Raw genomic sequence first — 90694 nt, 5'->3', positions numbered from 1 at the left:
CAATCCTCGGACGCGTTCCGGTACGCTTCACCATGCAGGTGCCCTCCGGGCGGGATGGACAAGGACCCTCGACAAGTCCTATCTTCCCAGCTCAGACGGCACCTGTTCCCATTCGACCCAGCATATGGGCAGCCCTTAACGAAAGACCCGGGCTAGGGCGATCGCATAACCGTTGGGGTCGACCGGGGCCGGCAGTCCTGATCGGTTGGAACGCGGTCAGCTTGCCTTGCGATTGTCATGTGTCAATGGCGATTGGCCAGACGCGGAGGATGTATTGCTCGATCCCGTCGAGTGTGCGCCATGCGGCGATGGATGTTGCTGTGTCAGCGGTCTGGGTGTCGCGTTCGACTTCGGCGGCGCGTGTCTGCATGTCGGTGCGTCCGGTGTGGCCGAGCCGGATGCCGTAGGCGCCTGGGCCCGGGCCGACGGGGATGTCGAGCATGATGTCCGGGATGCCTTCCTCGTAGATGTCGACCTTGACCCGGCCGGTGGGCAGGGTGAGGACGGCCGGGGGCTCCCACTGCCACGGCGGTTCGGCATCGCCAGGTTCGGCGTCGAGTGGTTCAATGCGCAGCAGGGGTCGGCTGAACTGATGTGCGCAGCGGATGAGCATGGCGGGGCCGGCTACGCCGAGGAGGCGTCCGCCGCGGCTGCCGGGGTTGCGGGCAGCGTTCCACGCCGGTTTGTGGGACTCGGGGGTGTTGGCGGAGACGTCTCGGATGAGGAAGACACCCTCACCTGTGGGGATGATCGACTCGACAGCGTCCGGCATGTCGTGTCCCTTTCTCATGGTCCGGTTCGGTGGCGTGGAGAGGGCTTCTCGGCCCTCTCCAGTGTCCCGGGTCGGCATGTCGGGTCTGCATCTCCTTACACCGGCAATTCGCCGATGCGATTCACGATCGTGTTTCGCAGTAGGGCGGTGGGACGAAGCGCGGTCGGTTCGCCGCCCGCAAGGTTCAGCTGGGTTCCGAGGAACTGGCCCGTGTCCGGTTCGAAGATCAACTCCTGTCGGGTGGTGGTGTTGCCCTGTCCGACTGCGACGCCTGCCCGACCGGCCGCGTCGGTGACGCCAGAGCGAACCGTAACCCCCGGCAGTTTGGCCACTGCGAGAAACAGCGAGGCACGTGCCTGCGGTTGGATGTAGCTCTGCTGCAGCAGGTCCGCCGCGGCCGCGAACGCGCTCTGGCTGCCTGCCGCAACGGCTGGGAGGTGCCGCAGGAAGGTCAGCATGCCGTCCGGACCGGTTGGCAGGTTCGCTCGATAGCCGGGTTCCGACTCGCACGGCCGGGTACGCGTGGCGTCGAGACGGCCATCATCGACCCACTCCGACGCCCGGCCGTTACGACAGCCCGGAATCGGAAACTCGAGACGACCGCCCTCGCCGGGCTCGTCGCGCTGCACAAGCCCGTCGACGTCGCCGTTGACCGAACGCCACGACCTGATCAATGTCACCCGCTCAGCATCCGGACCTAGTCCCGGACCCCAAGCCTTGATCTCAACGAACACGAACTGGTCGACCTTCGGCGACAGCGGCGATTCCAGCCGCACGAACGCAGCGGCGCGGGTCAACAGTGCAAGTGCCTCAGGGTTCTCGGCGGGCGCACCGGGAACAGGCCTGACCGCGACAACGGCGATGCCGCCGGCCAGGAGAACTACCACCGCCGCGGCGGCACCGGCGAGCAGCAAGCGTCCGCGCCACCGAGGCGGCGCGGTGCTCAACCCGCTGAACACGCGGTGTCGCGCCCGAAACGGCTCGAGACAGGCCGGCGGATCGAGCGCCTCACCCAATTGCCGCATGACCGTTCCTGTCTTCATGCCCACTCCTCAAAGACGCCAGCCAGTTCACGCGTTCCCAACATCCCCTGCATCTGCCGCCGGGCCCTGTTCAACCGTGATCGCACCGTTCCCACGGGGATCCCGAGTACCTGAGCGACCTCTTCGTACGACATCTCCTGCCACGCGATCAGCGTCAACACATCCCGATCCCGCAGGTTCAGCCCGGCCAGCGCAGCTGCCAGGCGCGCGCGTGCACTCCGCGCCGTCACGTCCTCAGCGATCCGGTCGGCCGGCCCGTCAACCTGGTCGGTTTCAACGGCGCGGGCCAGTGCCATCAGCTGGGAGGTCTCCTTCCGGCGATGCCGCGATACCTCCCTGACCAGGATCCCGAATAGCCACGGCCGGGCGTCACCGCGATTCAGGTCATACCGGGCTCGCTGCCGAAACGCTGCGAGGAACGTCTCGGCCACGACATCCTCGGCAACCTCCGCACCCACCCTGCGACAGGCGTAACGGAACAACATCCCGGAGTGACGCTCGAACAACGCCCCGAACAGTTCAGGGTGCGTGCGGGAACGGCCGATGATCTCGGCATCGCCCAGACTCACCGGTAGCACCACATCACCCAACGATCTGCTCACCCGCATCCAATCCGTCACAGAACCTCGCGCCTACTGTGTATCGCCCGCCCGCACCAAACGAGTTCACGCTCAACCGCAGAAACTTCAACTCGTAAACGGCTGCGGTCCCCGACTGAGGCCGGTCCCCGCCGCCGCTGACCGCACGCATCGCCGCCGAACGGGTAGAGGCCAGCCCCCATGCCACCCTGGCCAACCTCGCCGACCAGATCCAGCAACTGGACCTGCTCAACGCCGGCGACTACCCGCAGGCCGCCGTCCGGACGGTGTTCTCGTGGTCATTTGCGCGCCCGCCGGACGCGCGCAGCCGATCTTGAGCCTGCGCTTGGGGCAGACAGGTCGCGTGGAAAGATCGCTGGTGCTTTGCTTTGTCTCGGGAGGAGCGCGCGGATGGGTTCATCTGCATGGTGGTACATCGTGGACTACCAAGCCGACGTGAACGCTGCGCTCCAGCAATTGCGGCAAGACGTCTATAAGCGGGGTGACTACTATCGGGAGTCCCATGACCCCGACGTCGACATGACGGAAGAGGAGTTCCGAGCGGGTCTCGCGCCGCGCGACACCGACCCGGAGCGCTACGACGCCATCGTTGAGGATTGGTTGGAGCGCAGGGCCAGGTCTACGCCGATCGACCCGGACACGCTCGTCACCGCGCAGCCGCACTCGGGAACCCACTCGATCATTGACATGGTCAATGGTGTGTCGGCCGAGCCGGCATTCGCCACAGTGTCCTCATTGGCTGCCGACAACCTGATCTATACCTTCGGCACGCTGACGCCATCGGCGAGCCAGGTGGAGGCGTGGATGAGTACCAACATCGTCGGCGAACGGGACCGGTGGGTCGGTACGTACATCATCAGCTACCAGGACGGCAGGCCAGCGCACATCCACTTCGGCGGCCACTCGGGAGACTGATCAGCTACGCACTCCATCGCGCAGCTGGGATCCCCACGGCAAGGGACGAGCACCGCGCCCGTCGCGGCATGAGCGCGTATTGCGGCAACGGTCTAACGTCGTGGCGGGAGGTCGATCGTGGCGTTGTTTGTGGCCCCTGCACCGTTGCGCTGTTTGTCGTCGTGAACGGCCGAGGTGATCAGTGGAGACGGCCGAACCGGGGGCTGCTGGCCCTCGCTGTCGTGATGCTCGTTGCGGGGCTGGCGCTTGCTGGCGGGACGCCGATCCTGTTGTCGCGGAACCGTGACAAAGCTGAACGGCTGCGCGCCACTGGAGTGGCCGTCGACGCCTCGATCGTCAGTTGGTCCACGCAGCAGCGCAGTGATGCGGCCGCAGATTACATCAGGCTGACGTACACCTACGACGGCGTGCGGTATTCGTCCCAGACGCGATGCGGCGGCAGCGGCGGGTGTGCCGAACCCCCGGGGTATACGCTGCGGATCTGGGTTGACCCGCGAGACCCCGACGAATTCGTGACCAACGACGGCAACACCGATGACTCGAACCTCGCCACCAGCTACCTCCTTCTACCGGCTGGCTTCATGACACTGGTCGGCGGTCTCGGTATCTGGGTCGCCACAGCGTTCCGATCGATCCCGCGTCGCGGGCACCGGCGAGCGTGAGGCCCGATCAACCGGTCCACCGCCCAACCACGATCAGGTGCGCGCTCATCAAGCAGTTGCGGGACCTGGGCGACCAGCAGGGCGTGACGTTCCGTAGCGATCCTCATTGCGGCAAATCCGTGCGCCGCGGCGTGCCGGGATACTGCATGATCAGCAGTGTGGACATGGACGCGCAGGTCGACCTGGCTGGGCTCACTCCGGTCGAACGGGAACTGCTTCGACTCGGCGTCATGCAGTGGACGCGCTCGGAAGGCAGCAAGGGTGTGGTCGCCGGGCTGCTCGACTATGCCGATCGCTCCGAACTGCGATCGGACGTTGCCCGGCTGGCCGGTCTCATAGCCACGGCGAGCCCGATGTCGCGTCGTGATTGCCGACGACTGCTGCTCGCGACCGAACTCGCCTTCGCGAGCGAAACGCTGGGATGGTCGCGGGACTGGTCGCCCGACACCGGCTTCGCGGACCGCGACACCATCACCGTGCTTCGTTCCATCCAGGAGAAGGTCGCCGGCATCATCCACGGCCGCGACGACCGCGTCGCCGAACTCGGCCCGGCGGTGCAGCCGGCCTGGAGCCCAATCTCCATGGACGCTGACGACGCATACTGGACGCCGTTCCGCCAGCGATTCGATTTCCGGCCCAGCACGCATTCCTGGCCTGCCATCACCGAGCCAGCGCCGTCGGTCACCGTCGACCTCAGCCCCATCTTCGCCGCACGCAACCACCCGGAGTTCACCGCAGGCGTGGCCGCGGTCAACAGCCTCACCCTGCTCGCCCTGACCCGCGTGCTCGAACCCGGCACAAGCCTCGTTGTACTCGACTGGCAGCACCAGACATACCGGTTCTGGCCCCACCGGTTCGCATGCCAGCCGGATCCGCAGTGGCAGACGGACGTCTTCCCCAATGGCGACTACTACATCTTCCTCACCGAAGACATGAGCACCGGCACGTTCGGCCACCCCTGGGAACAGACGCTCTGCGTCTTCGGCGAGCCACTGGTTTCCACCCTGATCCCCATGCTCACCAACTGGCTCCCCGTCAAACGCACCAACCGGTAGAAGAGCGCGACTCGACCAACCGAAAGAGCGGGACGAGCCGCAACACGGCTCAGAACCAACGGCCCGGCCATCGGCACGAACAGTACTGTAACGACCGCCGGCCACAGCCCGCACCTCATGTCAGCGGCATGAGGGTGCGCCGCGGCGTTCCGCAGCCGCCCCGTCAAGACCGGTCTTTGGGAGCGCCGCGCTCCCACCAATCGTGCGGCGGGCGCTCTCTGATCAACGTCGCGACGATCTCCACCTGACCGTAGTTGCAGTACTTCCAGAGTTCCTTCGCGGCTCGCGAATACTGGAACAGCACTCGATCAACGTCGAAGGCGTCCCCTTCGCCTGCGCGGTAACGATCGACAGCCTCGCCAACGCGGGCAACAAGTTCTCCCAGCTCGGCTTCGTAGTACTCAGCGACCACCGACCGCGCGGCTCGTCGCTCCGCCTTGTCCGACACGGACACGACGCTACCCGGAACCGCGGAAACGCAGACGTTGCATCAGATGCAGTTACCCAGATCGCGGCAGATGCGAGCACCCGATCAAGCCGCCACGGCGGAAGCCTGCACAAGGATGTCAGGCGCGTACGATCATGGCGTGAATTCGGAAGAGCCGCTGGACCTGAGCTCGGTCCTGCCGTATGCCAAGGCCGTGACGCCGCCGGGCGGCTCCGAGCTGGGATCGGGGTTGGATCTCGCGCTGGTCAGCCGCCCCTTCGTCGGCTCGCTGGTTACCACGTATGTGGTTGAAGTCGGCGCTGGGCTGCGTTTCGTGTCCGAAGACGAGCTGAACGGCGTGGCGCTCACCGTGGACGAACTGCATGAGCAGGCCGTACGGAACCTCGCCGCGTATGTCGGCCAGCGGCACCTTCGCACGCCCGAATACCACGACATCAGGCCGGTACTGCTCGACGGCAACTTCGAGGTCAGCGTCATGTTGCTGCAGGAGCTGTGGGACTACTTCGAGTCGCAGTTCGGTGAGCGCTCCATTCTGGTCGTCGCGCCTACCAGGGACATCCTCGCCTGTTGCCCGGCGAGCAGTCAGGCTGGGCGTGCGCAGCTGGGCCAACTGATCGACCGTGTCTGGCCAACTGGCGACCATCGGCTCACCCGCGACTTCTATCGGCGAGTCGACGGCAGCTGGCACGTGGACTCATCCGTCTGAGCAGCGTGACCACGCCGGCGGGGTACAGCGAAACACTCAGGCGCCTACAGGGCGTAGACAATGCGGTAATTACCTGATCAGGGCGCTCTGCCGCAGCGCGGCGCTCGACCCGCGGCATGAGCGGACACGTGATCAATGCGATCAGTGGTGTGGGGCGCGCTCGAATCGACGTCCAGCGGCAACACCCGCCCGTTGAGCCGGTCCGTCAGGCCAGCAGAGGCCTGGAGCTGCCGCTGGGTCCGGTTCACCCGGTCAGAGGCCGGCGGCGATGAGGAGGCGGTCCATCTCGGCCGGCGACAAGGCCGGTGACCCGGCCGCCGCCTCCGCGACCCACGCGCTCTCGTCCGCCAGCAGGCCGATCAGCGTCGCCGCCGGCAGCCGCGGATGCCCGGCGACCGACCTGCGCACCACCGGCTCGGGATCGGCCGCCAGGCGCGCCGCAAGGTCCGGTGGCAGGTCGGGGTCGCGCGGCGCGAGCCGGCGCATCCGCGGATCCGGGTCGGTCGCGAGCCGGCGGAGCGTCGCCTGCGGAAACGTGAGCCAGTCGGCGGGACGGTCCGCGGTTCGTTTGACCGGACGGTAGTCGCGGTCGATGCGTTCCGCGGCCGCCGCGTCGACGAGGTGCGGGGCCCGGAAGGCCATGGCCGTGCGGACCGCGCTGTCGTCGTCGTGCAGCAGCCGGTGTACGACGTGCGCGGGCAGCGACGCGCCGGCAGCCGCGGCGGCGGCACGGAAACAGGGGTACGGCGAGTCGACGTGCGGCAGCGGGTCGGCGGTGACCCACGGCAGTTCGAGCATCCACAGCCCGACCTTGCACCTGAAGCCCAGCGCCTGCTCGTGGATCCGGCGCCGCAGCGGCTCGGGGGTGTCCTGCCGGGCGAAGACGGCGATCCGCACCTCCGGTTCCCGATCGTCGCCGAGCCGGTCCCGCACGTCCGCAGGCAGCCACGGATGCCCGGCGAGGGCCTCGCGGACATCGCCGTCCGGGTCACCGGCCAGCCGCCACGCCATCGCCGAGGTCAGGTCCGCGTGCCGGACGGCGCCGGCCCGGGTCACCGGGTCTTCGAGCAGCCCGGCGACGAGGTCGGCGGGCGGGACGGGGTGGGGAAGCCGGCGGAAGTACGTGGAGCAGGCCGCTCCCCGCACCGCGTCGACCGGGTCGGTCAGCAGGCTCCGCCGCACCTCCTCGGGCGCGTCCGTCCACCACTGCGCCAGCGTGGCCCGGACGTCCGGATCGGGGTCGCGGGCCAGCCGGCCGCGAACATCCGCCGGCACGTCGTCGTGCGCGGCGAGGTATTCGCGGACCCGCCTGTCCGGGTCGTCGACCAGCCGAAGGTACAGCTCCCGCGGCGTGCCGCGCCCCGACACGACCAGGGCGGCCCGTACCGCGCCGTCGGGATGCTCGGCGAGCCGCGACCGGACCGTGTCAGGCAGGTGCCGGTTAAGCGCCAGCGAGTGCAGCATCCAATGGTCGTCCGTGGCGATGATGGCCTCGATGGCGTCGCCGGTCAGGTCCGCCCGCGTCGCCACCTCGCCGAAGCCCCGCCGATAGCGCACCAGCCTGAGGACCAGCCCCGGCGGCAGGGCCGGGTTCCCGGCAAGCCCGGCCACGATCGCATCGATGTGCATCGTGTGATCCTTGCACGCTACGCGCGGCTGACGGCGCGACCAGCGGCGGCGATGATGGTGGTCGCGGCGGCGGTCCCGGCCAGTACCGGGGTTCTCGCGGTGCCGACCGGCGGTGACAGGCACGCGCATACGGCCGAGCGCCCGCAGCGGCATGAGCGGATGACCAACGGTCATGCGGGAGCTGCGACCACCTACGCTGCCGGATGCTCGCCGCTTAGAGCGACCGGCAATAGGCGTCCAAGATCCGGACAGGTAGGCATCCCGAAGTAGGAAACAGGCACGAGACATCGATCATCAGAGTTCTCTACGCTCAGTGATCAACGGAGTCTCGTGCCTGCCCTGTCATCATCGTTGCTCGAACCTGTCTTCGTCCAATTCGCCGAGCTGTGGCCCGAACGCCCCGAGTTCGACCCCACCCATCCACTCGGATGCCATCGGCGGCACATCCCCAACCGGGTGGTGTTCGAGCACGTCATCGCCGCTCTCGTACACGGTTCCGGCTACGAGGTCATCGCGACAGCGGGCTGCTCGGACCGCACCATCCGCCGGCGTCTGCACCTCTGGGCAGCCGCCGGACTGGGCGAGCAGATCCACGCACTCGCGCTGGACGCCTACGACCGCATGATCGGCCTCGACCTCGCCGACGTCAGCGCCGACGGCGCCATCACGAAAGCGCCCTGCGGCGGCGACCGAGCCGGCCGGTCTCCGGTCGACCGCGGCAAAGGCAGCATGAAACGCTCGACCGGCGTCGACGGCTACGGCATCCCGCTCGGCATCGTCAGCGCCACCGCCAACCGGCACGACGCGCCGCTGCTGCGGGACACCTTCGAAGCATGCAGCAGCCAGCTGCGACACTGCTGGCCCGAGCAGATCACCGCGCACCTCGACCGCGGGTACGACAGCAAACGCAGCCGCGACCTGCTCAACGAACTCGGCTTCAACGCCGACATCGCCCGCAAGGGCATGCCCGCCCCGATCCAGGCCGGCAAGCGATGGGTGGTCGAACGGACAAACGCATGGATGAACGACTTCGGCAAGATCCGCCGCTGCACCGACCACAACGCCAAAATCATCGACTTCTACCTGTACCTGGCAGCCGCAATCGTCACAATCCGTCAACTCATCCAACGCGCCCGAACGCTCTACCGCTAGGACACCCGCCCCACCACACGCCGACTCAAGTGACACCTACTGCCGGTCGCTCTTAGTTCGCTCCGTTGAATCCGCCCAAGACCGCGATGCCGACCACGCTGCACCACACGATCATGAACAATCCGTAGAGCACGCTCAGGATCCAGCCAGCAATGACACCCACGTTGGCCAGTTCGATCCCGCGTTCTCCGCTCTGCGCGATCTGCTCCTTGGCCTTACGCCCGAAGTAGATCCCTAGAGGCGGGAAGACGACGAAGGCGAACACGGCAGCGAGGATGGCGTACGTGTTCACGGGCGGAAGCGGGACGTACTGGAACTTCGGTGGTTCGGTCATTTGCCCGTCAGCTCCCGCAGGACGATCACACCATCATGGCCCGAGCAGTATCGCAGCCCTTTGATCACCTGGACATCGTTCTTTCGGTACGGCACTACATCTCCAGCCAATCCGAGGACCTGCCAAGATCACCCGCGACGTCGACCACTTCAGCCGCGGCCAGTGCGCGGTACATCCTCAATTCGGTACGACCGCGCGGACGATCCGGGGACTTTGCCGCCGGACGGGCGTACGGAGCGTGACGATCACCGTGGGCCTCCGGCGCTCGACCGGCGGCTATGAGTCACATCGATGGTTACGTCGTCGGTGCACCGTTGCGGTGGTGATCTGTTTCTGACGGCATCGGATCGTTGCTGTGCGTGATGCCGAACCACACCCGTGTGCGCTGACTGGCCAGGACAACGAGGTAGACCGCGGGCCAGATGAGGTCCCGGGCCGCGGTGGTGTCATGCATCGACGCCGCGCTCAGCAGCAGATACGCGGCGTTGGCGCTGTGGAGGGCTACCAGGATCCACCACCCCCATGCCTTCGCGTGCGACACCGTCCAGGCGAGGGTCAGGTAGACCGGGCTGAGGATCACGTAGGTCCACGGCGGTAGGCCATCGAACGGGCCCACATCGGAGACGGCGGCGAAGAACGGCACGCAGATGCCACCGATCAGGAGCAGTACCGCCAGCACGGTAACGCGCCGCGGCCGTGCGGTCGGTCGCCGGCGCGTCGCGTCATCCGAGGAGTCGATCACGCGTGGCATTCAACCAGAACCGACGGTGCAGCGGCAGGCCCGTCGTTGGTGTCCGCTGCGCGACCGCACATCGGCATGTCCGCGAGTCTGGCGGCCAACTCCCGATGACGTTCCGTAGCGAGCTGATCGCGGCATGTGCGGATGCCATGATCGTCGCGGACACTGCGATCTCACACGCACTTAGCGAACTGGAAAGCCACTCGGTTGCGGCGGTCTCGGTGACCACAGCAAGTCTTGAGGAGCCGGCATGTATATCCCGAGCCGTCGGAACCGGCGTGCGCTGCGCGGCTGGCTGCTGGTCGGTGCCGTCTGCTGCACGGCGGCCGCGCTTGGCTTTGGATGGGTTGCCTTCGACGAGGCGCGGGGAGGTACGGTCGATGCCGAGGTGGTCGGCATCCAACACGGCTCCTCGGGTCGGCGGGTTTACGACGTCCGGTTCGAGGTGGCTGGGCGGATCTGCTCGGCCCAGGTGGACTCCGGCTCCAACCCGCTGCCGCGTGACGTACACATCGGTGGGCTCTCACGGCTGCGGTACTCGGCGTCAAGTCCGTGCACTACGGTGCGTGAGACCACCAGCCCTGGGCCTGGACCGGTCCCGATCTTCATCGCGGTTGTCGCGATCGGGTTGTGGGCGGCGGTGTGGCGGCTCCGGCCGGGCCCGAACACGCCGATGTCACACCACGGTCCCGCGTCGGGGCCGGGCGGGGCACCCTAGCAACCACATATTCCCAGGTCTAATCAGGAGTCGGTGTGACGGCGGCATCCACGGCGCCGGGTCGGCTCGCCGAGCGGCGACGCGAACCTCCGAAGACCGACTCCGCGAGTGAATGGCCGGGCGAGCGCGCGCATCGCGGCATGTCCGGACGCCATGATCGCCCTCACGAAGATCCGTTTGGGCGGCCTGGATTTCCTCATGTCAACGTCTTCCAACTTTGATCCACGCCGAGGCAAGCGATCAGACTGGTCGCAGACGCGTTGAGAAAAGAGCTGGAAGTGATACGGCGGATGCTGTACGTCGACGGCGCCGATGCGGACGAACTCGTCGCTGCACGCGCGCAGCGCCTGCACCGCCTCGGCAAACCCGACTTCCGGGGTACCTCGTCGCTGGATCAGCCGCAGTCGCCACGCATAGATCTCAACAAGTGCAGAGACCTGCGTGTCCTCGTCCCAGACTCGAACATCGGCGCCCAGCAGCACAGCATCTCGGCACGCGGCGAACGCCTCGCCGTCGCGGTCCAGGAGGCGAACGAGATGATCGCGATCCACCAACCCAAACTACCGAGCCCATGGCCGGTACGGTCGTACCAGCGGTCAGCAGCGGCTACTTATGAGCGTGCCCGGCGCCGGGCCCTTGACGCCGCGGAGCGATGCACCCGGATGCCGGGCGACGTCGACTCAGCGGGCGGGTACGGGCTCGGGCGACGGCCGCCACTCTCGCCTGATCAGCCCGTAGACCCACGGGCCGGAGACCTCGCCGTTCACGACGCAGTCCTCTCGTAACGTCCCTTCACGCACGAACCCGAGCTTCTCCAGCACCGGGCCGACGCCACGTTGCGCGTGTCGGTCTCGGCCTGGACGCGATTCAGGTCCAGCGTGTCGAACGCCCACCGCAGCAACGCGCGCGGCCGCCGTCGCGTAGCCGTGGCCCCACGCGGCATCGTGGAAGCAGTAGCCGAGCGATGCACTGCGGTACTCCGGATCAACCGGCTCAGGCCGCACCACCCGAGGAACGCCCCGTCGGCGCCGCGATCGACGGCCAGCCGCGTCCCGGTGCCCTCCTCGCCATCTCCCGGCAAGCCGCGATGAACCGCTCGGCGCGCCCGCGTTCGCTCCACGGCGGCGCGTCCCAGTACCGCAGCACATAGCCGTTGCTGTGCAGCGCGAAGAGGTCATCGGCATCCGCGTCGTCGAACGGGCGCAGTGTCAGGCGGGCGGTGGGCAACGTGGGGGTCGGCAGCGACATAGGCGTCCCGTTCTCTCCTGCGATTGGGTGGGCCAACCAACCAGACATTCGGTGCCGACCACCCGCAAGGGATTTCCGAACGCCCGTAGAGGGCAGACTGGGAGGCGTGGACGATCAGGGGCGGGCGACATTCGTGCTGCATGAGCACGCCAAACCGCGGCACCACTTCGACCTGCGCTTAGAGGACGACGGCGTCCTGCGCTCGTGGGCGGTGCCCCGTGGCCTGCCGGACGACCCGAGGCACAACCGCCTGGCGGTCGCGGTACCGGACCACGACCTCGAGCACCTGACCTACACCGACGCCGACAAGTCGATCGCCGACATCGGCTGGTGGCAGGAGGTGGACCGCAACGACAAGCGCATCGTCTTCACACTGCACGGCCGGGGCGCCCCGCGAACGTACGCGCTGATCAGAACGGACTCGGACTGGCTGCTGCACCTCATGAAGGACTAGCGACCGGTTCGAACTGAGTGGACCCGCCGTCCGTCGTCGGCGTGGCGAGCGCGATCCGCCCGATCGGGCCGGACGGTGCACCGTCCGGCCCGATCGGGGCGCAGAACCACTCCGGCTTCGTGCCGGAGATCCGGGGTTCAGCTGCAGGTGGAGCCGTTGAGCTTGAAGCCGGTGGGGGCGCCGGCGTTGCCGGTGTGGTTGGCCTGGTAGCCGATGGTGGCGGAGGCGCCCGGGGCGAGCGTGCCGTTGTAGCTGACGTTGGTCGCGGTCACCGTGCCGTTGGACGGGGAGTAGGTGGCGCTCCAGCCGCCGGTGATGGTCTGCCCGGAGGGCAGGGTGAAGACCAGGTTCCAGCCGTTGATGGCGGTGCTGCCCGTGTTGGTGATCGTGATGTTGTTGGTCAGGCCGGTGTTCCAGGCGCTGACCGCGTTCACGACCCGGCAGGTGCCGGTACCGCCCGGGCTGCTCTTTGAGGGCGAGGGCGACGGCGATCCGGGCGTCTTGGACGGCGACGGTGAGACGGGCGGGGTGGTGGGAGGCGTGCCGCCGGCGGCGGTGATGATGGCGCTGATGATGCCCTGCTGGGTCACCGTGTTGGAGCTGCGGTTGAACAGGCCGAGCCCGTACTGGCCGTTGTAGCCGTTGTCCCAGTAGGCGCTCGCCCCGCCGTACTTCTTCGCGGTGGCGACCACTGCCTTGGCGAAGTTCGCACGGTAGGTGTTGTTCGCCGCGTCGGCCGACGTCTTGTCGACCGAGCCGTACTCACCGACGAAGAACGGATATCCCTTGGTGACGAAGTTGTCATACATCTTCTTCAGCGTTTGGTCCATATAGTCTTCCTGGCCCCAGGTCGACTTCTTGGCCGGGTTGGTCGCGGCCGCACCCCACTGCGTGATGTTGCCGTCCTCCTGACCCGCGAAGTCCCACGGGTCGTAGTAGTGCACGGAGATCATGAGTCGCTGCTCGCCGCTTGGAATGGAGGACGACCGATAGGTGTCGGTGGGCAGCGAGAAGCCATAACTGCCCGTCGTGTACTCGATGTTGGTGTTCCAGCCCGGAATGAGCAACCATCGCGACGCGTTGGTGCCGCCGGTTCGCCGAACGGTGTCGACGAAGATCTGGTTGTAGGCGACGATGTTCGAGTAGCACGGCTGGCTGGGGTTGCCGTACTGCCCGTCGAACTCCTCGTTCATCGACTCGAAGATCAGGTGATCGTTGTAGCTCGCGAACTTCGTCGCGACCTGCTGCCACACCTTCTGGTACTTGGCCTTGATCGTGGTCTGGTCCGACGCGTCGCAGACCAGCCAGGAGCCGGTCACGCTCTTGTAGCCGTCGCCGTGCATGTTGATCAGCACGTACAGGCCGGAGTTGTAGGCGTAGTTGACGACCTCCTGGACCCGGCTCAACCAGGCCGAGTCGACGGTGTAGTTCGGGGCGGCCCCGATCTTTCCCAGGTACGACACGGGGATGCGGATCGTCTTGAAGCCCGATGCCTTCACCCGGTCGATGAGGGCCTGGGTGATGACCGGGTTGCCCCAGGCCGTCTCGCTGGGAATGCCATTGGCGTTGGCCTCCAGCTGATTGCCGAGGTTCCACCCGGCGCCCATGTCGGCGACCAGTTGGGGAGCGGTCAGCTGCACCGCGGCGTTGGCCACGGTCGACCTCGCCACGCCGTACACGGCTCCGGTGAGGGCCAGGGCGGCGGCAAAGACTGCGAGCCCGGCCCTCCTAACTCTCGAACTCATGAGGCTTCCTCTCGTACGGTCTCGAGCGCCGGACGTGGCGGCGTCTCCGGTCCGAACCTGGCGAGGAGTGTTGCCACGGCCGCGACGGGTGTCAATCGATGCGCTTCGACGAACATGTTCGTTAGGCCGCCGCGGGCCGCTGAACAGCCGGTTTGCCGCCGACGGCCGCGAAACCGGCTCTGCATCTTTCGGAAATTGTCGACAATCCTGGTTGCCTGACCGGCGGGCGGGCCGCCGCCACTCGGCCGTCGCTGCGGTCAGCTGGCGCGAGGGTGCCAGCGGACCGTCCGGCGCCGCACTAAAGTCCCGCGCCATGGGGCACGAGCGGCAGGCGGCGCTCAGCGCCCGTCGATGTCGGGCGGCACCTCGATCGCGGCACGGAAGCGGCGGCGGCGCACGGTGGGCACGCTTGCCTCGGCGGCGACGATCTGTGGGTCGCGGAACGCCGGGGAGCGTAGGAGCGAGTGATGGAACTCCGTTTCGCCGCCGCAGCCGAGTTCGCCGAAGTCGCCGCCGCGGACTTCGGTGCGGACGCTGGTGAGTTCCGGCCAATACATGTCGCCCAGCCGCAGCCCGGTCGGGGTTTCCTCGTCCTGAGGGGCGGGCATGCGGTCGCCCCAGGCGAACAGGGTGCCGCGCCCGAGGCCGTGGGCGTACTCCCACTCGTCCGGTGTGAGCAGCCGTTCACCGGCCAGTGCCAAGTCCGTGACGACCTCGTCGTAGGTGGCTGGCCCGGCCGTGAAGCAGCGCCGGATCGCGCCGGTGAATGGGTCGAGTTCGACGCGGGCGTACACCCGGCTGTCGTCATCGTCGGCGCACGCATCGCCGTACATGCCGATGACGCCCCGTGCCGGGGGACCGTGCCGCTGTAGGTGTTCGCGCACGATCGGATGGTCCGGCAGGACTTCGGCGACGCCGGCCTGGACGGCCTCTGCCGCCACCAGCAGCGCCGGCAGCGCGACGGTGCGCGTGCGGTGACCCGGGCGGCCACATGGGCACGCACGGTGTCGGCATCCCAAGATGCCGTCTCTGCCCGGCGGGTCATGACTCGGCGGGTCACCGCCGGCATCTCGAACAGGCCGAGCTGGCCCGGGAGCGGGCCGGTCGCGGTGGGTCGCTCGGGCGGCTGGTCGCGCCACGAGCGCAGCGCGTCGTAGTCGCCGAAGAACGACCGCACCTCGTGGTCGGTCGGTTCGAACCGATTGGCATCGAAGCCGAGCCGTGCCGGTCCACCGGGCACGAGAACGAACTCGGTGCCGTCCACGGCGATCCGGGCGACCCGCAGCGCCAGCGCGTGCGAGCGCGGCCACCGCACTCCGAGCGACTCGCCGCCGACCGCCCGGCCGATCGCCCAGCTCAACAAGATCGACAGCAGCGTCGGGCTGAGCGCCACCAAGCGCGCCGAACTGCGCCCACATCCTGCTGTGCTGGCTGGCGCTGCTACTCATCCGCGTCGCCGAAACCACCACCGGCCACACCTGGGCCAAGATCCGCGCCGACGTCGAGCGGCTGCACATCGGCGTGTTCACCGCCCCCGCCGGCGCCTTCTGCCAGCGCACGGAACTGTCCCAGCCCCAGAAGGCCCTGTTCGCCAAGCTGAAGGTCGCTGAGCCGCCCCGCGTCATCGACACGACCCCGCACCCGCCTGACCAGCACGAACACCACGGCCTAGTGACACGCCATGCCACCGGTCCCACCCGCGTTTACCCAGCTCAAGGCCCAAATTCGCGGACTATGTCGAAGCGAAGCTGCGAACGCAGGCGAAGCCACAGAGGCTATTTACCGAGTGTGACCGCCGTGGTCGAGGACGAGCACGGTCGGCGGCATAGCGCGCACGTGATCTTGGATTGAAGCCCAGTTGCCACCGCCGGGGCGGTGAGGTTGGCGCACGGACGATCGGGATGGCGGGAGAGCCGGGAGATGACCTTAACGAACTGGCTGTATCTTGGCGACGAGCTTGATCTTCACCTGGTGCTCAGGGAATGCGGGCCAGGTTGTGCCGGCCTACCGCCCGACGAGCGCGTCCCCGAGTTCTCACGGACGAACGCTGATGATCGTCTTCCCCCTGCGTCGCTCGGTCGGATTGAGGGCGGCGACGGCATCGTCGAGGGTTGCGACGTTGCCGATGTTTGTCCGCAGTCGTCGGTCCCGCACCCGCTGGACGATCTCACACAGTTGGGTGCGGTCGGACTCGACAACAAAGTCGATCGCCAGGCCGTCGGCTGGCCGCGCTTCGGGCGGTCCGACGACGGTCACCAATGTTCCTCCGGCGCGAACCAGGCCCGCGGACCGATTCTGGATGTCGCCGCCAATGACATCGAACACCAGATCGACGCGGCCGACGTCTTCCAGGACGTCGTTGTCGAGGTCGACGAACTCCTGCGCGCCGAAGTCGAGCACCTTCTGATGGTCGGCAGCGCGCCCCGTACCGATGACATACGCGCCCGCCTCACGCGCGAGTTGCGTCACCATCGTTCCGACGGCGCCGGCCGCGCCGTGCGCGAGGACACTCTGCCCCGCCTGAAGGCGGCCGTGCTCGAACAGCCCTTGCCACGCGGTCAGGCCCGAGATTGGCAGGCTCGCGCCCACCGTGAAGTCGACGTCGCCCGGCAGCGGCGCGAGGTTGCGTGCCTCGACGGCCACATACTCCGCCAGGGTGCCGTCGCGATGCCAGTCCGTGAGGCCGAACACCCGCTGTCCCACCGACAGACCGGTCGTGCCGTACCCGAGAGCGGTGACCACTCCGGCCAACTCGTGCCCGGGGATCGACGGTGTTCGGTCACGGTCGACGCGATCGGTCCAGGTCGACGGCCACGCCATCTCAGTCGGGACGAACCCCGACGCATGAACCTCAACGACGACATCGTTTACCGCTGCCGGCGGCTCGGGCCGCTCCACCAACGTCATCCCGGCCGTTCCCGCAGCCTGGTCCGTCACCACGATCGCCCTCATCCGACACCTGCCTTTGCCCACTCCTCGCCTGCACGGCAATTTCGGTTCACCAGTGTTGCTGGCACCAGACCCCGGCGTGAGAACTGTCCGGACACGTAGATCGTGTCACCATGCCGCACGGCCTGTGCCGACCAGCCATGATCACGCCCGGCGTTTCACCCAGATCGCGGACCAGTCCAATCCTGACTGCCGTCTCATCGTCGCGTCGTCTCGTGTGCTGGGCGCTTTGCTCAGCCTCCCGCCCCGTGTTGGCTTGATAGGCGTTCATGTCGGCGACTGTGCTACTCATCAGGATCGTGATGCCCACGAGAAGGACCGGCGGGGAGAGATCGTCCACGGCGCGAAATATGGCATCGACATCTCGGCGGGGCGCTGCACCTGGAACCGCCCGCCGACCCGCGACAGCACAAGCAGTGACGACTCGTGCGCGGATGGGGCGCTTGGTCGCGGCGCACAGGGAAGCTGAGTCGGTTACCAAGCTGCAGGTCGAGGCGCCGGTCGCGGCCTCTTTTCTAGGCGCCGGCGCCCCCGTCGACCGGCACGATCGCGCCGGTCACCATCGCGGCCCGGTCGCTGAGCAGCCAAGCGGCCACCTCGGCGACCTCACGCGGCTCGGCCATACGGCCCAGGGGCACCGCCGCGTTGATCCGGTCCTTCACGCCGGGCGACGCCGCCTCCCACGCGTCGATCATCTCGGTGGCGGTGCCACCCGGTGTGATGCCGTTGACCCGCACCCCTTGCCGCGCCCAGGTCACGGCGGCGGTCTCGGTGAGGCTGTTCAAGGCGCGCTTCATCGCCCCGTACGCCGGCAGCTCCGGATTCGCGCGGCGGCTACCGATGCTCGACGTGTTCACGATCGCGCCGCCGCCGTGGCGGGTCATCAAAGCGAACTCGGCGTTCATCGCCGTCCAGTGCGCGCGGAAGTTCACCGCGAACTGCCGGTCGACGTCCTCGTCGCTGGTCGCGTCGAGTGGCCCGGGATGTTGGATCGCCGCGCCGTTGTTGAATGCTCCGTCGAGCCGGCCGTGCAACTCGGCCACCCGGTCGATGCCGGCGCGGATGCTCGTGCTGTCGGCGAGGTCCAGGGCGACCGCGTCGGCCACTCCGCCCTCGACGCGGATCTGCTTGACGAGGCTGTTCAGGGCGTCGAGGCCACGCGAGGCGAGCACGACCGCGGCACCCTCCTGGGCGAACAGCCGGGCCGCGGCAGCGCCGATGCCGCGGCTCGCGCCGGTGATGAACACGACCTTGCCGCTCAGCAGGCCGATCGGGGTCGAAACGATGTCATTGGTCATGCGGTCAGCCTGGCTCGGTGCCGGCCCCGCATTCAGGTACAGCCGGTACCAGAATGGCCGGGACACGGACGGGCAGACTGGGAGGCATGGACAAGCAGGAACTCGGGGCGTTCCTCCGCAGCCGCCGCGAACGGCTCCACCCGCTCGACGTGGGCCTGCCCGCCGGGCCGCGGCGGCGGACCCCGGGCCTGCGCCGCGAGGAGGTCGCGGTCCTCGCCCACATCTCCACCGAGTACTACCTGCGCCTCGAACAGGGCCGGGCGCCACGCCCGTCGGCCCAGGTCCTGGCCGCCGTCGCCGGCGCGCTGCGGCTCACCGACGCCGAGTCCGGCCACCTGCACGTGCTCGCCGGCACCGCGCCCGCCCGTAGCGGGCTGCACCACCGCGAGGTACGCCCGAGCATCCTCGCCCTGCTCGACCGGCTGCCGCAGACCGCCGCGTTCGTGACCTCCGCGATGTTCGAGGTGCTCGCCTGGAACGACCTGACGGCCGCGCTGATGGAAGACTTCGGCACGCTCAGCGTCCGCGACCGTAACCTCGCCCGCCGGGCGTTCCTCGAATCGCCGCACGACGGCATGCCGCTGTACGGGATCTCCGACGCCACCGAGTTCCGCCACCACGTCGTGCAGAAGCTGCGCGCCACCGCAGCACGCTACCCGCGTGACCCACTGGTGACCGAACTGGTCGACGACCTGCGCCAGAGCAGCCGCGAGTTCGCGCGGTTGTGGGACCGCTACGACGTGCAGGCCGCGCCGATGCTCACCAAAACCTTCCACCATCCGGTCGTCGGCGAGATCACCGTCAACTGCGACGCACTCACCCTCGACGACAGCGACCAGCACCTCGTGCTGTACAGCGCACCCCCGGGCTCACGCGATGCGCAGGCGCTGGCCCTGCTCAACGTGATCGGCGCCGACTACGCGGCCGCACGCGACCCACGCTAACCGGCGTCGCCAACTCCGTTCCGGTGACGACGACCGTATGGTCGCGCGCCCGCGCCGCGCCTACCCTCAAGATCACTTCACCCAAACGGGACAGGAACGGGATCCCAGATGGGCCCAGCGCGACGCCCATGACGGGCACCGCGCCCGATCGGCGGCAGATGAGGGCACTCAATTTGGTTCACGCAGCGTCGGGAGGTTCTGGTTGGAGGGCAGCTCCCTGGAGACCTTGAAGGTAGGACTCGTGTAGCTGTTTCGAGCAGTTCTGGTATGGCGACAATGTCGGCCGCCCGCCGCCCGCCGCCCCGCGCGTGGCGCACTGAGCCGGGCGTTGGGCGGGTATCAGTGTGTGTCTGACGGGTATGTATGTGGTGTGGTGTGGTGCAATCGGCGGCCACGGTCTGTTCTCGGCGCTGACCCAACTGTCCGGTCGCCAGCGAGGACGGTGGAGAGGTGTTCGCGTTGTTCGGGTGGTTGCCGGTTACGCTGACCCGACAACCGGCGATCATGGAGTGTGTTCGGGATGGCATTGTCAGAGCTGGCCGCGGTGGAAGCGGCGTATCAGGTGTTGCATCCGCTGGACGCTGCCGGCCGTCGGCGGGCGTTGCAGTGGCTGTCCGACGCGTTGGGCGCCGAAGGGCCGCTGCCAGAATCCGCGCCCGGGACTGCCACGTCGGCGGAGCGGACCGGCGGGGACCGTGGGCCGGAACACGCACCCGCCACCAAGTCGGCGTCGACGCGCACGTCGCGACGACGTGCCACCGCCGAGGCCACCGAGGCCACGGCGGTGCAGAGCCCGGCGGCGCAGAGCCCGGCGGGCCGCCCACGGCGGGTCCGGGCGGCCAGACAGGCCGCCGCGCCGGTGGAGACCCGGGAGCGGGCGTATCGGCGGATGCCACCCGCTGAAGAGGTGATGGCCGCCTACCAGCAGGTCGGCAGCATCAGTGGACTCGCCGAACATTTCAACGTTCCCGGACACACCGCGCAGGGCTGGGCCCGGCAACTGCGCAAGCAGGGCCACGCCATCGGCCGGGCCACCTGAACCACACCATAAAAGTCAGCAGACTCCGTCGGCTGCAGCGTCCGGGGTCCGCGAGCGCGCAGACGCTGACGGTTGATCTTCCCCGCGCACCGCAATCCAACCAGCGGCATGAGCGGATGTCCGGAGGAGCGATGCGGCGTACGAGAAACTGCGTTCGTGACCAATATAACCCAGGTCTCCTTGCGTGACCTCCGGCAGTCCCTGACGCTGCTGCTCGACGCCGTCGAACGGCAGTATGGTCAGACCGTCGACCTGAACGCGGACTACTACTGGACGATCGGCGTGTGGGACGCATTCCGCTTGGACGGCGCCGACCGACCGGAGCCCACCCTGGGCCAATTGACCGACGACATCCAGTCGATGCGAGAGGTCCTGGAGGCGGCACGGGACGAACCGGCAGCCGTCTGGCACGACCTAGCCCATGTCGTCGGCATCCTCAACCGGCTCGCCGCACTCGACCTGCCTCGCCAGGGCGGCTGCGACTCATGACACGACCGTCGACGAACGACAGTGCGCGGATCGCGGCATGAGCGCGTGCCCGCTCCAGGCCGGAACCGTGAGAACGCAACGCCTCGCTCGAATTCACTAGCGTCAGCCATTCGCACTGCGAAATTGAACCGCGCCGGCGCTGACTGAGACGCGTGATCCGAGGCTGTTCCTGTTGGTCAACACAGGAGACAAATTGGCAGCCGACGGTAGCGGTCTGTGCCATATGCCCGGATTCGCATGATCAACCGGAACTCATTATCAACAGGTCCGGGCGCTGGGCCGACCATCGCAGTACGGACCGAACGGGCCGAGGCCCGTCCGACCTGCGGAAATGGGCTGTTTCAGCTCTCGTTGATGCGCTCGGATGGGGGTCGGCGTGGCAACCGTGGCTGTCCGAGTGTGACCCCGTCCGTCAGAATGTTGGCATGACGGAAGATCCGGGAGAGCCATGGTCGTTTGCCGCAGCCCGCACGCCTGGGGTCTACGCGCTGGCACGCCGTCTCGAGGACGACCGGGTGGATCATGCGGGGACGCCCCTCAACGATCACGCACTGTGTGGCGTCACTGGTATTGCTGTGTGCCGGTCGGTGTTCGATCCGAACGTGCCCAATGTGTGTCCCGAGTGCCGAGAGGAAGCCGCGAGGACCCCGCCCGAGCCGGAACCGTCCGGCCAGGAGCGACTTCACGACATGCTGGAGCCGGCCGAGGGGCCGCTGCGGGACGAGCTGCGCCGACTGTTGCGAGGCGGGGCACGTGTCGGCCCCTGGAGAGGCGGACACGCGCAGACTCTTGCCGGAGACGTGGTGTTCGACCGGATCATCGAAGGCGCCGACGCGATACGAAAGGCGCTGGCCGCCGCAGCTTCGGTCGAACTTATATGGGCCAGGGGAGGCGGCCGGAACTTCCTGGTGGTCGTTCCCCACGGGGTCGGCTCCCCAGCTGTGGCCGTCCAGCTCCCTGACCCTGACTAACAAAGTGGGAGGTTGGTCAGTCGGGAGCCTTCCCCCACCCATGGTCACGTGCGCGCACATCGGCATGAGCGAGCGCAAGCGGTGAGTTGACCTCGCGCGGTGCATCGCCGGGCGAAGACCCGCGCTGCAGCCAGTTACGGCTGCGGGTTGTCTTCGCCGCTGCCGGCCGGCGGATCGCTGGCTCCAGTGAGGTGCGGATAGAACAGGTCGAGAGCCGCGTGCTGCCCGGGGAACATTGCGGCGAGCCGCTCCAACCGGCGCGGAAGCACGGGGACAACTACAGACGGGTTATCGGCAGCCACCGCCGGCTCGAGGCGATCCAACGCTTCGTAATATCCGCCGTCGTCGCCGGTGACCTGTCTCCAGGCTCGCAGCGGAGCGAACTGGAAGTCCTCGGTCAGCAACACGCTGATGTTGACTGCGCCCGCCGCGACCCCCTCGACCGCTGGGTGTTCGGCAAGGTTGTCGGGGTCGGTCAGGGCACGTTCGTACCATTTTCGACCGAGGCCAACGACCCCGGCGCAAAAGTCGCTGAACGAGTCGTCGCCACAGCCGTTGTGGATCAAGAATGCAGCCATGAACAGGTCGTCACGAGCAGCGTGATACTGCATGAAATCGAACTGGACCTCAAACTCTACGATCTCGGTCAGCGGTAGCCGGACCAGCTGGTCGAGCAGAGCGGCCCCAAGCCTCTCGTCGAGGTTGTTCCAGTCGGTCCCTGCCTCCGACCGCGCCGCCTCGACAATCTCCCAGCACCGCTCCGCATCCATTGCCGGATTCAAGCACGGGACATCCGCCCAACCAAGACCTTGATCCATCCGACGGCGGGGTTCCTACGCGGAGACGCGCTCACGGCGGCATGAGCGCGCAGCCGATCAAGTAGTCGCAGCAGCCACCCTACGGCGAACGGCACGCTCGTCGACCGATGACCGCAGCTTCCGCTCGTTTGGGTCAGTGCGGCGGGGAGACCAGCGCTGTTTCGTAGGCGATGATCACCAGGTGGACCCGGTCGCGGGCGTTGAGCTTGGCCAGCAGACGGGTGACGTACGACTTGGCGGTCGCGACGCTGATGCCCAGTTGTGCGGCGATCTCCTGGTTGGTCAGGCCGCTGCCGACCAGGCCGAGGACCTGTCGTTCCCGGTCGGTGATTCCGCCCAGCGAGCGGGGCTGGGTGGACTTCACAACAGGTCGTTGGACGAACTCGTTGATCAGGCGTCGGGTCACACCGGGAGCGATCAACGCGTCGCCGGACGCGACGATCCGGACCGCCGCGAGGATGTCGTGCACGGCCATGTCCTTGACCAGGAACCCGGAAGCGCCGGCGTGGAGGGCTCCATAGACGCTCTCGTCGTCGTCGAAGGTCGTCAGCACGAGCACCCGCGCGTTCGTGGGACCTTGGGTGATGCGGCGGGTCGCTTCGATGCCGTCCATGCCGGGCATGCGTAAATCCATCATCACCACGTCGGGACGCAGCCGCTCGGTCAGCCGGACGGCGTCCGCGCCGGTGCCGGCCTCACTGGCGACCTCCATGTCTTCGGCGCTGGTGATGGACGTCTGCAGGGCCGCGCGGATGAGCGGCTGATCGTCGGCGACGATCACGCGGATGGTCATCCGCGCTCCATGAGGAGGGGTAGGCGGGCCGCGACCCGGAATCCGCCCTCCGGACGTGGCCCGGCGGCGAAGTCACCGTGCAACAGTCCGACGCGTTCCTGCATGCCGATGAGGCCATGGCCGGTGCCGGTGGTGCCGTCGGAGCCGCTGCCGTCGTCGAGAACCTCGATCGCGACGCTGTCGGTCTGGTAGGTGATCGAGATCTGGCAGGACCGGGCTCCGGAGTGGCGCACCACGTTCGTGATCGCCTCTTGGACGATCCGGTACGCCGAGACGTCGACCTCCGGCGTGAGCGGACGACGCGCACCCTGCCAACGCAGATCGACCTGCACTCCGGCGGCACCGGCCACCGCTGCCAGTTGGTCGACGTCGGCGAGCCCCGGCGCCGGGCACGATGCAGCGCGGTCGGTCTCCCGCAGGGCCACCAGCATCCGTCGCAGGCCAGCGAGTGTTTCGCGACTGGCGGTCTCGATGCTGCGCATCGCCTGGCGTACCACCGCTGGCTGCGTGTCGATGACGAGATTCGCCGAGCCGGCCTGCAGGGCAACGATGCCGATGTTGTGCGCGATGATGTCGTGCAGGTCCCGCGCGATCCGCAGCCGCTCGGCATTGACTGCCTCGACCGCGGCCCGCTCCTGCAACGTCCAGGCGTGCTCACGCCGCTGGTACACCGAGCGGCCGATCAGCCAAGCGACCACCGCCGCGAACACCACCAGCAACTGCTCGGTGATCGCGACACCAAACCCTGACACGATACGGACGACGAGGTAGCCGGCGAAGAGCCCGACGGCCACGAACGCGCCCGTGACGGCGTCGTGCCGGGGCCGGGTTGCCGCCAGGAAGCCCAACGCCACGTCGAAGGCGAGAAACTGCGCCAGCGGGGCGTCGGCCGGACCGCCGACCAATGCGGCGGCGACCCCAGCCGTCAGCAGCAGCGCGAGCGCCGCCATCGGCTGCCGTCGCAGCACTGCCGCGCCGGTCAACGCCGTGACCGTCGCCGCACCTACTACCAGCCACGTCAGACCCGAACGGGGCAGCGGCGACCCCAGCGGCCCCGGTAGGCGCAACGCCATCAGGAACGTGTACGCCATAGCCGTACACCAGCTCAACGCGGTCCACGCACCCGGCGACAGCCCTCTCCACCACGACGGCTGCTGTACGGGCGACATGTCTCGGATCGTAGACGCCGGCCCGGTCGACGTCGTCCGACCACGGGTGGACACCCCCGGGTGATCCGTCGCGGCCGGACTGTAAACCGTGGCTGATATGCACGGCCCCGCGTTCCGAGCAGCATCGGTGGCGTGATTGAAGCCCTTGAGCTGACCAAACGCTACGGCCGCACCACCGCCATCCACGGCCTCACCTTCACAGTCCGCCCCGGCCACGTCACCGGGTTCCTCGGACCGAACGGTGCCGGCAAGAGCACCACGCTGCGGATGATCCTCGGACTGCACACGCCGACCAGCGGCGACGTCACCATCGACGGGCGGCGCTTCCGGGACCTGCCGCGCGGTCTGCGGCACGTCGGTGCTCTACTCGACGCCGGCGACGTGCACGGAGGGCGTACCGCCTTGGCGCAGCTGACCGCGCTCGCGCACAGCAACGCCGTACCACGCCGACGAGTCCTCGAGGTGATCGACCTGGTCGGGCTGTCCACCGTCGCGGACCGGCGCATCGGCACCTACTCCCTCGGCATGCGTCAACGGCTGGGCATCGCCACCGCCTTGCTCGGCGATCCGCCGGTACTGCTGTTCGACGAACCGCTCAACGGTCTGGACCCCGAAGGCGTGCTGTGGGTGCGGACCCTGTTCCACCAACTGGCAGCCGAAGGGCGCACCGTGTTCGTGTCCAGCCACCTGATGAGCGAGATGGAAGCCACCGCTGATCAACTCGTCGTAATCGGCCGCGGTGAGCTGATCGCTGCGCAGAGCGTGGCCGACTTCGCCGCCCGCGCCACCGGCGCCGGCGTGCGGGTGCGCAGCCCACACGCGGTGCGGCTCGCCGCGGACCTCAGCGCGGAGGGCGCGACGGTCCGTCGACAGGGCGCCGACATCCTTGAGGTCAGCGGCATGACCGCCGCACGGATCGGCGAGCTCGCCTACACGCACCGCTGCATGCTGCAGGAGCTGACCACCCGCAACGCCTCCCTCGAGGCGGCGTTCATGGAGCTCACCGCGGACAGCGTCGAGTACGCCAGCCATGACGCGTGACGCCGTAGCCGACCGCCGCAGCCCACTGGAGGCATTGATGACGAGCCTTACGACCACTTGGCACCGCGCCCGGCGGACCGCCGAACCGCGTCCCCGCTTCACCAACCTCGTCCGCGCCGAGTGGACCAAGCTGTGGTCGCTCCGCTCCACCATCTGGGTGCTGAGCGGCAGCGGTCTGGCCGTCGTCGCCGCCAACGCCAACGGCGCCTACGCCGACTACCGCAACCTCCCGCACTACGACGCCGCGGCGCAGGCCGCCTTCACCCCGGGGTGGGCCGCCTTCGACGCCTTCACCTCGCTGGCCGCGACCCTGGCAATTCTTGCAATGAGCTGTGTCGGCGCGATCAGTGTCGTCGGCGAGTACAGCTCCGGACTCATCCGCACCACCTTCACCGCGGTGCCCGCCCGGGGCGCCGTCATGGCTGCCAAGATCGTCGTCGTGACCGGTGTGACCACGGTCTTCGGTGCCCTGGTCGCCGGCATCTCGTTCTGGGTGAGCCAGGCGATCCTGTCCGGCAGGCACGCTGGCCTGTCCACCGCCGAACCCGGCGCCCTCCGGCTCGTCGTCGCCTCCGCGCTGCTGGCGCCGCTGTGCACGATCATCGGCATGGCGCTCGGCGCGCTGATCCGCACCACCGCCGCCACGATCGTCACCGCGATCCTCGTCCTGCTGGTGCTGCCCACCGCGATGAACGAGAACCGGTACTGGGGCGCCGTCCTGGCCCACACCCTGCCTCGCGTCGCGTGGGGGCGACTCACCGAAATCCAGGAGGGCGCGGGCCCATCGATCGTGTCGCCCTTCCCATGGTCGGTCGGTGGAGCCTGGACGGTCTACGCCGCCTGGGCCATAGCGTCGATCCTCATCACGATCATCAGCGTGCAGCGCCGCGACCAGTAACCGAGCCGATCCGCGGGACGACGCGCAGCGTTCAAGCCCGAACACCCACCCACCGGCCCGTGTGCGAGCGTGCATCCCCAGAGGACGCTGAGGAGTCGAGGGATGCCTTCGACAATCCAGTGAGTCCAGTGGACGCGAGATGGTCGGCACTCCTCGTCTACGACCGGGCAAGATCGGGTGCGCGCTATTCGGCATGTCCGCGCACCGACCGATGCTGATGCGCGTCACGAGGCGTGACGGACCTCTGGACTTGCGTCCGTGCGTCGATCAGGTGAGGCGCCAGTCCTGGGTTTGCTTAGCCACGCCCGGGTGGAGGCTCAGGCGGAACCGGGTGAGGTCCACGTTGCCCTTCACCTCGAAGATGATCTCGCGGCCGTTCAGCGATCTCGGAGGGAGCACGGAGGCCGGATGGAGCTGGCGGGCGTCGGTCATCGCGGTGTTGCGCGGGTGCGTCCGGCCGGTCTTGTCGACGAGCCAGGCGTACTTCTCGATATCGGTCATGAACGGGACGCCGCCGTTGTTCTCGATCAGGACGCTGACCGAGACCAGCCGGTGGCCGAGCTGGGGCGTGATCCTCGGGGCGCTCAGGTTGTTCGGGTCGATGGCTGCCGCGGGATCGGCGATACGCACCACCGTGAGCGTCATCTCCTCGCCCGAGTCGCCACGCATGATCACGCTGCTGGTGGGCGGGAGGACACCGCCGACCGGGCCCGGCGCCGGTATGGTCGGCTCCGGCGTGGTCGCTTCCGGCGCGATCGGCAGCCGGCCCAGGTCGGTTGTGGTGGCCTGTGGCAGCCAAACGGCGGATGGAGTGGCCGGCGCCCAGCTCGGGCCGTGCGAGGTGACAGCGGCCATCGAGGCGTCCGGGCCGGTGCTCGTGGAACGGGCGACGACGGTGCCGCCTACGACGAGGGCGAGTACAGCGGTGACGACCCCGGCCATCGCGGGCAGAATTTTGCGCCGTGACGCGGCGGCGGGCGCTGCCCGTTCAGGCGGTGTCGACGGTTCCGGCGCTGCTGGTGGCGCCGGAGGTACCGTCGGTGGTGGCGGTGCCGTTGCGGTCGCTACAGCGATAGCCCGCCCACGGTACGCACCCCACGCGAAGGCACCGATTGCTACCGCGGCGCCGGCAGCCGAGATCGTCATCCAGCGGGAACGCTTGGTCACGGCACTGTATCGGCACCGCACCCGCGAACATGAGGCGTGATGGTGCACAACACGTCGTGATCCACCCTGGCGGAGAGCGCGCACGACCAGCGGCTAGAAGAGTGCGGGTACGACCACGTCAGATCGTGTAGCTGAGGTCCTGGACGAGCAGCGATTCAGCGGGTATCCGTAGCCATGAGGTTCCCCGGCTGTGGGGGTCGTCGTACAGGTATCGGCGGAACCGTTCATCCCAGCGGTTCTCGTCCGGACCGAGATAGCGGACGAGTTTGCGTCGACCGCGCGGGACGTCGAACGGCAGGAGCTCACCACGTCCACGGGCGATGACCTGTCTGACGATCCCGGTGGACAGATCGCACTCATCGACGATCAAGGCCAGGTTCGGATCGGCACGGATTCGGGTGAACAGCTTCGCCCACGGGCCGGTGAGGACCCAGAACGTCTGGTCCTCCCAGAGGTACCAGACTGGTCGCACAGTCGGTCCGTTCGTCGCCACGCGAGCAACGAGGGGTCGAGCAAGGAAGGCATCGACGTCGAACGGCGTGGTAGCCATTGGTTCATCCTTCTCTCGACTGCCGGAGCGCAACGCCAGCCGCACAGGGTAGCGCTGCTGCCGACGGGGATTGTGCAACCTCAACCGAACTGGAAGTCAACCGCAGCAAGTCAGGCCTTACCGCTACGAACAGCGCGATCCCGCTCACGCTCACGTCGCGTTTGCCAACGGCAGGAGCGAGGCCACTGGAGTGACACCGGTACGCGACTTGACCTCGCCGTCCTACACCTGCCATCGTCAGTGAGGCACTTCGCGGCACCCCACAGACACCGACGAGCCGATCTACGTCGGCATCTACACCACGTACCGGCACGGCGACCGCGGCTACGTCAGCGTCGGCTTCCCGCTCCCCCAGGCCAACTTCACCGCGACCCTCGCGCCGCGGCAGCGGGAGGACGGGCTGATCCTCACCAGCTCGGCGCACGACGGGCACACCGGGCACTACCTGAGCCACATCGACGCCGACACCCGCGACCTGACGACCCTGGCGGTCAACGGGTTCGCCGAGGACCTCGACGTCTACGTGAAGGACGGCGAGCTCTGCGCGGAGCACGCGTTCTCGGTGTTCGGGCTGCCGTTCCTGACGCTGGAGTACACGATCCGCCGCAAAGCGCCGAAGTCCTGATCGACCCCGCGGCGCGTCACACGGCCTCGTCACCACCGGCCGGGTCGGCTGACAGCCCGAACGACGCCAGCGCGAGATCGAGCATCGCCTCCTGTACCGGTGGCGCGAAGGACTCCGGGTCGGCGGCAGCGAACGCCGCCGCGCCCTCGACCATGGCGATCAGGGCGACGGTGACGGTCGCCGGGTCCCCCACCGGCCCAGCGGCCTCGACGAGCCGGCCGACCCTGGCCCGCCAGGCCCGGCTGTTGACCCGGTGCACGGCGGTGAGCTCCTCGTCGGCGACCGCCGCGGCGAGGAACCCGAGCCACACGGTGCTCTCCGCGACCGTCTGCGGGTCGAGGGCGAGCCCCTGGTGCAGCACCGCTCGCAGCGCCGCCCGCGGCGCCGGGGCGGCGGCTTCGAGAGCCTCGACCCGGGCCCTGGTCGTCTCGTGCAGCAGCTGCCGGGCGTGCCGCAGCAGCGCCCGCCGGTTGGGGAAACGGTGCATGACGAGGCCGGTCGTGCAGCCCGCGGCGGCGGCGACGGCTCTGATCGTCAGCCGCTCCAGGCCCTGCCGCGCGAGGACGTCCCAGACCGCCGCGGAGAGCCGCTCCTCATGTGTGCCGCTCGCCGCGCCCCGGCCGGTGGCCCGCTGTTCCGAACCGTCATGTGTGCCCCTCGCTGTGCCCCGGCCGGTGGCCCGCTGTTCCGAACCGTCATGTGGCACGCGTCGCGTCCTCCCCAGTTCCGTAACAACTGTTACGGTACCATCCGTGACGGACTGGATCATCGAGGAACGCGGCTGGGACGACCCGGACGGCGCCGCCCTGCGCGCCGCGCAGCGGGCCGAGCTGGACGGCCGGTACGGCAACGACAACCACGAGCCGGGTGCCGCGCCCTCGGCGACGGACATCGACCTGTTCCTGGTGGCTTCGGCGGCGATGCCGGTCGGCTGCGGTGCGCTGCGCCGCCTCGACGCCACTTCGGCGGAGGTCAAGCGCATGTACGTGGTGCCGCCGGCGCGCGGGACCGGGGTGGCGGCCGCGATCCTGCGTGCCCTGGAGGACGCCGCCGCCGACCGGGGATGGACGACGCTGCGCCTGGAGACCGGCACCGAGCAGCCGGACGCGCAGCGCTTCTACGAACGCGAGGGCTACCACCGCATCCCGCTCTTCGGCGTCTACGCGGGCTCCACGCTCTCGGTCTGCTACGAGCGCACCCTGCGCTGAAGGAGATCCCCCAGCGCAGGGTGCGGACGATCAGGCGGTGACGATCGAGCCGTCGGGCTTGCGGGTGCAGGTGACGGTGCGGGCGGACCCGGACGCGGCACCGGCGAGGCACTTGCCGAGCACGGTGTGGCCGGCGGCGCTGGGGTGCCACGACTCCTGGCAGGTCTGGAAGTACGACACGCAGGTGTTCGCGATCCGCTGGATGGCGATCTTGTCCTTGCCGGACAGGCTGGTCACGAACACGCCGGACGCGCCGTCCTGCAGGCGGATCGGGGTGGCGAGGGCGTTGGCGGGGCTGCCGGCCTTCTCGCACAGCCGGGCGCCGTCGAACGCGTGCTGGACGTTGAGGTACACCAGGTCGTCGGCGGGGAACTCGGCGGCCAGGGTGTTGCGGGTCGTGCTCACGATCGAGCCGAGGCCCTGGGAGAAGCTGTGGCCGGGGGCGAGGCTGGCCCGGTGGATCGGGCAGCCGGCCGCGTACCGCTCGGCGCCGAGCTCGCGGAACTTGTCCCGGTCGTCCTGCCGGCCGTCCTCCTCCCAGTAGCTCTGCTCGAGGTCGAACGGCAGCGGGTTCGTGTAGTCCTGGAAGACCACCCGGTGCTGCCCGTCGGCGTCGATCTGGTCGAGGGTGGCGATGATCTGCCGGGCGGCGGCGATCGTCTCCGCCGTCGCGGCCTGGACCTGCGCGGCGGTGGCGAGGTCGGCGGCGGTGCACGGCTCCTGCTCGACCGGGCCGTTGAGGTAGGCCCAGAACTCCCACCAGCCGGTCCACGCGTCGGCGATGAAGCGGTTCGCGCACTTCTCGGCGACGTCGCCGAACGTGAACGAGCTGTTGTTGGAGCCGAGACCGATCAGCACCAGGTCGATGTCGTGGGTCTGCGCGACGGCGCGGAGCTGGTCGAGCTGCGAGGCGACCGAGCGGCCCTTGTCGCGGGCGCCGGACGGGTTGGCGATGTCCGTGGGACGGCCGCCGGAGCAGGCGAGGTTGAAGCGGGCCTGGATGCCGGGCAGCGTCGCCTGGTTGAGCGACGCGTTGGCGGAGCGGTGACAGAAGAACGCGTTGGTGTTGGGTGCCGACCAGCCGGGGAACGGCTGCGCGACCCCGTTGACGTCGACGACCGGCTGGTAGCTGCCGGCGCCTTCCCCACTGATGAAGCTGTCGCCGAGAGCGACGGCGGCGGTCGGCAGGGCGGCGGCTGCGGGCACCCCTGGCACGACCGCCGCGCTGGTGGCGGCCAGCACGCCGGCCACCGCCAGGGCAGTGCGACGGAGAACGGACACGAGGTCTCCTTCGAATATGAAAAATCCTCTGGGTCGGGATCAGATCATGACGTCCGTACATGCGTCAATGTTTCGATGTCATTTCCCGATAAAACAGGTCGGATTAGTCATGAAGTCGGCCTCCAGGACGGCGGCGAGGGCGATCAGGAGATCATCGCGGCCATGGCCGGCAACGGGTCGCACACCGATCGGCAGGCCGGTGCCCGTGCGGCAGGCTGATCGCGGGCCGGCCGCTGCGGTTGGACCCAGCGGTGAACGGCCCGTAGTCGAAGATCGCCCGCAGCCGGCCGTCGAGGGTGTACCCGTCGTCGTCGCAGTCCAGGACGCCGTGCGGCGCGGGCGGCCGCGCGATCGTTGGCGTGCCGAGGATGCCGGTCGTCGCCATGAACCGGCGACGACGGCGGGTCACCCGGTTCCGCGCGGCGGACGCCCGCACCAGGCCGGCGCGGGCCGGTGCGCAGCGGCTCGGTGGAGAAGCTCAGCCCGGGCCCGCGCATGCTGCGCGGGTCACCGTGAACATGAAGCAGCCGTAGGCGATGTTGCGGGAGTCGGCCCGTACCACCGCCGCGTCCGCGAACACGTCGGCCAGGACCCCTTCAGGGTCGGTGCCGTCGTGCACCCGGGTCGCGGGATGGATCCGGCCGCGCGCGTCGTAGGCCCGCAGCACCTGCGGCCTGCCGCGCCAGCCCTCCGGATAGCCGGCCCCGGCGGGCCCGTCGCATGGCGCGGCGTGCGCGAAGACGGCGCCGATCTCGCGGTACGGGCTCGCGGCGGGCAGCACCGGCTCGAACCCGAACAGGATCAGCCGCTCGCCCTCGGTCGCGTCCCGCAGGCAGCAGCGCAGCGGCTCACCGCCCTGCGCGGTCGTCGCCTCGACGGGGTTGCCGGACACGTCGGTGCCCTTGCCCCGCACCGATTCCAGGTGGCCGGGGTCGATCGCGTGCATCGTGAACATACCCCGATCCTGGCCTGTGCCGGCTTGCGTGGCTGGCGGGAATCGGCCCTCTCGCTCGCCGTGCGGACCGGCACCGGCGCACTTACCGTGGAACGGGTGGAGCGTGTACCCCTGGACGAGAACGCCGCCGCGCGGCAACGCCTGACCACCCTCATCGACTCTCTCGGCGACGACGACCTCGCGAAGCCGGTCACCCCCAGCTGGACCGTCGCCACCGTCCTCGCGCAGCTCGCGTTCTGGGACCGCTGGGCACAGACCCTCGTGAAACGCTGGCGCTCGGGCGAGCTGCCCCCGCCCACCGTGCCCCCGTGGTACGACGACGCCCTCAACCACACCCTCCTGCCCACGTGGCAGGCGCTCCCGGGCCGGGAGGCGGCCAGGATCGCGGCCGACGCGGCCGAAGCCGCCGACCGCGAGATCGAGAAGGCCGAGACCCCGGTCGTCGCGGGCATCGTCGCCTCCCACCAGTCCAACCTCCTGGACCGTGCCACCCCCCGCAACGACGCCCTGGACCGCATCGCCCACGCCCTGCGCTGACGCCGGAGGCGGCGGGGACGGTGCAGCCGACGGCGTCACGGGCGGCCGTGAAAACGGCGAAGGGCGCCGCCCCTGGCAACAGGAGCGGCGCCCTTCGAGACAGGGACCTACAGGCCCGGGCGCGGGGTGTCGCCGCGCCGCTGGCCGGACTCGCCGCCGCGCTCCTCGACGTACTCCTTGAAGCGCTTCGTGTCGGCCTTCACCTGGAGGTTGTCGGCGCCGACGGCGGCACCGGCCTTCTCCACGACGCCCTCGGGCTGCCAGTCGAGCTGGACGGTGACGCGGGTGTCCTGGTCGCCGAGGCGGCGGAAGGTGACGACACCGGCGTGCTTGGTCTCGCCGCCGACGCTCTTCCAGGCGATCCGCTCGTCAGGGTGCTGCTCGGTGATCTCGGCGTCGAACTCGCGCCGGACGCCGCCGACCTTCGTCACCCAGTGGGTGCGCCGGTCGTCGACCTGCCGGATGGACTCGACGCCGCTCATGAACTGCGGGAACGACTCGAACTGCGTCCACTGGTCGTATGCGGTGCGCACCGGCACGTGCACGTCGATGGTCTCGGTCACGCCACTCATGCGTTCCTCCGAACTCTCGATTCGCATGTTCCCCTGTCTCCTGCCCGCCGGGCATCGGGGCAAACGGGATCAGGCCTGCTGTTGCGTGGGTCTCACCAGCAGCTCGTTGACCGCGACGTGCCGGGGACGGGTGACGATGAAGGTGATGGTGTCGGCGATGTCGTCCGCCTCGAGGCGTTCCATGTCGGCGAAGCGCTGCTTGATCGTCTCCAGGATCTCGGGCCGGTTGTGGCCCGCCAGTTCCGTCGAGACGGCGCCGGGCTCGACCAGGGACACCCGGACATACCTGCCGGTGACCTCCTGCCGCAGGGCCTCACTGAAGGCGCCGACGGCGTGCTTGGTGGCGTTGTAGACGCCGCTGCCGTTGCGGGCGACGCGGCCGGCGACGGAGCTGACGTTGACCATGTCGGCGACCTTGCGCGGACCGTCGGCGGCCGCGGCGAGCAGGTGCGGGAGCGCGGCGTGTGCGCAGTACAGCAGGCCCATGACGTTGACGGAGACCATCGTGCGCCACTCGTCGACGGGCGCGCCGGCCACGGGCCCGAGGAGCATGACCCCGGCGTTGTTCACGAGGGTGTCGAGACGGCCGAGTTCGTCCACCGTCCGCTGTACCGCGGCGACGGCTGCGGACTGGTCGGTGACGTCGGCCTCCACGACGAGCGCGACACCGCCGTCGGCGCGGATGCGGTCGGCGAGCGTGCCGAGCCGGTCGGCGCGGCGGGCGGCGAGCGCGACGGCGGCGCCGCGGGAGGCGAGCGACAGTGCGGCCGCCTCACCGATCCCGCTGGAGGCGCCGGTGACGAGCGCGACGGTGCCTGACAGAGATCCCATACAAGGGAAATTACCCCGCGAGATCGCGCCTGATCTCCTCGAGGACCTTCTGGGTCTCCGTCGGCGGGCGGGCCTCGACGCAGAGCCGCTCCATGGCCTCGGCGTAGAGGTCGACGTCGTCGCGCTTGTCGAGGTAGAGGGCGCTGGTGAGCTGCTCGATGTACACGACGTCGGGCAGGTCCTGGTCGGGGAAGCGCAGGATGGTGAAGGCGCCACCGGCCGCCGCGTGCCCGCCCGCGTTGAACGGGATGACCTGCAGCCGCACGTTGGGCAGCGTGTTGGCCTCCAGCAACGCGTCGACCTGGCCGCGCATGATGTCGATGCCGCCGATGGGGCGGCGCAGCGCGGCCTCGTCGACGACGACCCACAGCTTCGGCGCGTCGGGGCGGGTGAGGACCTGCTGGCGGGCCATCCGCAGCTCGACCCGGCGGTCGATCTCGTCGGCCTTGGCCCGGCCGTGGCCGAGCAGGACGACCGCGCGGGCGTATTCCTTGGTCTGCAGCAGCCCGGGGACGAACTGGACCTCATACGTGCGGATGAGCGCGGCGGCGGCCTCGAGGCCGAGGTAGGACTGGAACCAGTTGGGCAGCACGTCGCCGAAGCGGTGCCACCAGCCGGGGTTGTTGGCGTCGCGGGCCAGGGCGAGCAGCCGGGTGCGCTCCTCGTCGTCGTCGAGGCCGTAGAGGGTGAGCAGGTCGGCGACGTCGCGCTCCTTGAAGCCGACGCGCCCGAGCTCCATGCGGCTGATCTTCGACTCCGACGAGCGGATCTCCCAGCCCGCGTCCTCACGGGTCACGCCCTGTGCCTCGCGGAGGCGGCGCAGATGGGCACCCAGCAGCATCCGGAGGACCGTGGGGCCTCCGGCGGAGCCGCCTTCAGGGATTCCGGTCGTCACCTACTGCCTCCGAGTTCTGCCCATGACTCCTGGCCGAGCCGGAGTAAGCATGCCATGACCCGACAGTAAGCGGGAGTGGGCTCGCGTCGATCCGGCGGTATCTCCACAAGCCCACGTCCTCAGCGGTCGTGGTCCAGCAGGTTGTCGAAGTCGCCGTCGCGGGCGCCGGCGATGAAGGCGGCGATCTCGTCGTAGGTGTAGATGAGCGCGGGCCCCTGAGGGTCGCGCGAGTTGCGCATCGCGAATCCGGTCCCGCCGGGCAGTGGGGCCAGTTCGACGCAGTTACCACTGGGGTTGCTGCGGCGGCTCTTCTGCCAGGGCACACCCGGCAGTTCGCCGGCCGGCATCCCGTTGTACGTCTGCTCCATGGACATCTCTCTGCAACATGTAGTTGAAAGTTTGCCGAGAATCGGCGTCTGCACGTGCATCGGCTCTTGCGTATGCAGCCGATAACGCGCATGCTAGCGCATGTGCGAATGTGCGGGGACGCTCACAATTTGTGACCGGAACCGGACTTTCGCTCCCAAATGATCGGGTGGCTTCCCCAGCTACGATCTTGGAGGACGCGCGAATGGACCCTCTCGCCTTCCTGGCCGGTGCGGCCGTGGCGGCCGGAGCGTGCGCGGCGTGGGTCTCCCACCGCCGGGTGGTCCAGCTGCAACGGCAGCTCACCGCGGAGCGGCACGCCGCCAGCCACGACCCGCTGACGGGTCTGCCCAACCGGCGCGCCTTCTACATGCGCGGCGCGGAGCTCGTCGCCGACCCGCACGCACACCCCCTGGTCGCGGTGGTCCTCGACGTCGACGGGTTCAAGCAGATCAACGACGTCTACGGCCACTCCGCGGGCGACGAGGTCCTCGTCACCATCGGGCACCGCTTCTCCTCGTGCGCGGGCAAGGGCATCGTGGCCAGGCTCGGCGGCGACGAGTTCGCCGGCCTCATCCCCGGCCGCGACGAGGAGCCCGACGTGCAGGCGGCCCAGCTGGCCGACGTGCTCGCGGCGCCGATGCGGCTCGGCGGTCAGGTCGTGTCGGTCAGCACGTCGGTCGGGCTGGTCCCGGTCGGGGCCAGTGCACACCTCGCCGATGCGGTGCACCGGGCCGACGCCGCCATGTATCGCGCGAAGCGTCACACCCAGCGCCACAGCCAGCACCACAGGGCCCACCTGGTGGCGCACCAGCACGTCCTGCACACCTCGCTCCGCCTCGCCAAGCCCGCCCACCCGACATCGGCGACCTGACAAGGACCCCCCGCGATGGACCTCAAAGAGCTCGTCCGCCAGCGCCGCCGCCACCAGCCCCGTCCGAAGGGCTGGCTGGCCGCCAAACTCCACCGGGCCGAGCAGTGCCGCGACTGCCACCAGCCCTGGCCGTGCGACCAGTACGTCGCCGCCCGCAACTCGGTGCTCGTCTACGCCCTGCGACGCCTCGAGCTCGCCCGGCCCGGGAGTCTGGGGTGACGATCGCGCACATCCCGGCCCGGCCGACCTGGCTGTGCACAGGATGTCGCGAGCCGTGGCCGTGCGCGGCGAAACGCGCCCAGCTCGTCGCGGAGCACGGCGACAGCCCCGCCGCGCTGCGCACGATGATGGCGCTGCGGGTCGCCGACGCCGCCGAGGACCTCCGCCAGCTCGGCGCCGACCAGCTCTGGGCCCGGTTCCTGGGCTGGCTGCCGGCCCCCGGTCAGGGTCCCGCGATCCGCTGGGTCGCGAACCCACCGCTCGGCGGGCACCGCAGACCGGCGCCGGTCATGGAGCAGATCGACCCGCGGGGTCCGTTGCGAGCGTCGCCAGCACCGGAAAATGGTCAGACGCGGACGCAGTCCCGCCGGTGGTCAGCACACGGCACGACGTGAAGTCCCCCGCGACGGCCGGCGACGCGAGGATGTAGTCCAGGCGCGAGCGCACGAACTCCTCGCCGCCGAGCGCCGTCGGCACCGTCCAGCCCTCCCCCTCGCCGACCTCGCGGAACACGTCGACCAGCCCGCGGCGGGTCAGCAGCGCCACCGCCCGCGTGTCGACGCCGCCGCGGCCGAACCACCGCCGGTGCCGCCGCTGCACGTCCCGGTGTCCGGTGCCGGGGTCCAGGGAGTTGAGGTCGCCCATCAGCACGACCCGCTCCCGGCGCCGGGCGAACGCGGCCAGCCGGCCGGCCTCGTACAGGCGGATCCTCCCCCAGTAGGGGAACAGGTGCGTGCTGACCAGCGTCAGCGGCCCCGACGACGTCGCCACCTCCACCCAGGCCGCGCCGTGATGGAAGCGGCCCGGCACCGTGCCGCTGCGCAGGACCCGCAGGTGCGGCGCGACGAGCAGGCCGACCGGCTGCCCGGTCCGCGGCGGCGCCACGTGCAGCCGCATCCCCGTCCGCTCCGCCAGGGGAGGATCGCCCCGCAGCTCCTGCACCGCCGCGACGTCGGGTGCCGCGGCATCGACGACCGCGCACACGGCGTCCAGCCTGCCCCGATCGGCGCCGGTCAGGATGTTGTACGTCAGCAGCGTCAACGACATACATTGCCCGGATGGACGTCCACAACGCTCTCCTCAGCTCCCACGACGAGACCATCGGCACCCTCGTCGACCTGATCCGCGTACCCAGTGTGGGCGGCACCCAAGCGGAAGGCGAGATCGTGCGGCACGTCGCCGGCCTGCTCGCCGCGGAAGGCGTCGAGACCGACCTGTGGCAGATCCCGGTCGCCGAGCTCGCCGCCCGCCCCGACTTCCCGGGCATGGAGGTCGAGCGCTCCGAGGCGTGGGGCCTCGTAGCCCGGCTGCCCGGCACCGGCGGCGGGCGCACGCTCATGTTCAACGGGCACCTGGACGTCGTCCCGCCCGGTGACCTGGCCACCTGGTCCGACGACCCGTTCTCCGGACGGATCGAGGACGGTCACGTGTACGGGCGCGGCGCCTGCGACATGAAAGGCGGCTTCGTGTCCGCCCTGTCGGCGCTGCTCGCCCTGCACCGCAGCGGCACGAAGCTGCCCGGGGACCTGCTGCTCGCCGCGGTCGTCGGCGAGGAGGACGGGGGCCTGGGCACCTACGCGACCCTCGACCGCGGCTGGCGCGCCGACGCGTGCGTGATCACCGAGCCGACCGCGCTGGACGTCCTCGCCGCCAACGGCGGGGCGCTCACGTTCCGGCTGCGGGTGCCGGGGCTCGCCGCGCACGCCTGCGCCCGCACCAGCGGCGTCAGCGCCGTCGAGAAGTTCCAGCTGATCTTCCCCGTGCTGCGGGCCCTGGAGGCGTCCCGCAACCGGGTGGTCGACCCCATGATGCGGCGCTGGGACATCGCGTACCCCCTGGAGATCGGCACCGTGCGGGCCGGCGACTGGGCGTCGACGGTCCCCGACCTGCTGGTCGCCGAGGGGCGCTTCGGGGTCGCGCTCGACGAGCCGGTCGACGAGGCCCGGGCCGCGTTCGAGCGGACGGTCGCGGAGGCGTGCGCCGGCGACCCGTGGCTCAAGGAGCACCCGGTGACGGTCGAGTGGTGGGGCGGGCAGTTCGCGTCCGGCCGCTGCCCTTCCGGGACCGACCTCGTCCGGCGGGTCCTGGACGCGCACACCGGCACCCACGGCGGCTCGCAGTTCGCCGCCGAGCCGGCGGTCGTGGGCGCGCCGTACGGCTCCGACCTGCGGCTGCTGACGAACATCGGCGGCATCCCGGCGGTGCAGTACGGACCGGGCGTCGGCTACGGGCACTGCCCCGACGAGAAGGTGTCGATCGCGCAGGTCCACGCGTGCTCGGCCACCCTCGTCAACCTGGCGCTGGCGTTCTGAAACACGAAGAGTTTTCCGAGAGGCATTGACCAAGAGTTGTAAAGACTGTTAACTAATCAGCCAACGGACGCCCGACGCGGAAGAGGCTGGTCGATGCGGATCTCGCGCACGTTGCTGCCGGCCCTGACCGCCGGCGCGGCGGTCCTGCTGATCGCACCCTTGACCGCCTCGGCCGCGGCGGCGTCGCTGACGGCGGCGTTCACCCAGGGTTCGGTGTGGAGCAGTGGGTACGGCGCTGAGTTCGCCGTCACCAACCGTGGCGACGCCGCGGCGAGCGGGTGGGTGGTCGAGTTCGACCTGCCGGCCGGCTCCACCGTGAGCAGCTCATGGGACTCGACGCGGACGAGCGCCGGGCAGCACCACCGCTTCGCCAACGCCTCCTGGAACGGGACCGTCGCCGCCGGAGCGGCGGTCCGCTTCGGGTTCAACGTGAGCGGCACCGGGGTGCCGGCCAACTGCACCGTCAACGGCGCACCGTGCGCGGGCGGACCGGCCCCGTCGCCGTCCTCCCCGTCTTCCCCGCCTTCCCCTCCGCCGTCATCGTCGTCGCCGTCGCCTTCCGTGCCGCCTTCCAACGGGTCCATTGTGGATGTTTCGACGGCCGCGCAGCTCCAGGCGGCCGTGGCGGGGGCGCGGCCCGGCCAGACGATCCGGCTCGCGCCCGGGACCTACGACGGGTCGTTCATCGGCACGACGCCCGGCACCGCCACCGCGCCGATCACCGTCACCGGCCCGCGCACGGCGATCCTGACCAACCCGGCGAGCGCCGGCAGTGGCCCGTCGTGCCCCGTCCCGACGCCCGGCTGGGACCCCGGCTACGGGTTCTGGCTGGCCGGCGCGCCCTACTGGCGGCTGAGCGGGTTCACCGTCGCCGACGCGAAGAAGGGCGTCGTCGTCGACGACTCGCCGCACGTCACGCTCGACAACCTGTACGTGCACCACATCGGCGACGAGGGCGTCCACTTCAGACGGTCCTCATCGGACGGTGTCATCCGCGACTCGACGATCGAGTACACCGGCACCGCGCAGCCCGCGTACGGCGAGGGCGTCTACCTCGGCTCCGCGAACTCGAACTGGGCCTGCCACGGCACCAGTGGCGGCGTCGACCGGTCCGACCGGGTGCAGGTCCTGGACAACCACATCGGCCCGTACGTGGCGGCGGAGCACATCGACGTCAAGGAAGGCACCGTCGACGGGGTCATCCGCGGCAACACGTTCGACGGGCGCGGCATCGCCGGGCAGAACTCCGCCGACTCGTGGGTCGACATGAAAGGTACCGGCTACCTGGTCCAGGGCAACACCGGCACGTTCAGCGCGCCGGGGACCTTCGCCAACGGCTACGAGACGCACAACCCCGTCGCCGGCTCCGGCTGCGGCAACGTGTGGCGGGACAACGTGTCCGACCTCGGCGGGACCGGCCGCTACGCGATCAACGTGACGTCGACGTCGAAGTGCGCGGGCAACCTCAACGTCGTCTACACCTCCAACCGCGTCACCAACGCCACAGGAGGATTGACGAACATCACCCCCACAACCGGGTGACCGATCGGTCGATGGTATATACCGATGAGCTGAATATAGTGATGGGCATGACTGGCGTACCGTTACGTGAACCGACATTCCTCGTGCTGACCGCACTCGCGGCCGAGCCACAGCACGGCTACAGCGTCCTGGAGGACGTGCGGCGCATCTCCGATGATCGCGTCCGCCTCCAGGCCGGCACACTCTACGGCATCCTCGACCGGCTCCGCGTCGACGGGCTCATCGAAGTCGACCGCGAGGAGGTCGTCGCCTCGCGCCTGCGCCGCTACTACCGGCTCACCGCACCCGGGCGGGACCTGCTCAGCGCCGAAACCGACCGGCTGCACCGCAACGCCGCCGCCGCGGACCGGCGCCTCCGGCAACTCCGCCTCACCACCGACGCCGCCTGAGGCCCCTCGGGCGGCGGCAGACCACCTCCCGAATCCCTGTCCGGCGGCGCATCAGCCCGCGCCGCTCCCAGCCGCACCGCTTCACGCCGCACCGTTTCAGATAGCACCCGCAGGCCGCGGCGCCGCAGGACGCACTTCGGACCGCGCCCACGAGGCGGCGGCTCAGGTGCTGCTGATGCGCAACAGCGCCTCCCGGAGCCGGGACAGTTCCTCGGCACCCAGCAGCGCCGCGAAATCACCGTCGACCGCCGCCATCGCCGCCGGCGCGTCGGCGAGGAACGCCGCACCCCGGTCGGTCAGCGCCACGATGACGGCCCGCTGGTCATTCGGGTCCGGACGGCTCGACACGTAGCCCGTCGCCTCCAGCTCCCGCACCAGGCGGCCCATCATCTGCCGGGTCATGCCCGCCTTCGCCGCCAGGTCCGTGATCCGTGTCCCCTCCGGATCCAGGTTCGTGATCACCGGCACATGGCCGAGCCGGATCTCGCCGTGCCCACCCGCCTGCAGCTTCGCCAGCGACGCCGCCTGCGCCCGCCGGTGCGCGTGCAGCAGCAGCCGGCCCAGCGGCAGCGACCGCAGCTCATCGGGCGTGAGATCAGACATACGAAACCCCGTTTACAAAGTACGAAACCTGGTTTAGCGTTTTGGCACGACCTTCAGGGAGGACAACATGAGTATCGTCCGTGCGGCCGACGCGCCGCGATTCGAGCTCGACGGCTCCAAGTTCACGGTGTTCTCGGGCCCCAGCAACGGGTCCCGGCAGGTGTGCGCGTGGCGGCTGACCGTCGCCGCGGGTCACGAGTCGATGCCGCACAGCATCGACCGCGACGAGGTGTTCATGGTGCTGTCGGGGCAGCTGCGGGTCACGCCCGGCGGCGAGGTGCTCGGCGCCGGCGACTCCGTCGTGGTGCCGGCCGGGGAGCCGATCGCGGCGCACAACCCGGGGGCCGAGCCCGCCGAGGTGTTCGTCAGCGTCGCCGCCGGCTTCACCGCCTACCGCGCCGACGGCACGGTCTTCGGCACGCCGCCCTGGGCCGCGTAACGGGCCGGCGTCACTCCCACATGCCGGACGAAGTGCCGGTGCAGGTGGGACTGATCATGGAACCCGGCCTCCGCGGCCACGTCGGCCGGGCGGCGACCGTCCAGCAGCAGGCGGCGGGCCTGTTCGACGCGGCGGCCCACCAGGTACCGGTGCGGCGGCAGACCGAACGTCGCCGTGAACGACCTGACCAGGTGCCCGGGATGGCACCGCAGCAGCGCGCCGGCCTCGGTGAGGGTGATCCCCTCCCGGGTCCGCGCGTCGAGCAGCTCCCGCAGCCCGACCGCCACGCCCTTGTGCCCGCCCTGCCGCCGGGGCACCGCACCGAAGTGCCCCCGCAGCCGGTCCCGGATCAGCGCGAGCCGGCTCTCCGCCTCCAGTTCGTCGCCGGGTGCGTCCAGGGCGAGGTGCAGCTGGTGGATGCGGTGCCGCAGCAGCGGGTCGTCGACGCCGGGCCGGTCGACGGCGGCACCGGCCAGTCCCGCGTCGAGGACCGTCGTGTCGAGATACAGCACCCGCTTGCGGAAGCCGTCGCCGGTCGCCGCCCGGCCGTCGTGCGCGACGTCCGGCGGCAGCAGGGTCACCGACGCCCCGGCCGCACCGCGGTGGTGCCGGTCCAGGTCGAAACGGATCGCGCCCTGGTCGACGATGAGCAGCGTCCAGGCGTCGTGGACGTGCGGCGGGTAGGCGTGGTCCACGAAACGCGCGTGGAACACCTCAGCGATCCCGGGCACCCTGGGCCGCCACGCGGTGACGAGCTCCATGTGCACAACGTACAAGACCGCCCAGGTCAGCACGGGCACGCTGGCCTCATGACGTTCCCCACGAAGATCGCCGTGCTGCTGCGGGACGACCTGGCGACCTGGCAGCGGCTCAACGTGACCGCGTTCGTCGTCAGCGGCATCGCCGGCACCGCGCCGGACCTGCTCGGCGAGGACTACGTCGACGCCGACGGCACCCGGTACCTGCCGATGTTCGGCCAGCCCGTCATGGTGTTCGAGGGCGACGCCGCCGTCCTCGCCGCCGCGCACCGCCGGGCCGTGCAGCACCCGGAACGGTCGGTCGCGTGTGCAACGTTCACGGAGGAGCTCTTCACGACCGGCAACGACGAGGACAACCGGGCCGTAGTCCGGGCCGTGCACCAGGCAGATCTCCGCGTCGTAGGGATGGCCGTGCACGGGCCCCGCAACGCCGTCGACAGAATCCTCAAAGGAGCGCGCCTGCATCGTTAGGCTCCGCCGCCATGGACCTCCACCTTGCCGATGCCGCCGCTGACGGCCTTGCCGCTGCCGACGGCTCTGCCGCTGCCGCCGTCGACGGCCTTGTCGATCGTGTCACGGTGGCGTTCGAAGGGCCGGGTGCCGGCAGCGGGCCGCTGTCGTGGGGGCAGATCGAGAGCTGGAACGCGGTGACGACCCTCGGCCACTGGATGCCGATCGGCGGTGCACTGCCCGTGCGGCCCGGCACGACCGTCGACGACCTCGCCGGCGAGCTGCGCCACCACCTCAGCAGGCACGCGTCGCTGCGGACGCTGCTGCGGATCCCGGCCGGCGGCGGCTTCCCCACACAGGAGGTCCACGCCTCCGGTTCGTCGACGCTGCAGGTGTACGAGTCCGGCGGCGCCGACCCGTCCGAGGTGGCATCGTTGGTGGCCGAACGGTTCCGCCACGCCGAGCTCGACTTCACGGCCGAGTACCCGATCCGGATGGCGGCGGTGCTCCACCACGGTGTGCCGAGCCACGTCGTCGCGCTCATCTCGCACTTCGCCGCCGACGGGGCCGGGGCGCAGGTGATGCTCCGCGACGTCGCCGAGCGGTCCTCGCCGCCGGTCGCCGGGCGGCAGCCCCTCGACCAGGCGCAGTGGCAGCGGTCCCCGGCGGGCCGGCGGCAGAACGACGCGGCGCAGCGGCACTTCGAGTCCATCCTGAGGACGATGCCCGCGGCCCGTTTCCGCAAGCCGCTTGCACCGATGCGGCCACGGTACTGGCGCGGCGTGCTCGACTCGGCGGCCCTGCCCCTCGCGTTGCGGGCGCTGACCGCGCGGACCGGCGCGGACCCGTCGGCGGTGCTGCTCGCCGTGTTCGCCCTCGCCGTGCACGCGACGTGCGGCGTCGACCCCGTCGTCGTCCGGCCCCTGGTGAGCAACCGCTTCCGGCCCGGCTTCGCCGACGTGGTCTGCACCGCCGTGCAGGCAGGCCTGTGCCAGGTGCCGGTCGGCGCCCACGGCGACGCCGCAACGGTGGAAGCACCGGCCGGCGCCGACAGCACGGCGGAAGCGCCGGTCGCCGACGATGACGACGGCAGCAGCAGCGCGGCGGAAGCAGCAGTCGACGGCGACGGCACCGGCGACAGCGGCAGCGGCAGCGGCAGCGCGGCGGAAGCAGCGGCCGGCGTCGGCAGCAGCGACGACGCCGGCAGCGGCGGTGGCGCGGCGGAAGCGCTGGTCGGCGCCTATGGCCGGGCCGGGGCGGCGCGGGTGCCGGGCGGCGCGTTCGAGGAGGTCGTGGCGGCGGCGGGGCGGGCGGCGCGGAGCGCCTACAAGCACGCCTATTTCGACCAGCGGGACCTGTTCCGGCTCATCGACCGGGTCGGCGCCGAACGCGGCGAACACCTGGACATCGGCTGCTTCCTCAACGACCGCCGTGACCCGGCCGCCGACGGCTCCGTGCCGGGGCCCGCGGAGATCCGGGCGGCCCTCCCCCGCACGACGTTCAGCTGGACGGTGCGGCGGGCGGCGCCCGGGTTCGAGCCGATGATCCTCGACGTCGAGGACACCCCGGAAGGGTTGCGCTGCACCGCGCACACCGACACCGCCCACATCTCCCCCGCCGACACGTCGGCGCTGCTGCACCACCTGGAGCGGATCGCGGTCACAGCGTCAGACGCTCGATCCGGCTGAGGCCGAGCAGGGCGGCGTCGTCCAGCGGCGGGATCACCCGCGTCCGGGTGCCGGTCCCGCCGAGGGCGACGTTGTCGGCGGACATGTGCACGTGGACGCCGTCCGGGCGGTAGACGTCGACGTCGTACCAGGCGATGCCGTCGCCGTGGTAGGCCCTGGACCGGAACGTGACCGTGCCGTCCGCCTCCGTCGCCCACTCGCAGGTCGTGGACTCGGTGCCCGCGTCGCAGTCGCGCGCCGCCGGGGGCGCCTCGCGCTCGAGCCGGACGTCGATGCGGCCCGCACCGGCGGCGTCGACGGTGACGATCCCGGCGGTGAACCCCTGCCCACCGGCGGCGAACCGCGCCTCGTCGGCGTGGAACGTGAAGCCCGGCGCGCAGGTCGCCGCGTCGAGCAGGGTCGCGCCGGGCAGCGCCTGCCGCAACGGGCCGTCGAGCGCCATGGTCAGCTGGGACGCCGTCACGAGCCGGAGCCGCCCGGCCGCCTCCTCCGCCTCGGTGCTCGACGGGCCTGTCTTCGGGCCGCCGGGCACGGCGGCGGGCTCGCACACCGCCGGTGCCCGGCCGGCCGGGGCGTTGCCCTGGTGCCGGTCCGCGACGAGCGGCACGGCGGCGACCGCGGCGACCGCCGCCGCCGCGACCGCGGTGAGGAGCCGGGTCCTGGCCCGGTGCCGGTGCGCCCGGCGCACGACGGCGTCGAGGTCGATGCCCGAGGGCGCGGGCGGCGGGTCGAGCCTGCGCAGGGCGTCGGTCAGCTGGTCCATGGTGACTCCTCCTGGACGGTCATGCGCTCCCGCAACGTGTCGAGGGCCCGCGCGGCCTGGCTCTTGACCGTGCCGGCGCTGCACCCCAGTTCCCGGGCCGTCTCCTCGACCGAGAGGTCGCAGCAGTACCGCAGCACGACCACGGCCCGGCGGCGCGGCGGCAGTTCGTCGAGCAGGTCCAGCACCGACAGCCGCTCGTCGACGGCGTCGCTGCCCGCCGCGGCCGGGGGCGGCTCCGGCACGACGCCGATCAAGTGCTCGCGGTGCCAGGGACGGCGCCGCTCGTTGAGCATCGTGCGCACCAGCACGCGCCGGACGTACGCGTCGACGTTGTCCGCCTCCGACACCCGCCGCCAGTGCAGCAGCACCCTGACCAGGGTCGCGGACAGCACGTCGTCGGCGGTGTGCCAGTCGCCGCACAGCAGGTACGCGACCCTGCGCAGCGCCGGCAACCGCCCGGTCACGTACGCGCGGAACCCTTCGACATCCGTTGCCACAACCACCTGACACCGCGGCCGGCGGCCGGGGTTGCCCGCAGTGGGCTATTGCTCCTGAAGTCGCAGGAGCTCGGCGAACTCCTGGTAGCAGGAGTCCGCTCTGGGGAGGATGCCGGCGGCGACCATCGCGGGACCGAGTTCCCGCCGGACCTCGGGGTCGTCACACTCCAGGCCGAACTGGACGACCTCGGCGACGACCTCGGTGGTGCCGGCGCGGAAGACCGTGCCGCTGTCCACCTGGTACAGCCACGCGTCGAACCGCGGCCGCCCGCCGTCCACGACCCGCCACAGCGAGCAGAACCCGCGGAAGCTCGCCTCGTCGTGGTCGTCGCCGGCGAGCCGTGCCTCGGCCTCGATGTCCTCGCCGTCGTACAGCTTCCCGGCCGCCCGCAGCTGCTCCCGCTCGATCGGGCTCAGCCCGCCGGCGTCGTTGATCTCCCGCTCGTCCACGAATCGGCTCGCCACGCCCGACAGCCAAGCGCACCCCGTCGCCTCCGTCAATCGTCCCGGCGCTCGTGGGACCCGGGGCGGACGCCGCGGGTGCCGCGCCGGTGCGGGCGGTCGCGCGGCGGCCGGGGCGTGGCCGTGCGCGGGTCAGACGTCGGCGTCGACGTCCTCCTGCCCGGTGCCGGGGGTGCCGTCGCGGCGCGTCGGGCTCGCGCCGCCTGTTCGGCGCAGGTGCTCGACGTCGTTGAACCGTTCGGGTCGCAACCGTTCGCCGTCGGAGCGCCAGCTGCTGACCGAGCAGTTGCCCAGGGCCGTGGCCCGCGCGATCTCCATCAGGCTCGCCTCGTCGAGGTCTTCCATGAGGTACCGGACGAGCAGGACGAGTGCTTCGTGGCCGAACAGTATGACCCGGCCGCCCGGGTGCGTGCCGCGGAGGTCGCCGAGCAGGGACCGCAGCCGCAGCAGGACGTCGGCCCAGGACTCGCCGCCGGGCGGGCGGTAGTAGAACTTCCCGAGCCGCCGGCGCCTGGCCGCCTCCTCGGGCAGCCGCGCCTCGACGCCGCGGGTGGTGAGCAGGTCGAGGACGCCGAGCTCGCGGTCGCGCAGCCGCTCGTCCAGCACCGCCGGGATGTCCGCGCCGGCCAGGGCGATCTCCGCGGTCTGGCGGGTCCGCAGGTACGGCGAAACGACCGCGACCTGAGGACGATCCCCGCCGGGCAGGTCCGCAAGCCACTGCCCGACGGCCCGCGCCTGCGCCCTGCCCAGGTCGGACAACGGCACGTCGGCGTCGCGTTCGGGGATGGCGATCTCCTCGAGCCCGCCCGCCTCCGCGGCCTGCGCGAGGACGTTGCCGGTCGACTGGCCGTGCCGGACGACGCCGAGCCACTGAAGGTCCGCCATGCCGTGGTCGTACCCGGGCTCCGGCGCCCCGAACCGATTCCGTTCGTTCGATGCGTCTGGCAGGATCGATGCTTCGGTCCTCGGGGGGTTGACGCAGCGATGCTGGCGAATGCGGTGTTCACGGTCGGCGTGGTTCTGGTCGTGGCGGGGGTCGCCGGCTGGATCGTCGCCGGGTTCCTCAACCGCGGCGGGTCAGGGGGCGCGGTCCCGCAGCCGGGCGAGATCTGGTGGGCGACGGTCCCGTATCGCGACGGCGAGGGCGAGAAACGCCGTCCCGCCCTCGTCCTGGGCGGCGACGGCAGGTCGTACACCATCCTGAAGATCACCAGTCAGGACAAGCGTGACCGGCACGACCACCTCGAGATCCCCACTCGCACGTGGGACCGGCGCGCGACGTACAACAGCTTCCTGGACCTTTCGGCCCCGTTCCAGCTGAACCGGCTCGACTTCGCCAACCGCGCGGGTGTCGTGGACCCCGCGACGTGGCAGCGGGTCGCGCGGCAGCACCGGGTCGGGATGCCCGTGCCGGCCGGTCCGCGGTCGTCGCCGGTCCGCGTGCTCAGCACCCTGGCGTTCGTGGCGGGGCTGCTCGCCCTCTGCGCGGGCACCGTCATCCCGTGGGTGGACCGCTTCAGCGACGAGGTGAAGACCGCCGCTGCCGGGGACATGCCGCTGCACGACGCCGGCGTCACCGCGTCCGACCGGGGCGAGTCGGGCCGGGCGTACGACAGCACCCTCAACGGCGTGCACTTCACCGACTCGACCGGCTTCTGGGTCGGCTGCGAGGGCAGACCGTCGGCCGTGACGTTCGCGCTCGACGGGAGGTTCAAGCGCTTCACCGGCACCGCCGGACTCGACGCCGTCGCGCCGAAGGACGTCGTGGTCAAGCTGGTCGTCGAGGTCGACGGCAGGACCGCGGCGACCGTCACGGTGAGCCGGACCGCCTCGGCGCCCGTGGAGCTGGACGTCACGTCGGCCCGGACGCTCACCCTGTCCGCGCTGCGCACGAAGGGCACCTGCGCCAACGCCACCCGCCCGTACGGTGCCGTCGGCGACGCCCTGCTGCGCCAGTAGCCGTCACCCGCTGTTACCCGCCTGCAGCTTCGCTGAAGCTCGCCGCCCCACCGCTTCGCGGCGGGTCCCGCCGGGCTTCTCCACCATGCTCTGGAGTTCCGGGGAACCGGGCCCGTCGAATCGTCCGGGATCGTGGTGGCCGCGCATCGCATCAAGGGGCGTCACGGGGCGTATTCATGGGCCTCGGGGTCTGCGACGCGCCGGGGGCATGGGGTGACATCGCGTGTGAGATCGATGGCGAGCGCTCGATGATCTCCTTGGGGCGCATAGGTTCCGAATTACGCCCGGTGTTCATTCCTGGCGCTGACAACTGTTTCGCCTTGTCCAGGTTCCCGGAAAGCCCTTGCCTGAGCGGGGGACGCGGTCGGACGTCCGGCCACGGGATGCACAGCTGAGTCCTGGACCTACCAGGGGAGCACGTTCTGTTCTCACTTCACCGCCTCGTCGCGGTCGCCATAGTCCTGTCCACCGTCGTCCTGCCGGCACCGGCCGCTGCGGACGCCACTCACACATCAACCGCCGCGGAGATCCCGCAGCAACTCGCCGCACGCACGCCCGTGCTGCGGGCCGACCGGTTCTTCGAGCGGCGGACGCCGCCGATCCGGCGGGTCACCGAGGCCGTCCAGGTCCTCCAGCCCGAGACGAAGGCCCCGGCGCCGAAGACCGCGAAGCCGAAGGCCGCGAAGCCGGCGGTCAAACCGAAACCGAAACAGCCGGCGACCACGCAGACAGCGATGGTGCCCGGATCGGTGAGCGCCGTCATCGCCTACGCGAAGGCGCAGCTCGGCAAGCCCTATGTGTGGGCCGCCGCCGGGCCGAACGGGTTCGACTGCTCGGGGCTGGTCGTGGCCAGCTATGCCCGGGCCGGCATCACACTTCCGCACCAGACCGGCGGCCTGATCGGCCGTGGACGGTCGGTGTCCCGCGCGCAACTACAGCCGGGAGACCTGGTGTTTCCCAGTTCCGGGCACGTCGGCATCTACCTGGGCGACGGCATGATGATCCATGCGCCGCACCCGGGGGATCATGTCCGCATCGGCAAGGTGTACGCGTTCTACGCCGGGCGCCGCATCATCGGCTGACCCGCGCGGCGCACCGGCCGCCGCTGGTGCGACAGTTCGCGCCGGTGCGCCGCGACGAAAGCACCACCGCCGCCCGCTATTTTGCTGATATGTCGGAAATGCCGCAGCCGTACCGGCTGCATCGGCGGGCGGCCACCGCCGACTTCGAGGGCACGGCCGTGCCGGGTCTGCGAGCCGGGTACCTGCACCGCGAGGACGGGGGCCGGGTCGCGTCGGTCGGCACGAGTACGCGGAAATCGAGATCCTGCGCGCCTGGGGCTGGACGGACGAGACGCACTGCGCGTTCGACGCGGTGCGGGCGGCCGACGGCTCCTGGTGCGCGCCGGTCGCCGGCTGTCCGGCCGTCGAGCTGACCCGGACCGGCGACGAGGTCACCGGCCTGCGGCTCGCGGACGGCAGCGGCGGCTGGCTCCTTGCGATGGACACGCGACACGGATACTCTTCTTACATGACTATACAACTGAGATCGCCGAGCTATTTCGTGCTCGCCGCGCTGATGGACGGGGCGCTGCACGGCTACGTCATCATCAAGCGGGTGGAGGCGCTCTCGGACGGGTCGGTGCGGCTGGCCGCCGGCTCGCTCTATGCGGTGCTGGACCGGCTCGCCGAGGCCGGGCTGGTCGAGGTCGTCAGCGAGGAGATCGTCAACGGGCGGGCCCGGCGCTACTACGCGCTCACCGGCGACGGCGGCGACGCCCTACGGGAGGAGGCGGCCCGGCTCGCGGCCGCCGCGAAGGTCGTCACCAACGCGACGGCCCGGCGCCGCGCCATCAGCACGACGGTGAGCCCCGCATGAGCGCGGCCGACCGCACCGGGGACGACACGCGCACCCTCGTCCGCAGGTACGAGATGCTGCTGCACGCCTATCCCGGGCGGTGGCGGGCCGAGCGGGGCGACGAGATGATCGGCACCCTGCTCGACGCCGCCGCACCCGGGCAGCGCAGGCCCAGCGTCCGCGAGTCGGCGAGCATCGTGACGCAGGGCCTGAAGGAGCGGCTCGACCTGCGCCGGCGGCGCACGACCCGCGCGGTGTGGACCGAGGGGCTGTGCATCGGCGCCCTGGTCCTGCTGGGTCAGGCGTTCGCCTCCGTCGCCCTGCGCGTCGTCGAGGACTCCCGCGACTTCCAGGACGCCCAGTTCCTCCACGACGTCGGTGCGAGCCCGTATCTGGTCGCCCACTACGCCGCCCCGCTGCTGCTCGGCATCACCGCCATGGCGGCGCTGGTCACGGGGCGGACGGTCGTCGCGGCCGTCGCGGCCGGCCTGTGGGCGGCCGCGCCCGCGATGTTCGGTCAGCTGCCGTGGCAGATCGTCACCGCCTTCGTGATCCTGGCCGGGCTGAGCGTCGCGGACAGGACACCGCGGCGGCGCACGTCAGCGGTCTGGCTGGCCGTCGTCCCGGCGGTCGCGGTGCTGTGGCTCGGCCACCACCTGCTGGCGGGCACCTACATCAGCCCGGCCGACGTGCTCCTGTATCCGTTCGTGCTGCTGACGGCGGTCACCGCCGGCGTCCTGATCGATCCACGGCTGCCGATCGCCGCGGCCTGCCCCACGATCGTGATCCTGCTCGACGCGACGCTGCACGTGCCCTCGCTGGTCCACGGTGCCACCATCGGTGGTGTGCCACAGGTCCACCTGCGGCCGCAGACCGTGATCCTCGGCGTGATCGCCGTGGGGCTCCTCACGATCGGGCACCTGCGGGCGCGGCGGCTGGCCCGCATCTGATTCACCGGGTCCTATGCTTGCCGGATGAGCGCGGAGCACCATCTGGCGAGGGCCCGGGAGCTGTACGAGCGGAGCGTCTTCGGCGACGACCACGACGCTCTGCTCGACGCCGACCGCGAGCTCGACGCGGTCGAGGCCGGCCTGGCGCTCGCCCGGGGCCGGGTCGTGCACGCCAGGTTCCTGCGGGACCGGGTCGAGGACCCCGCGGAGCTGCCGCTGTTCTCCCGGGCCGCCCAGCTGTTCCAGCAGCTCGGCGACGCCCGCGGCGAGGGCGAGGCGCTGTTCTGGATCGGATGCTTCCACCAGGTGGTCCGCCACGACGACGGCGCGGCGGTGCCCGCACTGCACCGGGCGAGGACCCTCGCGAAGGCCGCGGGTGACCCGCTCACGTTGTCGTACGTGCTGCGCCACCTCGGCATCTCCGCGCACCTCGCGGGAAGGCTCGACGAGGCGCGGGACCTGCTGGCCGAGTCGACGGAGCTCCGGGAGGAGATCGGCCACCAGGCGGGCGTCGCCGCGAACCTCGTCGGTCTCGCCCATGTCGCCGCGGCGCGGGGCCGGCACGACGAGGTGACGGCGCTGCTGGAGCGGGCGGAGCGGCTCGCGGCGGAGCACGGCGCCGCGGCCGTCGCACGCCAGGTCGGTGAGGCACGCCGCGCGCTCGACTACGATCGCGCGTCATGAGCATGATCACGCAGTACGCGCGGTTGCGCGACGGCGACCTGGCCGACCTGCGCGACCTGCTGCGGACCGACCACTTCGCGGCCAACGACCAGATCACCGACCGGCCGCACATCGACATCGACAAGGCGTGGGGCGGCCTGGAGTTCCTGCTCGCGCAGGTCGACGCGCCCGTCGACGTGATCAGCGGCGGCCTGCCGATCACCGACGAGCAGTGGGGCTACGACTCGCCGCGGGTGCTGACCCCCGACGAGGTCGCGACGGCCGCCGCGTTCCTCGACGCGACCCCGTTCGGGTCCCTCGCCGCGCACTACGAGCCGGCGGCGCTGCTCGCCGACGACGTTTACCCGACGATCTGGCACGACCCGAAGTCCCTGGACTATCTGCGGACGTCCTACGAGACCCTCGCGACGTTCTTCCACACCGCCGCGGCCGAGGGCGACAGCGTCCTCATCTGGATGAGCTGAGGCCCCGGCGGCGCCGACGTCGTCGAAGCGGTCAGGCCCGGGCGCGGGCACCGCCGAACCACTTCAGGCGCAGTGCCCGCAGCAGCAGGCCGGGACTGGCCAGGGCGTTCGGGTGGTCCAGCATCGTGGTGACCCTGTTCAGCTTCTGGCTGGTGACGTCGTCGGTCATCGACGCCTTGAGGATGACCTCGCTCGCCCACTTGATGGCCTTGTAGCCGCGGGGCTGGCCACTGGTGATGTGCGGCAGCCCCAGATCGGCGAACGTCGACACCTGCCAGGCGGCGTCGACGACGATCCGGACCCGCTCGAAGTAGCCGCGGGCCGGCTCGGTGGCGAGGTCCGGCCCGGTGCGCAGCCACTCCGACAGGCACGAGGCGTGCAGCGTCGCGGACGTCATGCCCTGGCCGTAGACAGGGTTGAACGAGGCGACCGCGTCACCCGCCGCGATGATGCCCGTGGGCAGCCGGTCGACCTGGTCGAAGTCGCGCCGGCGGCTGTCGGCCTGGTGGTACGTGATGACGTTGCCGATCATCGCGCCGCGCTCGGCGATGTCGCCGAACATCTGCGGGAAGTACTCCCGGCACCGCTTCGCGAAGTCGTCGACGTCGCGGCTGGGCCGGTCGTCGTCATACCCGGCGACCAGCATGATCCAGCGGTCGCCCTCCACCGAGCTGACGCCGCCGATGCGGGCGATGCGGTCCTTCGCCGGGGTGGTCTGCGAGATCGCGATCCAGCAGTCGCTGACCTTCGGGTCCCGCTGGAACAGGGCGGAGGCGTAGTTGAGCTTGATCGGCATGCGCTGCATCGGGGCGCGGGGCCAGCCGCGCTGCTCGAGCCAGTCGTTGAGCGAGCTTGCGCGGCCCATCGCGTCGACCACGAGCTGCGCGTCGATCTCCACGGGCTCCTCGGCGCCGGCCGGGACGTAGCGGGCGCCGACGACGCCGCCACCCTCCTCGGGGGCGAACAGGAGGCCTTCGGCGCGCCCGTACACCATCCGGATCTTCGGATTCTCCAGGACCCGCAGGCGGACCTGGGCCTCCAGGAAGGGGCGGGTGGTGATGAGGATCGGCTTCTCCGGCGGCGGCTCGGTCGTGGTCCGAAGCTCGTCGTTGATGAAGATCTTCGCGTCGGTGCGGCCCTCGTCGGGTGCCCCGGCGGCGACGGCGCGCTCGGTGAAGTCGGGCCACCAGCGGTCCAGCTGCACCTGGCCCGCGGGCAGCAGCGCGTGGACCTGGCTGCCCTGCGGCACGCCGGGGCGCGGGCCGGCGTTCACGTCGGTCTCGTCGCGCTCGACGATGACGACCTCGTCGGCGTGGTCGCTCAGCACCCTGGCCGCCATGAGGCCGGCCATGCTGCCGCCGAGCACCACCGCGCGCCGCATCAGGACCTTCGTGTCCGTCGGCGGGTGGGGCGTGTTGATCTCCGCGAAACGCTGCGCTGCTGTCGCTGCCACCGGCTCTCCCCAAGTCCGAAACCCATCGAGGATCTTACCCAACAAGCGAAGAAGCTTCTCGATCCGCCCGTGAGCTGGGAATTCATCCCCGTGAAACACACGGCGCCACGGAGGCTTCGGGGGTCGTCGCAATCTTGCGAGGATCGCATCGAAGTATTGCGCTGAGATGCTGACTGCTGGCAGGATTCCAGCCCAGAAGCCGACATGAGATGCCAGCACCGCCAACCGCGCCGTGACACGCGTGGGCTGCTCTGTGCCGGTCTGCGGGCCCGCCTGCCCGCTGCCCCGCCAACGCCATGCCCCCGCCCGCCCCGTCGCCAGTGCCCAGTCGTCCCGTCGCACCGCCCGCCGCGCCCGACCGCCATCGGGCCGGCTCAGCAGGCGTGCCCGCGGGACCCAGGACGCCCGACGGGCACACCCGAGGAGTCCACATGGGAGTTTCCCGCCGCTCCGTCATCACCACCGCGCTCGCCGGGACGGCCGCCACCGCCCTGCCCGTCGCGGTGGCCACCACCGCCGCCGAGGCCGCCAGCCCGCCCGGCGACGTCGTCGGCAAGGTCACCGTCGGCTACCAGGGCTGGTTCGCCGCGCCCGGCGACGGCGCCCCGATCAACGGCTGGTGGCACTACAGCCCCAACTGGTCCCTGCCGCCCGCGCCCGGCGCCTGCTCGATCACCTGCTGGCCCGACATGCGCGACTTCACCAAGGGATACCGCACCAACTTCGCCAACCTCGGCAACGGCCAGCCCGCGAACCTGTTCAGCTCCTACGACCAGCAGACCGTCGACACGCACTTCCGCTGGATGCAGCAGAACGGCTGCGACGTCGCCGCCCTGCAGCGCTTCAACCCGTTCGGTGGCGAAGGACCGACCCGCGACGCGATGGCCGCGAAGGTCCGCACCGCGGCGGAGGCGACCGGCCGCAAGTTCTACATCATGTACGACGTCACCTGGTGGCTGAACATGCAGTCGGAGATCAAGACCGACTGGACGACGAAGATGTCGGCGTACACCTCCTCCCCCGCCTACGCGAAGCAGAACGGCAAGCCGGTCGTGTGCATCTGGGGCTTCGGCTTCAACGACGACGGCCGCCCGTTCACACCGGCGCAGTGCCTCGACGTCATCAACTGGTTCAAGAACCAGGGCTGCTACGTGATCGGCGGGGTGCCGACGCACTGGCGGCTCGGCGAGGGTGACTCCCGCGTCGGCTACCTCGACGTGTACCACGCGTTCCACATGATCTCGCCGTGGATGGTCGGCCGGATCAGCGACGACGCCGGCGCCGACTGGTTCTACCAGAACCGGGTCCTGCCGGACCTCGTCGACCTCAACGCGCGCGGCATCGACTACCAGCCGTGCGTCATCCCCGGCGACCTCGCCGCCGGGCACCGGCGCCACGGCGAGCTGATGTGGCGCCAGTTCTACAACCACACCCGCGCCGGCGTGCCGAGCGTCTACATCTCGATGTTCGACGAGTTCAACGAGGGCAACCAGATCGCGAAGACCGCGGAGAGCGCGGCGTGGCAGCCCACCAACTCCGGGATGCGCGCCCTCGACGAGGACGGCACCCCCTGCTCCTCGGACTACTACCTGCGGCTCACCGCCGACGGCGGCCGGATGCTCAAGGGCCAGATCGCGCTGACCGCGACCCGCTTCACGGTGCCGTTCCCGACCGGCCCGGACCAGACCGCGCCGAGCGTCCCCGGCAACCTGCGGGTCACCGGCAGCACCGACACCACGGTCGCGCTCGCCTGGAACGCCTCCACCGACAACGTCGGCGTCGCCGGCTACCGGGTCTCCCGCACCAGCGGCTCCGGCACGGTGGCGGTCGGCACGACCAGCACCCTGGCCTTCACGGTGACCGGTCTGGCGGCCTCCACGGCGTACACCTTCACGGTCGCCGCCTACGACGCGGCCGGCAACACGTCCGGCGCCTCCAACGCCGTCACCGTCACCACCTCGGCACCGCCGAACAACAACACCAATCTGGCCCAGGGCAAGCCGACCTCACAGAGCAGCCAGACCCAGGTGTACGGCAGCGGCAACGCCGTCGACGGCAACACCGGCACCTACTGGGAGAGCGCCAACAACGCGTGGCCGCAGTGGCTGCAGGTCGACCTCGGCGCCGCCACCGCCGCCCGCCGGGTCGTGCTGACCCTGCCGTCGAACTGGGGCACCCGCAGCCAGACCCTGTCGGTCACCGACGGCTCGTCGGGCGCGACGATCGTCGCCTCCCGCAGCTACACCTTCGACCAGAACGCCGCCAACACGGTGACGATCACCCTGCCCACCACCACGAGCGTCCGCTACCTGCGGCTGACCTTCACCGCCAACACCGGCTGGCCCGCCGGCCAGGTCTCGGAGTTCCGCGTCTACACCGGCTGAACAGAAGCCCCCTGACCGACGCCGACGGTCGGGGCCGGGCGGGTGACGACCGGGCGCCGGTCGTCACCCGCCCTCCGGCTCTGACATCGAAAACTGTCCGAGCCACAGCGAGTCCAGCGGCTCGCCGGCCGGCACACCGCGGCCGGACGTCGACCGGTTGGATCGGACGCTCCGGAGCACCCGGTCATGCGGCCTTGAGGTAGCGGCCCATGTGGTACAGCAGGGGCAGACCCTCCTGGTGTGCGCCGACGACCGGTTCGGCCAGGACGATGGCGTGGTCGCCGGCGTGGACGCGGTCGGCGACGCGGCAGACGAGGACGGCGAGTGCGCCGTCGAGGACCGGGACGTCGTGGGCGCCGGTGTGCCAGCGGGTGGGGGTGGCGAAGCGGTCGATGCCGCTGGTGGCGAACTGGCGGGCGAGGTGTTCCTGGGCGTCTGTGAGGATGTGGACCCCGACGTGACCGGCGGCCTCGATCGTCGGCCAGCTCGACGAGCGGCGGTCGAGGCAGAACGACACCAGCGGCGGGTGCAGCGACACGGACGTGAACGACGTGGCGGTGAACCCGGCCGGGCCGGACGGTCCGGGCGCGGTGATCACCACGACGCCGGCGGCGTGCCGGCGCAGCAGCTGGCGGAACAGGTCGGGTTCGATGGCGGTGACGGTCATCGGGGTCCCCCTAAAGCGTCAGTGCGGGTGGACGGTGAGGATCGGGGTGGCGGCGGCGTCGGCGCGCAGGCGTTCGAGCCACTGGACGATGTGCGCGGCGACGGTGCGGTGGGTGGCGTCGTTGAGCACGTCGTGCCGGCCGTCGCGGACGGTGCCGAGCTCCGCGTTCGGCAGGCCCGCGGCGATCCGGTGGGCGGACCCGACGGGGCTGACGGTGTCTGCCTCGCCGTGCAGGACCAGGACCGGCACCGTGACGGGCGCGGGCGCCAGGAGCGCGGGCGCGACCGGCAGGGCCAGAGCCCCGCGCTGGAAGCCGGTGTCGCCGGTGAGCCGGGCCTGATGCGTCGGGCACGCGGTGCGGGCCTCCAGTTCGCTCGCCCAGTCGATGTCGACCTCGTCCTCGGCCGGCACACCGGCGGCGACGACCCCGGCGAACAGCGAAGGGTGGGCGGCGGCGACGGCGAGGGCGTGCAGGGCACCGGTGTCGGACCCCGCCAGCACCACCGGGCCGGTCGCGCCGGTCGCCAGGTCGACCGCTGTCTGCGGGGTGGCGGAGCGCACCGCGTAGCCGTCGGCGGCGATCCGGCGGCCGAACCGGTCGTAGACACCGGCGTGCTCGCCGCGGCCCGGCAGGATCAGCACGGTGCCGCGGACCGCGATCGCGGCCGGCGGGTCCCAGCGGGCGCCGCCGACGATGGGCGCCCCGATCGTCGCGGTCACCGGGCACCCGCCGCGACCGGCTCGGCGTCCTGCGGGAAAGAAGCCACCGAGGCACGGTGGGCGAGTTCCTGGCGGATCAGGGGCAGCAGGTGGCGGCCGTAGTCGATGGCGTCGTCGAGGGGGTCGTAGCCGCGGATGAGGATCGTGGTGACGCCGATGTCGACGTAGTCCAGCAGCGCCTGCGCTACGGTCTCGGGGGTGCCGACGAGCGCGGTGGAGTTGCCGCCCGCGCCGGTCGCCTTCGCCGGGGCCGTCCACAGTGCACGGTCGTGCAGGTCGCCCTTCGCGGCGGCGGCGAGGAGCCGCTGCGAGCCGACGTTCTGCGGTGCGCCGTCGGTGCGCCACGCGCGCTGCGGCCATTTCGCCGCGCCGGAGGTGATCGTGTCGAGGATGCTGTGCGCCCGCTCCCACGCGAGGTCCTCGGTGGCGCCGAGGATCGGGCGGAACGAGACGCTGATGCCGGGCACGTCGGCGCGGCCCGCGGCGGCCGCGGCGGCCCGCACGGACGCGATCTGCTCCGCGGTCTCCTTCAGCGGCTCGCCCCACAGCGCGAACGTGTCCGCGTGCCTGCCGCCGACACGGTACGCCGCCTCCGACGACCCGCCGAAGAACAGCGGGATCCGGTGCGCCGGCTGGACGTGCGCGGCGAAGTCGGCGAAGCGGTAGTAGCGGCCGTCGTAGTCGAACGGCTCCGGCGACGTCCACGCCCGGCGGAGGATCTCCAGGTACTCGTCGGTGCGCGCGTACCGCTCGTCCTTGCTCAGGTAGTCGCCGTCGCGCTGCTGCTCGGCGTCGTTGCCGCCGGTGATCGTGTGCACGGCGACGCGGCCGCCGCTGAGCTGGTCGAGGGTCGCGAACTGCCGCGCGGCGAGGGTCGGCGCGACGAACCCGGGGCGGTGCGCGATGAGCAGGCCGAGCCGCTCGGTGTGGGCGGCGACGTGCGCGGCGACCTGGCCGCCCTCGGGCCAGCCGGAGCCGTAGCCGATGAGGATCCGGTCGAAGCCGGCGTCCTCGTGGGCGCGGGCGAACCGGCGCGTGTACGCCGGGTCGATCACAGGGCCGGTCGGCGCGTGGATCTCCGAGGCGTGCTGGGTGCCGATCATGCCGACGAACTCGACCGTCATGGCGTGTGCTCCTTTGGGTTCGAACGGGACAGCGCGGCCTGTCCGGCCGCGGCGAGGATGGTGTCGGCCTGCGGGGTGCTCGGCGGGGTGCTCATCGCACGCCGGCCGGGAGCCGTGCGCGCCACTCGTCCGCGTGGTGGCACGCGACGGCCCGCTCACCATCCACTGTGGACACCTCCAGCAGCGGGGTGGTGGTGCACGCCGTGGTCGCGAACGGGCAGCGGGTCGCGTACGAGCAGGCGTCCGCCCCGAACGCGGCGACCGGCACGTGGTCCGGGGACGGGCGCAGGGCACGGGCCGGGATCGGGTGCTCGCGGCGGACGCTGGGCGCGGACGCGGTGAGCAGCGCGGTGTACGGGTGCCGCGGACCGGTGAGGACCTCCCCGATCGGGCCCTGCTCGACGAGCCGCCCGCCGTAGAGGACCGCGACCCGGTCGGCGATCCCGGCGAGGGAGCTCAGGTCGTGGGAGATGACGACGACCGTGACCCCGGACCGGTCGCGGAGGTCGGCGAGAAGCCGCAGCACGTGGTTGCGGTTGGACGCGTCGAGGGCGCTGACGGGCTCGTCGCACAGCAGCAGCCGTGGGTCGAGGGCGACGGCGCGGGCCAGCAGGACCCGTTGCCGCTGCCCGCCGGAGATCTGCCCCGGCAGCCGGTCGGCGAGGGACGGGTCCAGGCCGACCTGGGTGAGCGCGGCGGTGACCCGGGCCGCGATCGACGCCTGGTCCAGGGTGCCGGCGACGGCGAGGCCCTCGGCGACGATCCGGGCGACGGTGTGCTGCGGGTCGAGGGCGCGCAGCGGGTCCTGGAACACGTACTGGACCTGGCCGGTGCGCCGCCATGCCCGGCGGGCCCTGCCGCGCAGGGCGGTGAGGTCGGTGCCGTCGAACGTGATCCGGCCGGCCCGCACTGGTGCCAGGCCGACGACGGCGCGGGCGAGGGTGGTCTTGCCGGAGCCGGTCTCGCCGATGATGCCGAGGATCTCCCCCGCCCGCACCCGCAGGGAGAGGCCGGCGAGGACCCGGTGCCGGTCGAACGTCACGTCGAGCGAGTCCACGGACAGCAGCGTGCTCATGCGCCCACCAGCTCCAGGGTCGCGGCCCGGTGGCACCGGACCTGCCGGTCGTCCACTGTGGACAGCGGGGCTGGCGCACCGCACGCTTCCGACACGTGGGCGCAGCGGGCCGCGAAGCGGCAGCCCACGGGCATGGCGCCGGGCTCCGGCGGGCGGCCGGGGATGACCTCCAGGTCGCGGCGGCGCCAGTCGCCGAGCGAGGCGACCCGCAGCAGCGCCTCGGTGTACGGGTGCCGCGGGTTCGCGATCACGTCGGCGGTCGGGCCCTGCTCGACGATCTCGCCGGCGTAGAAGACCGCGATCCGGTCGCAGACCTCGGCGACGACGGCGAGGTCGTGGCTGACCAGCAGCAGCGCCAGGCCACGTTCCTCGCGCAGCTGCCGCAGCAGGTCGAGGACCTCGGCCTGCACAGCGGCGTCGAGGGCGGTGGTGGCCTCGTCGGCGACGAGGAGTTCGGGTTCCCCGGCGACGGCGATGGCGATGAGGGCCCGTTGCAGCATGCCGCCGGACAGTTCGTGCGGGTACTGGTCGTGGACGGCGGACGGCCGGCGCAGGCCCATCGCGGCGAGCAGGTCGACGGCGGCGGCCCGGGTCTGCGCCCGGGGCAGGCCGCGCTTGAGGCGCAGCTGCTCGGCGAGCTGCCGGCCGACGGTCAGCGACGGGTTGAGGTAGGAGGCCGGGTCCTGGAAGACGGCGGCGAGCCGGTTGCCGCGCACCCCGTCCCAGCCGCGCCGGTCCAGCGTCGTGAGGTCGGTGCCGCCGAGGTGGACGGTGCCGCCGGTGACGGCCACGCCGGGCGGCAGGACACCGAGGACGGCCCGGCAGGTGAGGGTCTTGCCGGAGCCCGACTCGCCGACGAGGCCGACGGACTCGCCCCGTCCGATCGTGAACGACACGTCCCGCACCGCCTCGTGCCCGGCAGGGCCCCGACGGGAGCGGCCGGCGCCGGTCGTACCGACGCCGCCGACGGAAACGTGGAGGTTGTCGACGCTCAGGACGGTGCTCATGCCGCCACCTCCGCTGCGCTCCGGCGTCGGCCTGAGCCAGAACTGTCACATGATGAGCGGCCCGAGCCGCTCCGCTGGCCGCTCACGCCGCCACCGCTCCGCTGCCCGCTCATCGGGCACCACCGGGGCGGATCGCGTCGGCGAGGGCGTTGAGCGCGGCGACGGCGACCATGATGAACGCCGCCGGGATGACCGGCGCCCACGGCTGCTGGGCGAGGAACCCGAGGTCGCTGGCGAGGATCCCGCCCCACGTGGGCGCGGGCGGCTGGACGCCGATGCCGAGGAACGTCAGCGACGACACCGCCAGGAGCGCGCCGCCGGTGGCCTGCGCGGCGGTGACGGCGACGGTCGGCACGACCTTGCCCCACACGTGGGTGCGCAGGATCCGCCATCGTGAGGCACCGAACAGTTCGGCGGCCTCGACGTACTGCGCGCGGGTGAGGCTGAGGCCGGCGGCGCGGGTGACGCGGAAGAACAGCGGCGCGAACAGCACCCCGATCGCGACCATCGCCTGGGTGAGACCGTTGCCGAGGACGCCGGTGACGGCGATCGCGAAGACGATGAACGGCAGCGTCATGACGGCGTCGACGGCGCGCAGCAGGACCCATTCGACGGCGCGGCCGAGCCACAGCGACGCGAGTCCCGGCAGGACACCGAGGGCGAGCCCGACGCCGACGCTCTCCAGGGCGGCGAGGACGGTGGTGCCGGTGCCCGCGAGGAGCCGGCTGAACACGTCACGCCCGAGGTAGTCGGTGCCGAAGGGATGGGCGAGGCTCGGCCCGCGCAGCGCCAGGTCCGGGTCCTGCAGCAGCGGGTCGTGCGGCGCGACGGCCCCACCGGCCACGGCGAGGAACGCGACGACGGCGAGCACGGCCACGGCGACGCGCGCGGACGGCAGTCGCAGCTTCGTGAACGGCCTGGCGGCCGTGAGGGTGCTCATCGCCGGCCCTGCGGGGTGAGGCGCAGCAGCGCCAGGTTGACGAGGGTGTTGCAGCCGAGGACCACCGTGACGGTGACGAGCAGGGTGCCCTGGATCAGCGGGATGTCGTGCTGCCCGGAGGCCTGCAGGGCCAGCTGCGCCAGGCCGGGCAGGTTGAAGATCTTCTCGGTGACGACGGCGCCGCCGAGGACCATCGGCACGCCGATGCCGAGCACGGTGAGAGCGGGCCCGATCGCGTTGCGCAGGGCGTGGCGGAACAGGACCCGCCGGGCGCCGAGGCCGCGGACGACGGCGCCGGTCACGTAGTTCTCGCCGAGCTGCCCGACGAGCGACGTGCGCAGCTGCCGGGCGATCGACGCGGCGATGTCGAGGCTCAGCGCGAGCGACGGCAGGATCGCGAACCGCAGCCACTGGACCGGGTCCTGGTCCAGCGCCACGTATCCGCCGGCCGGCAACGCCTTCAGCAGCACGGAGAAGACGACGATGAGCCCGATGCCGACGACGAACGGCGGCAGCGTGCCGAGCGCCGCGGCGACGGCGGTGACGGCCCGGTCGAGACGGCCGCCCTGCCGCAGCGCGGCGGCGATCCCGGCGGCGCCGCCGATCAGCACCGCGAGGAGGATCGCGAGGCCGGCGATGGCGAGGTCGACGGGCAGGGCGGCGAAGATGCTGTCGGCGACGGGGATCGTGGTGAAGTACGACCTGCCGAGGTCGCCCTGCAGGGCCGAGAACAGCCAGTCGAGGTACTGCACAGGCAGCGGCCGGTCGAGGCCGAACTCGTGGTTCATGCGGGCGATGTCGGCGGGGGTGGCGGTCTCGCCGAGGACGGCGGCGGCCGGGTTGCTCGGCGACAGCGCGCCGAGCCCGAACGTCAGCATCGACGAGAACACGAACACGACGACGGGGGTCGCGACGGTGCCGATCCATCCGCGCGGCTTCCTCGGGGGCCGTTCGGCCGGGGCCGCGCTTTTCGATATCGCTTCCGGCGGCCGGGAGAGCAGGGTGGTCATGACACGGTCACCCCTTCGAAGCGCTGGACGACCGTGAACCCCGGGATCGCCGACACGTTGGCCCGGCGGGCGAGGATCCGCGGCACGCTGTACAGGAAGACGTTCGGCATCGACTTCACGGCGACGGTGGTCGCCGCCTGCAGGACGCTCGGGTAGGACGGGTCGTCGAGCGGGGTCCTGCTGACCTTCGCGAGGGCGTCGGCGAGCTCCGGCGGCGTCTGCCGGCCCGGGTTCATGAGGCCTTCCTTGCCGAACAGCACCTGGAACGCCTGGACCGCGGAGTCCCGGCCGGCGAACTGGTCGACGAACAGGGCCTTGCTGTGCTGCACGTATACCAGCTGTGTGGCCTGCGCCTGCGGGATGACCTCGATGGTGGCCTTGAACCCGGCCGCGTTGAGCTGGGACTGCAGCTGCTCGGGGACGCCCTCGGCCTTGGCGGTGGTGATGACGACCTCGACCGGCGCGGTGCCGTAGCTCGACTGCGCCAGAAGCTGCTTCGCCTTCGCCGGGTCGTACTGGTGGATGCCGTCGAGGCTGTCGCTGTAGCCGGCGTAGCCCTTCGGGAACGGCTGGTAGGCGACGTCGCCGTGGCCGAACTGCGCGGTCTTGAGCAGCGCGGCCCTGTCGACGGCGTAGCGCAGCGCCTCGGTGACCTTCGGGTCGTCGAACGGCTTCTTCGTGATGTTCACGTCCAGCACCGCGACGACCAGCGACGGGATCACCTGCACCTGCAGGCCCGCGGCCTTGGCCGCGTCGACCTGGCTGCCGGGGATCTGGGCGACGTCGTACTGCCCGGACTGCAGCGCGGCGACGACGGTGGCGGGCTCCGGCAGCGGGTACGCCTCGAAGCCGCCGAGCTTGATGTTCGCCGCGTCCCAGTAGTCGGGGTTGCGGGTGAGCGTCGCCTTGGCGTTCTGCACGTACGAGGTGAGCGTGAACGGCCCGGCGCCGGCGGGCTTCGTCGCGAGGCCGGTGGCGTCGCCCTCGAACGCGGCCGGGCTGACGATCATGCCGGTCTTGCCCGCGAGGAGGTTCGGGATCTGGTAGTCGGGCTGGGCGAGGCCGAGCACGACGGTGGTCGCGTCGGGCGCGGTGACCGACCTGACGTTGGCGAGCTGCGCGGCGACGAGCGATTTGGGGAAGTCGCGGCCGCGTTCCAGGCTCTTCTTCACCGCGGTGGCGTCCAGGGCGGTGCCGTCGCTGAACTTCAGGCCCGGCCGCAGCGTGAAGGTCAGGGTGGTGCCGGCGCTGTCGTACTTCCAGCCGGTGGCGAGCGCGGGGACGGCGTTGCCCTGCTCGTCGAGCTTGGTGAGGCCGGCGTAGACCAGCGACAGGATGTGCACGTCCCAGCCGGCGGAGGAGGTGACCGGGTCGAAGCTGGTGACGGTGGACCAGCCCCACTTGAGGGTGCCGCCGGCGGCGCCGGCGCCGGGTCCCGCGACCGTCCCGTCACCGCAGGCGGCGAGCAGGGTCGCGGTGCCGGCTACGGCACCCAGTCCGAGGAACGACCTGCGGGTCAGCGATGAGCTCATGGGGACGGAAGCCTTTCGGATGTGTCGGAGGGTGCGCGTCATCGGCCGCGGCGCGGTGCTGGGCACGGCGCGGCGGCGGGAGCCGCTTCGGTGGGAGGTGCGGGCGGAGAGCGCCCCGATGGATCGACGGTGACTTATCGACAGAGGGCGCTTGCCGTGCGCCTGAAGTCGACGTAGCGACGAACTACGCCGGGGTGGGTCGATGTCATGTGCCCATCATGCGGACGGCGCGGAACTCACGTCAATAGCCATCTGGAAGTGTCTTATTGTTCGAGACAAATCCGATGGTTTTTATAGGAGTTTTCAGGCCGGGGCGACGCGCTCGGCCGCGTCGACGTACTCCGCCAGGGGGCGCCACCCAGGCACGACCACCCTGCCCAGGGGGCCTTCGAAGAGCAGCGTCGGCAGCGCGTACCGCAGACCGCCGTCGATCTCCTTGGCGGCGCCGCAGTGTGGACCCGGCGCGGTGAGGCCGATCACCTCAGGTGCCGGCCGGCGGGTTTCCCGCCAGTCCGCGCGGACGGCGGCCTCGATCCCGGGCGAGGCGAGATCGCGGGCGAGGGCGTCGAGATCCAGCCCGGCGACACCGCTCGCGGCGGCGAGGACGCGTTCCGGCGTGTCCGCGGGCTCGCCGCGCAGGAACATGGCCTCGCGCAGCTTCCGCAGTACGGCATCCTCGAAACCCTGCAGGGCGGCGGCCTTCGCCCCCAGGGACGCCGGCCACGAGCTGAGCGCGACCCGCTCCAGCGTCGCGGGGCAGGGCGCGCCGGTGTGGCCCGACACGTTCTCGATGAAGCGGTGATACCAGGCCGTCTCCGCCGCCGGGTCCGGGGGCGGGTCGTCGTCGAGGTCGAACAGGATGCCGTAGACGCGCCGCCAGCCGGCCCGGCCCCCGGTGAGCTCGCGCAACCGCCCGAACGTCGGCTCCGACCCCCACGCCCACGGGCACATCGGGTCGGTGAACTCGACGATCTCCAGCATGCGCTCAGTCCGCCCCGGCGCCGAACAGGCTGGGGAGGTTGACGACGACGCCCTCCTGGCTGCTGCGGGCGATGACGACGACCGCCTCCTGCGTGCCAGGGTTCTCCTCGCGGTGCGGGACGAACGGCGGCACGAAGATGTAGTCACCGGGCTCGGTCTCGATCCTCCGCTCGGCGCCGTCCTCGGCGAAGACGAACACCGGGTTGCCGGACACGACGTAGATGGCGGTCTCGGCCTCGCCGTGGTGGTGGTCGCCGGAGCTGGTCGCCGGGGCGACGTGGGTCTGGCCCATCCAGACCTTCTCCGAGCCGACGGTCTTGCCGGACACCGCCTCCAGGCGGGTCATGCCGGTGGTCTGCCGGGTGTCGCCGCTGAGCTCCCTGCCCTTGATGTGCCGCAGCGGGGCGTGCCAGTGGTCGGTCATGGTGGACTTCTTTCTACGCGGTGCTGCTGACCAGTCGTTGCGCTGCCAGGAGGGTCGCGGCCGGCTCGGGCGGGGTGTCGGTGAGCAGGTCGGCGATGGTGACGCCGGTGAGGATCTCCTCCGTGCGGGCCTGGATGGCGCGCCAGACCGCGGTCACGCCGGGTGCCCGGGCCGCGTCGCCCTCCAGGGTCTCGCCGTGGACGGTCATCAGCTCGCCGTCGACCGCGGCGACGACGTCCGCGAGGGTGATCGTGGCGGCGTCCCGGCCGAGCCAGTAGCCGCCCTCGCAGCCGCGCTGGCTGCGGACCAGCCCGGTGCGGCGCAGGTCGCGCATGACGGACTTGAGGAACCGGTACGGGATGTGCTGGGCGGCGGCGATCCCCTCGCAGACCAGCGGGCGCCGGGCGTCGGCCGCCAGCTCCACCAGTGCGCGGATGGCGTAGTCCGCCTTCGCCGATATGCGCATCGCGGGTCCTCGTTTCACGTTGCGGTCGCGAAACCCTACCAAACGACTTCGGTATGTATCCATTGCAGCCAGAACCGTTTGGAGTCTTTTAGTCCGTTTTGTCGTTAAGGTCACCAGTGGCCGGGCACGACGCCCGGCCGGACGGGAGCGACGAAAGCATGAACCGCAGGAGTCTGCTGCTGGGCGCGGGCGCGGTCGGCATCACGGCCGCCGTCGGCGGCGCCGCGATCGCGGTGGCCGCGCCGGACGACACCGAGGCGGGCCGGCGCCCGCAGCCGCTGCTCACCTGGGAGCTGACCGGCGGGTTCGTGCCCGCCGGCTGGAACGCGTTGCGCGCCCCGCGCCTCGCCGCGTACGACGACGGCACCCTCATCGCCGACGCCACGCACCGCCTGAAGATCGGCCAGGGCACGCTGCGCTCGCTGCGCAGCCACGCCACCGCGGTCCTGCGCGACCCGGCCAACGCCCGGCGCCGCGCCGGCGCCCCGATGATCGCGGACGTGCCGTCGACCGTCTTCATCGTGCGCGCCAACGGCCGCCGTTTCCGCGCGCAGTACGAGGGCCTCGAGGAGACCCGCTCGGACAAGGCGTACCCGCAGGCGTCGTACTCGCTGCTGGACCACCTCGCCCAGCTCCGTGACCGCACGCTGGAGCACGGCTCGTCGTTCCACCCGGACGCGGTCCGGCTCATCGCGGTCAAGCTCGACCCGTCACAGGCTCCCTCCCGGCCGACGGTCGTCCAGCCGTGGCCCGCCGAGGTGCCGCTGCCGCGCCTGGGCCGGGACGAGTTCGTCGCCCAGCTCGACCTTCGCGGCCGTCAGGCCCGCGCCCTCCTGCGCGCCGTCCCGCGCCCCGACCCGGCCCGCTGGCCGGTCTTCGCCACCCCCGACGGCAACCGCTTCCAGGTCAACCACCGTTTCCTCCTCCCCCACGAGTGACCACCCGAACTCTCCACGAGTGACCACTCGAACTCCCACGAGTGACCACTCGAAGCGCACCTCGACGAGCCCGGCCGCGGCGGCACTGACCGCCGGGCCGGGTTCGGCGAGGTCCGCGGACGACTCAGACGATCCCCGCCGCCCTGCACGCGTCCGCGTAGGCGCCGGCGCACAGCGCGGTCGGCGTGACGAAGCCGTCCTTCACCACCGTCGACGCGATCGTGTCCTTCGTGACCGTCACCGGATCCAGCAGGATCGACGGGATCCGCCCGGCGCCGTTGTCGACCGTCGCCGGCGCGGAGGGCCGCTTGCCGCGCACCAGGTCGTCGGCGAGGACCGCCGCCCGCTCCGCCTCGGTCCGGATCGCCTTGTAGACCGTCATGTACTGGTCCCCGACGAGGATGCGCTGCAGCGCGGCGGTCTCGGCGTCCTGCCCGGTGACCGGCACCTGCGGCAGGCCCGCGGCCTTCATCGCCGCGATCGCCGCCCCCGCGGTGCCGTCGTTCGCGGCGTACACGCCGACGATCGTGCGTCCGCGCAGCGTCGGCAGGATCCGGGCGGTCCACGCCTTCGCGTTGTCCGGGTTCCATTCCGCGGTGTCGGACTCCGCCGCGACCCGGACCTTGCCGTCGAGGCCCGCGTGCGCGCCCTGCTTGAACAGGGTGGCGTTGTTGTCGGTGGGCGAGCCGTTGATCCAGAGGATCTCCCCCGCGGACGCCCTGGCGCCGAGGGCCTGCAGCAGCGCCGCGGCCTGCAGAGCGCCGACCTTCGCGTTGTCGAAGGAGATGTAGTAGTCGACCGGCGTCCTGAGCACGAGGCGGTCGTACGAGATGACCGGCACGCTCTTCGCACGGGCCGCCGCGACGATCTCCCCGGCGGCGAGGCTGTCGACCGGCGTGAGGACGAGGACCTTCGCACCCTGGTCGAGGGCGTCCCGCGCCTGCTGCAGCTGCTTGGCGGCGTCCTGCTCGGCGTTGCGGTAGTCGACCTCGCACCGGGGGCACAGCTCCGACAGCTTCTGCGCGAAGTACGGCTGGTCGCCGGCCTCGTACCGGCTGGCCTTCCGCTCCGGCAGCAGCAGCGCCACCCGGGCGGACGGCCCGGCGTCGCCGGTCTCCAGCGCCTGGGTGCAGCCGGCGAGCAGGGACAGCGCCACAAGCAGCAGAAGGCGCACAGCACACCTCAATACGTGAAGCGGGACACGAGGCCACGCATGTCGGAGGCCATCCGGGCGAGCTGGTCGACGGCCTCGCCGGTGCTGGTGACGCCCTCGTTGGTCGACCTGGTGGCGGCGGCGACGCCGGCGATGTTGGTGGCGATGTCCACGGACCCGCCGGCGGCCTCGTCGACGCTGTGGCCCATCGTGCGGGCGGTGACCGCCTGCTGCTCGACGGCGGCGGCGATCGAGTGCTGATATTCGCTCATCTGGGCGATGACCTCACCGATCTGGCCGATCGCGTTGACGGCGTCCTCGGTGTCGAGCTGGATCGCCTGCACGCGCCTGCCGATGTCGTCGGTCGCGCGGGCGGTCTCCCGGGCCAGGTCCTTGACCTCCTGGGCGACGACGGCGAAGCCCTTGCCGAAGTCGCCCGCCCGCGCGGCCTCGATGGTGGCGTTGAGGGCGAGGAGGTTCGTCTGCCCGGCGATCGAGGTGATGACCTTGACGACCTCGCCGATCTCGGCGGAGGACGAGCCGAGCTTGCCGATGGTCTCGTTGGTGGCGGCGGCGATCGACACGGCGGTCGCGGTGACGGTGGCGGCGTGCGCGGTGCTGCGGGAGATCTCCTCGATCGCGCCGCCCATCTCCATGGTGCCGTGGGCGACGGCGGCGACGTGCTCGCTGACCTCGCCGGCGGTGCGGGCGACCAGCGAAGCGCGGGAGTCGGCGTCGGTGGCGCTGGTGTCGATCTGCCGGCTGATCGCGGCGAGCTCCTCCGCGGCGGCGGACAGGGTCGCGGAGTTGTCGCCGAGGCTGCGCACGGCCTCACGGGTGCTGGCGGTCGCCGCGTTCAGGGCGCGGGCCATGTCGCCGACCTCGTCGCGTTGCCGGATGTCGGCGTCGGCGGTGAGGTCGCCGTCGGCGACGGCGGTCAGCACGCCGTGCACCCGGCGGATCGGGCGGACGATGAGCCCGGTCAGGTGCCGGCTGAGCAGCAGCGCCGCGGCGAGCCCGGCGAGCAGCGCGACGACCATCGCGATCCTGGCCCGCCCGTAGGCGTCGGACGCGGCGCTGGTGGCGGACCGGCCGCTGGCCTGTTCGTAGGCGAGCAGGTCGGTGAGCGCGTGCACGGCGTTGGCGGTGACGGTGGCGCCGTCGCCGAGGTACGCGGCCTGGAAGCCGGGGATGTCACCGGCGGCGACGAGCGGCAGCAGCCGGTGGTCGCGGATGTTGCGGAACGCGCCCCACCAGATCTCGAACCGGGCGAGGAGCTGCCGCTGCCTGGTGGTCGTGACGGTCGCGCGGTACGCGGCGAGCTCGGCGTCGACGGTGGCGTCCGCGGCGGCGATGCCGTCCTGGAACGCCTTGCTGGCGACCGGCCCGTTGGACAGGGCGAAGTTGGCGACGTCGTTCTGGACCTTCATGGCCGCCTGGTTCATCGCGGCCAGGTGCGACGACGGGACGAGGTTGGCGTTGTAGAGGTCGGCGGCCTTCGCGTTGACCTCGCCGAGGCTGGTGACCCCGACACCGAGGACGACGGCGCCGACCGCGCAGCAGACCAGGACCAGCAGGAGGAGCTTCCGGGCGACCGGCTGGTCGGCCAGCCACTGCCGTCCCGGCCGCCGCGTCTCTGCATGCTCCACGACTCCGCCGATCGGCGGCCGGACCCCGGACCTGAGCGAATTACGTCACAGTGCCCGGCGCAGCCATTCCTCGACGCCGGCGACGTGGATCGTCGCCCAGGAGCGGGCGAGGTCGGGCTGGCGGGCGGTGATCGCGTCGACGATCGCCTGGTGCTGCTCGCGGGTGCGGGCGGCGGCGCCCTCCTGGGTGAGGCCGCGCCAGATCCGCGCCCGGGTCGTCGGCCCGGACAGCCCGTCGATCAGGGAGCACAGCACGGCGTTGCCGGAGCCCGCCGCGATCTGCCGGTGGAACTCCAGGTCGTTGGCGACGAGCGCCTCGATCGGGGGGTCGTCGCCGAGCTCGTCGAGGACGGCCTGGAGTTTCGCGATGTCCGCGGGCGTCATCCGCTCGGTCGCCAGGGCCGTCGCGGCCGGCTCGAGGATGCGGCGGACCTCGAGGAACTGCAGGACGGTGTCGTCGCGGTGGAAGTCGACGACGAAGCTCAGCGCGTCCAGGAGCAGGTCCGGGGCGAGGCTGGTGACGTAGGTGCCGTCGCCCTGGCGGACGTCGAGGACCCGGATCATGGACAGGGCCTTGACCGCCTCGCGGAGCGAGTTGCGGGACAGGCCGAGCCGTTCGGCGAGGTCCGCCTCCTTCGGCAGCCGGTCGCCGGGGCCGAGCTCACCGGAGGTGATCATGCCCTTGATCTTGTCGATTGCCTCGTCGGTCAGTGCCATGGGTGCCTCATGTGTTCATCAGGGGCGACTCTACGCCGGTCCCGCCGGTGTCCAGTTGATAGACGGCCGCGGCGGTGCCGCCGAAAACGGCCGCGCGCTCCGTGTCCTGCAGGAGGTCCTGCAGCAGTTCGACGACGGTCTCCAGGACGCGCCGGTACGACGCGGCGAGGAGGCAGACGGGCCAGTCCGAGCCGAACATGAGCCGTTCGGGACCGAACAGGTCGATCGCCGCCCGCACGTACGGCCGCAGGTCCGAAACGGTCCAGGAGGACCATTCTGCCTCGGTGACCAGCCCGGACAGCTTCGCCGTCACGTTCGGGCACCGCGCGAGGAGCCCGAGGTCGTCGCGCCACGGCTGCGGCGAGCCCGAGCGCAAAGGGGGCTTGCCCAGGTGGTCGAGGACGAACCGGACCTCCGGCAGGTCGGCGGCGAGCCGGGCGCACTCGCGGAGCTGGTCGGGCCGGACGACCAGGTCGAAGGCGAGCCCGGCGGCGCCGATCGCCCGCAGCCCGGCCCGGACCTCCGCGGCGTCCAGGTACCCGGCGGGCTCGGCCTGGACCTGCGCCCGGAGCCCGACGAGATACCCGGCACCCGGCAGGCCCCGGTAGTACTCCAGGGGCGGGTCCGACGGGTCGGCCCAGGCGACCACCCCCGCGATCTCCGGCGTGTCCAGGGCGTGCCGGAGCAGCACCGGCGTCTCCGAAAGCGCGCAGAGACCGCCTTCGACGAGGACGGTGCGCGCTACGCCCGCCGCGGCGAGCTCGGGCCGCAGGTCCGCGGGGCCGAACGTGCGGCGGATCGGGGCGAGGGCGGGGTCGTCGAGCCAGGTGTACCCGTCGTCGAGGTCCCACAGATGGTGATGAGCATCCACAACCACAGCGTCCACAACCACAGCGTCCGCAGCCACAGCGTCCACGGTCACAGCAGCCCGGCATCCCGCAGCGCCGGCCACAGCGTTTCCGGCGGCGGCGTCGCGGCGAGCTCGGCGTTGCGGCGGATCTGCTCCGGGGAGTCGGCGCCGACGACGACGGCGGTGACGGCCGGGTCGGCGGCGGCGAACGCGAGCGCCGCCGCCGGCAGGGTCGTGCCGTGCCGGTCGCAGACGGCCGCGATCTCGCGGGCCCTCGCGACCAGGGCGGCGGGCGCGGCGCCGTACTCGTACGGCAGGTCGGCACGCGGGTCGGGCAGCGCCAGCAGGCCACTGTTGAACACGCCGGCGTTGAGCACGCCGACGCCCGCGGCCGCGCACGCGGGCAGCAGCGCCTCGCGGGCCGGCTGCTCCAGCAGCGTGTAGCGGCCGGCGACGAGGACGACGTCAGGGCTGCACTCGGTGACGAGGCGGGTCAGGACGGCGGCGTCCTTCGACCCGGCGCCGATCGCGCCGACGACACCTTCGTCGCGCAGCTCCGCGAGGGCGGGGAAGCCGGTGCGCAGCGCCACCTCGGGGTGCTGCTCGGGGTCGTGCAGCAGCGCCACGTCGACCCGGTCGAGGCCGAGCCGGGCGAGGCTCGCCTCCAGGGACCGGCGGATGCCGTCGCGGCTGAAGTCCCACACCCGCCGGTGGGTGGCGGGGACGACGAAGCCCTCGGTGTCCATGCCACCGGCGTAGGACGGGTCGCCGACGAGGAGCCTGCCGACCTTGGTGCTGATGGTGTACTGCCCACGCGGCCGCTCCCGCAGCGCTTCGCCCAGCCGCCGCTCGGACAGCCCGAGGCCGTAGTGCGGCGCGGTGTCGAAGTAGCGGAGCCCGGCGTCCCAGGCGGCGTCGACGGTCGCGCGGGCCCGGTCGTCGCTGATCTCGTGGTAGAGGTTGCCCAGCTGCGCGCAGCCCAGCCCGAGTCTCATTTCGGCGGCCTGACCCGCAGCCCGTGCATGCCGCCGTCGACGGACAGCACGGTGCCGGTGGTCGCGCCGGCGAGGGGGCTGGCGAGGTAGGCGATGGCGTGCGCGACCTCCTCGGCGCTGACGAGGCGGCCGGTCGGCTGCCGGGCCTTGAGCGCCGCGAGCTCCGCGTCGGGGTCGGCGGCCTGGGCGAGCAGCCGGCGCACCCACGGCGTGTCGGCGGTGCCGGGGTTGACGCAGCAGACCCGGATGCCCTCGCGGACGTGGTCGGCGGCCATCGCCGCGGTCAGCGCCTGGACGGCGCCCTTGCTGGCGCTGTACAGCGCGCGGTCGGGCAGCCCGGCGTGCGCGGCGATGGAGCAGGTGTTGACGATCGCGGGGTGCGCGGAGCGGCGCAGGTGCGGCAGTGCGGCGCGGCTGACGCGGACCAGCCCGACGACGTTGACGTCGAGGACCCGGTGCCACTCGTCGTCGCTGTTGGTCTCGACGGTGCCGACGGCGCCGATCCCGGCGTTGTTGACCAGGATGTCGAGCCCGCCGAGGCGTTCGACGGCGGACTCGATGCCGGCCCGCACCCCCGCGTCGTCGGCCACGTCGGCGGCGATCCCGATCAGCGGCTCGGGCAGCCCGTCGGGGCGCAGGTCGAGGCACGCGACCCTGGCGCCGCGCCCGGCCAGGTGCAGGGCCGTGGCCAGCCCGATCCCGGAGGCGCCGCCGGTGACGACGGCGGCGAGCCCGTCAAATTCTCCTCGCACAAGACCCCCAGATACATCGGAGGTTTGATGTCTACCAGTCCGCAGCCACGAAGCACAAGCGCCGGAGGCCCGAGATTCATCCGATGACCGCGCTTTTCGAGCGCGCCTGGACGGCGAGCGTGGGCGCGTCGAGGGCGTCGACGGCCGGGGCGGGGCGGTGGGTCAGCACCGGCGGGACGTGGACGGGCACGTCGACGGCGGCGGCGAGGATCAGCGCCAGGGCGATCGCCGTCGGCCGGCACTCGGGGACCTTCGACAGGCTGGCGGCGCACAGCTCGGCGATCTCTGGCGGCAGCCCGGCGATCGGCGGCAGGTCGGACGGCGGCGTGCAGCGGTGGGCGTGCAGGACCTGCTCGTCGGTGTCGACCGGCCACGGGATCCGGCCGGTCAGGCACTGGTAGAGCAGCACCCCGGCGGCGTACACGTCGGTGGCGGGGCTCGCCGGGGCGCCTTCGAGGCGTTCCGGGGCGAGGTAGGCGGGGGTGCCGAACAGGATCCGCTCCGACGGGTGGCCGATGGGGGCGGCGACACCGAAGTCGAGGATCTTCGCCCCGGCGGCGGTGAGCACGACGTTGGCCGGTTTCACGTCGCGGTGGACGATGCCGTGGCCGTGCGCGGCGGCGAGCCCGGCGCCGACCTCCGCGCAGATCCGCCCGGCGACCTGCCAGTCCAGCGGTCCGTCGCGCATCGCCTCGACGAGCAGCGGGCCCTCGACGAGCTCCATCACCAGGTACGCGGTGCCCCTCCCGCCGCGGCGGGACGTGCCGAAGTCGTAGACGGCGACGACGTTGGGGTGGGCGAAGCGGGCGCCGGAGCGGGCCTCGTTGCGGGCGCGGAGGAACGCGTCGGGGTCGGCGGCGTGCTCGGGGGTGAGGAGCTTGACCGCGACGTCCCGGTCGAGGACGTCGTCGTGCGCACGCCAGACACTCGCCATGCCGCCCTGGCCCAGCTTCGGGCCGAGGCGGTACCTCCCACTCAGACACCGCATGCCTCTCCCTTTCCCTGATCGCCGGCGAACCACACGGCAACCCGGCGGGCAACCCGGGCGCAACCACCCGCGGGTGGGCTCGAAGGGGATCACCGACAGGAGGCGTGTGTGCACACAAGGAGATGGGTGCTGCTCGCCGCCGGGGCGGCCGGGATCGCGGCGTCGTCGGTGACCGGGGGCCGGCTCCAGCACGTGATCTGGCTGCTGACCGCGATCGCCTGCGCGTCGCCGCTGTTCGTGCCCGCCGGGGGGACGGCGGCCCGCATCGGCGGCGACGAGTTCGCGGTGCTGCTGCCGGGATCCGACGCGGCGGCCGCCGGCGTCGTCGCCCGCGCGTTCCTGGACCTGCTGGACGTGCCGGTCCTCATCGACGGTCACCCGCTGCGGGTGCGGGCGAGCGTCGGCGTCGTCGACGGGGACCCGAAGGCCGCCGAGACGCTGCTGCGGCGCGCCGACGCCCGCATGTATGAGGTGAAACGCGAGCGTCAGATGTCCTCGTCGAGCTGAGTCGCGCGGCGCGGCTCACGGACCAGCTGGCCGGTGGAGTCGACGGCACCGTCGTCGATGCGTCCGCCGCGCTGCTCGTGCACGGCGCGGCTCTGCGCCTGCTCGTGCTCGCGCCGCGCGGCCGCCCGGGCCCGCCCCTCCGGGCTGTCGGGGTCCACCCCGGTCGGGTCCTGTGCGTTCATCGGATCACTCCCAACGGTTGGCGTGAGGAGGGTCACCTTACCCATACCTCTCGCGGCTAATCCAGCGGTACTTCGCCACAGCGCTACGTTTGGACGGTTGCCCGCGACACTCGTCCGACGAGGAGAAGCATCCGCATGTCAGAGCAGATCAGCGCGCACGCCGGGGCGGCCGGCACCATCGACGTCGGCGGTGACCTGACCGTCAACCGGCTCGGGTTCGGCGCCATGCGCGTCACCGGCGAAGGCATCTGGGGCGACCCGCCCAGCCGCGCCGACGCCGTGGCCGTCCTGCGCCGCGCCGTCGAGCTCGGCGTCACGTTCATCGACACCGCCGACTCCTACGGGCCCGACGTCAGCGAGGAGCTGATCGCCGAAGCGCTGCATCCCTACTCCGACGACCTCGTCATCGCCACGAAGGGCGGCCTGGAGCGGCCCGGCCCCGGCGAGTGGACGTCGAACGGTGATCCGGCGCACCTGCGTCGCGCCCTGGACGGGAGCCTGCGCAGGCTCCGGTTGGAGCAGATCCCGCTTGTACCAGTTCCACCGGCCCGACCCGGACGTGCCCCTGGAGGAGTCGATCGGCGCGCTCGTGGAGCTCAAGGACGCCGGCAAGATCCGGCACATCGGCCTGTCCAACGTCACCGAGGAGCAGCTGCGGGTCGCCCAGCGGCTCACCCCGGTCGTGTCGATCCAGAACCGGTACAACGTCGGCGACCGCGGCTCGGAGTCCATCATCGACCTGTGCGAGCAGGAGAGCATCGTCTTCCTGCCGTGGGCGCCGATCCAGAATCTCGACGGGGTGAGCGCCGTGGAGGACATCGCCGCGCGCTACGGCATCGGCACCCGGCAGCTGGTGCTCGCGTGGCTGCTCGCCCGGTCGCCGGCGATGCTGCCGATCCCGGGCACCGGGTCGGTCTCCCACCTGGAGTCCAACGTGGCCGCGGCGGCGGTCGCGCTGACCCCTGCCGAGGTCGCCACGATCACCGCCGCGACAGCCGCCTAGCCCGCGAGGTCGCCCGCCCGGTCGGCGGGCACGACCACGTACTGGCGCAGCGACAGGTCACGGAAGGTCACCGGACCCCGCGGCCCCGGCACGCGGTCGATATTGATGCCCGTCTCCGGCAGGGCGAGCAGCTTGAACCCGTCGAGGAGCCGGGTCGTCGCGTTCCAGAACGCGCCGGTCCCGGTGTAGGCGGAGAGGAACTCCCGCGCGGCGGCGGCGGACTCGGTGACGATCCCCGCCGCCAGCCCGGACGTCTCGTCGTTGGCGACGTGGGCCGCCTCCTGGACGCCCGCGACCGGGGCGATCGTCACCGTCGCCTCGCCGGCCGAGTCCAGGGCCCACTCGTAGCCGAGCGGGTGGCTGTGCGGCGGCAGCGACGCGGCGATCGCCGGGGTGCGGGCGGCGAGCGTCGCGACGATCCCGGGGACGGTCGCGTCCCAGATCGCGGCGTGGACGAGCAGCAGGTTGAGCCGGTTGCACACGCCGAGCCGGTCGAGACCGGCGTCGACCAGCGCGGCGGCCTTCGCCGGGTCGGCGGCCTCGTCGAGGTAGAGGACGCCGCCGCCGTCGGCGTGGGCCAGGGTCCGCACGCCGTGCAGGGCGGCGCGCTCGGCGAGGCTGCGGGTGCTGTCGCCGCTGCCGCGCAGGATGACGAGCGGGATGAGCCCCGCCTGCGAGACGAGCGCCTCCGCGGAGTCCCGGCCCTTCGCCCGCACCAGCTGCACGGCGGCGGGGTCGAGGCCGGCGTCGGCGAGCGCGGGCGCGACGACGCCGTCCATGAGCGCGACCGCGGAGGCGAGGGCGGCGGAGCCGGTGCGCAGCACGCCCGCGTTCTGCGACTTGACCAGCTGGGAGGCGACGTCGACGGTGACGTTGGGCCGGGCCTCGTAGTTGGCGCCGATCACCCCGACGGGCCGGCGCCACTCCTGCAGCACCAGGCCGCCGTCGAGGGACCGGATCGTGCGCCGGGCCGGCTCCGCCTCGACCCCGGCGAGGATGTCCAGCTGCTCGGCCATCGCCGCGAGGCGGGTCTCGTCGAGCTTGAGCCGGTCGAGCAGCCCGCCGCTCATCCCGTCGGCGGCGGCCCGCTCCTGGTCCTCGCGGTTCGCGGCGAGGATCTCGTCGCGGGCGGTGACCAGTCGGCGGGCCATACCGCGCAGCGCGTCGTCGATCGTCTCGGCCGGCGCGGCCGCCAGGGAGGGCGCGGCGGCCCGCGCCGCGTGCGCGGCCTCGGAAACGGATGCGGACACAGCGGCACTCCCAGGATGAGAAACGGCGGAACCCGGATTCTAGAAGGTCACCGTTTCCGGGCCTGGAGGGTGTACGTCTGCGGCAGGCGCCACGGGCGGTCGGTGAGCCGGTGCTCGCCGTGCTCGTCCTCGGCGGTGCGGCCGGGCAGCGCGTCCCAGGGGGCGCTGTCGTGCTCCTGGAGCATGGTGAGGTCCAGGCCGGCCGCCATGACGGCGGTGACGGTCTCGCCGAGGCCGTGGTTCCACTGGTGGGTGGTCGTGTTCTGGAAGACGGTGTCCGTCTGCACGTACGTGCCGTCCTCGTCCCAGACGAGCGGTTCGACCCGTTCGAAGTACGGCTGGTCGATCGCGAGCACACCGTCCGGGCGGGTCTCGTCGACGGCCCACAGCATCGGGTGCCCCTCCCGCACGAACAGCCGGCCGCCGGGCTTCAGCAGCGCGGCGACGACGCCGGCCCAGCGGCGGACGTCCGGCAGCCAGCACAGCGCGCCGACGCCGGTGTACACGAGGTCGAAGGTGCCCGCCGCCAGGACCCGCGGCGCGTCGTACACGTCGGCCTCGACGTAGCCGATGTCCGCGCCGGTCGCGGCGGCGAGCGAGCGGGCCTCGGCCAGGGACGCGCCGGAGAAGTCGAGCCCGGTGACGTCGGCGCCGAGGCGGTGCAGGGACAGCGTGTCGGTGCCGATGTGGCACTGCAGGTGCACGGCCCGCAGCCCGCCGATGTCGCCGAGGCGCGGCAGGTCGAACCGGACTTCCTTGCTGAGGAAGGCGGGGTCGTCGACGAACCGCTGCCGGAAGTAGCCGGGCGACGCGGCGTGCGCGGGGGCGCGCTCGTCCCACTGGGCGCGGTTGAGGCGCAGATACTCGGTCACGCGGTCGAACCTGCCATGCCCGGCGGCCTCCGGACAGCGGTTTTCCCCGCACGCCACGGCCGGCACGGGAACCGTGCCCACAGGCGTACCGTCTGCGCCGTGAAGAACCGTTTGCTGGAGCTGTTGTTCGTCCGCGCCACCGTCGGGGACGTCACCGCGACCGGGCGTTTCCGGCGGATCGTGCTGCGCGCCGAGCCGCTGCGGACCGCCGGGTGGCAGCCCGGCCAGCAGGTCCGCGTCGACGTCGGCCCGGCGACCGCGCTCGCGCCGCTGCTGCGCACCTACTCGGTGTGGGACCGGCACGACGACGCGATCGAGCTGCAGGGCCTGCTGCACGGCGACGGCCCCGGCGCCCGCTGGCTCGCCGCCGCCGCGCCCGGCACCGAGGTGCTGCTCAGCAAGCCGAAGGGCGACTTCGTGCTGCGACCGGCGCCGTGGCACCTGTTCGTCGGGGAGGAGACCGCGTCGGTCGCGTTCGGCGCGATGCTGCGGGCGCTGCCGGCGGGCAGCACCGGCCGGGCGGTCGTGGAGTGCGGCGACGACGCCGACCGGCTGCCGCTGCCCGGCGCCGTCGACTGGACCGGCCGCGGCGGCCTCCTCGCCGCCGTCGAGGCGCTGACCCTGCCCGCCGAGCCCGGCACGGCGTACGTCGCCGGCGAGGCCCGCGACGTGCAGGCGGTCAGGCGGCACCTGGTCCACGAGCGCGGCTGGCCGCGCCGGTCGGTGCTGACGAAACCGTTCTGGACGCCGGGGAAGAAGGGGATGGAGTAGATCATCTCGTGGGGTCACCCGCGACGCCGGCACCGATATGAGCCGTGCCACGTTTCGCGCGGATCCGGTCCGCCGCGCCGATAGGACGGCGTCAGACCGGTGACGCGGCAGGAGGTGGGCACATGCGGGCGGCACCACGCCTCCGCGAGACCACGATCGCCCTGATCGTCACCTTCGCGCTCTTCACCGTCGTGGTCCGGCACCCCGGCGGCTCCGTCATCGGCTGGGCCACCTGCGCGCTGACCTTCGGCGTCGGGCTGCGCTGGCTCCGGTCGGCCCGCCGGGCGCGCGGCCGGACGCGGATCGGGCTGCGGCTGCTCGCCGCCGGGTTCCTCCTCTGGTCGGCGGGGCAGCTGACGTGGCTGACCGGCCCGCCGCAACTGGCGACCGCGACGTTCGACGCGGCGATCCTGCTGATGGCGGCCGGCGCGGCGTGGATGGCGGCGGCCCGCCGGCTCGGCTCGGTCCGCGCGGTCCTCGACGGGCTCATCATGGCGACCAGCCTGTGCTTCATCAGCTGGGCCGTCGTCGTCGGGCCGCTGTACCGGGCCAGCGACGGCGGGACGGCGGCGTTCAGCGCCGCCACCTACCCGCTCGGTGACGTGCTCATCGGCAGCATCACCCTGCTGATGCTCTACGAGACCCGCGGCCCGCGCCGCCGGTCGGTGGCGGTCGCGGCGGCCGGGCTCCTCGCCGTGTTCGCCGCGGACACCGCGTACGCGTCGCAGGTGTTCGCCGGCACGTACGAGCCCGGCGGCGTCACCGACCTCGGCTGGTTCCTCGGCTTCGCGATCGTCGGCATCGGCGCGCCCCGGGCGGGCGAGATCGACGGCGACACCGATCTGGTCACCGAGGAGCGGACCTGGGACCACCTGCCCTACGTGCCGTTCGGGGCGGCGCTGCTCACCGGCGTCGTCGAGTTCGCCGTGCGGGGCGGCCGCGTCGACGGGGTCCTGTTCCTGCTCATGATCCTGATGACGGTGCTGATCCTGGTCCGGCAGGTCCTCGCCCTGCGCGACAACCGGCGGCTCAACCGGCGTCTCGCCGAGGTCGTCGAGGACCTGCGGCACCGGGCCTATCACGACCCGCTGACCGGACTGCCCAACCGCGCGCTGCTGCTGGACACCCTGGAGCGGCGCCTTTCGGCAGGCGCCGAGACCGACCGGCCCGTGGCGCTGCTGTACGTGGACCTCGACGGCTTCAAGCCGGTGAACGACACCCACGGCCACGAGGCCGGCGACCGGGTCCTCACCACGATCGCCGAGCGGCTCGCCGGGTGCGCCGGGGACGGGCTCGTCGCCAGGATGGGCGGCGACGAGTTCGCGCTGCTCGTCCCGCCGGACGTGGCCGACGACCTGGCGGAGCGGGTCATCGCCGCCGTCGCCGCCCCGATCCGGGTCCGCGACGCGGTCGTCATCGTCGGGGCGAGCGTCGGCATCGCGAGCCGGGGCACCGGCGTCGGTGACCTGATGCGCCACGCCGACGTCGCCATGTACGCGGCGAAGCTGCGCGGCCGCAACCGCGTGGTCACCTTCACCCCCGAGCTGGAACCGGTGACCCCCGTCGCCGCATAATCGGACGTTGTGGACGTACGCGACACCGTCGAGGCGGTCTTCCGGATCGAGTCGGCCCGGCTCGTCGCCGGGCTGGCCAGGATCGTGCGCGACGTCGGCCTCGCCGAGGAGCTCGCCCAGGACGCGCTGGTCATCGCCCTGGAGCAGTGGCCGGAGCGCGGCGTGCCCGACGACCCCGGCCCGTGGCTGATGGCGACGGCGAAGCACCGCGCCGTCGACGCGCTGCGCCGCCGCGCCAACCACGAGCGCAAGCTCGCCGTCATCGGCGGCACCGATCCGGCGCTCAACGGGGTCCTCGACGACGAGCCGGACGTCGACGACCACGTGCGGGACGACCTGCTGCGCCTGATCCTCACCGCGTGCCACCCGTCGCTGACCACCGAGTCGCAGGTGGCGCTCATCCTGCGGACGCTGGGCGGGCTCGGCACCGGCGCCATCGCCCGGGCGTTCCTGACCACCGAGGCGACCGTGTCGCAGCGGATCCTGCGCGCCAAGCGGGCCCTCGCGGGCGTCGAGTTCGAGCTGCCCTCCCCGGCGGAGCTGCCGGGCCGGCTGAGCGCCGCCCTCGGCGTGGTCTACCTGATCTTCAACGAGGGCTACTCGGCGTCCGCCGGCGACGACTGGGCCCGGCCGCAGCTGTGCGAGGAGGCGATCCGCCTCGGCCGGGTCCTCGCGGGCCTGCTGCCGCGGGAGCCGGAGGTGCACGGGCTGTGCGCGCTCATGGAGCTGCAGGCGGCCCGGATCCGGGCGCGCACGGCGCCGGACGGGACGCCGGTGCTGCTCATGGACCAGGACCGGCGGCTGTGGGACAAGCTGCTGATCCGCCGCGGCCTGGCGGCGCTGTCGGCGGCGGAGACCCTCGGCACGCTCGGCCCCTACGGCCTGCAGGCCGCGATCGCCGCCTGTCACGCCCGTGCGCCGCGCCCGCCGGACACCGACTGGGCGCGGATCGTCGCCCTGTATCAGCTGCTCTCGCATGTCGCGCCGTCCGCTGTGGTGCGGCTGAACCTCGCCGTCGCGGTCGGCATGGCATCGGGTCCGGCGGCCGGCCTGGCCCTGCTGGACGAGCTCGACGGCGCCCTCGCGGGCTACCCCTATCTGCCGGCGGCCCGCGGTGACCTGCTCGAGCGCCTCGGCCGCCGGGAGGAGGCCAGGGCCGAGTTCGCGAGGGCGGCGGCGCTGACGGGCAACGAGCGCGAGCGCTCGCTGTTTCTCGCTAGGGCTTCAACGTCCTGAGGATCCGGCCCAGCGTCTCCCGGTCGCCGGCGTCGAGGCCGGCGAAGAACCGCTCCGCCTCCGCGTGCCGGGCGGCCCTGATCGCCTCCGCGGTGGCCTGACCCGAATCGGTCAGCGCGACGAGCGTGGCGCGCCGGTCCGCCGGGTCGGGGCGCCGCTCGACCAGGCCGCGCTCCTGCAGCCCGTCGACGACCTCGGTGGTGGAGCGCGGCGCGATCCGCAGGTGGTCCGACAGCTCGCTGAGGCGCATGACGCCGTGCCGCACGAGCACCGCCACCGCACGGGACTGGCCCGGGGTGATCCCGATCGGCTGGAGCGTCTCGTGGGTCATGTGCCGCAGCCGGCGGGCGACGCTCCAGAACACCTCGGCGAGACTCTCGTCACCCTGCCGCTCGGCATCGTCCACGGGAATACGGTAGCAGGGGTTGGTGTTGGAGCCTCATAGTGAGGTAACCTCAACATTATCTCCGACAGAAGGCGAGTTCCCTTGGAACCCCAGCACCCGACCCGGCCCCCTCGCACCCGTGAGGTCAGCGCCGCGGACAAGCACCGCGCCAGCACCGTCTCCCTCGCCCGCATCGGGAGGCTCTTCACCCCACACCGCGGCCCCCTGACCACGGTCGTCGCGATCATCGTCGTCTCCTCCGCCCTCGGCGGCGCGGCCCCGTTCCTGCTCCGCGAGGTCATCGACGTCGCCCTCCCCCAGCGGGACACCACACTGCTCGGCTGGCTCGTCGCCGGCATGGTCGGCGTCGCCGCCGTCACCTCCGCGCTCGGCGTCGTCCAGACCTGGATCTCCACCAGGGTCGGCCAGCAGGTCATGCACCGGCTCCGCGTCGACGTCTTCACCCACCTCCAGCGCCAGTCGGTGGGGTTCTTCACCCGCACCCGCACCGGCGAGGTCCAGTCCCGCATCACCAACGACATCGGCGGCATGCAGAGCGTCGTCACGTCCACCGCCACCTCCGTCGCCTCCAACCTGACCACCACCATCACCACCGCCGTCGCCATGGCCGCACTCTCCTGGCGGCTGTCGCTGGTCTCCCTCGTCGTGCTGCCCCCCGCGATCTACCTCACCCGCAAGGTCGCCGGGATGCGCCGCGAGATCACCGCACAGCGCCAGCGGGAGCTCGCCGACCTCAACGTCACCATCGAGGAAGGCCTCTCCGTCAGCGGCGTGCGCCTCAGTAAGACCATGGGTGCCGGCGCCGCCCTCGTCGACCGGTTCACCGGCTCGTCCACCCGGCTCATCGACCTCGAACTGCGCTCCGAGCTCGCCGGCCGCTGGCGGATGGCGTCGATGAACATCATCTTCGCCGCGATCCCCGCCGTCATCTACCTCAGCGCCGGGCTCCAACCCACCGCCGGCTCACTCAGCATCGGCACCCTCGTCGCCTTCACCGCCCTGCAGTCCGCGCTCTTCCGGCCACTCATGGGCCTCCTCGGTGTCGGTGTCTCCCTCACCAGCTCCCTCGCGCTCTTCGCGCGGATCTTCGAATACCTCGACCTGGCCGTCGAGGTCGACGACCCCGCCGACCCCGTGCCGCTGCCCCGCACCGGCACCCGCGGCCACCTGCGCTTCGAAGACGTCACCTACAGCTACCCCGGCAGCGACGCCGCCGCCGTCGCCGGCGTCAGCCTCGACGTGCCCGCCGGCACCTCCCTCGCCCTCGTCGGCGAAACCGGCTCCGGCAAGAGCACCATCGCCGCGCTCATCGCCCGCCTCCACGACCCCACCGGCGGCCGCGTCACCATCGACGGCACCGACCTGCGCGACGTCCGCCTCACCGACCTCGCCGCCGTCGTCGGCGTCGTCAGCCAGGAGACCTACCTGCTGCACACCACCATCCGCGAAAACCTGCGCTACGCGAAACCCGGCGCCACCGACGCCGAGCTCGTCGAAGCCGCGAAAGCCGCCCAGATCCACGACCTCATCACCCGCCTTCCCGACGGCTACGACACCATGGTCGGCTCCCGCGGTTACCGCTTCTCCGGCGGCGAGCAACAACGCATCGCCATCGCCCGCACCCTGCTGCGCGACCCGCGCATCCTCGTCCTCGACGAAGCCACCAGCGCCCTGGACACCGAAACCGAACGCGCCGTCCAACGCGCCTTCGAAACCCTCGCCGAGGGCCGCACCACCATCACCATCGCCCACCGCCTCTCCACCGTGCGCGACGCGGACCAGATCCTCGTCATCGACCACGGCCGCGTCGTCGAGCAGGGCACCCACACCACGCTCCTGCAGGCCGACGGCACCTACGCGGCTCTCGCCGCATAACTCGGTGACATCCCCGATGCGCCCGCCGCCGCGACGGGCGCAAGCTGGGAGCATGGGTCGAATCCTCGCCGGCGCCGTCGCCGTCGTCATCGGACTGTTCATCGTCGGCGCCATCGCCGTCTGGCTCTTCCAGGCCCTCATCGGCGCCGCGTTCTACCTCATCGTCGGCGCGGCGGTCGTCGCCGGCGGCATCTGGCTCTACGGCAGAGCGAAACGCGGCCTCAGCACCGGCGGCCGCAACCAGCGACGCCTGGAAGCCACCCTCGCGACCTGGCGCCGGCGCTCCCGGTAGGCCTTCCGGGTGGTCGTGCGCCGCGGCGCGCAAGGCGGCGGTCCACGACGGCCGTCAAGGAGTCGCTGCGGGAGCTTTCGATCCAGCTGTCGTTGCTCAACCAGCAGGTCGGCGGGCGGCTCGGGGTGAAGGACGCCGACTTCGACCGGCTCGACCTGATCAACCGGCACGGCCCGATGAGCCCCAGCGCTCCCGCCCGGCGCGCCGGCGGCACCCGGCGACGATGACCGGCGTCCTGGACCGCCTGGAGAAGGCCGGCTGAGCCGGCCAGGCGTGCGACAGCAGGCGGGTGAGTCAGTCCAGGCGCACTGCGGCAGGCGGGTGGATCAGCCCAGGCGCACTGCGGCAGCACGCGGGCGGGTCAGGTCAGGCGTGCCGCGGCCGCCCGGGCGAGGAGGTGGAAGGCCTGCGCCTCGGCGGAGGTGCCGGGCCGGTCGAACGCCGGCGCGCCGCACACCCCCGTGACCAGGCCGTCCCCGGTGACCAGCGGCGCGACCGCGGCGATCAGCGAGCGGCCCACGGCCGCGTAGGACGGCGGGAGCCAGCCGTCGGCGACGCCGGTGCAGATGGTGTACGCCAGCATCTGCGCGACGTTCGCCTCCGTGAACGACGCGGGGTCGGGAAGGACGTTGCCGAACAGTCCGCCGGGGCGGCGCAGTGCGAGGCACGCGTCGACGATCTCCCGGGCGTGGCCGGCCAGGGCGGGGGCGAGGGACGGGTCGTGCCGCAGTGCCCGGGCGATGCCCGCGGCGACCCACCCGCTGCCGGTCCCCCAGCGCTCCGCGCCGCTCAGGGCGGCGGCGTCCTCATCCCAGCGGGCCGCGTAGAGCCCGTCGCCGCACAGCCGGGTCCGGTGACCCTCCACCTGCCGGACGGCCTCGCCGGGATGGCCGGTCGCGGCGAGCAGCGGCACCACCATGTACACGGTGTCGGCCCACACCTCGCGGCCGCCGATCACGTGGAACAGCGTGCCGTCCGACGCCCGCGGCGCCCGCCGCAGCAACCAGTCCAGCTGCGCCGCGACGGCTGGATGGTCGAGGACCGGCTCGGCGCAGGCGGCACCGTTGACCGAGCCGGACTCGTCCCCCATCGTGCCGAGGCGGCCGTCCGCGCTCTGGTGGACGACCGCGTCGAGTGCGAGCCGGCGGGCGAGATCGGTGTGACCGAGGTCGAGCAGGGCGTGCGCGGCGACGCCCTGCTCCCACGAATGGCGCTGCATGGCGAGCAGCGCGAGCAGGACCGGGTCGGTCACCCGGGTCAGCTCACGGGCGTGAGCACGAAGACGGGGATCTCCCGGTCGGTCTTGACCTGGTAGCCGTCGTAGTCGGGCCAGGTCTCGTTGGCCCGCCGCCACCACGCGGTGCGCTCGTCGCCGGTGACGAGCCGGGCGGTGTAGTCCTTGCGGACCGGGCCGTCCTGCAGCTCGACCCGCGGGTGAGCGACCAGGTTGTGATACCAGACGGGGTGCTTCGGCTGGCCGCCGGCGGACGCGACGACCGCGTATTCACCGTTGTGCTCGACCCGCATCAGCGGGTTCTTGCGGATCTTGCCGGACTTCGCGCCGAGGGTGGTGAGCAGGATGATCGGGCGCCCGCGCAGCAGGTTGCCCTCGGCGCCGTCGCTCTGCTCGAACAGCTGGGCCTGCTCGTTGGCCCAGTCCGCGGCGCCAGGCGCGTACTCTCCGGTCAGCGGCATGACAGCTCCTCACTGGTGTGATCGATGCGGCATCAACCCTACTCGCGCGAGCTGGCGCTGCCGGAGGTTTCCGCGTCCGGCAGGTCCTCGCCCGGCGGGGGCGGGGTGGGCTCGGCCGGCTCGGACGCGATGGGGCCGCCGTCGGAGTCCTCGGCCGGTTCGGTGCCCGGTGGTTCCTTGTCCGGGGTCGGCTCTCCGTCGGGATGGGCGACCAGATACCGGATCGCGGTGTTGCCGACCGCGAGCAGCGGCACCGCCACGAGACCGCCCACGATGCCGGCGGCGACGATGCCCGTCGTGATCGCGAGGATCACGGACAGCGGGTGCAGGGACACGGCGCGCCCCATGATGAGCGGCTGCAGGACGTGCCCTTCCAGCTGCTGTACCGCGATCACGATGGCGAGCACGAGCAGCGCGTGCAACGGGTCCTTGGTGACGAGGGCGACGAGCACCGCGACCGCGCCGGACAGGGTCGCGCCGACGACGGGGATGAACGCGCCGAGGAACACCAGCGCGGCCAGGGGCAGCGCCAGGGGGATCCGCAGGATCGCCAGGCCGATGCCGATGCCGAGGGCGTCGACGAACGCGACGAGGACGGTGGCCCGCACGTACGACACGAGCGTGAACCACGAGTAGTGCCCGGCCCGGGCGGCGGGCAGGCGCGCGGGGCGGGGCAGCAGGCGGCAGAGGAACTCCCAGATCTGCCCGCCGTCGCGGAGGAAGAAGAACAGCGTGAACAGCACCACGAAGAAGCCGGTGAGGACCTCGCCGAGGGTGGTGGCGGTGGTCAGGGCGCCGGAGGTGAGCGCGCCCCGGTTGGACTTCAGCTGGTCGCTGAACCCGGCGATGGCATTGTCGACCTGCTGCTGCGACACGTGCAGGGGGCCTCTGGCGAGCCAGTTGCGGATCTCGTTGATGCCGCCGGTGACCTGTTCCGACAGGCTGTCGAACTGGGCGATGAACGTCTGCACGATGATGCCGAGCCCGCCGAAGACGACGATGAGCCCGGCGACGAGGACGAGTCCCGCGGCGAGGGAGCGGTGCACGCCGCGGTTGCGCAGGGCCGCGGCGGCCGGCTCGAGCAGCGCCGCGAGCAGCAGCGCCACCACGACCGGGATGACCATGAGGCTCAGCGCGCCGATCAGCCGGAGCAGCAGGTACGCGGCGAGGATGAACAGCACGATCCGCCAGGCCCAGGCGCCGGCCACCCGCACCCCGTGCGGGATGCCGTCGTCCACTGTGGAGCGCTGGTCGACGACGAGGACGTCCCGGTCGGGCATCTCGCGGCGGAACTCGGGGACCGCGCCCGTGCGGCGGGCCGTGGTAAGTCGCGCCTTCGCACGGTCCGAAACTTGCGCAATCCAGGTCATGCCGTCGCTGTACCCCCCGACCGGCTCCACCAATCGAGGGGTTTCGCGTCAGATCACTTGACCTTGTCGTAGCGGGCGAACGAGTCGGGATCGGTGGTGCCCGAGGTGCGCCACACGTCGCCGACACAGGTGTAGTTGGTCGGGTCGAGGTTGGGCTCGAGGTTGATCGTGCCGGCCTTGCGGCCGTCGACCGAGATGACCACCGAGGACGTGCTCTCCTTGCCGGCGAACTCGATCGTCCGGCCGACCGTCTTGAGCGCCCAGTCGGTGGTGCCGGAGAAGGTGGCGTCGATCTTGCGGCCCTTGTCGTCGTTGCCGCTGTAGACCGTCTTCGCGTCGTCCTCCACGGCACTGCCGTCGGCCTTGACGGTCCATTTCTTGCCGCCGCCGGTCATCTTGACCTTGCCGATGCCCTCGCGCTTGTCGACGTCGGTGCCCGTCAGGTCGACGACCTTCTGGTAGCTGGTCTGGTTCCAGGTGCCGACGAGGCACGGGTCGACCGGCCCGGCGTAGGACGAGGCGGTCGCGACGGCCGGGCCGGCGCCCGGGTCGCTCTTGTCGCCCCGGCCGAGGGCGACGACGACGATCGCCACCACCAGCACGACGACCACGACCCCGCCGGCGATGAGGACCGGCACGAGCCGGTTGCGCGACCGCGGCGGCGGCGTGTACGGGCCCGGCTGGGCGTACGGGTTCGCGGGCGGCCCGCTGTACGGCGCGGCCGAGTTGGGCGCGATGGCGTAGGGCTGCGCCGAGTACGGTTGGTTCGGGTAGGTCGGCGGCTGCTGCTGCGGGTACTGCGGCGGGACCGGCTGACCCTGCTGACCCTGCTGCGGATACTGCGGCTGACCCTGCTGCGGATACTGCGGATACTGCGGCTGGCCCTGTTGCGGGTACTGCGGACCCGGCTGACCCTGCTGCGGGTGCGGCCACTGCTGCGACGGATCCACGATGCCTCCCCATGCCTGACGTGTATCGCCGCAGAGTTTGGCACACCGGACTCCACCTCGCAGGTCGCCAGAAGTCACATTTGGTGCATTTACCCGGTCCAGGCACAACCCCGCAGGCTGGGAGTTTCCCACTGGCGCCGATCGACCGACCCTAAACCTGCAGAAGTGTGTGACCATCGAGCGGAGCGGGTACACGTCGCGCACCGGGCAGGCCCGTCGGAGGAGGTTGAGCATCATGCTCAGCGAGAGCGAGCAGCAGCGGCTCGCGGACATCGAAGCCGCACTGCGCAATGACACGCGGTTCGTCAACGGGTTCAACCGGGCGATGACCCGCCGGATCACACCCCGCCGCGTCACCGCGGTCGCCATCGCCATTGCCGGGGTCCTCGGCGTCGTCGTCGGGCTGACCGCCGGCAGCGTCGCGGGCACGGTCCTGGCGATCTGCGCCGTGGGCGTCGCCGGGGGCGTGTGGACCTGGCGGCCGCTGCACGAGCAGGAACCCCCCGTCCACCCATAGTCCCGACGCCGCACTCCAGACCCCCGAAGGCCCCGCCGGCCGTCGGGGGTCAGTGCACTGCGTAAACTTTGTCCGGTGTTGGCCCCGATTGCCCGGATCAAGGTCGCGCTGAACGGGAGCCGCCGCCCCGGCGATCACCCCCGCCTGCCCTGCACTCCCGCGGAGCTCGCCGCCTCGGCGCGGGACGCCGTCGCCGCCGGTGCCGAGGCCGTCCATCTGCATCCGCGGAATCCGGACGGGCGGGAGTCCCTCGACCCGGCCGACGTGGGTGCCGCCGTGGCCGCGGTCCGCGGGGCGTGCCCGTCCACCCCCGTCGGGGTCACCACGGGACTGTGGATCACCGGCCGGGACGTCGGCGCCCGGCAGCGCGCCCTCGACGCGTGGGCGGGGCTGCCACCCGTACACCTGCCGGACTTCGCATCGGTCAACGTCGCCGAACCGGGCTTCACCGGCGTGGCCGGCACGCTGCGGGCGCTCGGCGTCGCCGTCGAGGCCGGCGTCTGGACCGTGGAGGACGCCTCGGCGCTGTCCATCGTGGACGACCTGCCCCGCGTCCTCGTCGAGATCATGTCGCCGGCCACCGACGCCCTCGCGGTCCTGGCGCGGCTCGACGAGGCCGGGGTCCGCGGCGAGCGGCTCCTGCACGGCGAGGGCGAGCTGTGCTGGCCGATGGTCGCCCTGGCCGGACGGCTCGGCCTGCCGACCCGCATCGGTCTCGAGGACACCCTCACCGGGCCCGGCGGCGGCCCCGTCTCCGGCAACGCCGACCTCGTGCGGCACGCCCTGTCGGTGTGGTCGTCCTCCTGATCTCGCCGCGGCGTCGGGTACGGGGTCAGCCCGCGAGCTCGGCGAGCCGGGACAGGGTCTTGCCCAGCGGCGCGTCCACGAGCACGGCCGCGGCGTCGTCGCTCTTCGTCGGGCCCTGGTTGACGATGGCGATCGGCACGCCCAGCTTCGCCGCCCGGATGACGAACCGGCGCCCGGACAGCACCGTCAGCGACGAGCCCAGCACGAGCAGCGCCGCCGCGCCCTCCACGAGCCCGAACGCCGCCTCGACGCGGGGCATCGGCACCTGCTCGCCGAAGAACACGACGTCGGGCTTGAGCATGCCGCCGCAACGCCCGCAGTCGGCCGTGGCGAAGTCCGCGGCCTGCTCGTCGGTCAGGTCGACGTCGCCGTCAGGGTTGACCTCCGGGCTCTCCTGCGGATGGAACCCCGGGTTCATCCGCCGCAGCCGCAGGTCGAGCGCGGTGCGGGCGGTCAGGTCGCCACAGTCCAGGCAGACCACCCGGTCCAGGCCGCCGTGCAGCTCGATGACCGGATCCGCGCCGCCGGCCTGGTGCAGACCGTCGACGTTCTGCGTGACGATCCCGGTGACCAGGCCGCAGCGCTGCAGCCGGGCGACCGCGCGGTGGCCGTCGTTGGGGGCCGCCTCGGCGATCGTGCGCCAGCCCAGGTAGCTGCGCGCCCAGTAGCGCCGCCTGGCCGCCGGGTCGCCGGTGAACGTCTGGTAGGTCATCGGCGTCGCGCTGCGCTGCAGGCCGCTCGGCCCCCGATAGTCCGGAATGCCCGACTCCGTGGACAGCCCGGCGCCGCTCAGGACGACCACCCCACCGTCTCTGACGAGCCCGATCAACCGATCCACGCCTTCAGTGTGCCTCGTTGTCCGCGGTCCGCGGCCGCCGCACGTGATGGGGCGCACACGTCCGCCCGGCGGGGACGTATCGTGGGGGCCATGGGTTTGGTGAGCAAATTCAACGCGTGGCGTCGCAAGCTGCAGGAGCAGCCGGGCACCACGATCGACCTCGAGCCGATGCAGGCTCTTCTGCCGCTGATCGAGGAGC

103 protein-coding genes and 2 pseudogenes (1 of these 105 cut by a window edge) are annotated in these 90694 nt (G+C 71.4%); 42 read left to right on the top strand and 63 right to left on the bottom strand.

Annotated features, from left to right (window positions below):
- Positions 1-235 precede the first annotated feature (235 nt).
- The 3 genes from ABZS58_RS17905 to ABZS58_RS17895 form a co-directional block, all read right to left on the bottom strand.
- Positions 236-772, bottom strand: a complete 537-nt coding sequence (locus ABZS58_RS17905) for a hypothetical protein (protein WP_354782659.1) — start codon at positions 770-772, stop codon at positions 236-238.
- A 95-nt stretch (positions 773-867) separates the two neighbouring features.
- Complete coding sequence (locus tag ABZS58_RS17900; RefSeq protein ID WP_354782657.1) at positions 868-1815, bottom strand: CU044_5270 family protein; 948 nt, start codon at positions 1813-1815, stop codon at positions 868-870.
- The gene (locus tag ABZS58_RS17895; protein ID WP_354782655.1) at positions 1812-2417 is read right to left on the bottom strand and encodes an RNA polymerase sigma factor; all 606 of its coding nucleotides are present in this window, start codon (positions 2415-2417) and stop codon (positions 1812-1814) included. The genes ABZS58_RS17900 and ABZS58_RS17895 overlap by 4 nt, the downstream gene beginning before the upstream one ends.
- A 414-nt stretch (positions 2418-2831) precedes the next feature.
- Here ABZS58_RS17895 and ABZS58_RS17890 point away from each other — a divergent pair, with 414 nt between their 5' ends.
- From ABZS58_RS17890 to ABZS58_RS17880, 3 genes are all read left to right on the top strand, one after another.
- Complete coding sequence (locus ABZS58_RS17890; RefSeq protein WP_354782653.1) at positions 2832-3329, top strand: hypothetical protein; 498 nt, start codon at positions 2832-2834, stop codon at positions 3327-3329.
- Positions 3330-3397: 68 nt separating this feature from the next.
- Complete coding sequence (locus ABZS58_RS17885; RefSeq protein WP_354782651.1) at positions 3398-3991, top strand: DUF3592 domain-containing protein; 594 nt, start codon at positions 3398-3400, stop codon at positions 3989-3991.
- Positions 3992-4047: 56 nt separating this feature from the next.
- The gene (locus tag ABZS58_RS17880; RefSeq protein WP_354782649.1) at positions 4048-5046 is read left to right on the top strand and encodes a DUF2716 domain-containing protein; all 999 of its coding nucleotides are present in this window, start codon (positions 4048-4050) and stop codon (positions 5044-5046) included.
- Between the two features lie 163 nt (positions 5047-5209).
- Here ABZS58_RS17880 and ABZS58_RS17875 read toward each other — a convergent pair whose 3' ends face one another.
- Positions 5210-5494 (bottom strand): hypothetical protein, encoded by a 285-nt coding sequence (locus ABZS58_RS17875; RefSeq protein ID WP_354782647.1) that lies wholly within the window; start codon positions 5492-5494, stop codon positions 5210-5212.
- 139 nt (positions 5495-5633) lie between these two features.
- Here ABZS58_RS17875 and ABZS58_RS17870 point away from each other — a divergent pair, with 139 nt between their 5' ends.
- Complete coding sequence (locus tag ABZS58_RS17870; RefSeq protein ID WP_354782645.1) at positions 5634-6200, top strand: hypothetical protein; 567 nt, start codon at positions 5634-5636, stop codon at positions 6198-6200.
- A 252-nt stretch (positions 6201-6452) separates the two neighbouring features.
- Here the strand turns inward: ABZS58_RS17870 and ABZS58_RS17865 are convergent, their stop codons facing one another.
- On the bottom strand, positions 6453-7829 hold the full coding sequence (locus tag ABZS58_RS17865; RefSeq protein ID WP_354782643.1) for a hypothetical protein: 1377 nt from the start codon (positions 7827-7829) through the stop codon (positions 6453-6455).
- 330 nt (positions 7830-8159) lie between these two features.
- Between ABZS58_RS17865 and ABZS58_RS17860 the strand changes: the two genes are divergently transcribed.
- Positions 8160-8981 carry an IS5 family transposase gene (locus tag ABZS58_RS17860; protein WP_354782641.1) on the top strand — a complete coding sequence of 274 codons (822 nt, stop codon included), beginning with the start codon at positions 8160-8162 and terminating at the stop codon, positions 8979-8981.
- A gap of 52 nt (positions 8982-9033) precedes the next feature.
- Here ABZS58_RS17860 and ABZS58_RS17855 read toward each other — a convergent pair whose 3' ends face one another.
- The 4 genes and pseudogenes from ABZS58_RS17855 to ABZS58_RS17840 form a co-directional block, all read right to left on the bottom strand.
- Positions 9034-9315 (bottom strand): DUF4190 domain-containing protein, encoded by a 282-nt coding sequence (locus tag ABZS58_RS17855; protein ID WP_344511206.1) that lies wholly within the window; start codon positions 9313-9315, stop codon positions 9034-9036.
- A gap of 295 nt (positions 9316-9610) precedes the next feature.
- Positions 9611-10057, bottom strand: a complete 447-nt coding sequence (locus tag ABZS58_RS17850; RefSeq protein WP_354782639.1) for a hypothetical protein — start codon at positions 10055-10057, stop codon at positions 9611-9613.
- A 738-nt stretch (positions 10058-10795) separates the two neighbouring features.
- Positions 10796-11323 (bottom strand): hypothetical protein, encoded by a 528-nt coding sequence (locus ABZS58_RS17845; RefSeq protein WP_354782637.1) that lies wholly within the window; start codon positions 11321-11323, stop codon positions 10796-10798.
- Positions 11324-11535: 212 nt separating this feature from the next.
- Positions 11536-12020, bottom strand: a pseudogene (locus ABZS58_RS17840) (GNAT family N-acetyltransferase).
- A 106-nt stretch (positions 12021-12126) separates the two neighbouring features.
- Here ABZS58_RS17840 and ABZS58_RS17835 point away from each other — a divergent pair.
- The gene (locus ABZS58_RS17835; protein WP_354782635.1) at positions 12127-12474 is read left to right on the top strand and encodes a DNA polymerase ligase N-terminal domain-containing protein; all 348 of its coding nucleotides are present in this window, start codon (positions 12127-12129) and stop codon (positions 12472-12474) included.
- A 137-nt stretch (positions 12475-12611) separates the two neighbouring features.
- Here ABZS58_RS17835 and ABZS58_RS17830 read toward each other — a convergent pair whose 3' ends face one another.
- The 5 genes from ABZS58_RS17830 to ABZS58_RS17810 form a co-directional block, all read right to left on the bottom strand.
- Positions 12612-14219 carry a cellulase family glycosylhydrolase gene (locus ABZS58_RS17830; RefSeq protein ID WP_354782633.1) on the bottom strand — a complete coding sequence of 536 codons (1608 nt, stop codon included), beginning with the start codon at positions 14217-14219 and terminating at the stop codon, positions 12612-12614.
- 338 nt (positions 14220-14557) lie between these two features.
- Entirely contained in the window at positions 14558-15103 is a 546-nt protein-coding gene (locus ABZS58_RS17825) for a hypothetical protein (protein ID WP_354782631.1), read from the bottom strand.
- A 556-nt stretch (positions 15104-15659) separates the two neighbouring features.
- Positions 15660-15884: a hypothetical protein gene (locus ABZS58_RS17820; protein WP_354782629.1), complete on the bottom strand. Its 225-nt coding sequence runs from the start codon at positions 15882-15884 to the stop codon at positions 15660-15662.
- Between the two features lie 369 nt (positions 15885-16253).
- Complete coding sequence (locus ABZS58_RS17815; protein WP_354782627.1) at positions 16254-17171, bottom strand: NADP-dependent oxidoreductase; 918 nt, start codon at positions 17169-17171, stop codon at positions 16254-16256.
- Positions 17172-17683: 512 nt separating this feature from the next.
- Positions 17684-18466 (bottom strand): SDR family oxidoreductase, encoded by a 783-nt coding sequence (locus ABZS58_RS17810; protein WP_354782625.1) that lies wholly within the window; start codon positions 18464-18466, stop codon positions 17684-17686.
- Between the two features lie 86 nt (positions 18467-18552).
- Between ABZS58_RS17810 and ABZS58_RS17805 the strand changes: the two genes are divergently transcribed.
- The 4 genes from ABZS58_RS17805 to ABZS58_RS17790 all read left to right on the top strand — a co-directional run bounded on the left by ABZS58_RS17805 (position 18553) and on the right by ABZS58_RS17790 (position 21909).
- On the top strand, positions 18553-19410 hold the full coding sequence (locus tag ABZS58_RS17805) for a helix-turn-helix transcriptional regulator (RefSeq protein WP_354782623.1): 858 nt from the start codon (positions 18553-18555) through the stop codon (positions 19408-19410).
- Between the two features lie 520 nt (positions 19411-19930).
- Complete coding sequence (locus tag ABZS58_RS17800) at positions 19931-20449, top strand: hypothetical protein (protein ID WP_354782621.1); 519 nt, start codon at positions 19931-19933, stop codon at positions 20447-20449.
- A 156-nt stretch (positions 20450-20605) separates the two neighbouring features.
- Positions 20606-20938 carry a hypothetical protein gene (locus ABZS58_RS17795; protein ID WP_354782619.1) on the top strand — a complete coding sequence of 111 codons (333 nt, stop codon included), beginning with the start codon at positions 20606-20608 and terminating at the stop codon, positions 20936-20938.
- A 425-nt stretch (positions 20939-21363) separates the two neighbouring features.
- Entirely contained in the window at positions 21364-21909 is a 546-nt protein-coding gene (locus ABZS58_RS17790; RefSeq protein ID WP_354782617.1) for a hypothetical protein, read from the top strand.
- 134 nt (positions 21910-22043) lie between these two features.
- Here the strand turns inward: ABZS58_RS17790 and ABZS58_RS17785 are convergent, their stop codons facing one another.
- From ABZS58_RS17785 to ABZS58_RS17775, 3 genes are all read right to left on the bottom strand, one after another.
- On the bottom strand, positions 22044-22679 hold the full coding sequence (locus tag ABZS58_RS17785; RefSeq protein ID WP_354782615.1) for a DUF4240 domain-containing protein: 636 nt from the start codon (positions 22677-22679) through the stop codon (positions 22044-22046).
- Between the two features lie 181 nt (positions 22680-22860).
- On the bottom strand, positions 22861-23520 hold the full coding sequence (locus ABZS58_RS17780) for a response regulator transcription factor (RefSeq protein ID WP_354782613.1): 660 nt from the start codon (positions 23518-23520) through the stop codon (positions 22861-22863).
- On the bottom strand, positions 23517-24611 hold the full coding sequence (locus tag ABZS58_RS17775; RefSeq protein ID WP_354782611.1) for a histidine kinase: 1095 nt from the start codon (positions 24609-24611) through the stop codon (positions 23517-23519). The genes ABZS58_RS17780 and ABZS58_RS17775 overlap by 4 nt, the downstream gene beginning before the upstream one ends.
- Positions 24612-24821: 210 nt before the next feature.
- On the opposite strand from ABZS58_RS17775, the gene ABZS58_RS17770 reads away from it, so the two are divergent.
- Both ABZS58_RS17770 and ABZS58_RS17765 read left to right on the top strand, forming a co-directional pair.
- Complete coding sequence (locus ABZS58_RS17770; RefSeq protein ID WP_354782609.1) at positions 24822-25730, top strand: ATP-binding cassette domain-containing protein; 909 nt, start codon at positions 24822-24824, stop codon at positions 25728-25730.
- A gap of 37 nt (positions 25731-25767) precedes the next feature.
- Complete coding sequence (locus tag ABZS58_RS17765) at positions 25768-26628, top strand: ABC transporter permease (RefSeq protein ID WP_354782607.1); 861 nt, start codon at positions 25768-25770, stop codon at positions 26626-26628.
- Between the two features lie 267 nt (positions 26629-26895).
- On the opposite strand, the gene ABZS58_RS17760 is transcribed toward ABZS58_RS17765, so the two are convergent.
- The 3 genes from ABZS58_RS17760 to ABZS58_RS17750 form a co-directional block, all read right to left on the bottom strand.
- Complete coding sequence (locus ABZS58_RS17760; RefSeq protein ID WP_354782605.1) at positions 26896-27570, bottom strand: hypothetical protein; 675 nt, start codon at positions 27568-27570, stop codon at positions 26896-26898.
- A gap of 343 nt (positions 27571-27913) precedes the next feature.
- Positions 27914-28345 (bottom strand): pyridoxamine 5'-phosphate oxidase family protein, encoded by a 432-nt coding sequence (locus ABZS58_RS17755; protein WP_354782603.1) that lies wholly within the window; start codon positions 28343-28345, stop codon positions 27914-27916.
- A 641-nt stretch (positions 28346-28986) separates the two neighbouring features.
- A complete protein-coding gene (locus ABZS58_RS17750) occupies positions 28987-29676 on the bottom strand; it encodes a TetR/AcrR family transcriptional regulator (protein WP_354782601.1) in 690 nt (229 codons plus the stop codon).
- Positions 29677-29722: 46 nt separating this feature from the next.
- On the opposite strand from ABZS58_RS17750, the gene ABZS58_RS17745 reads away from it, so the two are divergent.
- On the top strand, positions 29723-30178 hold the full coding sequence (locus ABZS58_RS17745) for a GNAT family N-acetyltransferase (protein ID WP_354782599.1): 456 nt from the start codon (positions 29723-29725) through the stop codon (positions 30176-30178).
- A gap of 30 nt (positions 30179-30208) precedes the next feature.
- Here the strand turns inward: ABZS58_RS17745 and ABZS58_RS17740 are convergent, their stop codons facing one another.
- The 3 genes from ABZS58_RS17740 to ABZS58_RS17730 form a co-directional block, all read right to left on the bottom strand.
- Positions 30209-31459: a hypothetical protein gene (locus tag ABZS58_RS17740; RefSeq protein WP_354782597.1), complete on the bottom strand. Its 1251-nt coding sequence runs from the start codon at positions 31457-31459 to the stop codon at positions 30209-30211.
- 151 nt (positions 31460-31610) lie between these two features.
- Positions 31611-31868 carry a hypothetical protein gene (locus ABZS58_RS17735; RefSeq protein ID WP_354782595.1) on the bottom strand — a complete coding sequence of 86 codons (258 nt, stop codon included), beginning with the start codon at positions 31866-31868 and terminating at the stop codon, positions 31611-31613.
- A 69-nt stretch (positions 31869-31937) separates the two neighbouring features.
- The gene (locus ABZS58_RS17730) at positions 31938-32414 is read right to left on the bottom strand and encodes a DUF1203 domain-containing protein (RefSeq protein WP_354782594.1); all 477 of its coding nucleotides are present in this window, start codon (positions 32412-32414) and stop codon (positions 31938-31940) included.
- Between the two features lie 96 nt (positions 32415-32510).
- Between ABZS58_RS17730 and ABZS58_RS17725 the strand changes: the two genes are divergently transcribed.
- The gene (locus tag ABZS58_RS17725) at positions 32511-32951 is read left to right on the top strand and encodes a maleylpyruvate isomerase N-terminal domain-containing protein (RefSeq protein WP_354782592.1); all 441 of its coding nucleotides are present in this window, start codon (positions 32511-32513) and stop codon (positions 32949-32951) included.
- Between the two features lie 107 nt (positions 32952-33058).
- Here the strand turns inward: ABZS58_RS17725 and ABZS58_RS17720 are convergent, their stop codons facing one another.
- From ABZS58_RS17720 to ABZS58_RS17705, 4 genes are all read right to left on the bottom strand, one after another.
- A complete protein-coding gene (locus ABZS58_RS17720; protein ID WP_354782590.1) occupies positions 33059-33523 on the bottom strand; it encodes an SRPBCC family protein in 465 nt (154 codons plus the stop codon).
- Between the two features lie 69 nt (positions 33524-33592).
- Entirely contained in the window at positions 33593-34354 is a 762-nt protein-coding gene (locus ABZS58_RS17715; RefSeq protein WP_354782588.1) for an SDR family NAD(P)-dependent oxidoreductase, read from the bottom strand.
- Positions 34355-34364: 10 nt separating this feature from the next.
- Positions 34365-35195 (bottom strand): helix-turn-helix transcriptional regulator, encoded by an 831-nt coding sequence (locus ABZS58_RS17710; RefSeq protein ID WP_354782586.1) that lies wholly within the window; start codon positions 35193-35195, stop codon positions 34365-34367.
- A gap of 173 nt (positions 35196-35368) precedes the next feature.
- The gene (locus ABZS58_RS17705) at positions 35369-35617 is read right to left on the bottom strand and encodes a DUF397 domain-containing protein (protein ID WP_354782584.1); all 249 of its coding nucleotides are present in this window, start codon (positions 35615-35617) and stop codon (positions 35369-35371) included.
- Positions 35618-35820: 203 nt separating this feature from the next.
- Here ABZS58_RS17705 and ABZS58_RS17700 point away from each other — a divergent pair, with 203 nt between their 5' ends.
- From ABZS58_RS17700 to ABZS58_RS17690, 3 genes are read left to right on the top strand one after another with little or no spacing between them, the layout of a single operon-like run.
- Entirely contained in the window at positions 35821-36489 is a 669-nt protein-coding gene (locus tag ABZS58_RS17700; protein WP_354782582.1) for a GGDEF domain-containing protein, read from the top strand.
- A 15-nt stretch (positions 36490-36504) separates the two neighbouring features.
- Positions 36505-36708 carry a hypothetical protein gene (locus ABZS58_RS17695; protein WP_354782580.1) on the top strand — a complete coding sequence of 68 codons (204 nt, stop codon included), beginning with the start codon at positions 36505-36507 and terminating at the stop codon, positions 36706-36708.
- Positions 36705-37103 (top strand): hypothetical protein, encoded by a 399-nt coding sequence (locus ABZS58_RS17690; protein ID WP_354782578.1) that lies wholly within the window; start codon positions 36705-36707, stop codon positions 37101-37103. The genes ABZS58_RS17695 and ABZS58_RS17690 overlap by 4 nt, the downstream gene beginning before the upstream one ends.
- Here the strand turns inward: ABZS58_RS17690 and ABZS58_RS17685 are convergent.
- Positions 36997-37749: an endonuclease/exonuclease/phosphatase family protein gene (locus ABZS58_RS17685; RefSeq protein ID WP_354782576.1), complete on the bottom strand. Its 753-nt coding sequence runs from the start codon at positions 37747-37749 to the stop codon at positions 36997-36999. The genes ABZS58_RS17690 and ABZS58_RS17685 overlap by 107 nt on opposite strands.
- A 17-nt stretch (positions 37750-37766) precedes the next feature.
- On the opposite strand from ABZS58_RS17685, the gene ABZS58_RS17680 reads away from it, so the two are divergent.
- The 3 genes from ABZS58_RS17680 (at position 37767) to ABZS58_RS17670 (ending at position 40951) form a co-directional block, all read left to right on the top strand.
- The gene (locus tag ABZS58_RS17680; RefSeq protein WP_354782574.1) at positions 37767-39020 is read left to right on the top strand and encodes an ArgE/DapE family deacylase; all 1254 of its coding nucleotides are present in this window, start codon (positions 37767-37769) and stop codon (positions 39018-39020) included.
- A gap of 93 nt (positions 39021-39113) precedes the next feature.
- Complete coding sequence (locus tag ABZS58_RS17675) at positions 39114-40562, top strand: cellulose binding domain-containing protein (protein WP_354782572.1); 1449 nt, start codon at positions 39114-39116, stop codon at positions 40560-40562.
- A gap of 47 nt (positions 40563-40609) precedes the next feature.
- Positions 40610-40951, top strand: coding sequence for a PadR family transcriptional regulator (locus tag ABZS58_RS17670; protein ID WP_354782570.1), 342 nt, complete (start codon positions 40610-40612; stop codon positions 40949-40951).
- Between the two features lie 162 nt (positions 40952-41113).
- Here ABZS58_RS17670 and ABZS58_RS17665 read toward each other — a convergent pair whose 3' ends face one another.
- On the bottom strand, positions 41114-41554 hold the full coding sequence (locus tag ABZS58_RS17665) for a MarR family transcriptional regulator (protein ID WP_354782568.1): 441 nt from the start codon (positions 41552-41554) through the stop codon (positions 41114-41116).
- A 67-nt stretch (positions 41555-41621) separates the two neighbouring features.
- Between ABZS58_RS17665 and ABZS58_RS17660 the strand changes: the two genes are divergently transcribed.
- Positions 41622-41993 (top strand): cupin domain-containing protein, encoded by a 372-nt coding sequence (locus tag ABZS58_RS17660; protein ID WP_354782566.1) that lies wholly within the window; start codon positions 41622-41624, stop codon positions 41991-41993.
- Here the strand turns inward: ABZS58_RS17660 and ABZS58_RS17655 are convergent.
- Positions 41945-42754: an AraC family transcriptional regulator gene (locus tag ABZS58_RS17655; protein ID WP_354782564.1), complete on the bottom strand. Its 810-nt coding sequence runs from the start codon at positions 42752-42754 to the stop codon at positions 41945-41947. The genes ABZS58_RS17660 and ABZS58_RS17655 overlap by 49 nt on opposite strands.
- Positions 42755-42802: 48 nt before the next feature.
- On the opposite strand from ABZS58_RS17655, the gene ABZS58_RS17650 reads away from it, so the two are divergent.
- Entirely contained in the window at positions 42803-43222 is a 420-nt protein-coding gene (locus tag ABZS58_RS17650) for a DUF2000 domain-containing protein (protein WP_354782562.1), read from the top strand.
- 11 nt (positions 43223-43233) lie between these two features.
- Entirely contained in the window at positions 43234-44889 is a 1656-nt protein-coding gene (locus ABZS58_RS17645) for a hypothetical protein (protein ID WP_354782560.1), read from the top strand.
- Here ABZS58_RS17645 and ABZS58_RS17640 read toward each other — a convergent pair.
- The 4 genes from ABZS58_RS17640 to ABZS58_RS17625 all read right to left on the bottom strand — a co-directional run bounded on the left by ABZS58_RS17640 (position 44861) and on the right by ABZS58_RS17625 (position 47496).
- Positions 44861-45652, bottom strand: coding sequence for a hypothetical protein (locus tag ABZS58_RS17640; RefSeq protein ID WP_354782558.1), 792 nt, complete (start codon positions 45650-45652; stop codon positions 44861-44863). The two genes, ABZS58_RS17645 and ABZS58_RS17640, sit on opposite strands and share 29 nt — an antisense overlap.
- Entirely contained in the window at positions 45640-46149 is a 510-nt protein-coding gene (locus ABZS58_RS17635) for a SigE family RNA polymerase sigma factor (protein WP_354782556.1), read from the bottom strand. The genes ABZS58_RS17640 and ABZS58_RS17635 overlap by 13 nt, the downstream gene beginning before the upstream one ends.
- 45 nt (positions 46150-46194) lie before the next feature.
- Positions 46195-46614, bottom strand: coding sequence for a hypothetical protein (locus tag ABZS58_RS17630; protein ID WP_354782554.1), 420 nt, complete (start codon positions 46612-46614; stop codon positions 46195-46197).
- Between the two features lie 129 nt (positions 46615-46743).
- Positions 46744-47496 (bottom strand): histidine phosphatase family protein, encoded by a 753-nt coding sequence (locus ABZS58_RS17625; RefSeq protein WP_354782552.1) that lies wholly within the window; start codon positions 47494-47496, stop codon positions 46744-46746.
- 99 nt (positions 47497-47595) lie between these two features.
- Here ABZS58_RS17625 and ABZS58_RS17620 point away from each other — a divergent pair, with 99 nt between their 5' ends.
- Complete coding sequence (locus tag ABZS58_RS17620) at positions 47596-48570, top strand: NPCBM/NEW2 domain-containing protein (RefSeq protein ID WP_354782550.1); 975 nt, start codon at positions 47596-47598, stop codon at positions 48568-48570.
- Positions 48571-49075: 505 nt separating this feature from the next.
- Here the strand turns inward: ABZS58_RS17620 and ABZS58_RS17615 are convergent.
- Positions 49076-49333: a hypothetical protein gene (locus tag ABZS58_RS17615; RefSeq protein WP_354782548.1), complete on the bottom strand. Its 258-nt coding sequence runs from the start codon at positions 49331-49333 to the stop codon at positions 49076-49078.
- On the opposite strand from ABZS58_RS17615, the gene ABZS58_RS17610 reads away from it, so the two are divergent.
- From ABZS58_RS17610 to ABZS58_RS17590, 5 genes are all read left to right on the top strand, one after another.
- Entirely contained in the window at positions 49320-49652 is a 333-nt protein-coding gene (locus ABZS58_RS17610) for a C40 family peptidase (protein WP_354782546.1), read from the top strand. The two genes, ABZS58_RS17615 and ABZS58_RS17610, sit on opposite strands and share 14 nt — an antisense overlap.
- Positions 49653-49944: 292 nt before the next feature.
- Positions 49945-50448: a PadR family transcriptional regulator gene (locus ABZS58_RS17605; protein ID WP_354782544.1), complete on the top strand. Its 504-nt coding sequence runs from the start codon at positions 49945-49947 to the stop codon at positions 50446-50448.
- Positions 50445-51377 (top strand): hypothetical protein, encoded by a 933-nt coding sequence (locus tag ABZS58_RS17600; RefSeq protein WP_354782542.1) that lies wholly within the window; start codon positions 50445-50447, stop codon positions 51375-51377. Before ABZS58_RS17605 ends, ABZS58_RS17600 begins: the two co-directional genes overlap by 4 nt.
- 24 nt (positions 51378-51401) lie before the next feature.
- The gene (locus ABZS58_RS17595; protein ID WP_354782540.1) at positions 51402-52061 is read left to right on the top strand and encodes a tetratricopeptide repeat protein; all 660 of its coding nucleotides are present in this window, start codon (positions 51402-51404) and stop codon (positions 52059-52061) included.
- Positions 52058-52525: a YfbM family protein gene (locus ABZS58_RS17590; protein WP_354782538.1), complete on the top strand. Its 468-nt coding sequence runs from the start codon at positions 52058-52060 to the stop codon at positions 52523-52525. Before ABZS58_RS17595 ends, ABZS58_RS17590 begins: the two co-directional genes overlap by 4 nt.
- Positions 52526-52556: 31 nt before the next feature.
- Here the strand turns inward: ABZS58_RS17590 and ABZS58_RS17585 are convergent, their stop codons facing one another.
- Positions 52557-53978 (bottom strand): FAD-dependent oxidoreductase, encoded by a 1422-nt coding sequence (locus ABZS58_RS17585; protein ID WP_354782536.1) that lies wholly within the window; start codon positions 53976-53978, stop codon positions 52557-52559.
- Positions 53979-54409: 431 nt separating this feature from the next.
- Between ABZS58_RS17585 and ABZS58_RS17580 the strand changes: the two genes are divergently transcribed.
- Positions 54410-56362 (top strand): discoidin domain-containing protein, encoded by a 1953-nt coding sequence (locus ABZS58_RS17580; protein ID WP_354782534.1) that lies wholly within the window; start codon positions 54410-54412, stop codon positions 56360-56362.
- Between the two features lie 184 nt (positions 56363-56546).
- Here the strand turns inward: ABZS58_RS17580 and ABZS58_RS17575 are convergent, their stop codons facing one another.
- The 11 genes from ABZS58_RS17575 to ABZS58_RS17525 form a co-directional block, all read right to left on the bottom strand.
- Complete coding sequence (locus tag ABZS58_RS17575; protein ID WP_354782532.1) at positions 56547-57029, bottom strand: flavin reductase family protein; 483 nt, start codon at positions 57027-57029, stop codon at positions 56547-56549.
- 18 nt (positions 57030-57047) lie between these two features.
- Positions 57048-57749 carry an alpha/beta hydrolase gene (locus ABZS58_RS17570; RefSeq protein ID WP_354782530.1) on the bottom strand — a complete coding sequence of 234 codons (702 nt, stop codon included), beginning with the start codon at positions 57747-57749 and terminating at the stop codon, positions 57048-57050.
- Positions 57746-58873 carry an LLM class flavin-dependent oxidoreductase gene (locus tag ABZS58_RS17565; protein WP_354782528.1) on the bottom strand — a complete coding sequence of 376 codons (1128 nt, stop codon included), beginning with the start codon at positions 58871-58873 and terminating at the stop codon, positions 57746-57748. The genes ABZS58_RS17570 and ABZS58_RS17565 overlap by 4 nt, the downstream gene beginning before the upstream one ends.
- Before the next feature lie 91 nt (positions 58874-58964).
- The gene (locus ABZS58_RS17560) at positions 58965-59948 is read right to left on the bottom strand and encodes an ABC transporter ATP-binding protein (protein WP_354782526.1); all 984 of its coding nucleotides are present in this window, start codon (positions 59946-59948) and stop codon (positions 58965-58967) included.
- Complete coding sequence (locus tag ABZS58_RS17555; RefSeq protein ID WP_354782524.1) at positions 59945-60955, bottom strand: ABC transporter ATP-binding protein; 1011 nt, start codon at positions 60953-60955, stop codon at positions 59945-59947. Before ABZS58_RS17555 ends, ABZS58_RS17560 begins: the two co-directional genes overlap by 4 nt.
- A 109-nt stretch (positions 60956-61064) precedes the next feature.
- Positions 61065-61895 (bottom strand): ABC transporter permease, encoded by an 831-nt coding sequence (locus ABZS58_RS17550; protein WP_354782522.1) that lies wholly within the window; start codon positions 61893-61895, stop codon positions 61065-61067.
- Complete coding sequence (locus ABZS58_RS17545; protein ID WP_354782520.1) at positions 61892-62905, bottom strand: ABC transporter permease; 1014 nt, start codon at positions 62903-62905, stop codon at positions 61892-61894. Before ABZS58_RS17545 ends, ABZS58_RS17550 begins: the two co-directional genes overlap by 4 nt.
- Positions 62902-64437, bottom strand: a complete 1536-nt coding sequence (locus tag ABZS58_RS17540) for an ABC transporter substrate-binding protein (RefSeq protein WP_354782518.1) — start codon at positions 64435-64437, stop codon at positions 62902-62904. The genes ABZS58_RS17545 and ABZS58_RS17540 overlap by 4 nt, the downstream gene beginning before the upstream one ends.
- Before the next feature lie 303 nt (positions 64438-64740).
- Positions 64741-65418: a DsbA family protein gene (locus ABZS58_RS17535; protein WP_354782516.1), complete on the bottom strand. Its 678-nt coding sequence runs from the start codon at positions 65416-65418 to the stop codon at positions 64741-64743.
- Positions 65419-65422: 4 nt separating this feature from the next.
- Complete coding sequence (locus tag ABZS58_RS17530; protein ID WP_354782514.1) at positions 65423-65842, bottom strand: cupin domain-containing protein; 420 nt, start codon at positions 65840-65842, stop codon at positions 65423-65425.
- A 13-nt stretch (positions 65843-65855) separates the two neighbouring features.
- Positions 65856-66308, bottom strand: coding sequence for an Rrf2 family transcriptional regulator (locus tag ABZS58_RS17525; RefSeq protein ID WP_354782512.1), 453 nt, complete (start codon positions 66306-66308; stop codon positions 65856-65858).
- Between the two features lie 158 nt (positions 66309-66466).
- Between ABZS58_RS17525 and ABZS58_RS17520 the strand changes: the two genes are divergently transcribed.
- Complete coding sequence (locus tag ABZS58_RS17520) at positions 66467-67246, top strand: hypothetical protein (protein ID WP_354782510.1); 780 nt, start codon at positions 66467-66469, stop codon at positions 67244-67246.
- A 124-nt stretch (positions 67247-67370) separates the two neighbouring features.
- Here ABZS58_RS17520 and ABZS58_RS17515 read toward each other — a convergent pair whose 3' ends face one another.
- The 7 genes from ABZS58_RS17515 to ABZS58_RS17485 form a co-directional block, all read right to left on the bottom strand.
- A complete protein-coding gene (locus tag ABZS58_RS17515) occupies positions 67371-68420 on the bottom strand; it encodes a substrate-binding domain-containing protein (protein WP_354782508.1) in 1050 nt (349 codons plus the stop codon).
- An 8-nt stretch (positions 68421-68428) separates the two neighbouring features.
- Positions 68429-70048, bottom strand: a complete 1620-nt coding sequence (locus tag ABZS58_RS17510) for a methyl-accepting chemotaxis protein (RefSeq protein ID WP_354782506.1) — start codon at positions 70046-70048, stop codon at positions 68429-68431.
- Between the two features lie 45 nt (positions 70049-70093).
- Positions 70094-70765, bottom strand: coding sequence for a FadR/GntR family transcriptional regulator (locus ABZS58_RS17505; protein ID WP_354782504.1), 672 nt, complete (start codon positions 70763-70765; stop codon positions 70094-70096).
- A gap of 7 nt (positions 70766-70772) precedes the next feature.
- On the bottom strand, positions 70773-71636 hold the full coding sequence (locus ABZS58_RS17500) for an amidohydrolase family protein (RefSeq protein WP_354782502.1): 864 nt from the start codon (positions 71634-71636) through the stop codon (positions 70773-70775).
- A 47-nt stretch (positions 71637-71683) separates the two neighbouring features.
- On the bottom strand, positions 71684-72610 hold the full coding sequence (locus ABZS58_RS17495; RefSeq protein WP_354782500.1) for an aldo/keto reductase: 927 nt from the start codon (positions 72608-72610) through the stop codon (positions 71684-71686).
- Positions 72607-73362, bottom strand: coding sequence for an SDR family oxidoreductase (locus tag ABZS58_RS17490; protein ID WP_354782498.1), 756 nt, complete (start codon positions 73360-73362; stop codon positions 72607-72609). The genes ABZS58_RS17495 and ABZS58_RS17490 overlap by 4 nt, the downstream gene beginning before the upstream one ends.
- 76 nt (positions 73363-73438) lie before the next feature.
- Entirely contained in the window at positions 73439-74350 is a 912-nt protein-coding gene (locus ABZS58_RS17485) for a serine/threonine-protein kinase (RefSeq protein ID WP_354782496.1), read from the bottom strand.
- A 108-nt stretch (positions 74351-74458) separates the two neighbouring features.
- Here ABZS58_RS17485 and ABZS58_RS17480 point away from each other — a divergent pair, with 108 nt between their 5' ends.
- Positions 74459-74857, top strand: coding sequence for a GGDEF domain-containing protein (locus ABZS58_RS17480; RefSeq protein WP_354782494.1), 399 nt, complete (start codon positions 74459-74461; stop codon positions 74855-74857).
- Here ABZS58_RS17480 and ABZS58_RS17475 read toward each other — a convergent pair.
- Positions 74836-75039 (bottom strand): hypothetical protein, encoded by a 204-nt coding sequence (locus ABZS58_RS17475; RefSeq protein WP_354782492.1) that lies wholly within the window; start codon positions 75037-75039, stop codon positions 74836-74838. The two genes, ABZS58_RS17480 and ABZS58_RS17475, sit on opposite strands and share 22 nt — an antisense overlap.
- Before the next feature lie 135 nt (positions 75040-75174).
- On the opposite strand from ABZS58_RS17475, the pseudogene ABZS58_RS17470 reads away from it, so the two are divergent.
- Positions 75175-76042, top strand: a pseudogene (locus tag ABZS58_RS17470) (aldo/keto reductase).
- On the opposite strand, the gene ABZS58_RS17465 reads toward ABZS58_RS17470, so the two are convergent.
- Positions 76039-77292: an aldehyde dehydrogenase family protein gene (locus tag ABZS58_RS17465; RefSeq protein ID WP_354782490.1), complete on the bottom strand. Its 1254-nt coding sequence runs from the start codon at positions 77290-77292 to the stop codon at positions 76039-76041. The pseudogene ABZS58_RS17470 and the gene ABZS58_RS17465 sit on opposite strands and share 4 nt — an antisense overlap.
- Positions 77293-77339: 47 nt before the next feature.
- Positions 77340-78164, bottom strand: coding sequence for a class I SAM-dependent methyltransferase (locus tag ABZS58_RS17460; protein WP_354782488.1), 825 nt, complete (start codon positions 78162-78164; stop codon positions 77340-77342).
- Positions 78165-78263: 99 nt separating this feature from the next.
- Here ABZS58_RS17460 and ABZS58_RS17455 point away from each other — a divergent pair, with 99 nt between their 5' ends.
- From ABZS58_RS17455 to ABZS58_RS17445, 3 genes are all read left to right on the top strand, one after another.
- Positions 78264-78935 (top strand): siderophore-interacting protein, encoded by a 672-nt coding sequence (locus ABZS58_RS17455; protein ID WP_354782486.1) that lies wholly within the window; start codon positions 78264-78266, stop codon positions 78933-78935.
- Positions 78936-79057: 122 nt separating this feature from the next.
- Positions 79058-80509, top strand: coding sequence for a GGDEF domain-containing protein (locus ABZS58_RS17450; RefSeq protein ID WP_354782484.1), 1452 nt, complete (start codon positions 79058-79060; stop codon positions 80507-80509).
- A gap of 9 nt (positions 80510-80518) precedes the next feature.
- Positions 80519-81745, top strand: coding sequence for an RNA polymerase sigma factor (locus ABZS58_RS17445; protein WP_354782482.1), 1227 nt, complete (start codon positions 80519-80521; stop codon positions 81743-81745).
- Here ABZS58_RS17445 and ABZS58_RS17440 read toward each other — a convergent pair.
- Entirely contained in the window at positions 81726-82076 is a 351-nt protein-coding gene (locus tag ABZS58_RS17440) for a MarR family transcriptional regulator (RefSeq protein ID WP_354782667.1), read from the bottom strand. The genes ABZS58_RS17445 and ABZS58_RS17440 overlap by 20 nt on opposite strands.
- Before the next feature lie 156 nt (positions 82077-82232).
- Between ABZS58_RS17440 and ABZS58_RS17435 the strand changes: the two genes are divergently transcribed.
- From ABZS58_RS17435 to ABZS58_RS17425, 3 genes are all read left to right on the top strand, one after another.
- Positions 82233-84026: an ABC transporter ATP-binding protein gene (locus ABZS58_RS17435; protein WP_354782480.1), complete on the top strand. Its 1794-nt coding sequence runs from the start codon at positions 82233-82235 to the stop codon at positions 84024-84026.
- Positions 84027-84078: 52 nt separating this feature from the next.
- A complete protein-coding gene (locus tag ABZS58_RS17430; RefSeq protein WP_354782478.1) occupies positions 84079-84318 on the top strand; it encodes a hypothetical protein in 240 nt (79 codons plus the stop codon).
- A gap of 92 nt (positions 84319-84410) precedes the next feature.
- On the top strand, positions 84411-84545 hold the full coding sequence (locus ABZS58_RS17425; RefSeq protein ID WP_354782476.1) for a hypothetical protein: 135 nt from the start codon (positions 84411-84413) through the stop codon (positions 84543-84545).
- Between the two features lie 134 nt (positions 84546-84679).
- Here ABZS58_RS17425 and ABZS58_RS17420 read toward each other — a convergent pair whose 3' ends face one another.
- From ABZS58_RS17420 to ABZS58_RS17405, 4 genes are read right to left on the bottom strand one after another with little or no spacing between them, the layout of a single operon-like run.
- Complete coding sequence (locus ABZS58_RS17420) at positions 84680-85570, bottom strand: glycoside hydrolase family 88 protein (RefSeq protein WP_354782474.1); 891 nt, start codon at positions 85568-85570, stop codon at positions 84680-84682.
- 5 nt (positions 85571-85575) lie between these two features.
- Positions 85576-86013, bottom strand: a complete 438-nt coding sequence (locus ABZS58_RS17415; protein ID WP_354782473.1) for a nitroreductase family deazaflavin-dependent oxidoreductase — start codon at positions 86011-86013, stop codon at positions 85576-85578.
- A gap of 38 nt (positions 86014-86051) precedes the next feature.
- Positions 86052-87383 carry an AI-2E family transporter gene (locus ABZS58_RS17410; protein WP_354782471.1) on the bottom strand — a complete coding sequence of 444 codons (1332 nt, stop codon included), beginning with the start codon at positions 87381-87383 and terminating at the stop codon, positions 86052-86054.
- Between the two features lie 53 nt (positions 87384-87436).
- The gene (locus ABZS58_RS17405; RefSeq protein ID WP_354782469.1) at positions 87437-88333 is read right to left on the bottom strand and encodes a hypothetical protein; all 897 of its coding nucleotides are present in this window, start codon (positions 88331-88333) and stop codon (positions 87437-87439) included.
- 235 nt (positions 88334-88568) lie between these two features.
- Between ABZS58_RS17405 and ABZS58_RS17400 the strand changes: the two genes are divergently transcribed.
- Together ABZS58_RS17400 and ABZS58_RS17395 are read left to right on the top strand one after the other, a co-directional pair.
- The gene (locus ABZS58_RS17400) at positions 88569-88850 is read left to right on the top strand and encodes a DUF3040 domain-containing protein (protein ID WP_354782467.1); all 282 of its coding nucleotides are present in this window, start codon (positions 88569-88571) and stop codon (positions 88848-88850) included.
- A gap of 75 nt (positions 88851-88925) precedes the next feature.
- Positions 88926-89657, top strand: a complete 732-nt coding sequence (locus ABZS58_RS17395) for a 3-keto-5-aminohexanoate cleavage protein (RefSeq protein ID WP_354782465.1) — start codon at positions 88926-88928, stop codon at positions 89655-89657.
- A gap of 25 nt (positions 89658-89682) precedes the next feature.
- On the opposite strand, the gene ABZS58_RS17390 is transcribed toward ABZS58_RS17395, so the two are convergent.
- Positions 89683-90495, bottom strand: coding sequence for an NAD-dependent protein deacetylase (locus ABZS58_RS17390; RefSeq protein WP_354782463.1), 813 nt, complete (start codon positions 90493-90495; stop codon positions 89683-89685).
- 90 nt (positions 90496-90585) lie between these two features.
- On the opposite strand from ABZS58_RS17390, the gene secA2 reads away from it, so the two are divergent.
- Positions 90586-90694, top strand: the start of a protein-coding gene (secA2, locus tag ABZS58_RS17385; RefSeq protein ID WP_354782461.1) for an accessory Sec system translocase SecA2. The gene runs 2219 nt beyond the window's last position; 109 of the gene's 2328 nt are visible here — the first part of the coding sequence; it begins with the start codon at positions 90586-90588; its stop codon lies beyond the right edge, outside the window.

It is taken from the genome of Dactylosporangium sp. NPDC005555 (genome assembly GCF_040605635.1).
In the GTDB taxonomy this organism is placed as follows: Bacteria; Actinomycetota; Actinomycetes; order Mycobacteriales; family Micromonosporaceae; genus Dactylosporangium.
This window is presented reverse-complemented; position numbering and strand designations above follow the sequence as displayed.

Excerpts from the sequence above, each read along its gene's own strand:
- ABZS58_RS17660 (WP_354782566.1), top strand. The coding sequence starts at position 41,622 with ATGAGTATCGTCCGTGCGGCCGACGCGCCGCGATTCGAGCTCGACGGC.
- ABZS58_RS17765 (WP_354782607.1), top strand. The coding sequence starts at position 25,768 with ATGACGAGCCTTACGACCACTTGGCACCGCGCCCGGCGGACCGCCGAA.
- ABZS58_RS17760 (WP_354782605.1), bottom strand. The coding sequence starts at position 27,570 with ATGGCCGGGGTCGTCACCGCTGTACTCGCCCTCGTCGTAGGCGGCACC.
- ABZS58_RS17575 (WP_354782532.1), bottom strand. The coding sequence starts at position 57,029 with ATGACCGTCACCGCCATCGAACCCGACCTGTTCCGCCAGCTGCTGCGC.
- ABZS58_RS17485 (WP_354782496.1), bottom strand. The coding sequence starts at position 74,350 with ATGCGGTGTCTGAGTGGGAGGTACCGCCTCGGCCCGAAGCTGGGCCAG.
- ABZS58_RS17650 (WP_354782562.1), top strand. The coding sequence starts at position 42,803 with ATGACGTTCCCCACGAAGATCGCCGTGCTGCTGCGGGACGACCTGGCG.
- ABZS58_RS17900 (WP_354782657.1), bottom strand. The coding sequence starts at position 1,815 with ATGAAGACAGGAACGGTCATGCGGCAATTGGGTGAGGCGCTCGATCCG.
- ABZS58_RS17805 (WP_354782623.1), top strand. The coding sequence starts at position 18,553 with ATGGACAAGCAGGAACTCGGGGCGTTCCTCCGCAGCCGCCGCGAACGG.
- ABZS58_RS17730 (WP_354782594.1), bottom strand. The coding sequence starts at position 32,414 with ATGTTCACGATGCACGCGATCGACCCCGGCCACCTGGAATCGGTGCGG.
- ABZS58_RS17865 (WP_354782643.1), bottom strand. The coding sequence starts at position 7,829 with ATGCACATCGATGCGATCGTGGCCGGGCTTGCCGGGAACCCGGCCCTG.
- ABZS58_RS17705 (WP_354782584.1), bottom strand. The coding sequence starts at position 35,617 with ATGGAGCAGACGTACAACGGGATGCCGGCCGGCGAACTGCCGGGTGTG.
- ABZS58_RS17495 (WP_354782500.1), bottom strand. The coding sequence starts at position 72,610 with ATGAGACTCGGGCTGGGCTGCGCGCAGCTGGGCAACCTCTACCACGAG.
- ABZS58_RS17655 (WP_354782564.1), bottom strand. The coding sequence starts at position 42,754 with ATGGAGCTCGTCACCGCGTGGCGGCCCAGGGTGCCCGGGATCGCTGAG.
- ABZS58_RS17670 (WP_354782570.1), top strand. The coding sequence starts at position 40,610 with ATGACTGGCGTACCGTTACGTGAACCGACATTCCTCGTGCTGACCGCA.
- ABZS58_RS17600 (WP_354782542.1), top strand. The coding sequence starts at position 50,445 with ATGAGCGCGGCCGACCGCACCGGGGACGACACGCGCACCCTCGTCCGC.
- ABZS58_RS17545 (WP_354782520.1), bottom strand. The coding sequence starts at position 62,905 with ATGACCACCCTGCTCTCCCGGCCGCCGGAAGCGATATCGAAAAGCGCG.
- ABZS58_RS17580 (WP_354782534.1), top strand. The coding sequence starts at position 54,410 with ATGGGAGTTTCCCGCCGCTCCGTCATCACCACCGCGCTCGCCGGGACG.
- ABZS58_RS17830 (WP_354782633.1), bottom strand. The coding sequence starts at position 14,219 with ATGAGTTCGAGAGTTAGGAGGGCCGGGCTCGCAGTCTTTGCCGCCGCC.
- ABZS58_RS17540 (WP_354782518.1), bottom strand. The coding sequence starts at position 64,437 with ATGAGCTCATCGCTGACCCGCAGGTCGTTCCTCGGACTGGGTGCCGTA.
- ABZS58_RS17855 (WP_344511206.1), bottom strand. The coding sequence starts at position 9,315 with ATGACCGAACCACCGAAGTTCCAGTACGTCCCGCTTCCGCCCGTGAAC.
- ABZS58_RS17430 (WP_354782478.1), top strand. The coding sequence starts at position 84,079 with ATGGGTCGAATCCTCGCCGGCGCCGTCGCCGTCGTCATCGGACTGTTC.
- ABZS58_RS17710 (WP_354782586.1), bottom strand. The coding sequence starts at position 35,195 with ATGCTGCTGGGTGCCCATCTGCGCCGCCTCCGCGAGGCACAGGGCGTG.
- ABZS58_RS17675 (WP_354782572.1), top strand. The coding sequence starts at position 39,114 with ATGCGGATCTCGCGCACGTTGCTGCCGGCCCTGACCGCCGGCGCGGCG.
- ABZS58_RS17410 (WP_354782471.1), bottom strand. The coding sequence starts at position 87,383 with ATGACCTGGATTGCGCAAGTTTCGGACCGTGCGAAGGCGCGACTTACC.
- ABZS58_RS17620 (WP_354782550.1), top strand. The coding sequence starts at position 47,596 with ATGCTGGCGAATGCGGTGTTCACGGTCGGCGTGGTTCTGGTCGTGGCG.
- ABZS58_RS17505 (WP_354782504.1), bottom strand. The coding sequence starts at position 70,765 with ATGGCACTGACCGACGAGGCAATCGACAAGATCAAGGGCATGATCACC.
- ABZS58_RS17700 (WP_354782582.1), top strand. The coding sequence starts at position 35,821 with ATGGACCCTCTCGCCTTCCTGGCCGGTGCGGCCGTGGCGGCCGGAGCG.
- ABZS58_RS17885 (WP_354782651.1), top strand. The coding sequence starts at position 3,398 with ATGAGCGCGTATTGCGGCAACGGTCTAACGTCGTGGCGGGAGGTCGAT.
- ABZS58_RS17520 (WP_354782510.1), top strand. The coding sequence starts at position 66,467 with ATGAACCGCAGGAGTCTGCTGCTGGGCGCGGGCGCGGTCGGCATCACG.
- ABZS58_RS17815 (WP_354782627.1), bottom strand. The coding sequence starts at position 17,171 with ATGAGGGCGATCGTGGTGACGGACCAGGCTGCGGGAACGGCCGGGATG.
- ABZS58_RS17625 (WP_354782552.1), bottom strand. The coding sequence starts at position 47,496 with ATGGCGGACCTTCAGTGGCTCGGCGTCGTCCGGCACGGCCAGTCGACC.
- ABZS58_RS17615 (WP_354782548.1), bottom strand. The coding sequence starts at position 49,333 with ATGACGGCGCTCACCGATCCGGGCACCATCGCTGTCTGCGTGGTCGCC.
- ABZS58_RS17550 (WP_354782522.1), bottom strand. The coding sequence starts at position 61,895 with ATGAGCACCCTCACGGCCGCCAGGCCGTTCACGAAGCTGCGACTGCCG.
- ABZS58_RS17780 (WP_354782613.1), bottom strand. The coding sequence starts at position 23,520 with ATGACCATCCGCGTGATCGTCGCCGACGATCAGCCGCTCATCCGCGCG.
- ABZS58_RS17535 (WP_354782516.1), bottom strand. The coding sequence starts at position 65,418 with ATGCTGGAGATCGTCGAGTTCACCGACCCGATGTGCCCGTGGGCGTGG.
- ABZS58_RS17665 (WP_354782568.1), bottom strand. The coding sequence starts at position 41,554 with ATGTCTGATCTCACGCCCGATGAGCTGCGGTCGCTGCCGCTGGGCCGG.
- ABZS58_RS17755 (WP_354782603.1), bottom strand. The coding sequence starts at position 28,345 with ATGGCTACCACGCCGTTCGACGTCGATGCCTTCCTTGCTCGACCCCTC.
- ABZS58_RS17645 (WP_354782560.1), top strand. The coding sequence starts at position 43,234 with ATGGACCTCCACCTTGCCGATGCCGCCGCTGACGGCCTTGCCGCTGCC.
- ABZS58_RS17640 (WP_354782558.1), bottom strand. The coding sequence starts at position 45,652 with ATGGACCAGCTGACCGACGCCCTGCGCAGGCTCGACCCGCCGCCCGCG.
- ABZS58_RS17775 (WP_354782611.1), bottom strand. The coding sequence starts at position 24,611 with ATGGCGTACACGTTCCTGATGGCGTTGCGCCTACCGGGGCCGCTGGGG.
- ABZS58_RS17475 (WP_354782492.1), bottom strand. The coding sequence starts at position 75,039 with ATGAACGCACAGGACCCGACCGGGGTGGACCCCGACAGCCCGGAGGGG.
- ABZS58_RS17680 (WP_354782574.1), top strand. The coding sequence starts at position 37,767 with ATGGACGTCCACAACGCTCTCCTCAGCTCCCACGACGAGACCATCGGC.
- ABZS58_RS17695 (WP_354782580.1), top strand. The coding sequence starts at position 36,505 with ATGGACCTCAAAGAGCTCGTCCGCCAGCGCCGCCGCCACCAGCCCCGT.
- ABZS58_RS17415 (WP_354782473.1), bottom strand. The coding sequence starts at position 86,013 with ATGCCGCTGACCGGAGAGTACGCGCCTGGCGCCGCGGACTGGGCCAAC.
- ABZS58_RS17450 (WP_354782484.1), top strand. The coding sequence starts at position 79,058 with ATGCGGGCGGCACCACGCCTCCGCGAGACCACGATCGCCCTGATCGTC.
- ABZS58_RS17905 (WP_354782659.1), bottom strand. The coding sequence starts at position 772 with ATGCCGGACGCTGTCGAGTCGATCATCCCCACAGGTGAGGGTGTCTTC.
- ABZS58_RS17440 (WP_354782667.1), bottom strand. The coding sequence starts at position 82,076 with ATGACCCACGAGACGCTCCAGCCGATCGGGATCACCCCGGGCCAGTCC.
- ABZS58_RS17400 (WP_354782467.1), top strand. The coding sequence starts at position 88,569 with ATGCTCAGCGAGAGCGAGCAGCAGCGGCTCGCGGACATCGAAGCCGCA.
- ABZS58_RS17790 (WP_354782617.1), top strand. The coding sequence starts at position 21,364 with ATGACGGAAGATCCGGGAGAGCCATGGTCGTTTGCCGCAGCCCGCACG.
- ABZS58_RS17565 (WP_354782528.1), bottom strand. The coding sequence starts at position 58,873 with ATGACGGTCGAGTTCGTCGGCATGATCGGCACCCAGCACGCCTCGGAG.
- ABZS58_RS17555 (WP_354782524.1), bottom strand. The coding sequence starts at position 60,955 with ATGAGCACCGTCCTGAGCGTCGACAACCTCCACGTTTCCGTCGGCGGC.
- ABZS58_RS17720 (WP_354782590.1), bottom strand. The coding sequence starts at position 33,523 with ATGAGTGGCGTGACCGAGACCATCGACGTGCACGTGCCGGTGCGCACC.
- ABZS58_RS17595 (WP_354782540.1), top strand. The coding sequence starts at position 51,402 with ATGAGCGCGGAGCACCATCTGGCGAGGGCCCGGGAGCTGTACGAGCGG.
- ABZS58_RS17525 (WP_354782512.1), bottom strand. The coding sequence starts at position 66,308 with ATGCGCATATCGGCGAAGGCGGACTACGCCATCCGCGCACTGGTGGAG.
- ABZS58_RS17590 (WP_354782538.1), top strand. The coding sequence starts at position 52,058 with ATGAGCATGATCACGCAGTACGCGCGGTTGCGCGACGGCGACCTGGCC.
- ABZS58_RS17800 (WP_354782621.1), top strand. The coding sequence starts at position 19,931 with ATGGCATTGTCAGAGCTGGCCGCGGTGGAAGCGGCGTATCAGGTGTTG.
- ABZS58_RS17810 (WP_354782625.1), bottom strand. The coding sequence starts at position 18,466 with ATGACCAATGACATCGTTTCGACCCCGATCGGCCTGCTGAGCGGCAAG.
- ABZS58_RS17530 (WP_354782514.1), bottom strand. The coding sequence starts at position 65,842 with ATGACCGACCACTGGCACGCCCCGCTGCGGCACATCAAGGGCAGGGAG.
- ABZS58_RS17560 (WP_354782526.1), bottom strand. The coding sequence starts at position 59,948 with ATGAGCACGCTGCTGTCCGTGGACTCGCTCGACGTGACGTTCGACCGG.
- ABZS58_RS17715 (WP_354782588.1), bottom strand. The coding sequence starts at position 34,354 with ATGGGATCTCTGTCAGGCACCGTCGCGCTCGTCACCGGCGCCTCCAGC.
- ABZS58_RS17785 (WP_354782615.1), bottom strand. The coding sequence starts at position 22,679 with ATGGATGCGGAGCGGTGCTGGGAGATTGTCGAGGCGGCGCGGTCGGAG.